Annotated in this window: 109 protein-coding genes and 5 pseudogenes (1 of these 114 only partly in view); 67 read left to right on the top strand and 47 right to left on the bottom strand. The window is 69.6% G+C overall.

Translation table 11 applies throughout. The annotated features are described in order from the left end of the window. A pseudogene (locus tag FA740_RS08650) lies at window positions 1-582 on the bottom strand (transposase family protein); the annotation flags it as partial. Between the two features lie 61 nt (window positions 583-643). Here FA740_RS08650 and FA740_RS19665 point away from each other — a divergent pair. Both FA740_RS19665 and FA740_RS20335 read left to right on the top strand, forming a co-directional pair. Then, window positions 644-802, top strand: a complete 159-nt coding sequence (locus FA740_RS19665) for a hypothetical protein (RefSeq protein ID WP_169306260.1) — start codon at window positions 644-646, stop codon at window positions 800-802. Between the two features lie 114 nt (window positions 803-916). Further along, window positions 917-1042 carry a hypothetical protein gene (locus tag FA740_RS20335; RefSeq protein ID WP_277355196.1) on the top strand — a complete coding sequence of 42 codons (126 nt, stop codon included), beginning with the start codon at window positions 917-919 and terminating at the stop codon, window positions 1040-1042. A gap of 104 nt (window positions 1043-1146) precedes the next feature. Here FA740_RS20335 and FA740_RS19670 read toward each other — a convergent pair whose 3' ends face one another. After that, window positions 1147-1296, bottom strand: a complete 150-nt coding sequence (locus tag FA740_RS19670) for a hypothetical protein (protein WP_169306261.1) — start codon at window positions 1294-1296, stop codon at window positions 1147-1149. An 81-nt stretch (window positions 1297-1377) separates the two neighbouring features. On the opposite strand from FA740_RS19670, the gene FA740_RS08655 reads away from it, so the two are divergent. Further along, a complete protein-coding gene (locus FA740_RS08655; RefSeq protein WP_136856377.1) occupies window positions 1378-1623 on the top strand; it encodes an HlyD family secretion protein in 246 nt (81 codons plus the stop codon). A gap of 27 nt (window positions 1624-1650) precedes the next feature. Here the strand turns inward: FA740_RS08655 and hydA are convergent, their stop codons facing one another. Genes hydA through FA740_RS08680 form a run of 5 tightly spaced genes read right to left on the bottom strand, consistent with a single transcriptional unit; the run spans window position 1651 to window position 6546 of the window. Further along, entirely contained in the window at window positions 1651-3057 is a 1407-nt protein-coding gene (gene hydA / locus FA740_RS08660) for a dihydropyrimidinase (protein WP_136856378.1), read from the bottom strand. Continuing rightward, window positions 3054-4283, bottom strand: a complete 1230-nt coding sequence (locus FA740_RS08665) for a cysteine desulfurase-like protein (protein WP_136856379.1) — start codon at window positions 4281-4283, stop codon at window positions 3054-3056. Before FA740_RS08665 ends, hydA begins: the two co-directional genes overlap by 4 nt. Window positions 4284-4295: 12 nt before the next feature. Then, window positions 4296-5033 carry an amino acid ABC transporter ATP-binding protein gene (locus FA740_RS08670; RefSeq protein WP_136856380.1) on the bottom strand — a complete coding sequence of 246 codons (738 nt, stop codon included), beginning with the start codon at window positions 5031-5033 and terminating at the stop codon, window positions 4296-4298. A gap of 1 nt (window position 5034) precedes the next feature. Then, window positions 5035-5706: an amino acid ABC transporter permease gene (locus tag FA740_RS08675; protein ID WP_136856381.1), complete on the bottom strand. Its 672-nt coding sequence runs from the start codon at window positions 5704-5706 to the stop codon at window positions 5035-5037. Between the two features lie 45 nt (window positions 5707-5751). After that, a complete protein-coding gene (locus tag FA740_RS08680) occupies window positions 5752-6546 on the bottom strand; it encodes a transporter substrate-binding domain-containing protein (RefSeq protein ID WP_211243662.1) in 795 nt (264 codons plus the stop codon). Window positions 6547-6713: 167 nt separating this feature from the next. On the opposite strand from FA740_RS08680, the gene FA740_RS08685 reads away from it, so the two are divergent. From FA740_RS08685 to FA740_RS08695, 4 genes are all read left to right on the top strand, one after another. Further along, window positions 6714-7379 carry a FadR/GntR family transcriptional regulator gene (locus tag FA740_RS08685; RefSeq protein WP_246053544.1) on the top strand — a complete coding sequence of 222 codons (666 nt, stop codon included), beginning with the start codon at window positions 6714-6716 and terminating at the stop codon, window positions 7377-7379. A gap of 31 nt (window positions 7380-7410) precedes the next feature. After that, on the top strand, window positions 7411-7917 hold the full coding sequence (locus FA740_RS08690; RefSeq protein WP_136856383.1) for a cell wall hydrolase: 507 nt from the start codon (window positions 7411-7413) through the stop codon (window positions 7915-7917). A gap of 79 nt (window positions 7918-7996) precedes the next feature. Beyond that, on the top strand, window positions 7997-8155 hold the full coding sequence (locus FA740_RS19675; protein WP_169306262.1) for a hypothetical protein: 159 nt from the start codon (window positions 7997-7999) through the stop codon (window positions 8153-8155). Window positions 8156-8162: 7 nt separating this feature from the next. After that, window positions 8163-8735 carry a DUF2585 family protein gene (locus FA740_RS08695; RefSeq protein ID WP_136856384.1) on the top strand — a complete coding sequence of 191 codons (573 nt, stop codon included), beginning with the start codon at window positions 8163-8165 and terminating at the stop codon, window positions 8733-8735. Here FA740_RS08695 and FA740_RS08700 read toward each other — a convergent pair. Both FA740_RS08700 and FA740_RS08705 read right to left on the bottom strand, forming a co-directional pair. Beyond that, window positions 8676-9914: a glycosyltransferase gene (locus tag FA740_RS08700; protein WP_136856385.1), complete on the bottom strand. Its 1239-nt coding sequence runs from the start codon at window positions 9912-9914 to the stop codon at window positions 8676-8678. The two genes, FA740_RS08695 and FA740_RS08700, sit on opposite strands and share 60 nt — an antisense overlap. A 244-nt stretch (window positions 9915-10158) precedes the next feature. After that, on the bottom strand, window positions 10159-11019 hold the full coding sequence (locus FA740_RS08705; protein ID WP_136856386.1) for a hypothetical protein: 861 nt from the start codon (window positions 11017-11019) through the stop codon (window positions 10159-10161). Window positions 11020-11248: 229 nt separating this feature from the next. On the opposite strand from FA740_RS08705, the gene FA740_RS08710 reads away from it, so the two are divergent. Next, window positions 11249-11746: a YciE/YciF ferroxidase family protein gene (locus FA740_RS08710; protein ID WP_136856387.1), complete on the top strand. Its 498-nt coding sequence runs from the start codon at window positions 11249-11251 to the stop codon at window positions 11744-11746. A 26-nt stretch (window positions 11747-11772) separates the two neighbouring features. Continuing rightward, window positions 11773-12597, top strand: a complete 825-nt coding sequence (locus tag FA740_RS08715; protein WP_136856388.1) for a manganese catalase family protein — start codon at window positions 11773-11775, stop codon at window positions 12595-12597. Between the two features lie 53 nt (window positions 12598-12650). Here FA740_RS08715 and betC read toward each other — a convergent pair whose 3' ends face one another. Next, complete coding sequence (betC, locus tag FA740_RS08720; protein ID WP_136856389.1) at window positions 12651-14156, bottom strand: choline-sulfatase; 1506 nt, start codon at window positions 14154-14156, stop codon at window positions 12651-12653. Window positions 14157-14165: 9 nt separating this feature from the next. Continuing rightward, complete coding sequence (gene choX, locus FA740_RS08725) at window positions 14166-15113, bottom strand: choline ABC transporter substrate-binding protein (RefSeq protein ID WP_136856390.1); 948 nt, start codon at window positions 15111-15113, stop codon at window positions 14166-14168. Window positions 15114-15217: 104 nt separating this feature from the next. Between choX and FA740_RS08730 the strand changes: the two genes are divergently transcribed. Continuing rightward, on the top strand, window positions 15218-16117 hold the full coding sequence (locus tag FA740_RS08730) for a LysR family transcriptional regulator (RefSeq protein ID WP_136856391.1): 900 nt from the start codon (window positions 15218-15220) through the stop codon (window positions 16115-16117). Here FA740_RS08730 and FA740_RS08735 read toward each other — a convergent pair. Together FA740_RS08735 and FA740_RS08740 are read right to left on the bottom strand one after the other, a co-directional pair. Beyond that, the gene (locus tag FA740_RS08735) at window positions 16100-17758 is read right to left on the bottom strand and encodes a BCCT family transporter (protein ID WP_136856392.1); all 1659 of its coding nucleotides are present in this window, start codon (window positions 17756-17758) and stop codon (window positions 16100-16102) included. The two genes, FA740_RS08730 and FA740_RS08735, sit on opposite strands and share 18 nt — an antisense overlap. 85 nt (window positions 17759-17843) lie before the next feature. Next, a complete protein-coding gene (locus tag FA740_RS08740; RefSeq protein WP_136856393.1) occupies window positions 17844-18467 on the bottom strand; it encodes a TetR/AcrR family transcriptional regulator in 624 nt (207 codons plus the stop codon). Between the two features lie 214 nt (window positions 18468-18681). On the opposite strand from FA740_RS08740, the gene FA740_RS08745 reads away from it, so the two are divergent. From FA740_RS08745 to FA740_RS08770, 6 genes are all read left to right on the top strand, one after another. Next, on the top strand, window positions 18682-20367 hold the full coding sequence (locus tag FA740_RS08745; RefSeq protein WP_136856394.1) for an AMP-binding protein: 1686 nt from the start codon (window positions 18682-18684) through the stop codon (window positions 20365-20367). 87 nt (window positions 20368-20454) lie between these two features. After that, the gene (locus tag FA740_RS08750; protein ID WP_246053545.1) at window positions 20455-20967 is read left to right on the top strand and encodes a TRAP transporter small permease subunit; all 513 of its coding nucleotides are present in this window, start codon (window positions 20455-20457) and stop codon (window positions 20965-20967) included. Further along, on the top strand, window positions 20957-22279 hold the full coding sequence (locus FA740_RS08755; RefSeq protein ID WP_211243663.1) for a TRAP transporter large permease: 1323 nt from the start codon (window positions 20957-20959) through the stop codon (window positions 22277-22279). Before FA740_RS08750 ends, FA740_RS08755 begins: the two co-directional genes overlap by 11 nt. Window positions 22280-22312: 33 nt before the next feature. Continuing rightward, on the top strand, window positions 22313-23398 hold the full coding sequence (gene dctP, locus FA740_RS08760) for a TRAP transporter substrate-binding protein DctP (protein WP_136856396.1): 1086 nt from the start codon (window positions 22313-22315) through the stop codon (window positions 23396-23398). An 80-nt stretch (window positions 23399-23478) separates the two neighbouring features. After that, complete coding sequence (locus tag FA740_RS08765) at window positions 23479-24735, top strand: glycerate kinase type-2 family protein (protein WP_136856397.1); 1257 nt, start codon at window positions 23479-23481, stop codon at window positions 24733-24735. Window positions 24736-24829: 94 nt separating this feature from the next. After that, window positions 24830-25696, top strand: coding sequence for a GNAT family N-acetyltransferase (locus FA740_RS08770; RefSeq protein ID WP_136856398.1), 867 nt, complete (start codon window positions 24830-24832; stop codon window positions 25694-25696). Here the strand turns inward: FA740_RS08770 and FA740_RS08775 are convergent. Continuing rightward, window positions 25693-27012 carry an NAD(P)/FAD-dependent oxidoreductase gene (locus FA740_RS08775; RefSeq protein WP_136856399.1) on the bottom strand — a complete coding sequence of 440 codons (1320 nt, stop codon included), beginning with the start codon at window positions 27010-27012 and terminating at the stop codon, window positions 25693-25695. The two genes, FA740_RS08770 and FA740_RS08775, sit on opposite strands and share 4 nt — an antisense overlap. 213 nt (window positions 27013-27225) lie before the next feature. Between FA740_RS08775 and FA740_RS20040 the strand changes: the two are divergent. After that, window positions 27226-27315: pseudogene (locus tag FA740_RS20040) on the top strand (AsnC family transcriptional regulator); the annotation flags it as partial. Window positions 27316-27756: 441 nt separating this feature from the next. On the opposite strand, the pseudogene FA740_RS20045 reads toward FA740_RS20040, so the two are convergent. The 5 genes and pseudogenes from FA740_RS20045 to FA740_RS08800 all read right to left on the bottom strand — a co-directional run. Continuing rightward, a pseudogene (locus tag FA740_RS20045) lies at window positions 27757-28167 on the bottom strand (ATP-binding cassette domain-containing protein); the annotation flags it as partial. Then, window positions 28164-28388 carry a hypothetical protein gene (locus tag FA740_RS08785; protein WP_136856401.1) on the bottom strand — a complete coding sequence of 75 codons (225 nt, stop codon included), beginning with the start codon at window positions 28386-28388 and terminating at the stop codon, window positions 28164-28166. The pseudogene FA740_RS20045 and the gene FA740_RS08785, both read right to left, overlap by 4 nt. A 17-nt stretch (window positions 28389-28405) precedes the next feature. Continuing rightward, window positions 28406-29663: pseudogene (locus FA740_RS08790) on the bottom strand (aldehyde dehydrogenase family protein). Window positions 29664-29667: 4 nt separating this feature from the next. Continuing rightward, window positions 29668-30699 carry a tartrate dehydrogenase gene (locus FA740_RS08795; RefSeq protein ID WP_136856402.1) on the bottom strand — a complete coding sequence of 344 codons (1032 nt, stop codon included), beginning with the start codon at window positions 30697-30699 and terminating at the stop codon, window positions 29668-29670. A 10-nt stretch (window positions 30700-30709) separates the two neighbouring features. Beyond that, on the bottom strand, window positions 30710-32170 hold the full coding sequence (locus tag FA740_RS08800) for an aldehyde dehydrogenase family protein (RefSeq protein ID WP_136856403.1): 1461 nt from the start codon (window positions 32168-32170) through the stop codon (window positions 30710-30712). A gap of 162 nt (window positions 32171-32332) precedes the next feature. On the opposite strand from FA740_RS08800, the gene FA740_RS08805 reads away from it, so the two are divergent. Continuing rightward, window positions 32333-32536: a hypothetical protein gene (locus FA740_RS08805; protein WP_136856404.1), complete on the top strand. Its 204-nt coding sequence runs from the start codon at window positions 32333-32335 to the stop codon at window positions 32534-32536. A gap of 342 nt (window positions 32537-32878) precedes the next feature. Here the strand turns inward: FA740_RS08805 and FA740_RS08810 are convergent, their stop codons facing one another. The 3 genes from FA740_RS08810 to FA740_RS08820 are packed head-to-tail and all read right to left on the bottom strand — an operon-like array spanning window position 32879 to window position 35663. Further along, window positions 32879-33634 (bottom strand): ABC transporter ATP-binding protein, encoded by a 756-nt coding sequence (locus FA740_RS08810; protein ID WP_136856405.1) that lies wholly within the window; start codon window positions 33632-33634, stop codon window positions 32879-32881. Further along, a complete protein-coding gene (locus FA740_RS08815) occupies window positions 33631-34665 on the bottom strand; it encodes a FecCD family ABC transporter permease (RefSeq protein WP_136856406.1) in 1035 nt (344 codons plus the stop codon). The genes FA740_RS08810 and FA740_RS08815 overlap by 4 nt, the downstream gene beginning before the upstream one ends. Next, window positions 34662-35663: an ABC transporter substrate-binding protein gene (locus FA740_RS08820; RefSeq protein WP_136856407.1), complete on the bottom strand. Its 1002-nt coding sequence runs from the start codon at window positions 35661-35663 to the stop codon at window positions 34662-34664. The genes FA740_RS08815 and FA740_RS08820 overlap by 4 nt, the downstream gene beginning before the upstream one ends. 316 nt (window positions 35664-35979) lie before the next feature. Between FA740_RS08820 and FA740_RS08825 the strand changes: the two genes are divergently transcribed. The 4 genes from FA740_RS08825 to cysW are packed head-to-tail and all read left to right on the top strand — an operon-like array spanning window position 35980 to window position 39705. Then, the gene (locus tag FA740_RS08825) at window positions 35980-37074 is read left to right on the top strand and encodes a sulfate/molybdate ABC transporter ATP-binding protein (protein WP_136856408.1); all 1095 of its coding nucleotides are present in this window, start codon (window positions 35980-35982) and stop codon (window positions 37072-37074) included. Next, window positions 37071-38063: a sulfate ABC transporter substrate-binding protein gene (locus FA740_RS08830; protein ID WP_136856409.1), complete on the top strand. Its 993-nt coding sequence runs from the start codon at window positions 37071-37073 to the stop codon at window positions 38061-38063. The genes FA740_RS08825 and FA740_RS08830 overlap by 4 nt, the downstream gene beginning before the upstream one ends. After that, the gene (cysT, locus tag FA740_RS08835) at window positions 38060-38908 is read left to right on the top strand and encodes a sulfate ABC transporter permease subunit CysT (RefSeq protein WP_136856410.1); all 849 of its coding nucleotides are present in this window, start codon (window positions 38060-38062) and stop codon (window positions 38906-38908) included. Before FA740_RS08830 ends, cysT begins: the two co-directional genes overlap by 4 nt. Further along, window positions 38905-39705: a sulfate ABC transporter permease subunit CysW gene (cysW, locus tag FA740_RS08840; protein ID WP_136856411.1), complete on the top strand. Its 801-nt coding sequence runs from the start codon at window positions 38905-38907 to the stop codon at window positions 39703-39705. The genes cysT and cysW overlap by 4 nt, the downstream gene beginning before the upstream one ends. On the opposite strand, the gene chrA is transcribed toward cysW, so the two are convergent. The 9 genes from chrA to FA740_RS08885 form a co-directional block, all read right to left on the bottom strand. After that, complete coding sequence (chrA, locus tag FA740_RS08845; protein WP_136856412.1) at window positions 39706-41073, bottom strand: chromate efflux transporter; 1368 nt, start codon at window positions 41071-41073, stop codon at window positions 39706-39708. 75 nt (window positions 41074-41148) lie between these two features. Continuing rightward, on the bottom strand, window positions 41149-41514 hold the full coding sequence (locus tag FA740_RS08850) for a DUF1850 domain-containing protein (protein WP_136856413.1): 366 nt from the start codon (window positions 41512-41514) through the stop codon (window positions 41149-41151). Next, on the bottom strand, window positions 41511-43634 hold the full coding sequence (locus tag FA740_RS08855; protein WP_136856414.1) for a TRAP transporter permease: 2124 nt from the start codon (window positions 43632-43634) through the stop codon (window positions 41511-41513). Before FA740_RS08855 ends, FA740_RS08850 begins: the two co-directional genes overlap by 4 nt. Window positions 43635-43684: 50 nt before the next feature. Further along, complete coding sequence (locus tag FA740_RS08860) at window positions 43685-44641, bottom strand: TAXI family TRAP transporter solute-binding subunit (protein ID WP_136856415.1); 957 nt, start codon at window positions 44639-44641, stop codon at window positions 43685-43687. Between the two features lie 224 nt (window positions 44642-44865). Continuing rightward, a complete protein-coding gene (locus FA740_RS08865) occupies window positions 44866-46575 on the bottom strand; it encodes an ABC transporter permease (protein WP_169306263.1) in 1710 nt (569 codons plus the stop codon). Next, the gene (locus tag FA740_RS08870; RefSeq protein WP_136856417.1) at window positions 46565-47536 is read right to left on the bottom strand and encodes an ABC transporter substrate-binding protein; all 972 of its coding nucleotides are present in this window, start codon (window positions 47534-47536) and stop codon (window positions 46565-46567) included. The genes FA740_RS08865 and FA740_RS08870 overlap by 11 nt, the downstream gene beginning before the upstream one ends. Further along, window positions 47533-48123 carry a histidine phosphatase family protein gene (locus FA740_RS19685; protein WP_169306264.1) on the bottom strand — a complete coding sequence of 197 codons (591 nt, stop codon included), beginning with the start codon at window positions 48121-48123 and terminating at the stop codon, window positions 47533-47535. The genes FA740_RS08870 and FA740_RS19685 overlap by 4 nt, the downstream gene beginning before the upstream one ends. Beyond that, entirely contained in the window at window positions 48120-49181 is a 1062-nt protein-coding gene (locus tag FA740_RS08880) for an MBL fold metallo-hydrolase (protein ID WP_136856419.1), read from the bottom strand. Before FA740_RS08880 ends, FA740_RS19685 begins: the two co-directional genes overlap by 4 nt. Further along, the gene (locus FA740_RS08885) at window positions 49174-50271 is read right to left on the bottom strand and encodes an ABC transporter ATP-binding protein (protein ID WP_136856420.1); all 1098 of its coding nucleotides are present in this window, start codon (window positions 50269-50271) and stop codon (window positions 49174-49176) included. The genes FA740_RS08880 and FA740_RS08885 overlap by 8 nt, the downstream gene beginning before the upstream one ends. A 215-nt stretch (window positions 50272-50486) precedes the next feature. Here FA740_RS08885 and FA740_RS08890 point away from each other — a divergent pair, with 215 nt between their 5' ends. Beyond that, window positions 50487-52418 (top strand): TonB-dependent receptor domain-containing protein, encoded by a 1932-nt coding sequence (locus tag FA740_RS08890; protein WP_136856421.1) that lies wholly within the window; start codon window positions 50487-50489, stop codon window positions 52416-52418. Between the two features lie 36 nt (window positions 52419-52454). Here the strand turns inward: FA740_RS08890 and FA740_RS08895 are convergent, their stop codons facing one another. Together FA740_RS08895 and copM are read right to left on the bottom strand one after the other, a co-directional pair. After that, window positions 52455-53258 carry a DUF1206 domain-containing protein gene (locus FA740_RS08895; protein WP_246053546.1) on the bottom strand — a complete coding sequence of 268 codons (804 nt, stop codon included), beginning with the start codon at window positions 53256-53258 and terminating at the stop codon, window positions 52455-52457. A gap of 115 nt (window positions 53259-53373) precedes the next feature. Next, the gene (gene copM, locus FA740_RS08900; RefSeq protein WP_136856423.1) at window positions 53374-53766 is read right to left on the bottom strand and encodes a CopM family metallochaperone; all 393 of its coding nucleotides are present in this window, start codon (window positions 53764-53766) and stop codon (window positions 53374-53376) included. Window positions 53767-53945: 179 nt separating this feature from the next. Here copM and FA740_RS08905 point away from each other — a divergent pair, with 179 nt between their 5' ends. The 10 genes from FA740_RS08905 to FA740_RS08950 all read left to right on the top strand — a co-directional run bounded on the left by FA740_RS08905 (window position 53946) and on the right by FA740_RS08950 (window position 66396). Next, window positions 53946-54527, top strand: coding sequence for an ANTAR domain-containing response regulator (locus FA740_RS08905; RefSeq protein ID WP_136856424.1), 582 nt, complete (start codon window positions 53946-53948; stop codon window positions 54525-54527). Next, complete coding sequence (locus FA740_RS08910) at window positions 54524-57463, top strand: ABC transporter substrate-binding protein (RefSeq protein ID WP_338119663.1); 2940 nt, start codon at window positions 54524-54526, stop codon at window positions 57461-57463. The genes FA740_RS08905 and FA740_RS08910 overlap by 4 nt, the downstream gene beginning before the upstream one ends. Window positions 57464-57542: 79 nt before the next feature. Then, window positions 57543-58754 carry an acyl-CoA dehydrogenase family protein gene (locus FA740_RS08915; RefSeq protein WP_246053547.1) on the top strand — a complete coding sequence of 404 codons (1212 nt, stop codon included), beginning with the start codon at window positions 57543-57545 and terminating at the stop codon, window positions 58752-58754. Then, the gene (locus tag FA740_RS08920) at window positions 58751-59758 is read left to right on the top strand and encodes a phosphotransferase family protein (RefSeq protein WP_136856425.1); all 1008 of its coding nucleotides are present in this window, start codon (window positions 58751-58753) and stop codon (window positions 59756-59758) included. Before FA740_RS08915 ends, FA740_RS08920 begins: the two co-directional genes overlap by 4 nt. After that, window positions 59755-60054 carry a hypothetical protein gene (locus tag FA740_RS08925; protein ID WP_136856426.1) on the top strand — a complete coding sequence of 100 codons (300 nt, stop codon included), beginning with the start codon at window positions 59755-59757 and terminating at the stop codon, window positions 60052-60054. Before FA740_RS08920 ends, FA740_RS08925 begins: the two co-directional genes overlap by 4 nt. 112 nt (window positions 60055-60166) lie before the next feature. Continuing rightward, window positions 60167-60736 (top strand): type 1 glutamine amidotransferase domain-containing protein, encoded by a 570-nt coding sequence (locus FA740_RS08930; RefSeq protein WP_136856427.1) that lies wholly within the window; start codon window positions 60167-60169, stop codon window positions 60734-60736. A gap of 123 nt (window positions 60737-60859) precedes the next feature. Beyond that, entirely contained in the window at window positions 60860-62158 is a 1299-nt protein-coding gene (locus FA740_RS08935; protein ID WP_211243664.1) for a LysR substrate-binding domain-containing protein, read from the top strand. A gap of 7 nt (window positions 62159-62165) precedes the next feature. Then, complete coding sequence (locus FA740_RS08940) at window positions 62166-63665, top strand: tripartite tricarboxylate transporter permease (RefSeq protein WP_136856428.1); 1500 nt, start codon at window positions 62166-62168, stop codon at window positions 63663-63665. Between the two features lie 11 nt (window positions 63666-63676). Then, window positions 63677-64522 carry a shikimate dehydrogenase family protein gene (locus tag FA740_RS08945; RefSeq protein ID WP_136856429.1) on the top strand — a complete coding sequence of 282 codons (846 nt, stop codon included), beginning with the start codon at window positions 63677-63679 and terminating at the stop codon, window positions 64520-64522. Next, window positions 64519-66396 carry a bifunctional sugar phosphate isomerase/epimerase/4-hydroxyphenylpyruvate dioxygenase family protein gene (locus FA740_RS08950; RefSeq protein WP_136856430.1) on the top strand — a complete coding sequence of 626 codons (1878 nt, stop codon included), beginning with the start codon at window positions 64519-64521 and terminating at the stop codon, window positions 66394-66396. Before FA740_RS08945 ends, FA740_RS08950 begins: the two co-directional genes overlap by 4 nt. On the opposite strand, the gene FA740_RS08955 is transcribed toward FA740_RS08950, so the two are convergent. Next, on the bottom strand, window positions 66393-67289 hold the full coding sequence (locus tag FA740_RS08955; RefSeq protein ID WP_169306265.1) for a LysR substrate-binding domain-containing protein: 897 nt from the start codon (window positions 67287-67289) through the stop codon (window positions 66393-66395). The two genes, FA740_RS08950 and FA740_RS08955, sit on opposite strands and share 4 nt — an antisense overlap. A gap of 83 nt (window positions 67290-67372) precedes the next feature. Between FA740_RS08955 and FA740_RS08960 the strand changes: the two are divergent. The 11 genes and pseudogenes from FA740_RS08960 to FA740_RS09010 all read left to right on the top strand — a co-directional run. Then, window positions 67373-67717: pseudogene (locus tag FA740_RS08960) on the top strand (alpha/beta fold hydrolase); the annotation flags it as partial. Window positions 67718-67826: 109 nt separating this feature from the next. Further along, window positions 67827-68702, top strand: a complete 876-nt coding sequence (locus FA740_RS08965; RefSeq protein WP_136856433.1) for a 3-oxoadipate:acetyl-CoA acetyltransferase — start codon at window positions 67827-67829, stop codon at window positions 68700-68702. Continuing rightward, entirely contained in the window at window positions 68699-70054 is a 1356-nt protein-coding gene (locus tag FA740_RS08970) for a lyase family protein (RefSeq protein ID WP_136856434.1), read from the top strand. The genes FA740_RS08965 and FA740_RS08970 overlap by 4 nt, the downstream gene beginning before the upstream one ends. Before the next feature lie 91 nt (window positions 70055-70145). Next, window positions 70146-71843 (top strand): cation:proton antiporter, encoded by a 1698-nt coding sequence (locus FA740_RS08975; protein WP_136856435.1) that lies wholly within the window; start codon window positions 70146-70148, stop codon window positions 71841-71843. Between the two features lie 291 nt (window positions 71844-72134). Continuing rightward, window positions 72135-73856, top strand: a complete 1722-nt coding sequence (locus tag FA740_RS08980; protein ID WP_246053548.1) for a BCCT family transporter — start codon at window positions 72135-72137, stop codon at window positions 73854-73856. A gap of 118 nt (window positions 73857-73974) precedes the next feature. Further along, window positions 73975-74466, top strand: a complete 492-nt coding sequence (locus FA740_RS08985) for an Lrp/AsnC family transcriptional regulator (protein ID WP_136856437.1) — start codon at window positions 73975-73977, stop codon at window positions 74464-74466. Between the two features lie 198 nt (window positions 74467-74664). Next, window positions 74665-75807: a glycine cleavage T C-terminal barrel domain-containing protein gene (locus FA740_RS08990; RefSeq protein ID WP_136856438.1), complete on the top strand. Its 1143-nt coding sequence runs from the start codon at window positions 74665-74667 to the stop codon at window positions 75805-75807. Window positions 75808-75836: 29 nt separating this feature from the next. Continuing rightward, a complete protein-coding gene (locus FA740_RS08995) occupies window positions 75837-76643 on the top strand; it encodes an enoyl-CoA hydratase (protein WP_136856439.1) in 807 nt (268 codons plus the stop codon). 4 nt (window positions 76644-76647) lie between these two features. Then, window positions 76648-78330 (top strand): acyl-CoA synthetase, encoded by a 1683-nt coding sequence (locus FA740_RS09000; protein WP_136856440.1) that lies wholly within the window; start codon window positions 76648-76650, stop codon window positions 78328-78330. Between the two features lie 3 nt (window positions 78331-78333). Beyond that, entirely contained in the window at window positions 78334-78912 is a 579-nt protein-coding gene (locus FA740_RS09005; RefSeq protein WP_136856441.1) for a methylenetetrahydrofolate reductase C-terminal domain-containing protein, read from the top strand. After that, complete coding sequence (locus FA740_RS09010) at window positions 78909-79898, top strand: methylenetetrahydrofolate reductase (protein WP_136856442.1); 990 nt, start codon at window positions 78909-78911, stop codon at window positions 79896-79898. The genes FA740_RS09005 and FA740_RS09010 overlap by 4 nt, the downstream gene beginning before the upstream one ends. A gap of 14 nt (window positions 79899-79912) precedes the next feature. On the opposite strand, the gene FA740_RS09015 is transcribed toward FA740_RS09010, so the two are convergent. The 7 genes from FA740_RS09015 to FA740_RS09045 all read right to left on the bottom strand — a co-directional run bounded on the left by FA740_RS09015 (window position 79913) and on the right by FA740_RS09045 (window position 88359). Then, window positions 79913-80509, bottom strand: coding sequence for an SDR family oxidoreductase (locus tag FA740_RS09015; protein WP_136856443.1), 597 nt, complete (start codon window positions 80507-80509; stop codon window positions 79913-79915). Between the two features lie 73 nt (window positions 80510-80582). After that, complete coding sequence (locus tag FA740_RS09020; protein ID WP_136856444.1) at window positions 80583-81956, bottom strand: NAD-dependent succinate-semialdehyde dehydrogenase; 1374 nt, start codon at window positions 81954-81956, stop codon at window positions 80583-80585. A gap of 344 nt (window positions 81957-82300) precedes the next feature. Further along, window positions 82301-84049: an acetyl/propionyl/methylcrotonyl-CoA carboxylase subunit alpha gene (locus FA740_RS09025; RefSeq protein ID WP_211243665.1), complete on the bottom strand. Its 1749-nt coding sequence runs from the start codon at window positions 84047-84049 to the stop codon at window positions 82301-82303. Further along, window positions 84039-85592, bottom strand: a complete 1554-nt coding sequence (locus FA740_RS09030; protein ID WP_136856445.1) for a 5-oxoprolinase subunit B/C family protein — start codon at window positions 85590-85592, stop codon at window positions 84039-84041. The genes FA740_RS09025 and FA740_RS09030 overlap by 11 nt, the downstream gene beginning before the upstream one ends. Beyond that, entirely contained in the window at window positions 85589-86359 is a 771-nt protein-coding gene (locus FA740_RS09035) for a putative hydro-lyase (RefSeq protein ID WP_136856446.1), read from the bottom strand. Before FA740_RS09035 ends, FA740_RS09030 begins: the two co-directional genes overlap by 4 nt. Next, window positions 86356-87123 (bottom strand): LamB/YcsF family protein, encoded by a 768-nt coding sequence (locus FA740_RS09040; protein WP_136856447.1) that lies wholly within the window; start codon window positions 87121-87123, stop codon window positions 86356-86358. Before FA740_RS09040 ends, FA740_RS09035 begins: the two co-directional genes overlap by 4 nt. Before the next feature lie 9 nt (window positions 87124-87132). Continuing rightward, window positions 87133-88359, bottom strand: a complete 1227-nt coding sequence (locus FA740_RS09045) for an NRAMP family divalent metal transporter (RefSeq protein ID WP_136856448.1) — start codon at window positions 88357-88359, stop codon at window positions 87133-87135. A 205-nt stretch (window positions 88360-88564) separates the two neighbouring features. Here FA740_RS09045 and FA740_RS09050 point away from each other — a divergent pair, with 205 nt between their 5' ends. From FA740_RS09050 to phnE (FA740_RS09080), 7 genes are all read left to right on the top strand, one after another. Continuing rightward, window positions 88565-89233 (top strand): GntR family transcriptional regulator, encoded by a 669-nt coding sequence (locus FA740_RS09050; RefSeq protein WP_136856449.1) that lies wholly within the window; start codon window positions 88565-88567, stop codon window positions 89231-89233. Window positions 89234-89664: 431 nt separating this feature from the next. Next, window positions 89665-90459, top strand: a complete 795-nt coding sequence (locus tag FA740_RS09055; protein WP_136856450.1) for a bacteriorhodopsin-like — start codon at window positions 89665-89667, stop codon at window positions 90457-90459. Beyond that, the gene (locus tag FA740_RS09060) at window positions 90456-91454 is read left to right on the top strand and encodes a Brp/Blh family beta-carotene 15,15'-dioxygenase (protein ID WP_136856451.1); all 999 of its coding nucleotides are present in this window, start codon (window positions 90456-90458) and stop codon (window positions 91452-91454) included. Before FA740_RS09055 ends, FA740_RS09060 begins: the two co-directional genes overlap by 4 nt. Before the next feature lie 28 nt (window positions 91455-91482). Beyond that, entirely contained in the window at window positions 91483-92301 is an 819-nt protein-coding gene (gene phnC, locus FA740_RS09065; RefSeq protein WP_136856452.1) for a phosphonate ABC transporter ATP-binding protein, read from the top strand. Window positions 92302-92323: 22 nt separating this feature from the next. After that, the gene (gene phnD / locus FA740_RS09070) at window positions 92324-93223 is read left to right on the top strand and encodes a phosphonate ABC transporter substrate-binding protein (protein ID WP_136856453.1); all 900 of its coding nucleotides are present in this window, start codon (window positions 92324-92326) and stop codon (window positions 93221-93223) included. A gap of 63 nt (window positions 93224-93286) precedes the next feature. Continuing rightward, entirely contained in the window at window positions 93287-94132 is an 846-nt protein-coding gene (phnE, locus tag FA740_RS09075) for a phosphonate ABC transporter, permease protein PhnE (RefSeq protein ID WP_136856454.1), read from the top strand. Window positions 94133-94143: 11 nt separating this feature from the next. Further along, window positions 94144-95457 (top strand): phosphonate ABC transporter, permease protein PhnE, encoded by a 1314-nt coding sequence (phnE, locus tag FA740_RS09080; RefSeq protein ID WP_136856455.1) that lies wholly within the window; start codon window positions 94144-94146, stop codon window positions 95455-95457. On the opposite strand, the gene phnF is transcribed toward phnE (FA740_RS09080), so the two are convergent. Then, window positions 95454-96164 (bottom strand): phosphonate metabolism transcriptional regulator PhnF, encoded by a 711-nt coding sequence (phnF, locus tag FA740_RS09085; RefSeq protein ID WP_136856456.1) that lies wholly within the window; start codon window positions 96162-96164, stop codon window positions 95454-95456. The two genes, phnE (FA740_RS09080) and phnF, sit on opposite strands and share 4 nt — an antisense overlap. A gap of 69 nt (window positions 96165-96233) precedes the next feature. Here phnF and phnG point away from each other — a divergent pair, with 69 nt between their 5' ends. From phnG to phnN, 8 genes are read left to right on the top strand one after another with little or no spacing between them, the layout of a single operon-like run. After that, window positions 96234-96698 carry a phosphonate C-P lyase system protein PhnG gene (phnG, locus tag FA740_RS09090; protein ID WP_246053549.1) on the top strand — a complete coding sequence of 155 codons (465 nt, stop codon included), beginning with the start codon at window positions 96234-96236 and terminating at the stop codon, window positions 96696-96698. Next, window positions 96695-97252 carry a phosphonate C-P lyase system protein PhnH gene (phnH, locus tag FA740_RS09095; protein WP_136856457.1) on the top strand — a complete coding sequence of 186 codons (558 nt, stop codon included), beginning with the start codon at window positions 96695-96697 and terminating at the stop codon, window positions 97250-97252. Before phnG ends, phnH begins: the two co-directional genes overlap by 4 nt. Further along, window positions 97252-98319, top strand: coding sequence for a carbon-phosphorus lyase complex subunit (locus tag FA740_RS09100; protein WP_136856458.1), 1068 nt, complete (start codon window positions 97252-97254; stop codon window positions 98317-98319). The genes phnH and FA740_RS09100 overlap by 1 nt, the downstream gene beginning before the upstream one ends. Beyond that, entirely contained in the window at window positions 98316-98912 is a 597-nt protein-coding gene (locus tag FA740_RS09105; protein WP_136856459.1) for an HAD-IA family hydrolase, read from the top strand. Before FA740_RS09100 ends, FA740_RS09105 begins: the two co-directional genes overlap by 4 nt. Beyond that, window positions 98909-99769, top strand: coding sequence for an alpha-D-ribose 1-methylphosphonate 5-phosphate C-P-lyase PhnJ (locus FA740_RS09110; RefSeq protein WP_136856460.1), 861 nt, complete (start codon window positions 98909-98911; stop codon window positions 99767-99769). Before FA740_RS09105 ends, FA740_RS09110 begins: the two co-directional genes overlap by 4 nt. Beyond that, entirely contained in the window at window positions 99766-100521 is a 756-nt protein-coding gene (gene phnK, locus FA740_RS09115) for a phosphonate C-P lyase system protein PhnK (protein WP_136856461.1), read from the top strand. The genes FA740_RS09110 and phnK overlap by 4 nt, the downstream gene beginning before the upstream one ends. Window positions 100522-100525: 4 nt before the next feature. After that, entirely contained in the window at window positions 100526-101209 is a 684-nt protein-coding gene (gene phnL / locus FA740_RS09120) for a phosphonate C-P lyase system protein PhnL (RefSeq protein ID WP_136856462.1), read from the top strand. Continuing rightward, window positions 101206-101736 carry a phosphonate metabolism protein/1,5-bisphosphokinase (PRPP-forming) PhnN gene (phnN, locus tag FA740_RS09125; protein WP_136856463.1) on the top strand — a complete coding sequence of 177 codons (531 nt, stop codon included), beginning with the start codon at window positions 101206-101208 and terminating at the stop codon, window positions 101734-101736. Before phnL ends, phnN begins: the two co-directional genes overlap by 4 nt. Here phnN and FA740_RS09130 read toward each other — a convergent pair. Then, window positions 101712-102395, bottom strand: coding sequence for a DUF1045 domain-containing protein (locus FA740_RS09130; protein ID WP_136856464.1), 684 nt, complete (start codon window positions 102393-102395; stop codon window positions 101712-101714). The genes phnN and FA740_RS09130 overlap by 25 nt on opposite strands. A gap of 92 nt (window positions 102396-102487) precedes the next feature. Between FA740_RS09130 and FA740_RS09135 the strand changes: the two genes are divergently transcribed. Continuing rightward, a complete protein-coding gene (locus tag FA740_RS09135; RefSeq protein WP_136856465.1) occupies window positions 102488-103627 on the top strand; it encodes an alpha-D-ribose 1-methylphosphonate 5-triphosphate diphosphatase in 1140 nt (379 codons plus the stop codon). Between the two features lie 7 nt (window positions 103628-103634). Here the strand turns inward: FA740_RS09135 and arsH are convergent, their stop codons facing one another. Genes arsH through FA740_RS09150 form a run of 3 tightly spaced genes read right to left on the bottom strand, consistent with a single transcriptional unit; the run spans window position 103635 to window position 105741 of the window. Further along, complete coding sequence (gene arsH, locus FA740_RS09140; RefSeq protein ID WP_136856466.1) at window positions 103635-104339, bottom strand: arsenical resistance protein ArsH; 705 nt, start codon at window positions 104337-104339, stop codon at window positions 103635-103637. Beyond that, window positions 104339-105391: an ACR3 family arsenite efflux transporter gene (arsB, locus tag FA740_RS09145; protein WP_136856467.1), complete on the bottom strand. Its 1053-nt coding sequence runs from the start codon at window positions 105389-105391 to the stop codon at window positions 104339-104341. The genes arsH and arsB overlap by 1 nt, the downstream gene beginning before the upstream one ends. Then, entirely contained in the window at window positions 105388-105741 is a 354-nt protein-coding gene (locus tag FA740_RS09150) for an ArsR/SmtB family transcription factor (RefSeq protein ID WP_136856468.1), read from the bottom strand. Before FA740_RS09150 ends, arsB begins: the two co-directional genes overlap by 4 nt. Window positions 105742-105803: 62 nt before the next feature. Here FA740_RS09150 and FA740_RS09155 point away from each other — a divergent pair, with 62 nt between their 5' ends. Further along, on the top strand, window positions 105804-106454 hold the full coding sequence (locus FA740_RS09155) for an NADPH-dependent FMN reductase (protein WP_211243666.1): 651 nt from the start codon (window positions 105804-105806) through the stop codon (window positions 106452-106454). 6 nt (window positions 106455-106460) lie between these two features. On the opposite strand, the gene FA740_RS09160 is transcribed toward FA740_RS09155, so the two are convergent. Next, the gene (locus tag FA740_RS09160; protein ID WP_136856469.1) at window positions 106461-107336 is read right to left on the bottom strand and encodes a LysR family transcriptional regulator; all 876 of its coding nucleotides are present in this window, start codon (window positions 107334-107336) and stop codon (window positions 106461-106463) included. Window positions 107337-107513: 177 nt separating this feature from the next. Here FA740_RS09160 and bla point away from each other — a divergent pair, with 177 nt between their 5' ends. The 6 genes from bla to FA740_RS09190 all read left to right on the top strand — a co-directional run. After that, window positions 107514-108365, top strand: a complete 852-nt coding sequence (gene bla / locus FA740_RS09165) for a class A beta-lactamase (RefSeq protein WP_136856470.1) — start codon at window positions 107514-107516, stop codon at window positions 108363-108365. A gap of 219 nt (window positions 108366-108584) precedes the next feature. After that, window positions 108585-109523 (top strand): DMT family transporter, encoded by a 939-nt coding sequence (locus FA740_RS09170; protein ID WP_136856471.1) that lies wholly within the window; start codon window positions 108585-108587, stop codon window positions 109521-109523. Between the two features lie 88 nt (window positions 109524-109611). Beyond that, the gene (locus tag FA740_RS09175) at window positions 109612-110580 is read left to right on the top strand and encodes an AAA family ATPase (RefSeq protein ID WP_136856472.1); all 969 of its coding nucleotides are present in this window, start codon (window positions 109612-109614) and stop codon (window positions 110578-110580) included. Next, window positions 110574-111398, top strand: coding sequence for a DUF58 domain-containing protein (locus FA740_RS09180; protein ID WP_246053551.1), 825 nt, complete (start codon window positions 110574-110576; stop codon window positions 111396-111398). Before FA740_RS09175 ends, FA740_RS09180 begins: the two co-directional genes overlap by 7 nt. Next, complete coding sequence (locus FA740_RS09185; RefSeq protein ID WP_136856473.1) at window positions 111395-111742, top strand: hypothetical protein; 348 nt, start codon at window positions 111395-111397, stop codon at window positions 111740-111742. Before FA740_RS09180 ends, FA740_RS09185 begins: the two co-directional genes overlap by 4 nt. Continuing rightward, window positions 111739-112500 carry the 5' portion of a VWA domain-containing protein gene (locus FA740_RS09190; RefSeq protein ID WP_136856507.1) on the top strand. Its footprint extends 180 nt past the window's final position, so only the first 762 of its 942 coding nucleotides appear in the window; its start codon is at window positions 111739-111741; the stop codon falls past the right edge of the window. Before FA740_RS09185 ends, FA740_RS09190 begins: the two co-directional genes overlap by 4 nt.

The raw sequence follows: 112500 nt of genomic DNA on the forward strand, positions 1-112500 counted from the left end.
CGAACAAAAACAGTTTGCCTTCAGCGGTCTGCGCCTCGGCGATGTCGATGTGAAAAACGCCGATGAGGTAGCGTTTGAACTTCTGCCGCTTCGGCTTGTCGCCTTCCACGTCAAGCAGTCGAGAGATGCCGTGTCGCGTGCCGGGCACCGATGCAGCGCCGAGCGTGTCAGGTGCGGGATGGATGGCTGCAGGGCAGAGAGGCGTTCTGCGCTACAAACGATCCCCCGGATCGTTTGCTTCACGCTTGAACTCCAGCGGCAGCAGCGCGTGCCGCCTGAAAGCGACGATGGTCGCTTCCTCGGCCTCGGTCAGGATCGTCGAGCGCGGTTCTCTCGGCCCGGTCTTGAGATCCTCAACCGTCTGTCGCTTGCGCCACTTCGCTACCGTCTTCTGGTTCGTCGGGAAAACGATTCACTGGATCGTTTTCTGATCCTCCTCACTCCCCAACTCCCGGCTCAGCGTCGCGAGCGAAGCTTGCGATCATCCAGGCCAGGCCCTCGGACCGATGGCGGGCCGGCCCTCGTTATTGCAGCTCTGACGGCGTGCGTGGTCGTGGCGCTTCCATGGCGAACCTGGCCCATAATGCTTCCTTGCCATTCCTGAGAAAGAATCGCACCAACAAACCGTGGGACTGAACAACTAGTGTTCTCTCTGCCGCTGCGGCTGGTGCCGCGTGCCAAGGTGCTGGTGCCGCTGGATTTCGTCAGCTTTGCGCTAATCGCCCTGGGGTTAGGGGGGCTGATCGCGGCCTTTGTACTGGGGCCGATCCACGACTGGACGGATGTGGCTTGGAGCGGCTGAACGCTGGCCGGCGCCGTGGCCGCCCTGACCCTGGCCGTGGCGGTCGAGCTGAACCGCAGGGTGCCGCTTCTGGACATCCGCTTGCCAGCGTAGCTGGCGCAGGTCCGCGCGCAGGTGTCGTGGGCCCTAGCCGCCCTGGCCGTGGCCCGGCAGGACGCCCGCGCGGCGCGTGCTGTGGCGCGGGCAGGGCAGGCGGTGGGCAATGCGGTGGCCTTCAGCCTAGTGAACGCCGAGGCGTAGGCGGCGTGGTCGGGGCGCCTACTGGATCGGGGTGTGACCTCGCGGTTGGCGTGCGATCAGGTGCGGCTGGCTCTGCGGCAGGCGCAGGCCACCCGCGTCTAGGCTCAGCTGGACGCCCGGACCGAGGCGGTCCGCACCGCCACCGTGGCACTGGATGCGCGCTGCGCCGAGATCGCGGGCGCGCCTGCGGCAGCGTCACTGGCCGGGATCGCGTTGGAGAACCGCGTGATCCTCGCGCCCGTCGATGGCGCCATGGGGCAGGGGGCTGTTCACGCGGGGCAATATGTCACCCCCGGCACCGCGGTGGTGCCCATGGCGGGACCGATCTGTGGGTCATGGCCGATTTCCATGCGACCGCGACGGCGGGCCTGCAGCCCGGCAGCGGGGCCAGCCTGACCATCGATGCCTTGCAGGATCGCCGGCTGCACGGGCAGGTGGACGCGCTGTCGCCCGCCTCGGCGTCAGAGTTCAGCCTGTTGGCAGGCGGCGCGGGCGGCGGCAATGTCACCACGATCGTACAGCGCCTGCCGGAGCGCATCCTGATCGACCCCGGTCCAGGACCGCGCGGGGATGCGGCCTAGCATGTCGGTGGTGGTGCGGGCGGATGGCTAGGGGGCAAAGGCCTCGCTTGTGCCGCGGGCCAGGTGGGCGCCCTGGGGGTCGCCGCAGGGGCGGCCGTCCTGCGCGATGGTCTGCCCGCGCAGCAGGGTGCGGACCGGCCAGCCGGTGATCTGCAGCCCCTCATAGGGGGTATAGTCGCAGCCGTGGTTCAGGTCGGCCTGTCGGATTTGGCGCGTCAGGGTGGGGTCCCACAGCGTCAGGTCGGCATCCGCGCCGATGGCGATACTGCCCTTTTGCGGGTAGAGGCCATAGAGCCGCGCCGGGTTGGTCGAGGTCAGCGCCACGAAGCGTTGCAGGCTGATGCGGCCCTTGCTGACGCCTTCGGAGAAGAGGATCGGCAGGCGGGTTTCCACCCCTGGAATGCCGTTCGGCACGTATTTGAACGAGGACCTTGCGCGGGGCGTGTCCTTGCCGGTGGCGTCGATGCGGAACGGGCAGTGGTCCGAGGAGAAGATGTCGAAGGTCCCGTCCCGCAGCCCCTGCCAGATCGCCGCCTGGCTATCTGCGTCGCGCGGGGGAGGGGAGCAGACATACCGTGCGCCGTCGAAATCCATGTCCAGCCCGCGCAGGTCATCGGCGGTCAGGGTGATGTATTGGGGGCAGGTCTCGGCGTGAACCTTGAGGCCGCGGGCGCGGGCCCATTGGATCTGCTCCATCGGGTCGCGGCCCGAGACGTGGACGATCACCACCGGCACGTCGATCAGCTGGGCGTGGCTGATGGCGCGGTGCGTGGCCTCGCGTTCGGCGATCTGGGCATGGGCCTGGCCGTGATAATAGGGCGCGGTGCGACCCTCGGCCTCAAGGCGGCGGGTCAGGTGGCGGATGGCGTCATGGCCCTCGGCATGGACCATGACCAGGGCGCGTTCGCGGCGTGCCACCTCGAACACGTCCAGGATCTGGGCGTCGTTCAGCACCAGGTCGTCATAGGTCATGAAGACCTTGAACGAGGTATAGCCGTCGCGCACCAGCGCGGGCAGCTCCTGCCCCAGCACCTGCGGGGTGGGGTCGCTGACGATCAGGTGGAAGGACACGTCGGTGTGACAGTTGCCCTGCGCCTTGCGGTGATAATCCTCGACGCAGGCGCGCAGCGACTGGCCCCGGATCTGCAGCGCAAAGGGCAGCACGGTCGTGTTGCCCCCCGCCGCCGCCGACCTTGTGCCGCTGGCAAAATCGTCCGCCATGGTCGTGCCGTCCGAGGTCGGCTGGTCCAGATGCACATGCGCGTCGATCCCGCCGGGCAGGACCAGCAGGCCGGTGGCGTCGATCCGGTCGGCGCCGGACAGATTGTGGCCGATCTGCGCGATGCGCCCGTCGCGGATGCCGATATCGGCGGCATAGGTGTCGGCGGCGGTGACGACCGTGCCGCCCGCGATGACCAGATCCAGCCCGCTCATGCGACGATCCGGGCCAGCGCATCGGTCAGGCGGTCGACCTGATCCAGCGTGTTGTAATGGACCATCGACACGCGCAGCACGCCGCCGTCCTGATCCTCACCCAGATGCTCGACCAGGCGGCGCGAATGGAAATCGCCGAACCGCATGGCGATGCCGTGATCGTCCATCGTGCGGGCGACCGTGCCTGAATCGACACCGTCGAACTTGAAGGCGATGGTGGGCACGCGGGTGCTGTCGCGGTTGACCGGCTGGCCCATGACGCGGCAATCGTTGCGCGCCGACAGCCAGGCCAGCAGGCGGTCGGTCAGCGCATCCTCCTGCGCGGTGATCAGATCGAAGGCGGCCTCCAGCAGGGCGCGGTCGTCGCCCGTGGCGCCGTGATGGCGGGCCAGATCGGTCAGATAGGCCAGGATGCCGTCGGTGGCGAAGGCCGCCTCATAGCTGGGGTTGCCGGGCTCCAGCTTGGCAGACACCTTATCCTTGCCGTAGAAATAGTGATACAGCCCGTCCAGGTCGGCCAACAGGTCGTATTTGCCATACATCAGCGCGCCATGCGGGCCGTAGGCCTTGTAGAGGCTGAAGACATAGTAATCGACATCCCAGGCCTGCACGTCGATCAGCCGGTGCGGCGCATAGGCGACCGCATCGACGCAGATCCGCGCGCCGTGATCATGGACGAAGCGCGCGAAATCCGCGATGGGATGGACCTGGCCCAGGATGTTGGACACATGCGTCACGCAGACCAGCCGGGTGCGGTCGGTCATCAGCGGGGCCAGATCGGCCAGCTGCAGGTCTATCGTGTCCGCGTTCAGCGGCCAGACCTTGAGGGTGACGCCGAACTCCTCCAGCCGGGTCCAGGGGCCGATGTTGCTTTCGTGGTCGGCCATGGTGACGATGACCTCGTCGCCGGGGGCGAACTGGCGGCGCATGGCCTGCATCAGGTTGCCCATCAGCACCGTGGTCGAGGGGCCGAACACGATCTCTTCGGGGCGGGCGGCGTTGACCAGCGTGGCGGCGGCGCGACGGCCCGCCATCAGCGCCTCGGCGGCGGCTTGTGATACCGCATAGCTGCCGCCGATCTGGACGTTCCTGTGGGTCAGAAACTCGACCATGCGGTCCAGCGCGGGCTGGGCGATCTGCGATCCGCCGGCATTGTCGAAAAACACCCAGTCCTGCGTCAGGCCGGGGAATTGGGACTGCACATAGGCGATGTCCAGCTGTGTCATCGGGGTGGTCCTTCAGTGGTTCAGCACGGCGCCCAGGAAATTGCGCGTGCGAGGTTCTTGGGGGTCGGACAGCACCTGCGCGGGCGGTCCCTGTTCGACGATCTGGCCCGCATCCATGAAGATGACGCGGTCGGCCACCTGGGAGGCGAATCCCATCTCGTGGGTGACGACGATCATGGTGACGCCGGTCCGGGCCAGATCGCGCATGACGTCCAGCACTTCGCCCACCATCTCGGGGTCCAGCGCGCTGGTCGGCTCGTCGAAGAGCATCACCTGCGGCTCCATCGCAAGCGCCCGGGCGATGGCCACGCGCTGCTGCTGGCCGCCGGACAGGTGGCCCGGATACTTGTCGGCCTGATCGCCGATGCCCACGCGGTCCAGCAGGCGGTCGGCCTGGGCCGCCGCATCGGCGCGCGTGGTGCGGCGCACGCGGCGGGGCGCCAGCATGACGTTTTCGCGCACGGTCAGGTGGGGAAACAGGTTGAAGGACTGGAACACCATGCCGACCTCGGCGCGCACCTTTGCCAGGGCGCGGCCGGTGGTGACGGGGGTGCCGTCTACGCGGATCTCGCTGGTGGGGTCGAACCCCTCCAGGCGGTTGATGCAGCGGATCAGGGTGGATTTCCCGGACCCGGACGGGCCGATGATGCACACGACCTCGCCCTTGGCGACGTCCAGATTGATGCCGCGCAGGGCCTCGAAGCTGCCATAGGATTTCCGCAGGTTACGGATGCTGACGAAACCGGTCATCTTAGCGCCCCGGTGCCGAAAAACGGCGTTCCATGCGCGACACCAGCGCGACCAGCGGCCACAGGAACGCAATATAGATCGCCGCCGCCACGATCAGCGGCGTGGGATTGGCGGCCAGCGCCTGCGCCTGCGTCGCCTGTTTCAGCAGGTCGGGCATGGCGACGACGGATGCCAGCGCGGTGTCCTTGACCACGTTGATCGAATTGTTGGTCAGCGGCGGAATGACGATCCGCACCGCCTGCGGCAGGATCACGTCGGCCATGGTCTGGCGGCCGCTGAGGCCCAGGGCGGCCGAGGCCTCGAACTGGCCCTTGGGAATCGCCTCGATGCCCGCGCGAAAGATCTCGGCGGTGTAGGCGCCGGACACCAGAGTCAGCGCGCTCATCGCCGACAGGAACGGCGACAGGCGCAGGCCCACGAAGGGCAGGGCGTAATAGACGATGATCAGCAGGACCAGCAGCGGGATCGACCGGAAGATGTCGATATAGAGCCGCGTGACGAACCGCACGGGCGCCGGCCCGTACAGGCGCGCCATCGCCAGCCCCAGGCCCAGCACCAGCCCCGCGACGATGCTGGCCGCCCCCAGCTGCAGCGTGATCCACAGACCCTGCAGCAGCATGGGAAAGGTGCGCCGCATCACATCGGCGTTCAGGAAGGTGTCGAAAATATCCATGTGCATCCTTTCGGGTCCGGGACGGGCCCGGACCCGGGTGTCGGATCAGTCCAGCGACGGCATCGGCAGGACGGTGACGGTCGAGGAATCCGCATCGGGGGCCACGCCGAACCACTTTTCGTGCAGCTGCGCCAGCACGCCCTCGGTCTTGAGGTCGTCCAGAACGGCGTTGACCTGGGTCGCCAGTTCGGCGTCCTTGGCGAACATCATCGAATATTTCTCTCCGGTGGGGATGCGTTCGACCACGGCCAGCTGCGGCTTGTCCACGACGTAATATTGCAGCGCCGGGATGTCCGAGATGTATCCGTCGATCCGGCCCGCCTGCAGGTCCAGCATCGCGGGGGCCAGCCCCTCATAGCGGCGGATGTCCGAGAATCCGTATTCGGCCTGGTTCTCGGTCGCCCACATGTCGCCGGTCGATCCGGTGTCGACGCCGACCACCTTGCCCTCCATCTCGGCCAGGGATTGCGGGCCCTCGGCCAGGGCGGTCAGCGACTGGTCGCTGTCGTAATAGGGCTGGGCGAAGGTCACCGATTCCAGGCGCGCGTCGGTGATGGTGATCGAGCTGGTGGCGATGTCGATCCGCCCGGACTGCACGGCCGAGAACAGCCCGTTGAAGGGGATGTTCACCGTCTCGACCTCGGCGCCCATGCGCTCGGCCACGGCGGCGACCAGGTCGATCTCGAAGCCGACGAACTCTCCGGCATCGTCCTGAAACTCCCACGGGACGTTGCCGATATTGGCGCCCACCGTCAGTGTCTGCTGGGCCGCCGCCGACAGGGCCGACCCCGCCATCAGGGCCAGCGCCAGCGCCGTGGTCCGCATTCCGTGTCCGAACATGATAGTCTCCCCGTCTTTGTGATTCTGGATTGACCGGACTAACCGGTCTGACCAGTATCAAGCCACGGGTCGATCCGGTTTGCAATGGTCGTGGTTCCTGTGCAGAGGGATGGTGGATCGGGTGCCAACGGAAAGGGCAGTGCGGGGTGATGTGGGACAAGGGGCCTGTGACGCAGACGATCGCGCGTCGCCTGCAAGAGATGATCCGGTCGGGCGAGCTCAAGGCGGGGCAAAAGCTGCCATCGCAGCGGGTGCTGTCGGAGCAGCTGAACGTGTCGCGCCCGTCGCTGCGCGAGGCGCTGCTGACGCTGGAGACGTTGGGCCTGGTGCAGACCCTGCCCGCGCGCGGGACGTTCGTTCTGGACCCGGCGGCGCGGCCGTCGCAGACGACCTGGCGCTATGACGATGCGCATGATCTGCGCGACGTGTTTCAGTCCCGCCTGCTGATCGAGGCAGAGCTGTGCCGCCTGGCCGCGGGCGCCATCGCGCCTGCGGCGCTGGACACCCTGCGCGCCGCCGCGACGGCGTTCGAGGCGGCGTGGAACGCGGGCGATCTGGTGGCCCATGTCGAGGCCGATCTGGCCTTTCACCGCGCCATCGCGCAGGCCTGTCCGAACCGGATGCTGGCGCAGCTGTATCAGACCGTCCAGCAATTGCTGACCGAGACGCAGCGCCAGCCCATTCCGAACACCGACCCGGACCGCATGCGCCAGTCCATCGCCGAACATCACGCCATCATCGCCGCGCTGGCCCGCGCCGATGCCTCCGCCGCGGAGGCTGCGATGCGCGATCACATCCGCAACACCGCCCGTTGCGCTGGCGTCAGCGTCTGACATGATGGGGCGATGCGGCACCGGGGGACAGATGCGGGCGGGATTGTGGAAAGGCGCGCGGCGGCAGGCGGCGCTGTGCGCGGTGCTGGTGCTGGCGGGCTGCGGCGGGTTCGGGCGGCCAAGCGCGCAGGAATGCATGGAGCGGGCGATGTATTTCGAATCGAACCGCTCCAGCCGCGACGGGATGATCGCGGTGGGCCATGTGGTGATGAACCGGGTGCGGTCGGGCGATTACCCTGGATCGGTCTGTGGGGTGGTCGCGCAGCGCAACCAGTTCGCGCCCGGCGTCATGTCGCGCCGCATGGACCCGCGTCAGGCGGGGCTGGTCCGCGAGGCCGCGCGCTCGGTCCTGCGCGGAGAGCGGCATCCGCTGGTGGGCAATGCGCAATTCTTTCACGCGGCCAGCTATCGGGCGGGTTACAACAACATGCATTACGTCGTGACGACCGGCGGTAACGCGTTTTATGAACGCCGCCCGCCCGCGCTGGTGACGCGCCCGGTCCCGCCGCCGCCCCTTGAGGGCATCACGCGGCGATAGGGCGCAGCGGTTTTGCCGGAACAAGGCGCGGTCGCTTGGGGTTTGGCGTGGACAGCCCCCGAGCAGGAAGGACCGCGCCATGACCACCGACCCCAAGGACCATCCCACGCCCTCTGACAAGGACCAGCCGGATCGCCGCAACAAGCAGGGGGAGCATCACGGTGTGCCCCATTCCCCCGAAGAATTCGACACCCAGAACCCCGCCAAGCTGAAGCGCGACCCCGACGACAAGGCCTGACGCCCCCGTGGCGTTTCAGGACCAGACCGCCCCGCGATACCCCGCGCTGCAGTCGGACATCGCCAAGGCGTTGGCGGTGGTGGTCGCGTCCATTGCGGTCACGCTGGCCTATTTCGCGGTGCTGGACCGGCCTTGGGGCTGCGATTGCGGGCGCCTTTGGGCGATGCCGGGCGAACCCGCACTGAATTCGCGGGTCATGCTGGACCCCTATTCCGCGCTGCACCTGATCTTTGGCGCGGTGCTGGCGCTGATCCTGCGGCGGGTGCGGCCGGGTTGGAGCGGCTGGACCATCCTGGCCGTCGTCGTTGCCGGCAGCACCGTGTGGGAAGTGGTCGAGAACCTGCCCTCCAGCATCCGTCTGTTCGGCTATGAGGCGGGCGATCCGCTGTCCTATGAGGGCGACAGTCGCCTGAACGCGCTGGCCGATACCGCCAGCGCCGCCCTGGGTGCGGTTCTGGCGCGGGGGCTGTCGGGGCGGGTCGTGCTGGCGGTCGCGGCCGTGACCGAACTGGGCCTGTCGCTATGGATCAACGACGGCTTTGCGATCGCGACCCTGCGTGCCATGGGCCAGTTCGTCTGAGCGTCCATGCGAGGGCAGCAGCGTCTCAATCAGATCGACGGCGCCTGCGGCACGGGGCCAGGCGGCCGATTGCCGGGCGAACCGATGCGCGCGGTCGCGGAACGTCCGGTCGGCCAACAGGCGGCGCAGGGCCGCCAGAATGCGTGTTTCGATGGCGAAAGCGGGGGTCAGGCGCAGGCCGGTGCCGCTGGCCACGATGCGCGCGGCGACGCCGGGCTGATCGTTGGTCAGCGGCAAGGCCAGCATCGGGACGCCCTGTTCCAGACACTCCATCGCGGTGTTCAGCCCGCCATGCGTCACGCACAGATCCGCCCGCGTCAGGATCGCGCGCTGCGGCACGAAATCGCGCACCCAGGTCGCGGGGATACGGCGCGCCTGATCGGGCGTCAGCGCGCCGCCATGCGTGACCAGCACCTGCGCGCCCGCCCGCGTGCAGGCCCGCGCGATGCGCGACAGCAGCGCCAGCCGGTGCCCCTGCAGCGTGCCCAGGCTGACATAGATCAGCGGCCGGTCGGGGTCGGGGCGGATGTCATCGGGGAATGGCCCGGCCAGCGGCGGGCAGAACAGCCCCGTATAGCGGATGCGATGACCGCCGAACGGGCGCGGATGATCGAACCCCGGCGCGGTCTGCGACAGGGTCATCAGGTCGGATACGCAATCGGTGAAATCGCGCCGATCCCCCAGGCCCCAGGCCGCCGACCAGGCGGTGATGACCCTTGATTGCGGCCCCATCACCCATTGCGCGATGCGCCGCGCGGTCTTCAGCCGTTCGATGGCGCGGGGCGAGGAGACCGGCGACCAGCCCAGGAACGGCAGCGGCAGGGTCGGCTCCGCATCAAAGGGCAGCGCGCAGGCGATCGACACCATCGGCACGCCCAGATGCCGCGCCAGCAGGCCCGCGGCGGGTTCGGTCTGATCGCCCAGGATCAGATCGGGACGAAAGCGCGCGATCTGGGCCGGGCCGCTGCGGCACAGCGCATCAGTGCGCGCGGCGCCGATGCGGACCTCATGGCGCAGGCCCCGGCCGGTATCCGGGGGCGGGCCGGGCTGGGTCAGGGACCGGACCTGATGCCCCCGCGCCCGCAAGGCGCAGGCCAGCGCGTCGAAGGCCTGCAGGTGGCTGTGATATGGCGGACAGATCAGCATCACGCGCGATCCGATCTGTTGGTGGTGGGCCATCCTGCATTCCGTTCTTGCCGTGCCGTCGGGTATGAACACCGTGGCGAACCGCCGGGTTCAATCCAAGGGGATCAAACCGCACCATTGACAGGGCCGCCTCCTGCCCATCGATCGCCAGGTCGGGCATGCCCGAGGGGCATCGTCAACGCGATCCATCGGCCTTCGCGGCGGTGCGCCGCCATGGCATGGGCGGCAGCAGCGGACACCGCCCATCCGGGACCGGACGGGCGGTGCCGGGTCGCGATCAGCTGTCGCGGTCGTCGACGATGACCGTCAGTTCGTCGCCGTCGCGATGCAGGGCGACCACGTCCTGCGCATCATGGCCCGCATCCTCCAGGGCCTGCGTGACCTGCGGATGATCGGACAGCGCGGTGCGCATCGTGGTCAGGCTGTCGCCCGCCTGCTCCAGCGCCATGTCGATATCGCCGGGGGTGCCCATCGACATGCCCGCCGTATCGGTGCCGCCGCCCGTGGCCATGCCGTCTGCCATGCCCGCGGGCGCATCCGGAGCCGCGCCGGCCGAGGCGCCCGACCCCTGGGTCTGCGGGGCGCCATCGCCCGCGATCTCGTTCGTGGTCTGGCCGCCGGTCAGGGGCGGGGTGCCGGTGTCGGCGGTGGACAGCGCGCCGCCGCCCTGCTGCTCCAGCGCGCTCAGCGGGGTGACGGTGATCGTCGTATCCTCGCCCACGCCCGTCAGCTGATCGCTGAAGTCGCGGCCCGATTGCAGGTCGGCCACGACCCGCTGATAGGTCAGCTGATCCATGTCGGCGGAACTGCCCGACTGCGCGGCAGAGCCGGTATTCTCTCCGCTGCCCATCGGGGTGTCGATGGCGGGGGAGTCGCCTTCGGTTCCGGTGGTTTCCATATCGGTCTGATCCATCCCGGTGCCGGTCTGACCCGCGTCCGGCATCGCGTCGGTGCCGGGGGCCGCGCCGTCCATCCCCGGCGTTTCGGGGGCGGCGGTTTCGGGGGCTGTGGTCCCCGCCCCGGTCGCGTCGCCTGCGGGCGGCGGGGTCTGCGCCAAGGCGGGCAGGGTCATGGCGGGGACGGCCAAAGCGGCGGCCACGATGGCGGCACGGCTGGTCTGTGTCAGGGCGTTGGTCATGGGGTCCTCCTCAGGGTTCGTGGTGCGGCATTTGCCACTTGGAGCGGTCCCAACCGGGAGGGTGCGGGGATGTTCCAGGATTATCGCATAATGCCTGCACATAGCCGCGTGAGATGCCCCCGGACCCGCGCCCCCAGCCCGCCCGTGGTGATTGTGGTCTTCTGACGTCCTTCTGGAACATATGGGTGTTCTGCCGGTTCAGCGGCCCCATCGCCAAAGGAGACGCATCATGGCCGAGCAGACATTGGACACGCTGTTCCACGAGACGCTGAAGGACATCTATTACGCCGAACGCAAGATCGCGACGGCGCTGCGCAAGATGGCGCGGGCGGCCCAGGACCCCGACCTCAAAGCCGCCTTCGAGACCCATGAGCAGGAGACGCAGGCGCAATACGAGCGTCTGACCGAGGTCTTCGACGCCATCGGCAAGAAGCCCCGCGGCAAGACCTGCGACGCCATCGAGGGCATCATCGCCGAGGGCCAGGAGATCATGGACGAGTTCAAGGGCAGCCCCGCCCTGGATGCGGGCCTTTTGGCCGCGGCCCAGGCCGTCGAGCATTACGAGATCGCCCGCTATGGCACGCTGAAGGCCTGGGCCGCGCAGCTGGGGCTGGCCGACGCCGAACGCCTGCTGGACCAGACCCTGCAGGAGGAGGCCGCCACCGACGAGATCCTGACCCGGCTGGCCGAGACGGTGATCAACGCCGCAGCCCAGGCCCCCGCCTGATCAACCGCCCGTTTCCGGAGATTGCCATGTTCTATACCGACAACAAGCTGCAATACCCCGTCCGCGTCGACAGCCCCGACCCGCTGTTCGCCCGCGCCCTGCAACAGGCCATCGGCGGCGTCGAGGGAGAGATCCGCGTCGCCATGCAGTATTTCTTTCAGGCCTGCGGGGCGCGGGGCGACGCCCGCTTTCGCGACCTGCTGATGAACACCGCCGCCGAAGAGCTGGGCCATATCGAGATGCTGGCCACCGCCGTCGCCCTGAACCTGGAGGGCGCGCCCCTGTCCCTGCAGGAGGAGGGCGCGCGCGACGCCGCGGTGGGCGCGGTGATGGGCGGCATGAACCTCAAGAACCTGCTGTCGGCGGGGCTGTCGGCCATGCCGGTGGACAGCGACGGGGTACCCTTCGACATGTCCCACATCTATGCCAGCGGCAATATCGCCGCCGACATGACCGCCAACATCGCCGCCGAATCGACCGGGCGCACGCTGGCCGCGCGGCTGTGGGGGATGACCGATGACGCGGGCATGAAGGACATGCTGTCCTATCTGATCGCGCGCGACACCATGCACCAGAACCAGTGGATGGCCGCGCTGGAGGAGCTGGGCGGGGCGGCGGGCGCCTTCCCCATCCCCAACAGCGTCCCCCCCGAAGCCGAGCAGGCCGAGTTCAGCTATGCCTATCTGGGCTTTCAGGCCGATGGCAGCGAGCCGGCCGCCGGCCGCTGGTCCGAGGGCGCATCCCCCGACGGCAAGGGCCGCTTTGCCACGCAACCCCTCGCAGCCCTGGGCCAGACCCCCGACCTGGGCCCCGCCAGACCCGGCAGCGGCGCGCAGTCTGAGCAGATGTGACCCAAACCCCCCGGGCGACCAACGCCGCCCGGGGGGATCACGACGCCCGCAGGCTATTCGCCGCGCGGATAGCGCTTGGTCTCCTCCAGCACGTTCAGGTCCATGTGGTTGCGCATGTAGCGTTCCGACGCCTTCTGCAGGGGCTGGTGGTCCCAGGGGTAATAGGCGCCGTTGCGCAGGGCCTCATAGACGATCTGGCGCCGCGCCTGGCTTTCGCGGACCTGGGCGTCGAAACGCTCCAGGCTCCAACGCTCCTGGGCCATCGCGGTCAGCCGCGCCAGCGTGTCGGCATGGGCGGGGTCGGTCGCCAGGTTCACCCGTTCCTGCGGGTCGGTGGACAGATCGAACAGCATCGGCGGATCGGCGGCGCAGAGCGTCAGCTTCCACGGCCCGTCGCGCAGGCCCACCAGCGGCGTGATCGAGCCTTCGGCCGCATATTCCATCGGCACCGGCCCACGCGCCGCCCCGGTCGTGGCCAGGGGCGCCAGATCGCGCCCGTCGGTCCAGCGCGCCAGAGCGGCGATATCCAGCCCCGCCAGTCCCGCCAGCGTTGGCACCACGTCCAGGGTCGAGACCGGCGCCTCGACCAGCCCCGGCTGCCAGCCGGGCGCTGCGATCATCAGCGGCACCCGGGCCGAGCCTTCGAAAAAGCTCATCTTGAACCATAGCCCGCGTTCGCCCAGCATGTCGCCATGGTCGCTGACGAACAGGACGATCGTGTCCTGATCCATCCGCCCGCGGGCCAGCACGTCCAGGATCTCTCCGATCTTGTCATCGACATAGGAGATGCTGGCGAAATAGCCCTGTCGCGCGCGGCGCACATCCTGGGGCGTGATGGAGAAGGCTGCGTGATCGCAGGCCTCCATCAGGCGGCGGGAATGGGGGTCGGGGTCGATGTCGGGCAGGTCCGGGTCCAGCGCCGGGCAATCGTCATACAGATCCCAGAACCGGCGGCGCGCGACATAGGGGTCGTGCGGGTGGGTAAAGCTGACCGTCAGGCACCAGGGCCGGTCGTCCTGACGGCGCGACAGATCGTACAGTTTCTGCACCGCGTGATGGGCGACGTCGTCGTCATATTCCATCTGGTTGGTGATCTCGGCCACGCCCGCGCCGGTGACCGAGCCCAGATTGTGATACCACCAGTCGATGCGTTCGCCCGGTTTGGTGTAATCCGGGGTCCAGCCGAAATCGGCGGGATAGATGTCGGTGGTCAGCCGCTCCTCGAACCCGTGCAGCTGGTCGGGGCCGACGAAATGCATCTTGCCCGACAGCGCGGTGTGATAGCCCGCGCGGCGCAGGTGGTGGGCATAGGTCGGGATGTCGGACACGAATTCGGCCGCGTTGTCATAGACCCGGGTGCGGCTTGGCAACTGCCCCGACATGAAGCTGGCGCGGGCGGGCGCGCAAAGCGGGCTGGCGGTATAGGCGTTGGCAAAGCGCGTGGACCGCGCCGCCAGCGCGCGCAGGTGCGGGGTGTGCAGGAAATCGGCCGGGCCGTCGGGAAACAGCGTTCCGTTCAGCTGATCGACCATCAGGATCAGGATATTGGGACGGGTCATTGCGCGGCGTTACAACCCAAGCGCCTGCCGCACGGCGGGTTCCGCGGGCTGGCCGTCCAGCGTGGTCACGCCTTCCAGCCAGGGGGTCAGCGTGTCGGGATGAGCCGCCAGCCAGTCGCGCGCCGCATCCGCCGCGTCGGTGCCGTCCAGGATCTCGCCCATCAGGGCGTTCTCCATCTCGATGTCGAAGGTCATGTTGGACATCAGCGCGGCCACGTTCGGGCAGGCCTCGGACCAGCCGGTGCGGGCCAGGGTATAGACCTCGGCGCCGCCGAAATCAGGGCCGAAGTAATCGTCACCGCCCGCCAGGTATTCGATGTCGAAATTGGCGTTCATGGGGTGGGGCGCCCAGGCCAGGAACACGATGCCCTGCTGGTTGCGGCCCATCCGGGCGACCTGCGCCAGCATGGCCTGTTCGCCCGATTCCACCAGCTCCCAATCGCCCAGGCCGAATTCGTCGGCGGCGATCATCTGGGCGATGGACTGGTTGGCGGGGGCGCCCGGCTCGATCCCGTGGATCTTGCGATCGAACGCCTCGGCATGGGCGTCCAGATCGGCCAGGCTGCGGATGCCCTGTTCGGCCATATAGGCGGGCACGGCCAGGGTGAACTTGGCCCCGGTCAGGTTGCGGTTCAGGATCTCGATGGCGTTTTCGGATTGCAGGTCGTCGATGAAGGCCGTCTGCGCGGGCATCCAGTTGCCCAGGAACACGTCGATCTCTCCGCTTTTCATCGATTCATAGCCGATGGGCACCGACAGAAAGCTGACCTGGGGCTGATAGCCCAGGGCCTCCAGCACGACGCTGGCCACCCCGTTGGTGGCGTTGATGTCGGTCCAGTTGGGGTCCGACAGACGGACAGTGCTGCACGCCGCGTCATCGGCGGCGGCGGCGATCCCGGCGCTGCTCAGGACGGCGGCGGCGGCCAGCAGGGCGGTCAGGCGTGTTCCGGTTTTCATCTCGCGTCCCTTGGCAATCATGATTATGGCTTATGGAAGACCATTAGACCCAGCTTGTATACCGGGATTCTGTTCATGCGGGCCATAAAGGACCTTGATACCGGATGAGGGATGTCGATCTGGGCTGGCAGCGCGTCTTTGTCGAGGTCGCCCGCAGCGGCACCCTGTCCGAGGCCGCGCGGCGGCTGAACCTGACCCAGACCGCCGTCAGCTATCAGATCCGCCGGGCCGAGGATCAGTTCGGCACGCCACTGCTGCACCGCCTGCCGCGCGGCGTGATCCCGACCGAGACGCGCGCGCGGTTGCTGCAGATCCTGTCCGACAGCGTGGCCCAGATCGACCAGCTGGCCGCCCATACGCGCAAGGCCCGCGCGCCGACGGTGCTGCGCCTGCATACCGATTTCGCGCTGTCGGCGCTGTGGCTGATTCCGCGCATCCACGGGTTCCGCGCCTCCCATCCGGAATACGACCTGCAGATCATCGCGTCGCAGCATACCGACCTGGCGCAGCTGCAGGACGGCGATCTGGCGGCGGTGTTCGGGACGGCGGCGGCCCTGCCGCCGGACACGCCGCTGCTGCTGCCGGAACGTGTGGTGGCGGTTTGCGCGCCAGGGCTGGCGGGGGCGTCGCTGGCGCGGGGCGACCTGATCCATCTGGACAGCACTGCGACCGCGCCCTGGTTCGACTGGCCCGGCTATCTGGCGGCGATCGGGGTGGCGCGCGACATGGGTGGCGACGGGGTCAGTGGCGGGGGCGGGCATCTGCGCTGCAACACCTATTCGCTGGTGATCGAGGCCGCGCTGGCCGGGCAGGGCATCGCACTTGGCTGGCGGGGGCTGGTCGATCCGCTGCTGGCCGAGGGGCGGCTGATCGAGGCCGGGCCGCAGATCGCCGCCCCCGATCGCGGCTATTTCCTGACCGGCGCCCCGGCGGGGGGGCCGGGGCAGGACCGGCTGAAGGCGTGGTTGATGGCGCAGCGCGCCCCGTCAGGCCCGCCCGTCTGAGCCGCGCTGCGCCTCGTCCGGGTCCGAGGGGGCGAATTCGCTGAGGCTGGGGCGCTTGCCGATGGTGATGTGGTCGATCTCCTCGGCGGCGAAACCGCGGATCAGGGCGGGGATCATCATCGACACCAGCAGGAAGATGGGCAGGCCGACCACGGTGATCACCTCCTGCAGGGCGGTCAGCCCGGCCTCTCCGGCCAGCAGGATCAGGGTGGCGGCGATGGCGCCCTCGGCCAGGCCCCAGAAGACGCGCTGGCGCACGGGGCCGGGTTCGGCGGTGCCGCTGCACAGCATGTCCACCACTAGCGACGCCGAATCCGACGAGGTCGCGAAGAAGATCGCGACGATCAGCACCGCCAGCCCCTGGATCAGCGGCGCCCAGGGCAGCTCGGCAAAGAACGCGAACATCGCCAGCGGCACGGATTCGGACACCGCCGCGCTGATATTGCCCGCCCCGTCCCCCAGGGCGGCGCGGGCGGCCAGGCCCAGCCCGTCCATCTGCATCGCCTGCCAGCCAAAGATCGCGAACCAGATCACCGTGAACAGCGACGGCGCCAGCAGCACGCCGAACACGAATTCCCGCACCGTCCGCCCGCGCGAGATGCGGGCCACGAACAGCCCGATGAAGGGCGACCAGGTCACCGTCCAGGCCCAGTAGAACACCGTCCAGTCGCCCTGCCAGCCCCAATCGCCGGTATTCATCCCCTCGCCATGCAGCATGTCGTTCCAGAACGCCAGGCGCGGCAGGTTGGACAGATAGAGGCCCACCGTCTCGACCATGCCGCGCAGCAGGAACAGCGTCGATCCGGTCACCAGCACAAAGACCATCAGCCCGACCGCCATGCCGATATTGATGTTCGACAGCAGCTTCACCCCCCGGTCCAGCCCCGCCACGATCGAGATGGTCGCGACGATGGTCAGGCTGCCCAAGATGGCCAGGCGCAGCGCGGTGTCGTCGGTCCAGCCGAACAGCGCCGACAGGCCCGCCGCCACCTGCGACGACCCCAGCCCAAGCGACACCGCCACCCCGAACAACGTCCCCAGGATGGACACGATGTCGATGGTCTTGCCGATGGGGCCGTGGATGCCCTCGCGCAGCAGCGGGTAGAAGACCGAGCTGACCCGCACCGGCAGGTCATAGCGGTTGATGAAATAGGCGAAGGCCAGACCCGGCAGCGCAAAGATGGTCCAGGTGTGCAGCGCCAGATGATAGAGCGAGATCGAGATCGCGTCCTGCGCCGCCTGCAGGGTAAAGGGCTCGACCCCCGGCAAAGGCGGCGACTGGTAATGGCTGATGGGTTCCGCCACGCCCCAGAACATCAGCACCGTCCCGATGCCGCCCGCGAACAGCATCGTGAACCAGGACAGGTTGGTGTATTCGGGCCGGGAGTTGCGCGGCCCAAGGCGGATATGGCCGTGGCGCGACATGGCGGCATAGATCAGAAAGCCCAGCCAGACATTCACCGCCAGGATGAAGAACCAGCCCAGATTGGTCACGATCCAGGCCCGCCCTGCGGAAAACGCCCCCCCGATGGTTTCCGGCATCGCCACCAGCAAAACCACAAAGACCAGGCTGAGCCCCGCCGATATGAAGAAGATCGTCGGATCGACCCTCAGCCCCAACCGCCGCGCCAGATTGTCCATGCCCTGTCCCCGTTTCGTGCACTGTTCCGGGGCAAAGACATCAGGGACGCGGATCGTTCCACCCAAAGGTGCAGTAAAGAGGGCCTTAAGCCTTGCGGGCAGGGCTGTCGGGCAGGGGGGTGGCGATGGTGCGGTCGCTCAGCGCGGCCTCCAGCGGGTCGGCGACGGCGGCGACGGCCAGGCGGATGTATTCGGCGCAGACCTCCTCCTCCGACAGGGGGCCCTGGGGGTCGAACCAGACCGGCACGCCCGACAGCATCGCCAGCAGGCCGTAAGCCGCCACGCGCGGATCGGCGCGGCGCATCACCCCTGCCGCCATGCCGTCGCGGATGATGGCGATCAGCGCATGTTCATAGCGGCGGCGCAGGTCGGTGACGCGCGCCAGGTTCGCGGGCTCAAGGCTGCGCAGTTCGGAATAGCAGATGAAGACCTCGCGCGGGCGGCGCATGTGATAGGTCAGGTGGAACCGCAGAAAGGTCAGGAAGCGCGCGAATGGCGGCGCATCGGCGGGCACGGCGCGGTGCAGGCAGGACAGCAGCTCCTCCATGTGGCGGCAGATCAGGTCGACCAGCACCTCCTGCTTGTTGGCGTAATGGCCATAGAGGGTGCTTTGCCCGATGCCGGCCTCGGCCGCCAGCAGGCGCAGGCCCATTCCTTCATAGCCGCGCTGATAGATCAGCTGCAGCCCGGCCGCGCGGATCTGCGACAAGGTGTCCTGGCGGCTGCGGCCCTCCTCGGCCCGGCTGCCTGTTTTCCGATCAATCGTTCGCAAAACGACCGCCTCTCCCTCAAATCATGGCCATTATTGACAGGATCGGGCGTGCTGTCTAGCATCCGACGAACGAGTGATCGGCGCGAGGAGGCGCCGACGGTCAGGGGAGGCATGGGTTTTGGGGAGTGAACCTGCCTTGCAGGGGCGTGCGATGACGCCGGAGGGTCTGTCGGCATTTCGCTGGCAGGTGCCCGCGCGGCTGAACATGGGCGTCTCGGTCTGCGACCACTGGTGCGACCGCGACCCCGCGCGCATCGCCATCCTGGAGATCGACGAGGACGGGCGCGCGGTTGAGCACAGCTATCGCGATCTGGGCCGCCAGGCGGCGCGGCTGTCGCATGCGCTGAAGGCCCTGGGCGGGCTGGAGATGCGCCCGGGTGCACCCGGCCCCCGCATTGGCGTCATGCTGAAGCAATCGGTCGAGGCCGCAACCGCCCATATCGCCGCCTGGCGCATGGGCTGTGTGTCGCTGCCCCTGTCCACGCTGTTCGGCCCCGAGGCGCTGCGCCACCGCCTGCGCGATTCCGGCGCGGCGGCGCTGATCACCGATGCGCCCAGCCTGGACGTGCTGGCGCAGATCGCGGGTGATCTGCCGGATCTGCGGCTGGTGCTGTGCAAGGATCTGCCGGACGGGGCCGGGGCGCGGTTTCCGGGGCTGGTGCTGGAGGATTACGACCGCGCGCTGGACGGGCGGCCCGTCCGGTTCGACCCCGCCGATACGGGGCCGGACGATCCCGCGGTGCTGATCTATACATCGGGGACCACCGGCAACCCCAAAGGCGCGCTGCACGGTCACCGGGTGCTGCTGGGCCATCTGCCGGGGGTCGAGGTCAGCCACAACCTGCTGCCGCAGCCCGGCGACCGACTGTGGACCCCTGCCGATTGGGCCTGGATCGGCGGGTTGCTGGACGTGCTGATGCCGGGGCTGTTCCACGGCGTCACGGTCGTCGCCTGCCGGTTCCGCAAGTTCACCGCCCGCGCAGCCCTGGACCTGATGCGCGACCACAACGTCCGCAACGCCTTCCTGCCGCCCACCGCGCTGAAGCTGATGCGGCTGGAACCCGACGCGGAGCGGTGGGGCCTGCAGATGCGCTCGGTCGCCAGCGGAGGAGAGCCTTTGGGCGCGGAGCTGCTGTCCTGGGGGCGACGGGTCTTCGGCACCACCATCAATGAATTCTACGGCCAGACCGAATGCAACATGACCGTCTCGGCCTGCTGCGCGCTGGAGGAGCCTGCGCCCGGCGCGATGGGGCGGGCGGCGCCGGGCCATCATGTCGCGGTCATCGACCGCGACACGGGCGCGGCCCTGCCACCCCTGACCGAGGGAGAGATCGCCGTGCTGTCCCCCGACCCGGTGATGTTCCTTGAATACTGGAACAACCCCGCGGCCACGGCGGCGAAATTCGTGGACGGCCCTGATGGCCGCTGGCTGCTGACCGGCGACCGGGGGATGGCCCATGCGGATGGGCGGCTGTCCTTTGTGGGGCGCGACGATGACGTGATCTCGTCCGCCGGCTATCGCATCGGTCCGGCCGAGATCGAGGATTGCCTGCTGCAGCATCCCGCCGTCCATCTGGCGGGCGTGGTGGGCCAGCCCGATCCGCTGCGCGGCCATGTCGTCGCGGCCTTCGTGACCCTGGCCCAGGGGCATGCCCCCGGCCCGGCCCTGGCCGAGGATATCGCCGCCCATGTCCGCGACCGGCTGGCGGCCTATGAATATCCGCGCGCGGTGCATTTCATCGACGCCATGCCGATGACCACCACCGGCAAGATCATCCGCGCCGAGCTGCGCCGGATGGCATCCGACATCGCCGCCCGGGCGCATGCCCATGCCTGACCGCGCATGCGCCGGGCAGGGCGGCCAGCCCCAACGACATCTGGCAGGATGCCCCCCATCCTGCGCCCTGAGAGGAGGGAGACCCAAGTGCCGCTGATACGCGTGATCGATGGCCTGAACGAGATCGTGGGCCGCATCCTGTCGGTCGTGGCCCTGCTGTTTGCGGGCATCATCATCTATGATGTCTTCATGCGTTATGCCCTGGGTCAGCCGACCCGATGGGCCTTTGACGTCACCAAGCAGCTTTACGGGTTCTATTTCGTGATGCTGGGCGGCTATGCGCTGCGCCATCAGGCGCATGTGCGGGTCGACCTGGTGACCGCGCGCATGCGCCCCGCGCTGCGGCGGTGGGTCGAGCTGGCGGGCTATGCCATCTTCTTCTTTCCCTTTGCCTGGGTCTTCGCGCGCCGCAGCTGGGATTTCGCGATGACCTCCTGGCGGCAGGGAGAGCTGACCTATGGCGCGGTGCAGCTGCCGGTCTATCCGCTGAAGATGGCGATGTTCGTGGCCGCCTGCCTGCTGCTGATCCAGGGCGTCTCCGAGGCGCTGAAACTGGTCCTTGACCGCCCCAACCAGCCGGAGCGCCACGATGTCGGGTGAAACGATCGCACTGATCATGTCGGGCCTGCTGCTGTTGGGCCTGTTCATGGGGCATCCGCTGGCCTTCGTGCTGGGCGGCACCGCCGTTCTAGGCGCGCTGATCGCGGGCAAGCCGATGGTGCTGGGCATCGTCATCAACCGCATCTTTGGCGATGTGCTGGACAACTATGTCCTGATCGCCATCCCGCTGTTCGTGCTGATGGCGCGGTTTCTGTCCGACAGCGGCGTCACAGACCGCATGTTCGAGGCGCTGCGCCACCTGATGAGCCGCGTGACCGGCGGGCTGGGCCTGGCGGTGGTGTTCATCTCGATCCTCTTGGCGGCGACGACGGGGATCATCGGCGCGTCGATCACGGTGATGGGCATGATGGCCCTGCGCCCGATGCTGCAATACGGATACGACAAGCGGCTGGCCACCGGGTTGATCGGGGCGTCGGGCTGTCTGGGCATCCTGATCCCGCCGTCGATCATGCTGATCCTGATGGCGTCCTATGCACCGGGCCTGTCGGTGGGACAGCTGTTCGCGGGGGCGATGGTGCCGGGGCTGCTGCTGGGGGTGATGTATGCGCTGTATGTCGTGTTCATCGCCTGGCTGAAGCCCGATTGGGCGCCCAAGATCGCCGAGGCCGACCAGATCAGCCGCGGCGCCATGTGGAAGATGCTGATCATCGAGGCCGTGCCGCCGCTGATCCTGATCCTGGGCATTCTGGGCTCGCTGCTGGCGGGCATCGCCACCGCGACCGAGGCCAGCGCCATCGGCGCGGTCCTGGCCCTGCTGATCGTCATCATGCGCGGGCGGTTCCAGTGGCGGACCTTCTATTCCGCGCTGCTGGAGACGGGCCGCACCAGCGCGATGATCCTGTTCATCGTGGTCGGCGCCACGGCCTTTACCGGCGTGTTCAACATCACCGGGGGCCTGCGCGCCAGCCAGGACCTGATCCGCGGTCTGGCCGACGATCCCTATACCCTGATCGCGGTGATGCTGCTGGTGGTGTTCATCCTGGGGATGTTCCTGGATTGGACCGGCATCGTGCTGCTGTCATTCCCGATCTTCCTGCCGCTGGTCGCGGAGATGGGCGTCGATCCGCTGTGGTTCGTGATCCTGATGGCCGTCGTGCTGCAGACCAGCTTTCTGTCGCCACCCTTCGGCTATGCGCTGTTCTACATGCGCGCCATCGCCCCGCCGGATGTGTCCATTTCCGACATCATCGTGGGCGTGCTGCCCTTCATTGTCATGATCCTGATGATGTGCGCCGCGATGATCCTGTTCCCTGCCCTGGTCACCTGGCTGCCTCTGGCACTCTATGGCTGACCCGACCGCTTTTTTTCACGAGGAGGAGACCCCATGAAGCATCTGATCACCACGGCCGCCCTGGCGATGGCCGCAGCCACCCCCGCCCTGTCCGAGACCTGGACCATGACCTCGACCTGGCCCTCCAGCCTCGAGCTGATCGAGATCGACAAGCATTGGGTCGACCTGGCCAACAAGCTGGTCGATGACGACAAGCTGACCATCGAATTCTATGACGGCGGCAGCCTGGTCCCCGCCGGAGAGGTGTTCGGCGCGGTCGAATCGGGCACCATCCAGGCGGGCGCCGACTGGCCGGGATATTGGGCGGGCCGCAACAGCGCCTTCTCGCCGCTGTCGACCACGGCCAGCCTGTTCAACGCGGTCGATTACGTCAACTGGATCCAGGAATGGGGTGGGGCGGACCTGTATAACGAGGTCTATGGCCAGTTCGGCATGGTCTATCTGCCTTACGGCGTGACCAACAACGAATCGGGTTTCCGCACCGTCAGCCAGCCGATCCGCACGCTGGACGACCTGCAGGGCCTGCGCCTGCGCCTGTCCGGCCTTGAGCAGGGCAAGCTGCTGGAGAAGCTGGGCGGCAACCAGGTCAGCATGGCCGGCGGAGAGATCTATCAGTCGCTGGAACGCGGCGTGATCGACGGGGCCGAATTCTCGACCCCCAACGTCGATTTCTCGGGCGGCTTCCAGCAGGTGACGCAATACTGGTCCACGCCGGGCTGGCACCAGTCGTCGTCGGTCTTTGGCGTGATGATCAACAAGGGGTCCTGGGACGCGCTGGACGAGGAAACCCAGGAGCGGCTGAAGATCGCCGCCGACGCCACCATGCTGTGGTCGCTGTCCTTCACCGAACGCCGCGCGACCGAGGCCTATGCCCAGTTCCAGGAGGCCGGGACCGAGATCACCCGCCTGGATGACGAGGCGCTGGAGCGTGTGCAGCAGCTGGCCAACGAGACCATCACCGAGGTCGCCTGCGAGAACCCGATGTCGGCCAAGGTCTATGCCAGCCAGCTGACCTATCTGCAGGAATACTCGACCTGGCGCGACGCCTCGGCGCCGTTCAACCTGGGCCGCACGCCGAACGGTCCCGACCTGGCCGCCATCCAGGCTTGCGCCGAGTGATCTGACGGGGCATCCGGGACACCCCGGATGCCCCACCCGTCCGGACCGTCACGGGGGCCCGGTGGACAGAGAGACATGAGATGACGACCGATGAGGCACAGGCGCTTCTGCGCGCGATGTTCGACGCGGCGGTTGCGGCCGCGGACCCGGCCCGGGTGCTGGCCGACCATCTGCCGCCCCGGCCCAAGGGGCGCTGCATCGTGGTGGGCGCGGGCAAATCCGCCGCCGCCATGGCCGCCGCGCTGGAGGCCGCCTGGCCCGATGTCGACCTGTCGGGCGTCGTCGTCACGCGGCACGGCCACAGCGTTCCCACGCAACGCATCACCGTCCGCGAGGCGTCCCACCCCACCCCCGACGCCGCATCCGAGGCCGCCGCCCGCGAGATCCTGGGGGTCGCGCGCGGGGCGGGGCCGGACGACCTTGTGCTGGCGCTGATCTCGGGCGGGGGGTCGGCGCTGATGGTTGCGCCCCGTGCGCCGCTGACCCTGGCCGACAAGATCGCGGTCAACCGGCTGTTGCTGCGGTCGGGTCTGACCATCGAGGACATGAACCGCATCCGCCGCCGCCTGTCCGACATCAAGGGCGGCGGTCTGGCGCGCGCGGCGCATCCGGCGCGTCTGGTGACGCTGGCCATCTCGGACGTGCCGGGCGACGATCCGGGGGCGATCGCCTCGGGGCCGACGGTGCCCGACCCCTCGGCGGGGGACGATCTGTCGGCGCTGGCCTCGCGACTTGGGCCGGACCTGCCGCAGGCGGCGCGCGATCTGCTGACCGCGCCGCCCGTGCCCGCCGACGGGTTCGACACCGATTACCGCCTGATCGCCACGCCGCAGATGTCGCTGGAGGCCGCCGCCCGCGTGGCCCGCGACGCGGGCGTGACCCCCGTGCTGCTGGGCGACGCGCTGGAGGGTGAGGCGCGCGAGCTGGGCACCGTCATGGCGGGCATCGCCCGCGCGGTCGCGGCCCACGGCACCCCCGCGCCGGCCCCCGCCGTGCTGCTGTCGGGCGGAGAGACGACCGTGACCATCGGCACCGCCACGCCGGGCCGGGGCGGGCGCAACACCGCCTTTCTGCTGTCGCTGGCCCTGGGGCTGCGCGGCCATCCCGGCATCCACGGGCTGGCGGGCGACACCGACGGCATCGACGGGACCGAGGATGCCGCAGGCGCCCTGATCGCCCCCGACACGCTGGCGCGCGCGCGCGAGGCCGGGCTGGACCCGCGCGCCGTGCTGGACGGTCACGACAGCTATGCGCTGTTCGAGGCCACGGACACGCTGATCCGCACCGGGCCGACGCTGACGAATGTCAACGATTTCCGCGCCGTGCTGATCGCCTAGCGCCGCCGGGGGTTCTGCCGTCTGGCGTGGCAAAGCGGTGGAAAATGCTGCGCGAACCCGGGCACAGTCGGTCCTGAACGATGAGGCATATTCGATGACAGACCCCGGCAGCCGCCTTCTGGACAGCTTTTCCCTCGCGCCGCGTCCGATCACCCCCGACGACATCCCCCAGCTGCACGAGCTGTCGGTCGCCGTCGGCTGGATGCACCGGGCCGAGGATTGGGCCGTGGCCCTGCGCTTGGGCGAGGGGATCTTTCTGGCCGATGAGATCGGGCGTCCCTTCGGGTCGGCCATGTGGTTCCCGGTGTCGGACGACCTGGCGATGCTGGGCATGGTCATCACCACGCCGCGCCTGCAGGAACGGGGCGCGGGGCGGTGGATGATGGAACAGATCATGGCGCGCACCGGCGGGCGCGATCTGGCGCTGAACGCGACGCGGGCGGCGTTCCGGCTGTATCTGGCGCTTGGGTTTCAGCCGGGGCTGACCGTCTGGCAGCATCAGGGGATCGTGACCGCCGTGCCGGGCGCCGCGCCGCGCGTGCGCGCCATGCGCCCGGATGACCGCGACGCGATCCACGCGCTGGACACGCGCGCCTATACGACCCACCGCCGCGCTGCGCTGGACCTGTTCCTGGAGCAATCGGAGGGCAGCGTGATCGAGGAGGGCGGCCAGATCACCGGCTATGCCCTGTGCCGCCGGTTCGGGCGCGGCCATGTGGTGGGGCCGATCGTGGCCGCGACCCCACGCGATGCCGCCGCCCTGACCGTGCCGCATCTGGCCGCCCATCAGGGCCGCTATCTGCGCATCGACACGCGCGAGACGCAGGGACCCTTCGTCGATCTGCTGAACGCCAGCGGGCTGACCGCGCGCGACACGGTGACCACGATGACGCTTGGCCGCCCGCGCCCGGTCGATCCGCAGGCGCATGTCTTTGCGCTGGCGATCCAGGCGATCGGCTAGAACTCCGAGACCTTGCCCCAGCTGCCGCGCGCAAAGCGGTCGGGGTGGTATTCCGTGGGGTCCAGCACGGGCCGCGTGCCGGTGACCATGTCGGCGATCATCTCTCCGGCGCCGGGACCGATGCCGAAGCCGTGGCCGCTGAACCCCGCGGCCAGCACCATCCCCGGCACGCGCGTCTCTCCGATGGCGGGGACGCCGTCGGGCGTGCTGTCGATATAGCCCGCCCAGGTCGCCTGCACGCGCGCGCCCGCCATGGCGGGGATCAGCTCTTCGGCGCGGGCGCGGATGCGGCGCAGGGCGCGCGGGTCGGGGGCGGGGTCCAGGATGCGCATCCGCTCCATCGGGGTGGGGGCGTCCAGGCGCCAACGGCGCCGCGTCTCGTGGCCCGCGCGCCATCCCTGTGCGCCCCCGGGCCGCAGGATGCGCCAGCGTTTGACGAACATCGGCAGGAAATGGCGCGCATGGGCGATCTGCTGGGGCGTCGGATCGACCCGCGCCGCCCCCGATATGGCCAGCGCATAGCCCCCGTCGCCGCGCCGCGTGACCGACACGCGCCCCGTGTGCAGCGCATCCGGCCCCGCGATGCCGGGCGCGACCGACAGGATCGACGACCGGACCGAGGCCTGCGGAAACGCCACCCCCAGCTGATGACAGAAGGACGAGGCCCAGGCCCCGCCCGCCATGACCACGGTGGTCGTGGCGATGGTGCCATGTTCGGTGACCACGCCCGACACGCGCCCGCCCGACAGCTCCAGCCCGCGGGCGGCGCACATCTGATGCACGGTGCCGCCCGCCGCCATGATGCCGCGCGCGATGACCGGACAGGCGCGCGCGGGGTCCGCCACCCCGTCATCGGGCGAAAAGACGCCCCCCCGCCACGCGCGGCCGGTGGCCAGCCCGCGTTCGGTGGCCTGGGCGCTGTCCAGCATATGTGTGGTGACGCCCATGCCGCGCGCCATGTCGCGCCAGCGGGACCAGCCCGCGATTTCGGCCTCGCTGTCGGACAGATACAGCAACCCGCAGCGGCGAAAGCCGGGGTCCTCGCCGATGTCAGCGGCCATCGCCTGCCACAGGTCCAGGCTGCGCGTGGCCATGGGCAGCTCGCGCGCATCGCGGTTCTGCTGGCGGCACCAGCCCCAGTTGCGGCTGGATTGCTCCGCGCCGACGCGGCCCTTTTCGACCAGCGCGACGCGCACGCCCTTTCGGGCCAGGTAATAGGCGGTGGAACAGCCGACGATGCCGCCCCCGATCACCACCACATCGGCGGTCGCGGGCAGGTCGGGGGTGGTCTGGACGGTCATCAGGGGCGCGGGCATCGGTCTCTCCTATCGGGGTCCATTCTGGCGGACAATCCCCGCGGGATGTGCCGCTTTCGGGCGGGGCGCAGCATGTCGTGCCGTCCTGTGGCAGCCCTGCGGCAGCATTGGGCAGACAGGAAAAACCCCGCCAGATCGCGGCCGCCCGCGCCCCCGCCGATTGAGATCGCCGCAGATCCTGCTAGGACTGGACCCGCCCAAGGGAGAGCCGCCATGAAGCTGGACCGCATCGACATCCGCATCCTGCACGAGCTGCAGAAGAACGGCCGCATCACCAATGTCGAGCTGGCGGATCTGGTGCATCTGTCGCCCAGCCCCTGCCTGATGCGGGTGAAGAAGCTGCAGCAGGCGGGCTATATCACCGGCTATTCGGCGCTGATCGACATCGCCAAGTTGGGTCCGACCCTGACCGTCTTTACCGAGGTCACGCTGAAGAACCACCGCCAGATCGACTTTGCCCGGTTCCAGCAGGCGCTGGAAAAGATCGACGAGGCGGTGGAATGCCACCTGATCTCGGGCGGGCAGGGTTTCCACCACGCGGCCGTGATGCATGACCATCACCTGATCGCAGATCGCCTGAACCGTGGACAGGTCGTGGCTGATGAAGACATAGGACAGGTCCAGTTCGCGCTGCAGCTCCTTGAGCAGGTCGATCACCGCCGCGCCCACGACCGTGTCCAGTGCCGAGGTGATCTCGTCGCACAGGATCACTTCGGGGTCGGCGGCCAGCGCGCGGGCCAGGTTCACGCGCTGTTTCTGGCCGCCCGACAATTCGCCCGGCAGGCGGTGGCGCATGGCGCGGGGCAGGCGCACCATGTCCAGCAGGGCGGCCACGCGGGCCTCGCGCGCGGCACCTTTGGTGCCGTGATAGAAGGTCAGGGGCCGCCCGATGATGTCGCCCACGGGTTGCGCCGGGTTCAGCGCCGTGTCGGCCAGCTGGAACACGATCTGCAACCGTCGCAGATCCTCCTTGCTGCGGGTCCGGGCCGAGGGGTCCAGCCGGTGCCCGTCCAGCAGGATGCGCCCCTGCGCGGGCGGCAGCAGGCCTGCGATGGCGCGGGCCAGGGTCGATTTGCCGCTGCCCGATTCACCAATCACGCCCAGGTTCTGGCCCTTTTCCAGACGGCAGCTGACATCGTGCAAGGCGATCTTCATCGCGCGGCCGGGGGACCGTAGCCAGCGGTGACGCCGTCGACCTCCAGCGCGGGAACGCGGGTGGGGGGCGCGGCATCGGCGCCGCGCGGCGCGGGGTGGAAGGCTGCCAGCAGCGATTGCGTATAGGGATGGGCCGCGCGGGTCAGGATCTGGGCGGCGGTGCCTTCCTTCTGCACCTCGCCGCCTTTCAGCACGATGATGCGGTCGCCGATCAGGGTCATTGCCGCCGCCAGCCGCTTCAACTGTCCGCCCGAGACCTGATGCGGATAGCGGTCGCCGATATGGTCCGGGTCTCGGGCAGAACTAGCGCGCGGAACACCTGCACCGCCTTGGCGCGGGCCTGATCCATCGGCATCAGGCGGAAAATGGGTCCGAAGGTTTCCTCGGACGCCAGCATCATCGCGGTGGTGGCGCCGGTCAGCGCTGTGGGGCAGGCGTATCGGCCTGCGGGTACCGTGGCCTGGGCCGCGATGGTAGCCCACTGGGCAAGGGCGTCGGCGACATGCGCCTTGATCTTGTCCAGGGCGGCGGGTTGATCATCGGGCCGACAGGCGGTCGACGAAGGCGTCATGGACGCCGTCCTGCACAAAGATGCGGTTCGCGCAGACGCAGGTCTGCCCGCCATTGCGGAACTTGGCGGCGATCAGGCCGTCGATGGCGGCATCCAGATCGGCGTCGTCGAAGACGATGAAGGGCGCGTTGCCGCCCAGCTCCAGTGACAGGCGTTTCACGGTGGGCGCGCATTGGCCCATCAGCATCGCCCCCACGCGGGTCGAGCCGGTAAAGGACAGCTTGCGCACGGTGGCGCTGGCGGTCAGCTCGTCGCCGATGGCGGTGGGCAGGCCGGTGACGATGTTGATGACGCCCGCGGGGATGCCCGCGCGCAAGGCCAGCACCCCAAGCGCAAGCGCCGAGAACGGCGTGAATTCCGACGGCTTGATCACCACGGTGCAGCCTGCGGCCAGCGCTGGTGCGACCTTGCGGGTGATCATCGCGTTGGGGAAATTCCAGGGCGTGATGATGGCCGACACGCCCACGGGTTCGCGGCTGGCCAGGATGCGGCGGTCGGCAGTGGGGGCGGGGATGATCTGACCCTCGATCCGGCGGGCCTCTTCGGCGAACCAGCGCACGAAGCTGGCGCCATAAGCGATCTCGGCGCGGGCTTCGGCCAGGGGCTTGCCCTGTTTCAGCGTCAGGATCAGGGCCAGATCCTCGGTCGCTGTGACCATCAGGTCGTGCCAGGCCATCAGCAGATCGGCGCGCTCGGCCGACGGACGCCTGCGCCACAGGGCCAGCGCCGCGTCGGCGGCGCTGATCGCGGCGCGGGTCTGGTCGGCGGTGATGTCGGGCACGGACCCCAGGGTCGCGCCGGTCGCGGGGTCGGTGACGGCCAGCGTGGCGCCGCCATCGGCATCGACCCACGCCCCCCCGATCAGCGCCTGCTGGCGCAGCAGGTCCGGGTCGGCAAGCCGGGGAAAGGGGGCGTGGATCGTCATGGTCTCAGTCCTTCAGTTGCGCCAAAACGGCGGCGGTGATCGCATCGGTCGTGTCGCGGCCCGGTTGGGTGCCGATGCCGCGGGCGGTGGCGGCCTCCATCGCGACCATGATGCGGGCGGCAGGGGCGGTCTGGCCCAGATGCTCCAGCATCATCGCGGCCGACCAGAAGGCGGCCATCGGGTTGGCGATGCCCTTGTCCGCGATGTCGGGGGCCGAGCCGTGGACCGGTTCGAACATCGACGGGCCGGACCGCGTCGGGTCGATATTAGCCGAGGCCGCAAAGCCCAGGCCCCCCTGAATGGCCGCGCCCAGATCCGTCAGGATGTCGCCGAAGAGGTTCGAGGCCACCACCACATCCAGGCTTTCGGGCGCCATGACCATGCGCGCGCACATGGCGTCGATGTGATAGCGGGTGACCTGGACATCGGGGTATTCGGCGGCCAGTTCGTCCGTGACCTGGTCCCAGAAGACCATCGTGTGCCGCTGCGCGTTGGATTTGGTGACCGAAGCCAGCTGGCCCCGCCGCGCCCGCGCCTGTTCGAACCCGAAACGCAGGATGCGCTCGACCCCCGCGCGGGTGAAGATCGCGGTTTCCACCGCCACCTCGTCGGGGGTGCCGACATGGACGCGGCCACCGGCGCCGGAATATTCGCCCTCGGTATTCTCGCGGATGCACAGGATGTCGAAATCGCGGGTCTTCAGCGGGCCCTCGACACCCTCCAGCAGGCGGTGCGGGCGGATGTTGGCGTATTGGACAAAGGCTTTGCGGATCGGCAGCAGCAGCCCGTGCAGCGACACGCTGTCGGGCACGCGGGCGGGCCAGCCGACCGCGCCCAGAAAGATCGCGTCAAAGCCGCGCAGGGTCTCGATCCCGTCATCGGGCATCATCACGCCATGCTGCAGGTAGTGGTCGCAGGACCAGGGAAAGGTGACCGTCTGGACATCGGCGCCGCTGGCGGTGACGACCCGCATGGCAGCTTGGGTGACGGGAATGCCGATGCCGTCTCCGGGGATCAGGGCGATGCGGTGGGTCATGGTGGTCTCCTCAGATGTCGATCAGCACGGTCTTGGACTGGCGGTTGGCGCGGTAGGCCTCGCGGCCCAGATCCTTGCCCAGACCCGACTGGCGATAGCCCCCGGTCGGCAGGATGTGATCGCGCGAGCGGCCATAGCGGTTGATCCAGACCGTGCCTGCCTGAACCCGCCGCATCGCCCGCATGGCCCGCGACAGGTCCCGTGTAAAGATGCCCGCGCACAACCCATAGGTCGGGTGGTCCGACAGGGCCATCGCCTGATCGTCGTCATCGAAGGTCTGCAGGGTCAGGACCGGGCCGAATATCTCCTGCAGGATCGCCGGGCTGTCGGGGGCCAGACCGGCCAGCAGCGTCGGCGCATAGAAATAGCCCGGGCGGTCCATCCGCGCGCCCCCGGTCAGCGTGGTCGCGCCCTGGGCGCGGGCCTGGGCCACGATGGCGTCGATGCGCCCCAGCTGCCGGTCCGAGATGATCGGGCCATAGACCGTGGCCGCGTCCCAGGTGGGGCCGGGGCGGTCCGGCACCATCCGGGCGACCAGCCGCTGCGCCAGATCGTCGGCGATGGTGCGGTGCGCGATGACCCGGCTGCCCGCCACGTAGGCCTGCCCCGCATTGGCCATGATCGAGCGCGCGATCGCATCCGCCGCCAGGTCCAGATCGGCATCGGCAAAGACGATCTGGGGGGATTTGCCGCCCAGCTCCAGCGTCATCGGCTTGATCCCCGTGCGGGCGATATTGGCCATGATCGCCTGACCGGCACCGGTCGATCCGGTAAAGCTGACCTTGGCCACGTCAGGATGGCCGGTGATTGCGCCGCCGGTGACCGGGCCGCAGCCCAGCACCACATTGACCAGCCCCGCCGGAATGCCCGCCCGCACCGCCAGCTGCGCCAGTATGATCGTGGAAAAGGGTGTCATCTCGGACGGTTTCAGCACCACGGCATTTCCTGCCGCCAAGGCCGGCCCCAGCTTCCACCCCGCCATCGAGATCGGGAAATTCCACGGCGTGATCGCGCCCACGACGCCCCAGGGCTCGGTCACCGTCATGCCAAGCGCCGCGTCACGGGTGGGGCCCAGATCGCCGCCCTCCTTGTCGGCCATCTCGGCGAAAAAGCGGATCTGTTCGGCGGTCACCGCGATGTCGCCCGCGACCAGCTGCCCGACCGGGCGGGTCGAGGACAGCGCCTCAAGCCGCGCCAGAGTCGGGGCCTTGGCCTCGATCAGGTCGGCCCAGGCACAAAGCGCGCGGGTCCGCTCGCGCGGCATGGCCGCCCCCCAGCCCGCCGCCTGCGCGCGGCGCGCCGATTGAACGGCGCGGTCCACCATCGCGGCATCGGCCTGCGGGCAGGCGGCATAATCTGCCGCATCCGACGGACGCCGTATCGGCAGAACGCCCTCCGCCGCGATCAGCTGGCCGTCGATGACATGGCCCAGGGGCAGGGCAATGCAGTCGGGATCGAAGGACAGGGTCATGGCGGGCATCCGGCTTGTTGCCCGGTCAGACTAGCCGCGGCGGGTCGGCAGTTTTCGCCCGCTTTGCCCGCGGCGACGGCGGATTGTCCCGTTCCGCCCCCCGGCTTTCGGCAGCATCTGCGCCCCGCCCCACGCAGAATGGCCGCAACGAGGAGCCGCACCATGACGCTGCCCGACAGCCTGACCGATCGTGGTGGGCCATCGTTGCCCGGTACACCGAATGCAGCCGTCACTGATGCGATCTGTGCACATCTGGACCGCCTCGGCGTCACGCTGCACCGCATTCCCACGCCCGAGGGGCGCTGCCAGAGCGTGTGGCCCAGCCCCGCGACGTTCAAATCGGGTGCCAGGGTGTCCCGAACCTGATTGCGCGCCTACCCGCGCTGATCGCGCAGCCACTGGCTTGCTTCGTCGAAGCGCCGTCCGACATGGCCCCGTCCGCGCGCCCAAGGGCGAGCAGATGCGTGAGGTCCCGCTGACCGGCCTGCCGAGCCACTGCTGGGGCCCGACGCGGGGCGCGAAGGCCCTCAATCCCGCGGCGCGGGTGGCGGGGCTGGCGGGCCGCGCGGTGGTTCCCGCCGTCAGCTATCGCGCCGGGGCGGCACCGCACCGGGCCGGAGCGCGTCGGCCACGACATCTTGGCGGCGGAGTTGTCGCCGTGCCGGCGCGCTATGCGGGACGCGATCGGCCAGATCTGCGGGGCGCGGCCTAGCGGAACAGGATGTGGCGGCGCCCGTCGCTGGTCCGGTGGAAATCGCAGCGCACGCGGAACACATCGGCCAGCAGGTCGGCGGTCAGGACCTGATCCGGGGTGCCCTCGGCGACGACGCGCCCGCCCTCCAGCACCAGCAGCCGGTCGCAGAACATCGCCGCGTGGTTCAGGTTGTGCAGCGCCACGATGCTGGTCAGCCCAAGCCGGGCGATCAGGCGCAGCAGCTCCAACTGGTGCTGAATGTCCAGGTGGTTGGTGGGTTCGTCCAGGAACAGTTCCCTGGGGTTCTGGGCCAGGGCGCGGGCAATCTGGACGCGCTGGCGTTCGCCGCCCGACAGGCTCTGCCAGCCCTGATCGCGCCGGTCGGTCATGCCGGTCTGGGCCAGGGCCGTGTCCACCGCCGCCAGATCCGCCGCCGAACAGCCCGACAGCGGCGCGCGATGGGGCGTGCGGCCCAGCATCACGACATCCTGCACGGTGACGTTCATTTCGGTCGCGGCATGCTGCTGGACCAGCGCCACGCGGCGGGCTAGATCGCGCCGCCGCATGCCCGCGATGTCCTGCCCGTCCAGCGTCACCCGGCCCCGGTCGGGACGCCGCAGCCCCGCCAGCAGGCGCAGCAAGGACGACTTGCCCGACCCGTTCGGACCCAGAAGGCCCAGGATGGTGCCGGGGGCCACCGTCACCGACACGTCGTCCAGGATCGTGCGGCGCCTGACGCTCCAGCCCAGATTGGTGGCGGCGATGCTCATGCGGGTCTCCGGGCGCGATAGAGGATCAGCGAAAAGCACGGCACGCCCACCAGAGCGGTTACGATGCCGATGGGCAGGGTCTGCTGGGTCATCACGCTGCGCGACACGATATCGGCCAGGACCATGAACACCGCGCCCACCACCGCGCAGGCGGGCAGCAGCCGCATGTGCCCCGGCCCGATCAGGAACCGCACCGCATGGGGCACGACCAGCCCGACAAAGCCGATCGAGCCCACCATGCTGACGATGGTCGCGGTGATCAGCGCCGTCGTGACGAACAGCACGATGCGCACGCGCGCCACCGGAATGCCCATCGACGCCGCCGCGTCATCGCCAAAGGTGAAGGCGTCCAGCGCATGCGCATACCAGATGCAGACCGCCAGCCCGATCACGATCACCACCGCCAGCAGCTGGAATTCCGGCCAGCGCACGCCGCCAAAGCTGCCCAGCAGCCAGAACATCACGTCGCGCGCCTGCTGCGCATTGCCCGAGGTGGTCACGACATAGGCGGTCAGCGCGTTGAACAGCTGCGCCGCCGCGACCCCCGCCAGGATGGTCCGGTCCGGCCCGCCGCGCCCGCCATCCGACAAAAGCGCGACAAAGGCAAAGGCCGCCAGCGCGCCCGCAAAGGCCCCCGCCGACAGGGACACGGCCCCCGCGCCCACCCCCAGGATGATCACCGCGACCGCGCCCGTGGACGCCCCTGCGGACACGCCCAGCACATAGGGCTCGGCCAGGGTGTTGCGCAGCAGCGATTGCAGGATCGCCCCGCAGATCGCCAGCCCCGCCCCGCACAGCGCCGCGACCAGCGCCCGGCTGAGCCGCAGGTCCCAGATCACGCTGTCCTGGATGCGGCTGATGGGGGCCTCGGTCCAGCCCAGGTGGTTGCCCATCGACAGGGCCACCGTGGACAGGGGGATGCGCATCTCTCCGATGCTGACGGCCAGCGCCACGGCCAGGGTCAGCGCCATGGCCGAGATCGCCAGCAGGGCGGCAAAGCCCCCGCGGCCGGGCATCGCGCGGGTCGTCATTCGGCCCGCATCGCCGCCAGCTGGTCGGCCAGTTCCTCGGCGCCATAGAGGGTGCGGATGGTCGGGTTCATCGCCGCGCCGTTCATGGTCAGGATGCGCCCCTCCTGTACCGCGGGCATCTGGCTGACGGACGGATCACCGGTCAGGAAGGCGATCTTGTTCTCGGCCCGGTCCAGGTCCCACCGGTCGCGATCCAGCGAGGCGGCGACGATATAGGTCGGATCGGCGGCGATAATCCCCTCCCATCCCACGGTCGGCCATTCGGCATCGGTGGTGATGGCGTTGCGCCCGCCCAAAAGGTCCGCGATGAAGCCCGAGGCGCCGTTCTTGCCGCCCAGATAGGCGTCGTCCGAGGCTGAGGGGCTGGAGAACCAGAACAGGAACGTGCTGTCATCCGCGTCGAACCGGGCGCGCAGATCGGCCTCGCGCTGGCGGAAATCGGCGATCAGCGCCTGGCCGCGATCGGCCACGTCAAAGATGCGCGACAGCTCGTCGATCTCCTGGTACAGCAGGTCCATGTTCCACAGTTGGTCGCGGCTGCCATAGATGTCGCCGGCGTCGTCGCGGGTGTTGCAGATGCCGGGCGACAGATAGCTGGGGATGTCCAGATCGTCGAAATCGGCGCGCTTGGCGACCTTGCTGTCCTCGCCCAGCAGCAGGGGCAGCTGGGCCGCGACGAAATCGGGCTCTCGCGCCAGGATGCCTTCCAGGGTGGGCTGCTCGACGGTCAGGATCTCGACCCCGGCATTGGCCTCCTCCAGCTCGGGCAGGACCTTGGTGGGCCAGAAGGCCGATGCCGCCATCCGGTCCTGCAGGCCCAGCATCAGCAGGATCTCGGCGCTGTTCTGGCCCAGGGCCACGGCGTTCTGCGGGGCGCTGTCGATGGTGACGGTGGTGCCGCAATTCTCCAGCACCAGCGGATATTGGGTCGGTTCGGCCAGGGCCGGGGCGGCCGCAGCCAGCCCCGCCAGGGTGGTGATGATGAGACGCAGATGCATGAGAGGGTCGCCCGGTATGAAAGCCAGTGGAAAAGCGTGACCCGGCGGCGCCTAGCACTCTGCCGGGCGATCATCAACTAAAATAGTAAACTATTGACGCGGGCCCTGTCGCGGGCGCGTGGAAAAGAACGATCAGGCGCTTTTGGGCGGGCGCGTAGGGAGGATATTTGCCGATGCCCGCCTTGGGCACGGGCGCGGTTTCGCAGGCGCGCGGTGGCGCGGAATGTCCGCCGCGCGGCTGCGGGCCGGGGCGCGGGGCCGTCCCTTGCCAGGACGGCGGACCCGTCCTAGCTGAGCGACAGCAAAGGGGCGCATCATGTCGATCACGATTGCCGGGATGACCAAGCGGTTCGACCGCACCGAGGTTCTGCGGGGCATCGACCTGTCGGTCGAGGCGGGCGAATTGCTGGCCCTGCTGGGCCCGTCGGGGTCGGGCAAGACGACGCTGCTCAAGATCATCGCGGGGCTGGAATGGCCCGATGCCGGGCAGCTGCGGGTCGAGGGGCAGGACTGGCTGCAGCTGGCCGCGCGCGACCGGCGCATCGGCTTCGTGTTCCAGAACTATGCCCTGTTTCCGCATATGCGGGTCCGCGACAACATCGCCTTTGGCCTGTCCGTGCGCCCCCGCGCCGACCGCCCCGCCAAGGCGCAGATCGCCGCCACCGTGGATGAGCTGATGGCGTTCCTGCAGATCGACCATCTGGCCGACCGCTATCCCGCGCAGCTGTCGGGCGGCCAGCGTCAGCGCGTGGCCCTGGGCAGGGCGCTGGCGATCCAGCCGCGCGTGCTGCTGTTGGACGAGCCCTTCGGCGCGCTGGACGCGGCCATCCGGCGCGATCTGCGCCGCTGGCTGCGCAGCGTGCACGAGGCGACCGGGTCGACCACCATCTTCGTCACCCACGACCAGGAGGAGGCGTTCGAGCTGGCCGACCGCGTCGTGGTGATGGGCGACGGCCGCATCGCGCAGATCGGCGATGCCGACCAGATCCACGACCACCCGGCCACGCCCTTTGTCGCGCGCTTCATGGGGGCCACGGTCGAATTGCCGGTGACGCTGGCGGCGGGCCGGGCGCAGGGGTCGGGGCTGGACCTGACCGCCCTGCCGCGCCGCGCGCTGCCTGACGGCCCGGCGCAGGTCTTTGTGCGCCCCGCCGATCTGCGCGCCGTTCCCGATGCGGGCGGGCCGTGGCACATCACCAGCCGCGTCAGCACCGGCGCCGATCTGCGCCTGACCGCCCGCCACGACAGCGGCACCGAGGCCGAGATCCAGATGCCCCGCCGCGACGCCCCCGCCCTGGCGCAGGGCGCCCCTGTCACCCTGCGCGTCGAGGCGGGCGCGATCTTTCCCAGCCCCCGCATCGACACCACAGCCCCCTCAATCCTGCCCCGTCACAAGGAAATCGCCCGATGAAACTGCCCGTTCTGGCCACCGCGCTGGCCCTTGTCCTGACCGGCCCCGCCCTTGCGCAGGACCGCCTGCTGAATGTCAGCTATGACATCGCACGCGAGCTGTTCGAGGCGCTGAACCCCGCCTTTGCCGCGCAATATCAGGCCGATACCGGGCGCACGCTGACCATCGACATGTCGCATGGCGGATCGTCGCGCCAGGCGCGCGCGATCCTGGAGGGGCTGCCCGCCGATGTGGTGACCTTCAACCAGGAGACCGATATCGACGTGCTGGCGCAGGGCGGTCTGTTGCCCGAGGACTGGCGCGACGCCTTCCCGAACGGCGCCTCGCCCTTCTATTCGCTGCCCGCCTTCCTGGTGCGCGAGGGCAACCCCAAGGGCATCGAGGATTGGGACGATCTGGCGCGTGAGGATGTGGCCCCGGTCTTTCCGAACCCCAAGACCAGCGGCAATGCGCGCTATACCTATCTGGCGGCCTATGCCTATGCGCTGGCGCAGAATGACGGCGACCAGACCGCCGCGCAGGATTTCGTGCGCAGCATCTTTGCCAGCGTTCCGGTGTTTGACACGGGCGGGCGCGCCGCGACCCAGACCTTCGCGGAACGCGGCATCGGCGACGTGCTGGTGACCTTTGAGGCCGAGACCGGCCAGATCGCCGCCGAATACGAGGCGCAGGGGTTCGAGCGTGTGACCCCGTCGATGTCGCTGTTCGCGGCCTTCCCGGTCGCCGTCGTGGCCGAGAATGCCGACGATAACGGTACGACCGAAATCGCCGAGAGCTATCTGAACTGGCTCTACACCCCCGAGGCACAGCGGATGCTGGCCGAACGCAACTATCGCGTCACCGACGAGACGGTCGCCGCCGAATTCGCCGACGCGCAGGCCGAGGTTGAGCTGGTGACCGTCGATGACGTCTTCGGGGGTTGGGACGCGGTCAGCGAACAGCATCTGGCCGAAGGCGGGATTCTGGATCAGGTCTTCGTCAACCAATGACCGCTGCCGCCGCCCCGTTCCGTGCCAAGCGCGTCCTGCCGGGCTTTACGCTCAGCCTGGGGACGACGCTGCTCTACATGGTGCTGATCGTGCTGATCCCCATCGCCGCGCTGATCCTGAAGGGGGCCGAGATCGGCCCGGCGCGGTTCTGGACCATCGTCAGCAGCGACCGGGCGGTGGCGGCGTTCCGCATCACGCTGACGGCGGCGGCCATCGCCACCGCCTTCAACGCGGTCTATGGCCTGCTGATGGCCTGGGTGCTGGTGCGGCATGATTTTCCCGGAAAACGCCTGTTGGACGCGATGATGGACGTGCCCTTCGCGCTGCCCACGGCGGTGGCGGGGCTGTCGCTGACGGCGCTGTTTTCCGCGAATGGCTGGTTCGGGCAGGTCCTGCATCCGGCGGGAATCCCGGTCGTCTATACGATCTGGGGGATCGCGCTGGCGATGGCCTTCACCTCGATCCCCTTCGTGGTGCGCACGGTCCAGCCGGTGCTGGAGGATCTGGACCCCGCGCTGGAACAGGCGGCCGAAACCCTGGGTGCGACCCCCTGGCAGGTGTTCACCCGCGTGGTGTTCCCCGCCATACTGCCCGCCTGGCTGGCCGGCTGCACCACCGCCTTTGCGCGATCCTTGGGCGAATTTGGGGCCATCGTCTTCATCGCCGGCAACCTGCCCGGCCAGACCGAAATCGCGGCCCTCTTAGCCTATATCCGGCTGGAGGAGTTCGATTATAACGGCGCCGCCGCCATCGCACTGGTCCTGCTGGGCTTTGCGCTGGTGCTGCTGATCGTGTCGAACATCCTGCAATCCTGGGCCGCGCGGCACCGGAGGGCCACCGCATGAGGCCGCCCGCCCGTTCCGGTCGCCTGCTGGTGGCCCTGGCCGTGGTGCTGACGCTGCTGATCGTGGTGGCGCCGCTGGTCTATATCTTTGCGCGGGCCTTTTCGGCGGGCTGGCAGGTCTATGCCGCCAACATCATGGACCCCGCGATGCTGCACGCCATCTGGCTGACCTGCATCGTGGCGGTGATCGTGGTGCCGCTGAACATCGCCTTTGGGATCGCCGCCGCATGGGCCGTGGCCAAGCACCGCTTTCCCGGTCGCGGCCTGCTGGTCACCATGATCGAGATCCCGTTCTCCATCTCTCCGATCATCGCGGGCATCTGCTATCTGCTGCTCTATGGCCGCCAGGGCCTGCTGGGTCCGTGGTTGCGCGAGGTCGACCTGCAGGTGATGTTCGCGCTGCCCGGGATCGTGCTGGTGACGATGTTCGTGACCGCGCCCTTTGTCGCGCGCGAGGTTCTGCCCCTGATGCAGGCGCAAGGCACCGAGCAGGAGGAGGCCGCCGTCACCCTTGGCGCATCGGGCTGGCAGGTGTTCCGCCGCGTGACCCTGCCCAATATCCGCTTTGCGCTGCTGTACGGTGCGGTGCTGTGCACGGCGCGGGCGGTGGGCGAATTCGGCGGCGTCTCGGTCGTGTCGGGCAACATCCGGGGCCAGACGAACACGCTGCCGTTGCATGTGGAGCTGTTGTTCAACGATCTGAACGCGGTCGGGGCCTTTGCCGCCGCATCGACCCTGACCCTGATCGCGGTCGTGGCGCTGGTGATCAAGGCCGCGCTGGAGACGCGGCACGGCTGATTACGCCACCCCCGCCAGCCGCAGGCCCAGCCCGGCCAGCGCGCAGGCGGCCAGCACCGTGACCGCGCCCAGCCTCAGCGTAAAGACCCCGATCATCGCGCCCGTCACCAGCACCAGGGCGGCCAGGTCCAGCGTGCTCCAGACCGGCAGCTCCAGGTCCAGCCCCATCGCGGTCACGCGCCGCAGCTGGCCCCACAGCACATGCAGCGCGAACCACAGGGCCAGGTTCAGGATCACTCCCACCACCGCCGCCGTCACCGCCGTCAGCGCCGCCCCAAGCGCCTGATTGCCGCGCAGCCGTTCGATGAAGGGCGCGCCCAGAAAGATCCACAGAAAGCAGGGCAGGAACGTGACCCAAGTGGTCAACAGCCCGCCCAATGTCGCCGACAGCAGCGGCGGCAGGCCCCCCGCATCGCGCATCGCGCCCATGAAGCCCACGAATTGCGTGACCATGATCAGCGGACCCGGCGTGGTCTCGGCCATGCCGAGGCCGTCCAGCATCTCTCCCGGTGCCAGCCAGCCGAAATTCTGCACCGCCTCCTGCGCGACATAGGCCAGCACCGCATGGGCGCCGCCAAAGGTCACCACCGCCATGACGCTGAAGAACCCGGCGATCTGCGAAAACACGTTCTGCGGCCCCAGCACCAGGAACAGCGCGGCCACGGGGACCAGCCACAGCGCCAGGATCACCGCCGACACGCGCGCCGCCCAACCGGCGCTGACCCGCGTGTGGTCGGGCGTGCCCGTGCCCAGCAGGGTGTCGGCATCCTCCACCAGGGTGCCGCCCATCTTGCCATGGCCGCCGCCCGCCCCGAAGGCCGCCCATCCGGCCCGCGCGCCCAGATAGCCCAGGGCCGCAGCCGCCAGGATGATCACCGGGAAGGGCACTCCAAAGGCAAAGATCGCCACAAAGGACGCCGCCGCGATGCCGATCATCGCGCCGTTCTTCAGTGCGCGCGACCCGATGCGGATGACCGCCTGCAGCACGATGGCCAGCACGGCCGCCTTGAGGCCGAAGAACAGCCCCTCCAGCGTGCCGGTATTGCCCCAGATCGCATAGATCCAGGACAGGCCCATGATCGCCACCACGCCGGGGGCCACGAACAGCAGCCCCGCGATGATGCCGCCCAGGGTGCGGTGCATCAGCCAGCCGATATAGACGGCCAGCTGCATCGCCTCGGGGCCGGGCAGCAGCATGCAATAGTTCAGGGCGTGCAGAAAGCGGCGCTCGCCCAGCCATTTCTGCTCCTCGACCAGAATGCGGTGCATCAGGGCGATCTGGCCCGCGGGGCCGCCAAAGCTCAGCAGCCCGATGCGCGCCCAGATGCGCGTGGCCTGGGCCAGGGTCGGATAGGGGCGGTCGGTCATCGGGGCCTCGCGTGGGGGATGTGAACCCGTGTCACCGGATCGGGCAGGGGGTGTCAAGCGCGCTGCCGCAGGCTGTCACGGAACCGTCGTGCTGCAGGCAGCGATCAGGATCGGGCCCTGATCCTCGGGCAGGGGGTGACAGGCGTCCTGCGCGCACAGCGTCCAGCCGCCCCCAGTGGTGCCGGAGGTGGCCAGCACGACCTGGGGCTGGGGCGCGACGCGGGGGGTGAAATGCCAGGCGCCGTCGCGCCAGACGGCGTCGGGCGGCGGCTCCATCCCCGCGCCGGGGCCGGTCAGGCGCGCGGCGACAGGGGCGATGCCCTGCGGCCCCGCCCGCCAGCGTTCCCACCACAGGGTCCGGGTGACCGAATGGCGCCATTCCAGCGTGAAATCCGGTGTGGCCAGCGCCAGCGCGAACGCCCCGGCGCTGAGGCAGATCACGCGGCCACCCGCGCGCGGCGGGTGCGCAGCCAGTGGACGACCAGGAATACGGCGGCCAGTGCAAAGCCCGCCTGATCGGTCCAGGGCATCGCCAGGATCAGCGACACCGCCGCCGCCAGCGCCAGCCCGCGTTCCGCCAGCGTGGTGCGGTCCCACAGATAGCTCACGACCGCGATGCCGCCCATGCCGACGCCCAGCACGGTCTTGAACAGGACATAGACGACCTCGACCGGGTATCCCCAGGCCTCGGCGATGGGGCCGCCGTCCTGCAGCATCAGCGAGGGCGTATAGACCGCCATGAACGGGATGATGAACCCCGCCGCCGCCAGCCGGATCGCCTGCATCGAGATCTTGAGGCCTGAGGATTTCGCGATGGGCGCCGCCGCAAAGCAGGCCAGCGCCACGGGCGGGGTCAGATCGGCCATGATGCCGAAATAGAACACGAACATGTGGCTGACCAGCAGCGGCACGCCCAGCTCCAGCAGGGCAGGCCCCGCCAGGGATGAGGTGATGATGTAGTTCGGGATCGTGGGGATGCCCATGCCCAGCACCAGGCAGGTCAGCATGGTCAGCACCAGCGACAAAAACAGGTTGTTCTGCCCGATGGCGATGATCGCGCCGATGAAGGTGGACGCGATGCCCGTCAGCGTCAGCGTGCCGATGACGATGCCCACGATGGCGCAGGCCATGCCGACGGGCAGGGCGTTGCGCGCGCCCTGCGCCAGTGCGTCGCGGATGATGCCGATGGTGGGGCGTGTGCCCTTGAACGCCGCGCAGGCCAGGATCAGGCCCACGATCACGATCATCAGCAGATCGACGCCGAACCGCAGAAAGCTGGCCGCCGCCAGGCCAAGCGCGATCCAGAACACCATGCGGAACGCGAAGGGCCCGATCATCGCGGCCAGGGGCGCGCCCAGGATCAGCACGGTGACCAGCGCCAGCCCCATCGTGCCCGCAAAGATCGGCGTGTAGCCCGCGAACAGCAGATAGACCAGCGCCGCCAGCGGCAGGACCAGCGGCCACTGGTCGCGCACCGCGTGCCAGGGGTTGGGCAGGCTGGATTTCGCCAGCCCCTTGAGGTCGTCGCGCCCCGATTGCAGCCAGACCATCCAGAAGACGACGCCGAAATACAGCACCGCCGGGACGATCGCCGCCTGGACCACGGCGGCATAGGGGACGTTCAGCGTCTCGGCCATGATGAAGGCCACCGCGCCCATGACCGGCGGCATGATCTGCCCGCCCATCGAGGCCGTCGCCTCGACCCCCCCGGCGAAGGCGGGCTTGAAGCCCGATTTCTTCATCATCGGGATGGTGAACTGGCCCGAGGCCACGACATTGGCCACCCCCGACCCCGAGATGGTGCCCATCAGCGCCGATGACAGCACCGCCACCTGCGCAGGCCCGCCGCGCCGTGCGCCGACCATGCCAAGCGCAAAGTCGTTGAACAGGTTCAGCATGCCCGCGCGTTCCAGAAACGCCGCAAAGACCACGAAGATGAAGATATAGGCGCTGCTGACATAGATCGGGCTGCCATAGATGCCCTCGGTCCCGAAGGCGAAATGCTCGACGATCTGGTCGAAATCATAGCCGCGATGGATGAAGGGCGCGGGCAGGTGCTGGCCCAGAAAGCAATAGGCCAGAAAGACCCCGGCGATCACCGCCAGCGGCCAGCCCATCAGGCGGCGCGCGCCATCGAAGACCAGCACGATCAGGACGGTGCCCATGATCAGGTCGGCCTGGTTCAGGAACCCCGTGCGCCGGATCAGGTCGTTGTATTCCATCCACTGATAGAGGCCGGTGCAGAACCCCAGCACCCCAAGCCCCCAGAAGAACAGCTGACCCCCGCGGGTTTTTGCGACCAGGTTGCCGACCAGGCCAAAGCCCAGCAGCAGCAGAAAGGCCACATGCATGGCCCGCACGATCTGGCTGGGCAGGGTGCCATAGGCCGCAGCCCACAGCTGGAACAGCGAAAAGGCCACGGCCAGCCAGAAGGCCAGGCGGCCCGCCAGTCCCGCGCCCCAACCGGGGGGCAGGCCCTCGTGGATCTCGGGTTCGGTGGGGGGAAGGGGGTCCAGGCGGGGCCGGACAGGCCCGCCGGCTTGGGTGGGGGTGACGGACATGGCGCTCTCCGGGGGGTGGGGCCCGCGCGGCGGACGCGCGGGCCGGTCGATCACTCGATCAGGCCGATTTCGCGATAGTAGCGCTCGGCGCCGGGATGCAGCGGGATGGGCAGGCCCTCCAGCGCGGTGTCCGGGGTGATCGCGGCGGCGGCGCCATGGGCGCTTTGCATCCGGTCCAGATTGTCGAACATCAGCTTGGTCATCAGATAGGCGGTCTCTTCGCTGACGCCCTCATGGGTGATCAGCATGTTGCCGACCGCCGCCGTGGGGATGTCCTCGTCGATGCCTGAATAGGTGCCGGCGGGGATGGTCGCGGGGGCAAAGGGCGCGCCGATGGCGGTCACGACCTCTTCGGGGATGGCGACGATGGTGATGTCATGGGTTGCCGACAGATCCTGGATGAAGGCCACGCCCAGGCCCGACGATTGCAGCGTCGCCTGCAGCTGGCGGTTCTTGATCAGCTCGGCCGATTCCGCATAGGGCAGGTATTCCACGCGGGACAGGTCGTCATAGCTCATGCCCGCCGCCTCGAAGATGGCGCGGGCGTTCAGTTCCGTCCCCGAGGCGGGCGCGCCGACCGACAGGGTCTTGCCGCGCAGATCCTCCAGCGTGGTGGCCCCTGCCGAGGCGTCGGCCACGATCTGGATATAGTTCGGATAGATCGCGGCAATGGCGCGCAATTCGGTCAGCGGGCGGGCAAAGCCTGCCTCCTCGTTGCCGTCCCAGGCCATCTGGACGCTGTCGCCCAGGGCAAAGGCGATCTCTCCGCGGCCCTGGGCCAGCAGGTTCAGGTTCTCGACCGAGGCCTTGGTGGCCTGGACCTGGGTGCGCGCGCCGTCGATGCCCGCCGCATAGATCTCGGACAAAGCCACGCCAAGCGGGTAATAGACCCCCGAGGTGCCCCCGGTCAGCACGTTGATGAACTCCTGCGCGCGGGCCTGCGGCGCGGTGGCCACCAGACCGGTCAGGGCGACCGCCGAGGCGGCGGCAGCGATACGATGGAACATGCGATCCTCCCATGATGTTCTGCGGCGAGGTTAACAATATTGTCATCAGGGTGACAGACAGGATGTCACACCTTGCCGCAATTCGGGGAACGGCCCATAAGCGATTGTTTTGTGTTGTCTCTAGGCGCGAAATTTCCTGTATTTCGGTGATTTTTCCGGGTCGTCAGGGCGCGCTGCGGCATCGAATTGTCTGATTGGTCGGGGCAGGCCGCAGACAAATGCGATCACCCTCGCCAGGGCAGGGCCTGCGCCGCGCGCGGTCCAAGGGCCAGTTCGGCCAGCGCACACAGTGCCAGCAGCAGGGCGGTCGACAGGACCGACACCGCCGCCGCCGCGGTCGAGCTGCCCTCGTATTGCAGGGAAAAGACCATCACGCCGATCGTCTCGTGCCCCGACGACCACAGCAGCGCCGACAGCGTCAGCTCGTTCATGGCCGACATCACGATCAGAATCGCCCCCGCCAGCGTCGCCGCCCGGACCGAGGGGGCAAAGACATGCGCGATGCGCCCCGCCAGCCCGATGCCCGCGATGCGCGCCGCCTGGTCCTGCATCGGGTCGCCGCCCCGCGCCGTGGCGACCACGGGCCGCAGGATCAGCGGCAGGAACCGCGCCAGATAGGCGATCAGGATGATCGCCATGCTGCCGTAAAGCGACACCCCGATCAGCGGCAGGGGCGGCAGAAAGGCCAGGATCATCGCCAGCGCCACGACAGTCCCCGGCACGACCCAGGGCGCCTCGGCCAACAGGTCGGCCAGCGCGATCGCCGGACTGGGGCGGCGGGCGACCAGATAGGCCAGCGGCAGCGCGATCAGCGCGCAGATCAGCGCCGCCGCCAGCGACAGGATCAGCGAGTTGGAAAAGCCGCGCAGCACGGCCGGGTTGGCCAGCACGCGGTGATACTGGTCCAGGCTGGCCACCTGGAGCGAGAACGGCACCCCGATCGCCGGGGTCAGCGAGGTCAGGACCAGGGCCGCCAGCGGCAGGATCGCGATGGCCAGGACCACGGCCCAGATCAGCGCCTGCGCCCAGGCAGGCGCGTTGCGGGTGGGGGTATGGGGGCGCCCGGCCTCGACCCGCAGGCGCAGGTGGCGCAGCAGGACCGCGCGCAGCGCCAGCGCCGCGACCGCCATCAGCGTCAGGATCAGCGCCAGCACCGCCACCTGTCCCGCAGCCGAGGGGCCAAAGCTGTTCAGCCGCTGATAGATCAGCGTGGTCAGCATGGGCACCCGGCCCGGAATGCCCAGCAGCGCGGGAATGCCGAAATTGCCCACCGCCGCGGTGAAGGCCAGCAGCCCGCCCGCCAGCACCGATGGATAGGTCAGCGGCAGGATCACCCGCGTCAGCACCAGCCGGGGCGGAATGGCGGCCAGGCGGGCGGCCTCGATCAGGTCGGCGGGCACCGATTTCAGCGCCGCGTGGATCGCGATGAAGACCAGCGGCATATGCTCGATCCCCATGACCAGCGCGATGCCCAGGGGCGAATAGAGCGGATTGCCCCGTCCCGGCGGCGGCGCCAGGCCCAATGGCTTGAGGATCGCAGAGTTGGCGCCCATCAGCTCGATCCAGGACAGGGCCAGGGTCTGGGACGGGATGACCAGCGGCATCAGGATCAGAAAGGACAGCGCCGCGCGCCACCGCATGCGCAGCAGCCCCACCGCCAGTGCCAGCGCGCCGCCCAGCAGGACCGACACCCCGACCGAGATCAGCGACAGCACCAGCGTGTTGCGAAACGCCCGCCCCGTGGCCCGCGCCGACAGCGTGTCGCGCATGACGCCCAGGGCCGCGCCGTCATCGCCCGGACGGAACGCCGCGACCAACAGCTGTCCAAGCGGCCAGACGGTGATCGCGGCCAGATAGAGGCACAGCAGAACCGCCAGCGCGCGCTCGGCGCTGCCGGTCCTGCGGTCGCCGAACAGGTGCAGCTCAGCCGCCATAGAGGTCGGCAAAGGTCTGCTTGACCGTGTCGCCATCCGACAGCAGGCGGGCGTTGTCGGCCTCGATCAGGGTCAGGCTGGCGGGGTCGGGATAGCCCTCGGGTCCGGCCATCCCGGCCCGCAGCGGGAAATAGCCCTGGGCGACCGACTGTTCCTGCGCCGCCTGACCCAGCTGCCAGTCGACAAAGGCGCGCGCCGCATCGGCCGCATCCGTGCCCGCCAGGATCGCCACCGGCTGCGTCACCGCCGTCACGCCTTCGGCCGGAAAGACGAAATCGACCGGCGAGCCTTGGGCCTTGGCGTTCAGCGCCATGTATTCGACCAGCACGCCATAGGCCTTTTCGCCCCGCGCGACGGCCTCCAGCACGGTGCCGTTGCCTTGGCCCGCGACGGCGCCGTTATCGGCCAGGGTCTCGAACCAGGGCCAGTCAAAGCCGGGCTGCTGGATCATCGTGCCCACATGGATCGCCGCCGCGCCGGAATAGAGCGGCGAGGGCATGATCGTCTGCGCCGCCACGTCAGGCGCGGCCAGGTCCGCCCATGCGGTCGGGGGCGTGTCGACCAGATCGGTGTTGTAGACGATGCCGGTGGTGATCAGCTTGGTCGGAAAGAAGGTCATGTCGGCGTCCAGCAGGGCGGGGTCGATCCCGTCCACGGCGGCATCCGGATAGGCCATCAGGCGGTCGTCCTGCTTCAGCTGGGTCATGGCCACCGCATCGGCGATCAGCAGGACGTCGGCGGGGCTGCCCCCGGCCGCGAATTCGGCCTGCAGCTTGGCCATCACCTCGGTCGTGCCCGAGCGGAACAGCTCGACCTCGATCTCCGGATGGGCCTCGTTGAAGGCGGCGATCACCTCGGTCATCTGCTCCTGCGGCTGAGAGGTATAGACGGTCAGGCTCTGGGCCTGGGCGGACTGGGCAAGGCCGGTCAGCGCGGTCGAGATCATCAGCAGGCGGGTCATGGGAACCTCATGGGATGGGTGGGGAAATCGGCGGCGATCCGGGGCGGATCGGCCTGCCAGCATCCGCGCCGGTCACGGACAAACGTGGTCAGCGCGCAATTCGGGGGGCGCCGGAATTCGACGCTTAGGGCCGCGCACAGCACCCGCACAGTGCCGGAATGCGCGACGATCAGGGGTGGGTCCTCGGGGCCGTCGGGGGCGGGAATGGCCGCGCAGCCGCGCAGGATGCGGGCGTGAAAGGCCGCGGGGCCTTCGCCGCCCAAGGGGGTGGCATCGCGGTCCAGGACGGCCCGGGGCGCCCCCTCCCAGATGCCCCAGTGGCGTTCGGCCAGATCCGGGGCGGGGATGATCGCCAGGCCGGGCCGGTCGGCGGCCAGCGCCTCGGCCGTGGCCCAGGCCCGGCGCAGGGGGGACGCGTGCAGGCGGCGCAGCGGCAGATCGGCCAGCGCGCGCGCCATGGCCCGCGCCTGCGCCAGCCCGGTCGTGTCCAGCGGCGCGTCGGTCGCCCCCGCGATCAGGTCGGCGGCATTATGGGCGGTCTGCCCGTGGCGCAGCAGGTGAAAGCGGGGGTGGTCGAACAGGCTCACCAGTCCATCTCCGTGCCGGGGGCCAAAGGCCAGCCCGTGCCCGCCCGCAGCGCGCGCAGTGTCGGCGCGTCGCAAAAGGCCGCCAGCATGGTGCGCGGCGCGACCGCCGCGACCATCGCATCGGCCAGCGGAAAGGGCGGGTGGACGTTCCAGCGCCGGAATTGCGCCAGCCCCTGGCCGATCAGACCCTGGGCGGGGGTGTCGTCGGCCACATGGCCGGTGAACACGATCCGCCCGGGGCGCCCGGCCATGCGTTGGGCCAGCGCCTGCGCGGTGCCGCGTTCGGCATTCGGTCCGGCGGCGATCATCACCCCCTCGGGCGGGCTGTCGGGCAGCAGGTCGCGCGCCCGCGCCAGCAGCGCCAGCCCCTCGCGACCCTGCGGCGTCAGCCAGTCCGGGTGACCCTCCAGGACCCGCGCCACGCGGCGGTGATCGGCGCAGATCGCGACGTCATGGCCCCGGGCCAGCAGGGCCGCGGCCATTTCCAGCCCGCGTCCACCGGCGGGCGCGGGCAGCAGCATCGGCCCCGAACCCGCCAGCGCGGCGATGGCGTCGATCTGGTCGGGCAACCCCTCGGTCGCCATCCCGTAGGAGGCGTCCAGCACCAACGCGGCGGCGCGGGGCAGGGGGTCGGCGCGGAACATCGCGCCCTCGGTCCCGACATCCCCGGAATAGAGCAGCCCCTCGGCCCCGCCGATGCGCATCCAGACCGCGCCGGGCGCATGACCCGCGGCCCCCGTCATCAGCGGCAGGCCCAGGATGTCCGCGCATCCCTCCAATGGGCGCGCATCGCTCAGGCCCGCCAGCGCGATGGTCGGCGCGGTGGCAAAAAGCGGCGGGCGGCCCAGGGCCTGCCACAGCGCCAGCCCCCCGGTGTGATCGGCATGGGCATGGCTGAACAGGATCGCGTCGATCGGCGGCAGGCCCGCGATGTCGGGCAGGCGCCCCGCATCCGGACCGCGCCCCAGATCCAGCAGCAGCGTGCGCCCGGCCATTCGCAACAGAAAGCAGGCTGGGCCCTTGCAGCCCACCCCGGATACGGCGCGCAGCTCAGGCATGGATGCGCGCCCCGCTCAGCGGATGGACCGCCGCGCCGCCCGCGTCGCGGTCGATGACCCACCCGCCGGTGATCTCGATCCGCAGGGGCGTGTGCGCGGGCGCGGGGGCATCCATCGGCAGCGACAGCGTGTCCACCCCCGCGATGCGCGGCAGCACCAGCGTGGCGTGGCGGCCGTTGCGAAAGCTCTGGGCGATGACCTGGGCGTCGAAATGGCCCGCGCCGGTCGCGGGACGCAGATCCTCGGGGTGCAGGCACAGCCAGCCCGCGCCCGGATCGGCCCGCCCGGGCAGGTTGAGCGTCGCGCCGCCCAGCACCACGTCGCAGCGGTCGCCATGCCGGGCGATGACCTGAACCGGGATGGTCGCGCCATGCCCGATGAAACGCGCGACCATCGGCGTGGCGGGGCGGCGATACAGCGCCTCGGGGGTGCCGATCTGGCGGATGCGCCCGGCCTCCATCACGGCGATGTGGCTGGCCACGGCCATCGCCTCGTCCTGGTCATGGGTGACCAGGATGAAGGTCGCGCCCGTTTCGGCATGCAGGCGGCGGAATTCGACCAGCATCTGCTGGCGCAGATGGGCGTCCAGATTGGCCAGCGGCTCGTCCAGCAGCAGGATGCGCGGGCGCAGCACCAGCGACCGCGCCAGGGCGACCCGCTGGCGCTGGCCGCCCGACAGGTCCTGCGGCAGCCGGTCGGCATGGGCGGTCAGGCCGACCGCTTCCAGCATCCGGGCGACGCGGTCGCGGCGTTCGGGGCCGGGGACGCGCCGGGCCTTCAGCGCGAATTCGACATTGCCGCGCACGCTCATGCTGGGCCACAGGGCATAGGACTGGAACACCATGCCCAGCTGGCGGTCCTCGGGGGGGACGAAGCGGTCGGGCGACAGGATCACCCGGTCGTCGAACAGCAGCTGGCCCGCGTCGCAGGTCTCCAGCCCGGCGATCAGGCGCAGCAGCGTGGTCTTGCCGCAGCCCGACGGGCCCAGCAGCGCCAGGAACGCGCCCTGCGGCAGGTCCAGGTCGATATCGTCCAGAACGACGCTGCGGTCGAATGACTTGCGGATTCCCCGCGCGATGAGGTGCGGCATGACGGCTCCTTGCGGGACGGTACTACGGCGCGTCCGCGACAGTCAGACGACAGCCGGGTGACGGTTCCGCGACGGAAGAGTCGCGACAGGCGCCCCGGCGGGCGGCAAAATCCCGCTTAACATCGCCGTGATCTTTGTGTAGCACGACGCCAGAGCCAGCCACCGCGCCCACCCCGCGCCATCGCAAGCCCATTGGTCGATAATGGAGTTCTGTGATGTCGAAACCCTCGCTGGCGGCGCTGCTGCTTGGCACTGCGCTGTATCCCGTATCCCTGCTGGCCCAACCGGTTCTGCTGGACCCGATCGTCCTGACCTCGGAGGAGGACGCGCCGGGCCGGATCGCCGCATCGCAGGCGCAGATCGACGATGCCCGCACCGGCACGCTGGAGGATGTGTTCCGCGCCGAGCCGAGCGTCACCGTGGGCGGCGGCATCGCCATCGCCGAACGCGTCTTCGTCAACGGCATCGACGAACAGCAGCTGGCCGTCAGCGTGGATGGCGCGCCCCAGAACAACCGCATGTTCCACCACACCGGCACCAACATCATCGACCCCGGCCTGCTCAAGGCCGCGCGCGTCGATCCGGGCGTGGCGCCTGCCGATGCGGGCTTTGCCGCGCTGGCCGGCAGCCTGGCCTATGAGACGAAATCGGCGCTGGACCTGCTGGAGCCGGGGCGCGACTTTGGTGGGCAGGTGACCACGGGGCTGGCCAGCAATGGCGACACGGCGACCGGCGCGCTGACCCTCTATGGGCGGCAGGGGCCGGTCGATGCGCTGGCCTATGGCCGCCGCGCCACGGGCGACGCGTACAAGGATGGCGACGGGAACAGTGTGCCGCGCACCGGCGCCGACATGAGCAGCCATGCGCTGAAGCTGGGCGCGCAGATGGGCGACTGGCGGGCCGAGCTGGGCGTCCTGGGCTTCAAGGACGACGCCCTGCGGCCCTATCGCGCCAATCTGGGCGGGGTGATCAGCCCGCGCCCGACGCCCGAATCGCGCCGCTATGTGCTGGATCAGCAGACGCGCACCCTGACGCTGCGCCGCACCGCCACAGATGGTCTGCTGGACCCCGAGATCCGCATCGCCCGGAGCGAGAGCGCGCTGGACACCTTCGATCTGGCCACGCCCGACAATGCCACGCCCGATTTCAACACCGGCCGCGCCGATACCGTCAGCGTGGTCGTGCAGAACCGCTTTCAGCTGGGCGAGGCCGAGCTGGTCGTGGGCCTGGACAATGCCCGCAGCCGGGGCCGCTATGCGGGCCAGTTCCGCGGGGCGCTGCTGGCCTTCCGCGAGGATCGCACCAATACCGGCGTCTTTGCCCAGGCCCGCGGCAGCCACGGAACCGTCGATTACAGCGCCGGGCTGCGCTATGATCAAAGCCGCTTTACCGGCGTGGCGGGGCAGTCGGTCGATACCGAGGGCGCCAGCGTGAACGGCGCGCTGACCTGGCATGTCACCGACGCGCTGCGGGTGAATGCGGGCGCCTCCAGCGTCTTCGGCGGCACGCAGCTGGCCTCGGTCTATGAGCTGGACGATTTCTCGGCGCCCGACGCCTATGACGCGCTTGGCGCGACGCGGGGGCAGAACCGCGTGCTGGGCGTGGAATGGAGCCAGGGCGGCACCACCCTGGGCGCCGAGGTCTTTCGCACCCGGATCGGCAATGTCCGCAAGGGCCTGACCGCCCGCACCCTGGAGAGCGACGGGTTCCGCCTGTCGGCCCGCCAGGACTGGGCCGGCGGCTTTGCCGCGCTGCGTTACAGCGACACGGACGTGACGCTGGACGGGCGCGGCGCCTCCAGCTTTGACGTGCGCGAGCTGGGCACGATCCCCGGCGCGATGCTGACGCTGGAGGCGCGCCATGAGGTCATGGCGGGGCTCAGCCTGGGCGGCGTCGTGCAGCACGCGATCCGCGAGCGGACCGGCGCCAGCGATACCGACAGCGACTGGCCGGGCTATACGGTGGTGGATGTCTATGCGGAATATGAACCCGCAGCCTATGACAACCTGACCCTGCGCGCCGAGGTCACCAACCTGTTCGACCGGGCCTATGTGGACCGCGCCAGCTATGGCGGCGACTTCTCGGAGGTGGTGGGCCAGCGCGAACCGGGCCGCAGCATCGCGGCCACGGCCGTCCTGCGGTTCTGAGGGTCCAGGGGCGGCGGGGTCGGACCCGCCGTCCCGTCAGAGGCGCCCGCCCGTCAGGCTGGCCGCAAGACTGCGCACATCGGGCCCCGAGACCTTGGGCACGATGCGATAGGCCGCGTTCACAAAGCAGAACAGCGCAAAGCCCAGCAGACCCAGGCAGATGCCCGTGACCAGGATCTGGCCATAGACCTGGTCCGACAGCCAAGAGAACGCGTCGCCCGTGCCGCCGGCCTTGTCGGGGTCGGCGCGCCAGCCCGCGAACAGGAACAGCAGCCCGATCACGCCCACCACCGCGCCATGCGCGATCAGCCCGGCCTTGAGCACCGGGTTCCAGCGCGTCGTGAAATGGTTGGCGCGCAGATCGTCGCGATAGGCCCCGGTCCAGCCCTGGCGCGCGTAATGCAACCCTGCGCCGATGATCAGCAGCGCCACAGCCCCGATGATCCAGCGCCCGCCGGGCCATGCCATGACCGTGCCGACGTAATCCGCGATGCCCTCACCCTCGCCCGCATCGCCCCACCGGAACAGCAGCGGGAACACCACGACCGCGATGCCCAGATGGATCGCCCCCGTCACCAGCATGCCAAGGCGCGCGACGATGCCCTTGGCCGCGCTGCCGTAATCCTCCAGATCGAAGGCCGCGTCCAGGACACGCCAGACCGCATAGGCGACCATCCCCGCCAGAATCACGAACAGCACCACGGCGCCCCATGGCGTGGCGTTCAGCCAGCCGAAGGCGGATGAGGTGTCCTGCGCCTCTCCGCCCCGCCAGATCGAGCGCAGCGACACGCCCGCGACCGCCAGATAGACCAGCCCCTTGCCCGCATAACCCACCCGCATCAGCGGAACCGCCCAACCCAACCTGCTATCCGTCATGATCCCCGTCCGCGTTCCGATACCGCCGGGATCTACCGCAGGTCGGGCGGGGCGCGTCAAGCCGTCGGATGGACGGGGGTCAGCCGTCGCGTTCGGCCAGCCAGGCCTCCATCATGTCGATCTCGGCCTGCTGGGTGGCGATGACCTCCTCGGCCAGGGCGCGGACCTCGGGGTCGGTGCCGTGCTCCAGCACGATGCGCGCCATGTCGATGGCGCCCTGGTGATGCGGGATCATGCCGCGCATGAAATCCACGTCGGCATCGTTGCTATAGGGGACGTCCATGTCCGCATGCATGCGGTCCATCGCCTCGCGATAGGCGGTGGTGGCGGGGCTGTCATCGGGCGATGCGGCCATGTCGCCATGGGCGGAGTGGTCCATCCCGGCATGGGCGGAATGGTCCATGGCCTCCTGCGCGTGCAGGGGGGCGGTGGCGGCCAGCGTGGCCAGCAGGGCGGATGCAAGCAGTTTCATGGCTGTGATCTCCTGTTGTATGGGCCGCATGGAAGGCGCGCGGGGGGCAAAGGTCAATCGTCACACCACAATGTGACCCGTCCGGGCCGCTGCCCGTTTTGCGGGCATCGGCTGCGCCGGCGGGGTGCGGGCGCGGGGGCGGCCTTGTCATTCGTCCCCCGGGCGGTGTCATTGAAGCGATGGAGCGACTGTCGATCATCGTGGTGGAACGGGACCCGGACCGGGCGGTCCGGATCGTGGACGGGCTGCGCGCCTCGGGCGATCACCTGGTCACCGTCATCGCGGAACAGACGGGCCTGGCGCGCCGCATCGCGGAACAGCAGCCCGACATCGTGCTGATCGACGTGGCCGACCCCTCGCGCGACGTGCTGGAGGAGCTGGCCCTGATGTCCGGCCCGCTGGAACGCCCCGTGGCGATGTTCGTGGACCGGTCCGACGAACAGCTGACCCGCGCCGCGATCGAGGCGGGCGTGTCCGCCTATGTCGTGGATGGGCTGCACCGCGACCGGATCAAGCCGATCCTGGATGCCGCCATCGCGCGGTTCCACATGTTCCAGAAGATGCGTGCCGAACTGGCCGCCACCAAGGCCGCGCTGGAGGAGCGCAAGATCATCGACCGCGCGAAAGCCATCCTGATGAAGGCGCGCGGCATCGACGAGGAGGCCGCCTATGCCCTGCTGCGTCGCACCGCCATGGACCAGAAGCGCCGGGTGGCCGACATCGCGCAGCAGCTGGTGATGGCGGCGGGCCTGCTGACATGAGCGAGCGCCTGCGCCTTGGCTATCTGCCGCTGACCGACGCCGCCCCCCTGATCGTCGCCCACGAGCTGGGATTCGCCGCCGAGGAGGGGCTGGACCTGGCGCTGATCCGCGCGGGCAGCTGGGCGCAGGCGCGCGACCTGCTGGGCACCGGCGCGGTCGATGCCGCGCATATGCTGGTGCCCATGCCCATCGCGCAGACCCTGGGGCTGGGCCCCGATTATCCGGCCTTTGATCTGCTGATGATCCTGTCGCAGGGCGGGCAGGCCATCGCCGTATCCCGCCAGGTCGAGGCGCGGCTGCGCGATCTGGGCCACCCATTCGATTTTCAGCATGCCGTGACCGCCCGCGACGCGCTGGAGGCCGCCCATCCCGGACCCCTGCGCGTGGGCGTGCCGTTTCCCTTTTCGACCCAGGCCGAACTGGTCCGCCACTGGCTGGAGGGCACCGCGCTGGCGCACCGCCTGACCATCCGCACCGTCCCCCCGCCGCAGATGGCCGACGCGCTGGCCGCCGGAGAGGTGGACGCCTTTTGCGTGGGCGAACCCTGGGCCTCGGTCGCGGTGGAACGGGGGGTGGGGGCGCTGCTGCTGGCGGGGCGCGCGATCTGGGCCGCGCCGCCCGAAAAGGGGCTGGTGATGACCCGCGCCTTTGCCGATACCCGCCCCGATCCCTCGGGCTTCATCGGCAGCGCCAATATCGACACGAGTTCACGCCTGTGCATGGCCTCAAGCGTGGCAGGGCACCGCCACGCCTTTGGCGGCGCCACCATGCCGGGCCTGTACGAGGATCTGGAGCAGGCCGATCTGGTCGTTCTGACCGGGTCGAACCTGGCCTGGTGCCATCCGGTCCTGCACAGCGCCTGCTGGCCGCCAAGGCCGCGCGTCCCGACATGCGCATCGTCGTCATCGACCCCCGCCGCACCGCGACCTGCGAGGGGGCCGATCTGCATCTGGCCATCGCGCCGGGGGCGGATGCACATCTGTTCAACCTTCTTCTGTGCCACCTGCTCGACACGGGCCGGATGGATGCAGGCTTTCTGCCCCATGTCGCGGCTGGATGCCGCGCTGACGGCGGCGCGCGGGGCCCGCCCGCAGGAGACCGGCCTGCCGCCAGCCGATCTGGCCGCGTTCCTGGAGATGTGGGCCGGGACTGACAGGGTCGTCACCGTCTACTCCCAAGGCATCAACCAGTCCGACAGCGGCACCGACAAGGTCAACGCGATCCTGAACTGTCACTTGGCTGCGGGCCGCATCGGGCGTCCCGGCAGTGGCCCCTTCAGCGTCACGGGCCAGCCCAATGCCATGGGCGGGCGCGAGGTCGGCGGGCTGTCCACGACGCTGGCCTGCCATCTGGAGCTGGAGAACCCCGCCCATCGCGATGCCGTCCGGGCCTTCTGGAACGCGCCGCGCATGGCCGACCGCCCGGGCCTCAAGGCCGTGGATATGTTCCGCGCGGTCGAGTACGGGCACATCAAGGCGCTGTGGATCATCCATACCAACCCCGCCGTGACCATGCCCGATGCCGACCGCGTGGCCCGCGCCATCGCCGCCTGCGATTTCGTGGCCGTCAGCGAGGCCTGGCCCGACACCGACACGGCGCGGCTGGCCGATGTGCTGCTGCCATCGACGGCCTGGGGGGAAAAGGACGGAACGGTCACCAATTCCGAACGCCGCATCAGCCGCCAGCGCGCCGCGCTGCCCGCGCCGGGGCAGGCGCGCGCCGATTGGTGGCAGATCGCGCAGGTCGCGACCCGCATGGGCTTTGCGGGCTTTGACTGGGCGGGCCCCGCGCAGATATTCGCCGAACATGCGGCGCTGTCGGGCGTGGCGGGGGCCTTGGGCGGCGATTTCGACATCTCGGATCTGGCGGGCGCGGATTACGCCACGATGCAGCCGGTGCTGTGGCCCCAGGGCCCGGCGCAGCGGGGGGGGCGGTTCTTTGGCACGGGGCGGTTCCACACGCCGGACGGGCGGGCGCGGATGGTCCCGGTCGCGGCGGCCCTGCCTGCGCCGGGTGCGATGCTGCTGAACACCGGACGCACCCGCGATCAGTGGCACACGATGACCCGCACCGGCCTGTCGCCCCGCCTGTCGCGCCATCTGGCCGAACCCTATCTGGAGATCCATCCCCGCGACGCCGCGCGCCTGTCGCTGGCCACCGCCGATCTGGCGCAGGTCCGGGGGCAGGGGGGGCAGGCCGTCCTGCGCGTGCTGGTCAGCGACCGCGTGCGCCCCGGCCACCCCTTTGCCCCGATCCACTGGAGCGGCCAGAATGCCTCGGGCGGGCGCATCGACGCGCTGGTCGCGCCGGTGACGGACCCCGTCTCGGGGCAGCCCGCCAGCAAATCGGCGCCGGTGTCGGTCACCCGGCTGGAGGCGCGCTGGCACGGCTTTCTGGTCAGCGACGCCCCGGTCGCGCCCGATTGCGCCTATTGGGCGCGCGCCCGCCTGCCCGGCGGCTGGCAGGTCGAGATGGCGGGCACCACCGCGCCCCCCGACTGGCAGGACTGGGCCATGCGCCTGCTGGGTCTGGGCGCGCCCGCGCAGACGATGATCGACAGGGCGCAGGGCCTGGCCCGGATGGCCTTTGTCCGCGACGGGCGGCTGGCGGCGGCGCTGTTCGTCGCGCCCGGCCCCGTACGGCTGTCGCGCAGCCATGTCGGCAGCCTGCTGGGCGCCGACCCGCGCGGCTGTCTAGGGGGCTGGCCCGCGGCGGGGATGCCCGATGTGGGCCCCGAGGTCTGCGCCTGCCTGGGCGTGGGGCGCAACACGATCCTGCGCGCGGTGGCGGGGGGGTGCCGCACGGTGGGCGCGATCGGCGCGGCGGTGGGGGCGGGCACGTCCTGCGGCTCTTGCCGGCCCGCGCTGTCGGCCCTGCTGGCCGAGGCAGAGGCACCGCGCCCCGTCATGGCGGCCGCGCAACCGGTGCCGGGTTAGCGGGGGCGGGCGATCTATCGACAAGGCGCGGGCGCTGGTGGATGGTGGCCCTTGCGGGAGACGCAAGGAGAGGACTGCCATGATCGATTTCGCCCTGGACCCCCGGCTGGAGGAGATCCGGCGCCGCACCCGCGATTTCGTCGAGGCCGAAATCCTGCCAGTCGAGGCCGACCGCGCCAACTGGGATGCGCATGACAACATCGCCGATGGTCCGCTGCAGGTGCTGCGAACCCGTGCACGCGCGGCGGGGCTGTGGTGCCCGCAGGTGCCGCAGGCCCTGGGCGGGATGGGGCTGTCGGTCACCGGCCGCGCGGTGATGTATGAGGAGGCGAACCGCTCGATCTTCGGGCCCGCCGTCTTCAACTGCGCGGCGCCCGATGACGGGAACATGGACATCCTGGCCCGCGTGGGCACGCCGGACCAGCAGGCGCGCTGGCTGGCGCCGCTGGTGGCGGGCGAGGTGCGGTCCAGCTTCGTGATGACCGAACCCGCGCCCGGCGGCGGGTCCGACCCCGGCATGATCGGCACGACCGCCGTGCGCCACGGCGATGTCTGGCGCGTCACGGGCCGCAAATGGTTCATCACCGGGGCCGAGGGCGCGGCGCATTTCATCCTGATCGCGCGCACCGACCCGAACCCCGACGAACGCCGCCGCCATCTGACGGCCTTTCTGTTCCACCGCGACCAGCCCGGCTGGAAGATCCTGCGCCGCATCGCGATCATGGGCCCCGAAGAACATGGCGGCCATTGCGAGCTGGACTTCGACGGGCTGGAGATCCCCGATGAGAACCGCCTGATGGGCGTGGGCGACGGGCTGAAGGTCACCCAGATCCGCCTTGGCACCGCGCGGCTGACCCATTGCATGCGCTGGCTGGGCCTGGCCAAGCGGTGCATGGCCGAGGCGCAGGCCTATGTCGATGCACGCGAGGGGTTCGGCATCCGCCTGGCAGACCGTGAATCCGTGCGGCTGATGCTGGGCGGCGTGGCGCTGAACATCCAGATCGGGCGGCTGCTGACGATGAACGCGGCCTGGGCGCTGGATCAGGGCAGCCATGCCCGCAAGGAGGTGTCGATGGCCAAGCTGCATGTCGCCGACACGCTGCATCAGGCGGCGGACGTGGCGATCCAGCTGAACGGCGCGCGGGGGTATTCCCGCGACACGGTGCTGGAATGGATCTATCGCTATGCCCGGCAGGCGCGGCTGGTCGATGGTGCGTCCGAGGTGCACCGGATGGTGCTGGCCGATGCCTACGCGCGCGAGGGGGACGATTTCTGGGGCTGGCGCGCATGAGCCTCAGGGACAACCCCGCGCTGGACGCCTGGCTGGCGGGCGTGCTGGACCTGCCGGGCGCGCGTGTGACCGCCGCCGACAAGCTGTCTGGCGGTGCGATCCAGGAGAACTGGGCGGTGACGGTGGTGGCGGGCGGGACCACGCGCCGCGTGGTGATCCGCCGCGACGCCCCCGCGACCATCGCCGCCAGCCGAAGCCGCGCCGAGGAATACGCCCTGATCGCCGCCGCCCATCGTGCGGGCGTCCGGGTGCCGCAGCCCCTGGGGTTCTGCGATGACCCGTCGGTCATCGGCGCGCCCTTTGCGGCGATGGCCTGGGTGGGCGGCACCGGCTATGGCCCAAAGGTGGTGCGCGACACGACCCTGGGCGGCGACCGCGCGGCGTTGGGCCGCGAGCTGGGCCGCCAGATGGCGCTGATCCATGCGATCGACCCGGACCCGGCGCTGGCGGCGATCCTGGGGCCGCGCCCGGCCGACCCGGCGCTGGCGGCGGTGGCGGGGTTGCGCGACTGGCTGGATGCGCGGCCCGCCCCGCGTCCGGGCCTGGAATGGGCGCTGCGTTGGGCCGAACGCCACGCGCCACCCCCCGACCGGGTGACCCTGACGCATCAGGATTTCCGCACCGGCAACGTGTTGGTCGATGCCCAGGGCCTGACCGCCGTGCTGGATTGGGAATTCGCCGCTTGGTCGGACCCGGCCTGCGATCTGGGGTGGTTCTGCGCGCGCTGCTGGCGGTTCTCGCGCCCCGATCTGGAGGGGGGCGGCATCGCCGCGCGCGAAGATGTGCTGGCGGGCTATGCCGATGCCGGGGGCGTTGCCCCGAACCCCGCCCGCGTGCGCTGGTGGGAGGTGATGGCCCATGCCCGATGGGCCGTGATCGCGCTGCAGCAGGGCGACCGCCATGCCAGCGGGGCCGAACGGTCCCTGCATCTGGCGCTGACCGGGCGCATTGCCGACACGCTGGAATATCAACTGCTGCGGATGACCGCACCGGAGGCCGCATGACCGAAGCACTGGACCTGATCGCCGCCGCCGAACAGGCGCTGCGCGAGGATATCGCGCCGGGCGGGCCTGACGCGCGCTATCACGCGCTGCTGGCGGCCAATGCGCTGGCCATGGCGCGGCGCGAGCTGGCCCGACCGCCGCAGGCCGCGAGCGCCGATGTCGCGGCCATCCGTGCGGGGGCGCATGACGGTGATGCGGGCCTGCACAAGGCGCTGCTGGCCGCGGCGCGCGGCCGGGCCTGGGTCGCGGACCCCAGCAATCTGGACCCCGCCGACCAAGGCCTGCCGCAGGGGTGATCGGCTGCCCCGGAACCGGCCCCCCGGGGGTCCGCGTTGCATCGACCAAGGCCGGGGGTTCGCCCCGCGCCATGACAAAGGCCGCAAGGCCCAATGCTGAAAGGAACGTCCCATGACCCTGGACGGAAAGACGATTGCCCTGCTGATCTCGCCCCGCGGGACCGAGGAGCCGGAATTCACCCAACCCCTGACCGCCCTGCGCGAAGCCGGGGCGACGGTCCGTGTCATCAGCACCCAGACCGGCACCGCGCGCAGCGTGAACGGCGACCTGGACCCGGGGTCCGAGCATCAGATCGACAGCGCCGTGGGCGCGGTCAAGGCCGACCAGTTCGACGGGCTGGTCATTCCCGGCGGGACGGTGGGCGCCGATACTCTGCGCGCGGATGAGGGCGTCGTTGCCTTCGTGCGCGACTTCTTTGCCGCTGGAAAGCCGGTGGGGGCCATCTGCCACGCGCCTTGGGTGCTGATCGAGGCGGGCGTGCTGAAGGGCCGGACCATCACCTCCTATCCCAGCCTGAAAACCGACATCACCAATGCCGGCGCCTCCTGGGTCGACAAGGAGGTGATGACCGACAGCGGCCTGGTCACCAGCCGCAACCCCGACGACCTGCCGGCCTTTTGCGCCAAGCTGATCGAGGAATTCGCCGAAGGCCGCCACAAGGCGCAGGCCCGCAGCGTCTGATCCGTCGATCACGGCCCTTCCCCCGCGCGTCGTGGGGAAGGGCCATCCCAACGTGCGGCGCAAATCGCCGCCGCCCGGTGTCTTCGCCGTTGCACGTCCCCACGGCGCGCCTATCATCCCCGCATGAGAGAGCTGACCCTGCGCCAGATCGAGGTGGTCCGTGCCGTGATGATCACCGGCACGATCCAGGGTGCGGCCAATCTGCTGAACGTGTCGGCCCCCGGCATCAGCCGCCTGATCCGGCATACCGAGGACGGGCTGGGCATCCGCCTGTTCGAACGGCGCGCCGGGGTGTTCGTCCCCGCCCCCGAGGCCCATTCCATCTTTGCCATGCTGGAGCAGGTGCATCGCCAGATGGACAACCTGAACGCGGCGGTGGGGTCGCTGCAGAAGGGTCAGGCCTTCACGCTGTCCTTTGCCTCGGCGCCGTCCATCGCGCAGTTCATGGCCGCGCGGGTGATCGGCGGGCTGCGCCAGCGCTTTCCCGACCTGGACATCGACCTGAACATCCTCAAGATCGAGGAGACGCTGGATTATCTGCTGCTGGAGCAGGGAGAGGTGGTGATCATGTCCTCCTCCCTTGACAACCCGGCGGTCGAGAACATCCCGATCTGCGAGGGGCGGATCGTGGCGATCATGCCCGAGGGCCATGATCTGGCACGGAAATCCGCCGTGTCGATCCGCGACCTGATCCAGTATCCCTTCATCGGCGTGGACCCCGACGACCCCTATGGCCGGACCCTGGCGCGGCCCTTCACCGATGCCGGGCTGAGCCCGCGCCACGCCATGCGGGGCCGTTTCGCCCAGACCATCGTCAGCCTGGTCCGCCACGGGCTGGGTGTCGCGGTGATCGACGAATTCTCGGTGGCCGAGGTCTATATGCCCGGCCTGGTGCGCCGGCCCCTGGTCGAGCCCGCCACCATCACCGCCTGGTCGGTCCAGAAACGGGGGCGGCAGCTGTCCAGCTTTGCCGAACAGACGGCCAGCCTGTTCCTGCTCTATTCGGCCTATGGCATCTCGGGGTTCGAGGCGCTGTCCGCGCCGGGGGCGGTGCCGATGGCCACGACGGCGGTGATGGTGATCACCGGTCTGGTCATCCTGCGCGACACCCTGCGCAAGGAACGCGCCACCACCCAAACCCTGCGCCGCAACGTGCTGCCCGCGGTCGTGGTCGTGCCCATCGCGATGATCGCGGGCTATGCGCTGCTGCTGCGGCCCCTGGGGTTTCTGCCGACCTCGGCGCTGTTCCTGGTGGTGATGGTGCGGTTCCTGTCGCGGCGGGCTTGGGCGTTCTGCCTGGCGGTGTCGGTGGGCACGGTGATCGTCGTCTGGGCCATCTTCCGCCTGATCTTCTCGGTGCTGATGCCGCAGGGGATCGTTCCCGAAGGGCGCATCGTCGCCTTCATCACCTCGCTGTTCTGAGGGCGCCATGGACATCCTGCCGAACCTGCTGATGCCGCTGATGAACCTGGAGCTGCTGTTCCTGATCGGGGCGGGCACCTTCGCCGGCATCTATGTGGGCGCCATTCCGGGGCTGTCTGTCACCATGGCGGTGTCGATCCTGATCTCGTTCACCTTCTCATGGGAGGTCTATCCGGCGCTGGCGCTGATGATCGGCATCTATATGGGCGGGGTCTATGGCGGGTCGCGCACGGCGATCCTGCTGAACATCCCCGGCGCGCCATCGGCCATCGCCACCGCGCTGGATGGCTTTCCCCTGGCCCAGCAGGGCCGCGCCGGAGAGGCGATCGGCATCGTCACGGTCGTGTCCTTCATCGGGGGTTTCATCGGCATCTTCGCGCTTGGCGCCTTTGCGCCGGTGCTGTCCGATTTCGCCATCGGGTTCCAGCCGCGCGACTTCATGCTGCTTGCGATCATGGGCATCCTGCTGGTCGGGTCGCTGTCGGGCGACAGCCTGGTCAAGGGCGTCTTTGCCGGGGCCTTCGGCATCGGCATCGGCGCGGTGGGCATGGACCCGCTGACCATCCAGGACCGCTTTGTCTTTGGCATCGACGAATTGCGCGGCGGAATCTCGTTCGTGGCGGTGATGATCGGCCTGTTCGGCGTGTCCGAGGCGCTGACCCAGATGCACAACATCAACACCCCCGCCGTGCGCCAGCGCGTCACCGGCATCATTCCAAGTTGGTCCAAGGTGCGAAAGCATCTGCCGCTTGGCCTGCAGACGTCCACCATCGGGACGGTGGTGGGCGCGCTGCCCGGGACCGGCGGCGACATCGCGGCGCTGATGGCCTATGACCACGCCCGGCGCGTGACCCGCAACCCGGAAACCCCCTTTGGCCAGGGCGCGATCGAGGGGCTGGTCGCCCCCGAGACCGCCAACAACGCCGCCGTCGGCGGGGCCTTCATCCCCATGATGACGCTTGGCATTCCGGGCGATGCGGTGACCGCCATCATGATCGGTGCGTTGTTCATCCACGGGCTGAACCCCGGCCCGATGCTGATGATCGAACAGCCCAACATGTTCTGGTTCATCGTCGGCTCGCTGGCGCTGGCCAACTGCTTCATGCTGATCTTCGGGCTGACCGGCATCCGCCTGTTCGTCAAGATCGTCGAGCTGCCGCGCACGGTCCTGCTGCCCGTGATCATGGTCCTGTCCATCGTCGGCGCCTATGCCATCAACAACAGCCTGACGGATGTCTACTGGATGCTGGGGTTCGGGGTGCTGGGCTATTTCATGCGGCTTTACGGCTATCCGCTGGCGCCGGTGATCCTGGGGGTGATCCTGTCGCGCCTGCTGGATGACAACTGGCGCCGCGCCATCATCAGCGAACGCGAGGATTTCGGCGCGATGATGATGGGCGTGCTGACCAGCCCGCTGTCGCTGTGCCTGTTCCTGGCGGTGGTGGGCATCCTGGTCACGAACACCCCCTGGTGGACGCGCTGGCGCGCGCGCAAGGCCGGGCAATGAGGGACCAGACCATGACCGACACGATCCTGCTGGGCCTGATCGGCGACAATATCGCGGCCTCGCAATCCCCGCGCCTGCATCGGCTGGCGGGGGCGCAGAACGGGCGCCGCGTGCGCTATGACAGCCTGATCCCGCGGCTTGAGGGGCTGGATTTCGACGCGCTTTTCGCCCGCTGCGCGGCGGGCGGATACCGGGGCATCAACGTCACTTATCCCTACAAGGAGGTCGTGGCGGACCGCCTGGCGATCGACGATCCGCTGGTCGGGGCCATCGGGGCCTGCAACACGGTCCTGTTCGGGGACGGTCCGCCGCGCGGGTTCAACACCGATTATTCGGGCTTTGTCGCCGCCTATCGCCGGATGCGGGGCGATGCCGCGCCGGGGCCGGTGCTGATGATCGGGGCGGGCGGCGTGGGTCGCGCGGTGGCCTTCGGGTTGATCGCGCTTGGCGCGTCGCAGATCCGGCTGGCCGACCGCGACCCGGCCCGCGCCGATGCGCTGGCCATGGCGCTGCGCGCCGCGCGCCCGGGCCTGTCGGTCGTGACGGGCCCGGACGCGGCGGCGATGGCGGTCGGGGCGGCGGGCGTGATCAACTGCACCCCGGTGGGCATGGTCGGCCATGACGGCACACCGCTGGAGGCCAAGCTGATGGCGGGGGCGGACTGGGCCTTTGACGCGGTCTATACGCCGGTCGACACGCAGTTCCTGCGCGACGCGCAGGCGGCGGGGCTGGACATCATCTCGGGGTATGAGCTGTTCATCGGACAGGGCGTCGATGCCTGGGCGATCTTTACCGGGCTGCCCCTGGATCAGGACCGGCTGCGCGACGATCTGGCGGCGGGGCGGGACGCGTCATGAAGACCTCGATCGCCACCGTGTCGCTGTCGGGCAGCCTGACGACCAAGCTGGCGGCCATCGCCGCCGCCGGTTTCGACGGCATCGAGATCTTCGAACAGGATTTCCTGGCCTCGGATTTCGCCCCCGAGGAGGTGGGCCGCATGGTCCGCGACCACGGGTTGGAGATCACGTTGTTCCAGCCCTTCCGCGACTTCGAGGGCCTGCCCGAACCGCATCGCGGCCGCGCCTTTGCCCGCGCCGAGCGCAAGTTCGAGCTGATGAACCAGCTGGGCACCGACCTGATGCTGGTCTGTTCGACCGTGCATCCGGCGGCCATCGGCGGCATCGACCGCATGGCGCAGGATTTCCGCGACCTGGGCGATCTGGCCGCGCGCCACGGCGTCCGCGTGGGGTTCGAGGCGCTGTGCTGGGGCCGCCTGGTCAACGACCACCGCGATGCCTGGGAGGTCGTGCGCCGCGCCGATCACCCCCGCGTCGGCCTGATCCTGGACAGCTTTCACACCCTGGCGCGCCGGATCGACCCGGCCTCGATCCGGGCCATTCCGGGCGACCGGATCTTTTTCGTGCAGCTGGCGGATGCGCCCGCCATCGACATGGACCTGCTGTACTGGTCGCGCCATTTCCGCAACATGCCCGGAGAGGGCGACCTGGACGTCGCGGGCTTCATGCGCGCGGTCAGCGCGACGGGCTATGACGGCCCGCTGAGCCTGGAGATCTTCAACGACCAGTTCCGCGCGGGCCTGCCGCGCCTGGTGGCGCAGGACGGCCATCGCAGCCTGATCGCGCTGATGGACGGCATCCGGCGCGCGGGCCCCCTGGCGGTGCCGGACCTGCCCGATTTCCCGCCCCCCCAGCCCGTCGACCGGGTCGAGTTCATCGAATTCGCCACCAGCACCGCCGAGGCCCCGGCGCTGGAGGCGCTGCTGGCCAGCGCGGGCTTTGTCCAGTCGGGCCAGCACGTGTCGAAACCGGTGACCCTGTGGCGGCAGGGGGGGACGAATCTGCTGGTCAACACCGATCCCTCGGGGTTCGCCCATACCTCATACCTGACGCATGGCACCACGGTGGCCGAGGTGGGGCTGCTGGTGGCGGACGCCCGCGCGGCCTTTGCGCGGGCCCGCGCGCTTCTGGCGCAACCCCACCGGCAGGAGGCGCCCACCGGCCAGCTGGCCATTCCCGCCATCCGCGGCGTCGGCGGCAGCGTGCTGCGGTTTCTGGACAGCGCTTCGGACCTGGCCGACATCTGGAGCGTCGATTTCAGTGCGGACCCGGCCCCGGCGGGCGCGGGCATCACCGGCATCGACCATATCGGCCAGACCATGGCCTATGACGAGATGCTCAGCTGGACCCTGTTTTACACGTCGATCCTGGACGGGCAAAAGGCACCGATGATCGACGTGGTCGATCCCGACGGGCTGGTGCGCAGCCAGGCGATTGACCTGGGAGGCCTGCGCGTCACGCTGAACGGGGCCGAGGCGCGCCACACCCTGGCCGGGCGCTTCATCGAGGACAGCTTTGGGGCATCCGTCCAGCATGTGGCCTTTGCCTGCGCCGACATCTTTGCCACGGCGGCGGCGCTGGCGGCCCTGGGCTTTGCGCCGCTGCGGATCGGGGCGAACTATTATCAGGACGTGCAGGCGCGCTTTGGCCTGGAGGGCGGGCTGGTCGCGCGGATGCAGGCGGCCAACGTGATGTATGACGAGGATGCGCAGGGCCAGTTCTTTCAGCTCTACAGCGAGCCCCGCGCCGACGGGTTCTTCTTCGAGATCGTGCAGCGTCAGGGCGGTTATGCGGGATACGGCGCGCCCAACGCCCCCTTCCGCATCGCCGCGCAGAAGCGGGCCGCCCGCCCCTCCGGCATGCCGCGCCGCTAGGGGTGGGCCTGGTCCAGCGTCAGCCGGGCCAGCAGATCCAGCATCCGGTCGGGTGTCGCGCCCTGGCGGCGGGTCAGCCCCACCGCCCCGGCCAGCGCCGCGCTGCCGGTGGGCCAGAGGGTCATGCGCCCCTGGTCGACCTCATCCGCGACGACACCCTGGGAAATGAACCACAGCGCGTCCGACCCCGCCAGAATGCCGCGCCCGACCGCCAGGGCCGCCGTCTCGAAGGCGGGCTGGCGGGGCGACAGGTTGCGCGCCAGCAGATAGGCCTCGACCCCCGGGCGGATCAGCGCGTCGCGCGGCGGCAGGATCAGCGGACAGGCGGCCAGCGCGGCCTCCGTGGCGCCGCCCTGCATTGGGTGCCCCGCCCGCGATACCAGCGCCACGGGGTCCTCGTACAGGTGGTCGAACCGCAGCCCGGGCATGTCCGCGGCGACGGGCATCCGCCCGATCATCAGGTCGATCCGCCCCTCGCGCAGCAGGCGCACCAGATGGGAATGGGGGCCGGTCTCGACCGCCAGCGTCATGTGGGGCGCGGCCTCGTGGAACCGCAGCGCGACGCGCGGGAACAGGCGCGTGGCGGCGGTGGGCAGGACACCCACGCCGATGCGGCCCGCCGCCCGGTCGGGATGCAGCGCCGCGACCCCGGCCTCCAGCGTCTGCAGGGCGGTCGCGGCATGGGCGCGCAGCAGGGTTCCGGCCTCAGTCAGGATCAGGCGGCGGCGTTCGCGGCGAAACAGGGGCACGCCCAGCAGGGTCTCCAGCTCGGCCAGGGTGCGGCTCAGGGCGGGCTGGGTGATGCCCTGCGCGCGGGCCGCCGCCGACAGGTTCCCGCGCGCGGCGATATCCAGGAACACCCGGATATGGCGCAGCTTGATCCCTGGATGCATGATCATATCGGCATCAACCCTGTCCCGTTTTGCATTATCGCGGCCATTTTCGGCATGGTACGTTATGGACAGGAGGAGATTCAATGCTGGCTTTGTCCCGCCCCTATGGCGTGCTGCATTACCGTCTGGACGGGCCTGCGGACGCGCCGGTCGTGGTGATGGCCAATTCACTGGGGACCGATCTGCGGCTGTGGGATGCGGTCATGCCGCTGCTGCCCGCGGGGCTGCGGTATCTGCGCTATGACAAGCAGGGCCACGGGCTGTCCGATCTGGGCCGGGCCGACCGGTTGCAGGATCACGTCGATGACGTGGTCGCTCTGATCGAACAGGTGGCCCGCGGCCCGGTGGTGATGGTGGGCCTGTCCATCGGCGGGCTGATCGCGCAGCGCCTGGCCAGCACACGGCCCGATCTGGTGCGCGCGCTGGTGGCGCTGATCGAACAGCCCGACCGCCGCGACACCCTGATCGCGCGGCGCGAGGGCGCGATCTATCGCTTTGACATTCACCTTCAGGGCGACCGGGAAACGGTGTTCATCGATGTCTGACACCCCCTGCATCCTCTGCGTGGCCATTAACGGCAGCCTGCCGACCAAGGCCAACAACCCCGCCGTACCCATCACCATCGCCGAGCAGGTGGAATCCACCCAAGAGGCCTTCGAGGCCGGGGCCAGCATCGTGCATGCCCATGTCCGCGACGACGAGGGCCGCCCGACCAGCGACCCGGACCGTTTCGCCCGCCTGCTGGAGGGCATCCGCGAGCATTGTCCCGGCATGATCGTGCAGCTGTCGACCGGCGGTCGGTCGGGGGCGGGCCGCGACCGCGGCGGCATGCTGCGCCTGTCGCCCGACATGGCCAGCCTGGCGGTCGGGTCGAACAACTTTCCGACCCGCGTTTATGAGAACAGCCCCGATCTGGTCGACTGGCTGGCCGCCGAAATGGCCGCCCACGGCGTCATGCCAGAGATCGAGGCCTTTGATCTGTCCCATATCCTGCAGGCCCATGCGATGTGGCGCGACGGGCGCCTGACGACCCGGCCCTATGTGCAATTCGTGATGGGGGTGCGCAACGCGATGCCGGTCGATCGCGACGTGTTCGATTACTATGTCCACACTGTGCGGCGGCTGTTCGGGGCCGATGCGCCCTGGTGCGCCGCCGGGATCGGGCCGAACCAGATCGTGCTGAACGAATGGGCGATCGCTGCGGGGGGTCACGCCCGGACCGGGCTGGAGGACAACGTGCGGCTGGACCGCGACCGGCTGGCGCCTTCGAACGCGGCGCTGGTGCGGCGCGCGGCGGCGCTGTGCGACCGTCACGGGCGGCCCGTCGCCACATGGCAGCAGGCCCGCGCCATCCTGGGCCTGCCGCAAAAGGCCCCCGGCACCGGCGTGGCCGCTCAGGACGTGGCCCGATGACCGGCCCGGCGCAGAACGCGCTCTATGCCGCGCTGTTCGGCGACCCCCAGACCGAGGCGCTGTTCTCTGCCCAGGCAGAGCTGGCCGCCATGGCCCGGGTCGAGGCCGCCCTGGCCGTCGCGCAATCGCAGCTGGGCGTCATTCCCGCCGATGCGGGTCCGGCCATCGCGGCGGCCTGCACCGCGCTGCCGATCGACCCGCAGGATCTGACGCAGGCCACGGCGCAGAACGGCGTGCCGGTGCCCGGCCTGATCGCCGCGATCCGCGACCGGATGGGCCGCACGCCGCACGCCGCCCATCTGCACTGGGGCGCGACCAGCCAGGACATCATGGACAGCGCGCTGGCCCTGCGGATCGGGCCGATCCTGGCCCTGTGGGAGGGGCGGCTGCACGCCATCCTGACGCGGCTGGCGGGACTTGCGGCCGATCATGCCGATCTGCCGATGGCCGCGCGGACCTATGGCCAGGCGGCGACGCCCACCGGCTTTGGCGCGGTCGTCGCGGGCTGGGGCTGGCCGCTGCTGGATCAGGTGCAGGCCATGCCCGCCCTGCGCGACCGTGTGCTGCGGGTGTCGCTGTCGGGCGCTGCGGGCACGCTGTCGGCGATGGGGCCTCAGGGTCCGGCGGTGCGGCAGGCGATGGCCCGGGCGCTGGACCTGGGCGATCCGGAGCGCAGCTGGCACAGCGACCGGTCCGGCCCGGGGCATCTGGCCGACTGGATCGCGGGTCTGGCGGCGGCCTTAGGCAAGCTGGCCGAGGATCTGCTGCTGATGACCCAATCGGGCATCGGCACCGTGGTGATCGCGGGGGGCGGGGCCTCATCCACCATGCCGCAAAAGCGGAACCCGGTCGGGCCGTCGGCGATGGTGGCGCTGGCGCGGCACGCGATGGGGCTGGCGGCGACGTTCCGCGCCGCGGGCCTGCACCGCCAGCAGCGCGACGGGGCCGCCTGGTTCACCGAATGGCTGACCTTGCCGCCGCTCTGCATTGCGGGGGGGGCCTTGCTGCGGACCGCAGACGATGTGCTGGAGCGGCTGACCCCCGATGCCGGGGCGATGGCGCGCGACCTGCAGATCGGCCAAGGCACCATCCATGCCGAGGCGCTGACCTTTGCCCTGACCGAACACACGGCGCTGGACCGGGCCACGGCGGCCGCGCGGGTCGCCGACCTCTGCGCGCAGGCCCTGCGGGAGGGGCGCGACCTGACCGAACTGGCGCGCGGGGCATGGCCCGGCCCCGACTGGCCCGCGCTGATCCGTGCGCGCAGCCTGGGCCAGGCCCCGCAAGAGGCCCGCGCCTTTGACCGGGCGGTCCGCGCCGCATCCGGGGGGCTCGATCAAGGCGGGTCTTGATGCAGGTCATGTCGGCGCCGTGCCCGTGTCCTTATGACGGGGGGTGACCCTGCCCGCATCGTTGCGGGCCGCACGACACAAGGCATGGCCCATGACCCCGTTCACCGAAATCGCGCTGTTGCTGGTCCTGGCCTCGGGGGTGGGTCTGCTGGGGGTGCTGCTGCGCCAGCCGCTGATCGTGGGCTTTATCGCGGTCGGGCTGCTGGCCGGTCCCTCGGCCTTGGATCTGGTGCATTCCGAGGCCCAGATCGAGCTCTTGGCCGAACTGGGCATCGCGGTGCTGCTGTTTCTGGTCGGCATCAAGCTGGACGTGACGCTGATCCGGTCGCTTGGGGCGGTGGCCGTGGTGACGGGGCTGGGGCAGGTCGCGTTCACGGCCTTCTTCGGCTATCTGATCGGGCTGGGCCTGGGGCTGGACCATGTCACCAGCCTGTATGTCGCGGTGGCGCTGACGTTTTCCTCGACCATCATCATCGTCAAGCTGCTGTCGGACAAGCGCGAGATCGACGCGCTGCACGGCCAGATCGCCCTGGGGTTCCTGATCGTGCAGGATCTGGTGGTGGTTCTGGCGATGATCGTGCTGTCCGCCATCGGCATCGGCGCGGGCGGCGGGGGCGGAACCGTGCTGACGGTCCTGGCGGCAGGGGTGGGGATGCTGCTGGCCGTCATCGTCTTCGTGCGCTATCTGGCCGATCCGCTGACGGCGCGCCTGGCGCGGACGCCCGAACTGCTGGTCATCTGTTCGATCGCCCTGGCGGCAATGTTTGCGGCATTGGGCGACGCGGTGGGCCTGGGCAAGGAGGTCGGCGGCCTGATGGCGGGCATCGCGCTGGCATCGACCCCCTTCCGCGAGACCATCTCGGCGCGGCTGGTGCCGCTGCGGGACTTTCTGCTGCTGTTCTTCTTCATCGCGCTTGGGGCGACGCTGGATCTGTCGCTGCTGGGTGGGCATCTGCTGGGCGCGGCGATGCTGTCGCTGTTCGTGCTGATCGGCAACCCCCTGATCGTGCTGATCATCATGGGCGCGCTTGGCTATCGCAAGCGGACGGGCTTTCTGGCCGGGCTGACCGTCGCGCAGATCAGCGAGTTCTCTCTGATCTTCGTCGCGATGGGGGTCAGCCTGGGGCATGTCGGCCCCGATGCCCTGGGGCTGGTCACCATGGTCGGCATCGTGACCATCGCGGCCTCGACCTACATGATCACCTTTTCGCACCACCTCTATGCACTGTGCGAGCCGCTTCTGGGCGTGTTCGAGCGTCGCGGAACCCCGCGCGAGGCCACCCGCAGCGATGACCGTCCGGCGCCCGCCGTCGACGTGGTCATCCTGGGCCTGGGCCGCTTTGGCACCGCTTTGGGGATGCGCCTGCAGCGGCGCGGCCTGTCCGTGCTGGGCGTCGATTTCAACCCCCAGGCCGTGCGCCGCTGGCAGGATCTGGGCCTGCAGGCCGAGTTCGGCGATGCCAGCGACCCCGAATACATGGCGGGCCTTGATCTGGCGGGAACGCGCTGGATCGTCGCGACCATCCCGGTCCACCCCACCGGTCTGAGCCACGAGGATATCCGCACGACCGTCATCCAGCTGGCACAGGCGGCGGGGTTCACGGGCAGGATCGCGGCGACCGCGCATGACGCCTCCGAGACGCGGATGATGCTGTCTGCCGGCGCCCATCTGGTGCTGGAGCCGTTCCAGGATGCCGCCGATCAGGCGGTCGACCTACTGTGCGGCGGCGGCCAGCGCCAGCGCCTGCCCGTGCCGCCCCTCCCCGGAGAGGAGCCTGCTGCCGGTTGACGGTCCCCCGGACGGATCTTGCCGATGCCCCTGTCGCCAAGGGGCCACTGCTGCGGGCGGGCCTGCTGCCCCCGCAGGCTCTCCGATCGCCGCGTTGCGCGCGCGGTGGCGTCCCGACGCGCGAACCGGTCGCAAAAGAGATACCGCCCATCCCCCTTCAATGCCAAGATAGGCGCTGACAAAAGGGAACCGGGCGTCCGTCAGGACCTTTCCTGTCGTCGCCACGGCAGACCGGCCCGCGCAACGAGGCCGGATGACGGGCGCGACCCCGGAGGCGCAAAGGAGTACATGGTGCCAAGTGACGACAAAATCGGTCCTCCCCTGACGGAACTGGACATCAATACCACCACGGGCGGGTTCTATGACGGGTTCTCGATCGCGGTGACCGTCCCGGCCAAGATCATCATCTCGGTCATCGTGGTCTGGGCGATCTTCTGGCCGATCCAGTCGGGCGCGATCCTGAACGGGCTGAACGGCCTGATCCTGCAGAACTTTGCCGCCTGGTACATCTGGGTGGTCGCGTTCTTCATCGTCGTGTGCTTTGTGCTAGCGGTCTGGCCCGCCTCGGCGCGGCTGAACCTGGGCGTGGAGGGCGAACAGCCGGAATTCACGCGGTTTTCCTGGTTTTCGATGATGTTCGGGGCGGGGATCGGGGTGGGCATGCTGACCTGGGCCGTGGCCGAACCCGTCACGCATCTGGGCACCAGCCCCGAGACGATCATGGGCCTGACCACCGCGGGCGACGCCGACAACGTGGCGATGGCCTTCAAGTGGTCGTTCCTGCATTGGGGGTTCAGCGCATGGGCCTGCTATGCGATCTGCGGGCTGTCGCTGGCCTATTTCAGCTATCGCCGGGGGCTGCCGCTGACCATCCGGTCAGGGCTGACGCCGCTGTTCGGCCAAAGGCTGGCGGGACCTCTGGGCCATGTCATCGACATCGTGGCGGTGGTGGCCACCATCCTGGGCGTGGCGCAGACGCTTGGCTTTGGGGTCGATCAGCTGGTGGCGGGCCTGACGCGGATCGGCTTTGGCGGCCTGGTCGACACCGATGGGGGGGCAACCACGACCGGCATCATCGTGGCGCTGGCGGTCATCATGGGCCTGTCCACGCTGTCGGCGCTGTCGGGCGTGGGTCGCGGCATCAAGTGGCTGTCGAACCTGAACATGGGCCTGTCCATCCTGTTGCTGGGCTTTCTGATGATCTTTGGCGCGACGTGGTTCGGGCTGAACGCGATGGTCACGGGGCTGTGGCACTATGTCATCAGCCTGCCGCAGATGAGCGTCAACGTCTTCCGCTCCGACGGGGTCGAGGGGTCCGAGGCCTTTCTGCTGGCGCAATGGCAGGGCTGGTGGCCGGTCTTCTACTGGGCATGGTGGATCGCATTCGCGCCCTTCGTGGGACTGTTTCTGGCGCGCATCTCGCGCGGGCGGACGGTGCGGGAATTCGTGCTGGGCGCGCTGATCGTGCCAGCGCTGATGTGTTTCGTCTGGTTCTCCTGGGCGGGCGGCACGGCCATCGACCTGGAGCTGAACGGCGGCGCGAACGGCGTCATCTTCGACGCGGCAAACGGCGACAAGATCTTTGCCATGACCGAGTTCATGCTGGCACCCATCGCCACCTGGCTGGCCTGGGGCATGGCGGTGCTGATCGTGGTGCTGCTGCTGACCTTCCTGGTCACCTCGGCCGATTCCGCGGTGCTGATCGTGAACACGATCAACGCCGCCGGGGATGAGGGGCCGAAATCGCGCCCGCATATCCTGTTCTGGGGCGCGGCGCTGGCGATGGTGGTGGCGGGGCTGCTGATCTCGGGCGGGACGACGGCGATCCAGACCGCGATGGTCATCGGGGCGCTGCCGTTCTCGGTGGTGATGGTGCTGATGGCCGTCGCCCTGCTGAAGGCCATCTATAACGATACCCGCCGCGCGCGGGCGGGCGTCCCCTCGACCCATGACAAGATCGAGGGCGCCACGGCCAACGGCGCGCCTTCGGGCCTGGGCATGCCCGCCCAGTAACCGCCCCGTGCCGGGGTGCGGCGCAGGCCGTGCCCCGGCACCGAGGCCGGTTGCACAATCCGCGCCCACCGTGTTGAGAATGCCTGCGTCGGGCATGGTTGATGCGGGGGGCCAAGGGATGAGCAGACCAGGTCTTGATGCGACGGATATCCGCATCCTGGCGGCCGTCCAGGCGCATGGACAGCTGAGCAAGGCCCGCCTGGCCGAGATCGTGAACCTGTCGCCCACCCCCTGCTGGGCGCGGCTGAGCAGGTTGAAATCGGCCGGGCTGATTCGCGGCTATCACGCGGATCTGGCGCTGGATCGCATCGTCAGCTTCTCGCAGGTGATCGTGACGGTATCGCTGTCGCAGCATCGCAAGGTCGATTTCGACCGCTTCGAAAGCCATATCCGCAGCCTGGCCGAGGTGACCGACTGCATCGCGACCGGCGGCGGCATGGACTATGTCCTGACGGTCATCACCCCCAACCTGGCGGCCTTTCAGGCGCTGATGGAGACCCTGCTGGAGGCAGAACTGGGGATACAGCGCTACATGACCTATATCGTCACGCGGCAGGTGAAATCGACGCGGCCCGATCTGGCGGCGCTGTCCCGCCCGGCCACGGGCTGAACGGGCGCGGCCCCTATCGGGCGCACCCGGGGGAAACGGCGGCCGAACGGTCCGCGCGCCCCCGCAAGAACAGTCCAACCGGACGCATCAGCGGGCGTTTTCAGTCCGCACGGCCCCCCGATCCGCGCTTAGATCGACGCAGCGCCCTGGGCATCGCCGGGCTGCTTCGGCCCCATATTCCGCGCAGGACAACGACAGATGACGCAGACAGATGATTTCGGCTTCGGCACGCAGATCCGCAAATCCCCCTATTTCGACGCGACGGTGCGGTGGGGGGCCACGGGGTTCTCGGTCTATAACCACATGTATATCCCGCGCGATTTCGGCGACCCGGTGCAGAACTTCTGGAACCTGATCAATGACGCGATCCTGTGTGACGTGGCCGTCGAACGCCAGGTCGAGATCACCGGCCCCGACGCGGCGCGGTTCGTGCAGATGCTGACGCCGCGCGACCTGTCGAAAATGGCGGTGGGACAGTGCAAATACGTGCTGATCACCAATGCCCAGGGCGGCATCCTGAACGACCCGATCCTGTTGCGGCTGGCGGAAAACCATTTCTGGATATCGCTGGCGGACAGTGACATCCTGCTGTGGGCGCAGGGGGTTGCGGTGCATTCGGGAATGGACGTCACGATCAGAGAGCCGGACGTGTCGCCGCTGCAGCTGCAGGGGCCGAAATCGGGCGCGGTGATGCGCGCGCTGTTCGGCGACGATATCATGGACCTGCGCTATTACTGGCTGCGCCGGGTCGAGCTGGACGGCATCCCGCTGATCGTGTCGCGCACCGGCTGGTCCAGCGAGCTGGGATACGAGCTGTATCTGCAGGACGGCAGCCGCGGCGACGATCTGTGGGAAAAGATCATGGCCGCGGGCGTGCCTTTGGGGCTGAAGCCGGGGCATACCTCCTCCATCCGGCGGATCGAGGGGGGGATGCTGTCCTATCACGCCGATGCCGATATCGACACCAACCCCTATGAACTGGGGCTGGACCGCCTGGTCAACCTGGAGATCGAGGCCGATTTCATCGGCAAGGACGCGCTGCGCCGGATCAAGTCCAATGGTCCGACCCGCCGCCAGGTCGGCCTGGTGATCGAGGGCGCGCCGCTGAGCGGTCCGAACACCACCTTCTGGCCCGTCTCGAACGGGGACCGGACCGTGGGCAAGGTCACCTCGGCCATCCATTCGCCGCGACTTGGCCAGAACATCGCGCTGGCGATGCTGTCGACCGATGCGGCGCAGATCGGCGCGCGGGTCCAGGTTCAAACCCGGACCGGCCTGCTGGACGCCACCATCGTCGAACGGCCCTTCTACGACCCGAAAAAGACCATCGCCGCCGCCTGAACCGCCACCCCGATCAAGGAACACGGGACATGTCACATCCGGGAGACCCCATCCTGCTGCACGACCTGGACCGGGCCGGCATCCTGCGCCTGACCCTGAACGACGTGCCCCGCCGCAACGCCCTGTCCGAGGAGATGCTGGAGGCGCTGGCCACGGCCCTGGCGCAGGCCGGCACCGATCCGGCGGTGCGGGTGATCGTGCTGGCCGCGATGGGGCCCGCCTTCTGCGCGGGCCACGACCTGAAACAGCTGACCGCGGCGCGGGACGCCCCCGATGGCGGACGTGCCTATTTCGCGCGGATCATGGCGCTGTGTTCGGGCGTCATGCAGGCCATCCTGGCCTGCCCCAGACCCGTCATCGCCGAAGTCACAGGCGTCGCCACCGCCGCCGGATGCCAGCTGGTCGCCAGCTGCGATCTGGCCATTGCGGCCGATGATGCCCGCTTCAGCACGCCGGGGGTGCATATCGGGCTGTTCTGCTCTACGCCAATGGTCGCGCTGTCGCGCAACGTCGCCCCCAAGCACGCGATGGAGATGCTGCTGACCGGCGACATGACATCCGCGGCGCGCGCGGCCGAAATCGGGCTGATCAACCGCGCCGTGCCCCCCGCCGACCTGCGCGGCGCCGTGATGGAGATGGCCGCCCGCATTGCGTCGAAATCGGGCATGACCCTGGCCGTGGGCAAGCGCGCCTTTTATGAACAGCGCGAGATGCCGCTGGCGCAGGCCTATGACCACGCATCCCAGGTGATGGTCCGCAACATGCTGGCCCGCGACGCGCAGGAGGGCATCGGCGCCTTCATCGAAAAGCGCGCGCCCGAATGGCAGGACTGCTGACGCCATGGGCCCCAACCCCTATGACATCGGGCTGGACCGCAACCCGGCCAATCACCAGCCGCTGACGCCCCTGACCTTTCTGGAACGCGCCGCCAGCGTCTTTCCGGACCATGTGGCGATCGTGCATGGCGCCATCCGCCGCAGCTATCGCGATTTCTACGCGCGGGCGCGGCGGCTGGCCTCGGCGCTGGCGGGGGTCGGGGTGGGGCGCGGCGACACGGTGTCGGTGCTGCTGCCCAATGTGCCCGCCATGCTGGAGGCGCATTACGGCGTCCCGATGAGCGGCGCGGTCCTGCATTCGATCAACACGCGGCTGGATGCGGCGATCATCGCCTTTCAGCTGGACCATGCCGGGTCGCGCGTGGTGATCGTCGATGCCGAGTTCCTGCCTCTGCTGCGTCAGGCGCTGGATCTGGCGCAGGGGACGCCGCTGGTCGTCGTCAGCGTTGATCCGGAATGTCCGGGCCCGCCCGTCGCCGTCGATGCCATGGACTATGACCGGTTTCTGGACGGGGGCGATCCGGCATTCGCATGGCTGATGCCGCTGGACGAATGGGACGCCATTTCGATCAACTATACCTCGGGGACGACGGGCGATCCCAAGGGGGTCGTGTCGCATCATCGCGGCGCGTATCTGCTGGCGCAGGGCAACGTCCTGACCACGGCGATGGGCAAGCACGCGGTCTATCTGTGGACCCTGCCGATGTTTCACTGCAACGGCTGGTGCTTTCCCTGGACGCTGTCGGCGGTGCTCGGCACCCATGTCTGCCTGCGGCAGGTGCGGGCCGAACCGATCTGGGCGGCGCTGGCCGATCTGGGGGTGACGCATCTGTGCGGGGCGCCCATCGTGATGTCGCTGCTGATCGGGGCCGGGCCGGGCATCCGCCGCGACCTGGACCGCCCGGTGCAGTTCATGACCGCCGCCGCCCCCCCACCCGAAAAGGTACTGGCCGACATGCGCGATGCCGGGTTCGAGGTGACGCATCTATATGGGCTGACCGAAACCTATGGCCCGGCGGTGGTCAACGACTGGCATGCCGACTGGTCGGACCTGCCGCCTGACCGGCAGGCGGCGCTCAAGGCGCGCCAGGGCGTGCGCTATCTGCCGCTGGAGGGGCTGGACGTGCTGGACCCCGACACCATGCAGCCCGTGCCCCGCGATGGCCGGACCATCGGAGAGGTCATGTTCCGCGGCAATGTCGTGATGAAGGGCTATTTCCGCAACCCTGCCGCCACGGCGGAGGCGTTCCGGGGCGGGTGGTTTCATTCGGGCGATCTGGGCGTGATCCACCCCGACGGCTATGTCCAGCTGAAGGACCGGTCCAAGGACATCATCATCTCGGGCGGCGAGAATATCTCCTCCATCGAGGTCGAGGAGGCGCTGTATCGCCACCCCGCCGTCGCCGTCTGCGCGGTGGTGGCCATGCCCTGCGACACGTGGGGCGAACGGCCCTGCGCCTTTGTCGAGCTGGCCCCCGACGCGCAGGTCGACGCGCAGGTCGACGCCCCGGCCCTGCTGGCGTGGTGTCGGGCGCATCTGGCCCCCTACAAGATCCCGGCGCGGGTGGTCTTTGCGCCGGTCCCGCGCACATCGACCGGCAAGATCCAGAAATTCGTGCTGCGCGACGCGGCGCGGCGGATGGCGGCGGACGCAACCGCGCCGCACCCGGCCACGGATCGGGGCTGAGCGATGGAGCGCATCCGCACCTTCGCCGTGCGCCATGCCCGGGCCTTTGAATGGGTCTATGTCCGGTTCGAACGCGCGCTGGTGGCGATGGACCCGCTGTTCCGGCGCATCGGTTACGACCGGCTGGAACGCCCGGTCGCGGCGGTCGAAAAGCTGACCAAGGGCCTGCTGTTCGACTGTCGGATGTGCGGGCAGTGCGTGCTGTCGTCGACCGGCATGTCGTGCCCAATGAACTGCCCCAAGACCCTGCGCAACGGCCCCTGCGGCGGCGTGCGGCCCGGCGGGTTCTGCGAGGTCAAGCCGCAGATGCGCTGTGTCTGGGTCATGGCGTGGGAGGGGGCGGCCCGCATGCGCGGCGGCGGCCAGATCAGCGATGTCCAGCCGCCGGTGAACCGTGCCCTGGAGGGGTCGTCATCCTGGCTGCGGGTCGCGCGCGAAAAGGCCGCGATGCCCGGCGGGCCGACCGACGCGCCGCGCGACACCATCGCCCGCGCCTTTCCCCGCGCCCGCGCCCATGAGCCCGCCGCGGCCCCCCTGGCCCCCGAACCGCTCCGCGCCAGCGACCGGGGCGTCGGGCGATGACCGACGACGCCCCGCCCCCCGACTTTGCCCGCTGGCAGCCCAGCTATGACACGCCGCCACCCGGCCACGTCTCGGGCAGCCGGTTGGAGCGGGTGCTGCGCCAGGGCCATTTCGCCGTCACGGCCGAGCTGAACCCCCCCGACAGCGCCGACCCTGCCGACGTGTTCACCGCCGCACGCCCCCTGGCCGAGGTGGCCGACGCGATCAACGCGACCGACGCCTCGGGCGCGAACTGCCACATGTCGTCCATCGGAATCTCGGCCCTGTTGACGCGGGCGGGCTATGGGACCGTCTATCAGATCTCGTGCCGGGACCGGAACCGCATCGCCATTCAGGGGGACGTGCTGGGGGCGGCGGCGATGGGGGTGCGCAACGTGCTGTGCCTGACCGGCGACGGGGTGGGCGTGGGCGATCAGCCCGGCGCGCGGCCCGTGTTCGACCTGGACTCCATCTCTCTGCTGCGCACGATCCGCACGATGCGCGACGATGGCGTGTTCCTGTCGGGGCGCCGCATCACCAGCCCGCCGCGGATGTTTCTGGGCGCGGCAGAGAACCCCTGCATCGCGCCGCTGGACTGGCGCCCCGACCGCCTTGCGAAAAAGGTCGAGGCGGGGGCAGATTTCATCCAGACCAACTATATTTTCGACATCCCGGTGTTCGCGCGGTTCATGGCGCGGGTGCGCGACCTGGGCCTGGATCGGCGGGTGTTCATCCTGGCGGGGGTGGGGCCGCTGGCCTCGGGCAGGGCGGCGCGGTGGATGCGCAGCAACGTGCCGGGCATCCACATCCCGGATGCCGTGATCGACCGTCTGGACCGCGCCGCCGACCCCGGAGAGGAGGGCAAGCGCCTGTGCATCGAGCTGATCCAGCAGATCCGCCAGATCGCAGGCGTCAGCGGCGTGCATGTGATGGCCTATCGCCGCGAACACCTGGTCCGGGAGATCATCGCGCAATCCGGGGTCTGCCGGGATCGCGCGCGCGCCTGACCACCGCGCGGTGGTCAGGCCGACTGCATGTCCAGCGATTGCCCGTCGACCCGGCCCGTTGTCGCGGCCTCCGCCAGCAGGGCGGCCACATCGGCGCGGCTGGCCGAGGCCCGCCGGTCCACGGCGTCGCCCAGGATGACATCGGCACCGCGACCCGCATCGGTCAGCGCGACGGGGCGCAGGATGGCATAGGTCAGGCCTGCGCCGCGCAGATGGGCATCGGCGTCATGCTTGGCCTTGAGGTAATGCGCCAGATCGCCGGTCGGATCGGCCTGATCCGCCCCCACCGAACTGAGCATGACAAAGCGGGCGACGCCTGCCTCCCTTGCCCGGTCGATCAGGCGCATCGCGCCGTCGCGATCGACCTTGTCCGTCATGTCGGGGCCGGTCGCGCCGCCCGACCCGGCGGCAAAGATCACCGCATCGGCGCCGTCGCAGATGCCGGGCGGCAGGTCGGTCAGATCGCCGCGCCGCAGGGTCACCCCCTGCGGCAGGCGGGCGGTGTCCGAGGTCTCTCGCACCAGCGCCACGACGCGGTGTCCCTGATCCAGCAGCTCCCGCGTCAGCAGCAGGCCGGTCTTGCCGGTCGCGCCGGCGATGAGGATGGTCATGGGCATGGTCTGTCCTTTCCTTGGCTGCGCGGCCCGGGACTGACCCCGGGCGCGACGCGGTCGTAAGGGCGCGTCAGGGCAGGAAGATCGCCTTGATGTTGACGAATTCCTTCATCCCGAACCCGCCATGTTCGCGGCCATAGCCGGAATCCTTGACCCCACCGAAGGGCATGTTCGGATCGGCCGCCCCGAACGAGTTGATGCGGACCATGCCGGTGTCGAAATGATCGCGCGCCAGGCGCAGCGCGCGTTCTTCGTCCCGGCAGAAGATGCCGCCGCCCAGGCCATAGCGGCTGGCATTGGCGATGCGCATCGCGTCCTCGTCATCCTTGGCGCGGATGACGGCGGCGACGGGGCCAAAGATCTCGTCGTCATGGGCGGGCATGCCGGGTGCGACATCGGCCAGCACCGTGGCGGGGTAATAGGCGCCCGTGCGGTCCGGAACGGTGCCGCCGCACAGCACCGTGGCGCCCTTGGCAACGCTGTCGCGGACCTGGCCCGCCACGGTGTCGCGCTGATCGGTGCTGGACAGCGGGCCCAGCTGGGTGTCGTCCTGCGTCGGATCGCCCATGGCGATCTTTTCCATCGCCGCGACATAGGCCGGGACAAAGGCGTCATAGACCGCATCGGTGACGATGAACCGCTTGGCCGACACGCAGGTCTGCCCGTTATTGTACAGCCGCCCCATGACCGAGAATTTCACCGCCGTCTCGATATCGGCATCCGACAGGACCAGATAGGCGTCGTTGGACCCCAGCTCCAGCACGGTCTTTTTCAGAGCCTTGGCGGCGGTCGCGCCGACATGGCGTCCGGCCCCGTCGCTGCCCGTCATCGTGACGCCGCGCACCAGCGGATGGGCGATCAGGGCGTCGCTGGTGTCGTGGTCGATCAGGATGACCTGGAACAGGTCCTCGGGCAGGCCGGCCTCGATGCACAGCTCGCGCAGGCGCAGGCCGGTGCCGGTGCAGATGCTGGCATGTTTCAGCACGCAGGCATTGCCCGCCATCAGATTGTCGGCCAGCACGCGGACGGGCTGATACAGCGGGAAATTCCACGGCTGGATCGAATAGATCACCCCGATGGGCTGATAGGTGACAACGCCACGAGAGCCCTTGCCATGGGTGCGTTCCTCATCGGCCAGCAGGTCGGGGCCGGTGCTGGCGGCATGGTCGAACAGCGCCGCGCACAGCTCGACCTCGCGCAGGCCGTCCTTCAGCAGCTTGCCGGTCTCACGGGTCATCAGCGCGGCCAGATCATCGGCGTTGTCGCGCAGGGTCTGGGCGATTTTAGTCAGATAGGGGGCGCGGTCGGCATGGGGGACGCTGCGCCACTGCAGAAAGGCGGCATGCGCGGCCTCCAGCTTGGCGGTGGCCTGCGCCTCGGACATCATCGGATAGGTCTCGACGGTCTCGCCGGTCGCGGGATTGGTGGTGGTGATCGTGGACATGACGTCTCCTTTGTTCGCGGGGGCAACCGGCGGGGCTGCGTCCGGTTCCATCCTCCGCAGGGTCACATCGCGTCGCACCCGGCCTGCGGAGGGCGTATCTCCACTTTGGAAACCGAGCGTTGACGGTGCCGCCCTGTCCACGGCGGCGGGCCTTTCGGCGCGGACAAGGGCGGGGGACCTGCAGTCCGTGGCATGCAGACCAGGGTGGCCGGGTCACCGCCTGGCATGGGCCGGAAAGCAGACCCCGCCCGCCCCGGGTCATCAACCAGAGCGGGGGTCCGTTCGCGGGCAGACCGTCAGTGACCCCCCTTTGGGGTGGGCAGCCGCCCCGAAGGGGGGGTCACTCAGCGCGTGATGCGGCAGAGGGGCGCGCCGTGGGCCAGGGTCGCGCCTTCGGGCGCGATGCGGGTCAGGGTGCCGGCATGGGGGGCCTCGATGCGCGTCTCCATCTTCATCGCCTCGATCACGGCGACGACCTGGCCCGCCTCGACCTGCGCGCCGTCCTCGGCCTGCCACAGCGACAGCGTGCCCGCGACGGGGGCGGTGACGGCATCGGCATCGACGGCTGCCTCCTCGGGCGCGGGCGCCGCAGGAATGCCCGCCGCCAGCAGGCCCTGGGGCAGGGCCAGATCATGGCGCCTGCCGTCGATCTCGATCGACAGGCGCAGCATCGGCTGGTCGGGGGCGGGCGTCACGCGGCCTGCGGGCTGGACGGCGGCGGCCAGGCGATCGGCGAAATCGGTTTCGATCCAGCGGGTATGGACGGCGAACGCGTCGGTGAACTCCGGCGCCTCCAGCACCGCGCGGTGGAACGGCAGGACGGATGCCACGCCCTCGATCCGGAACTCGCGCAGCGCGCGGCGGGCACGGGCGATGGCTGTCGCGCGGTCGGGGCCGGTCACGATCAGCTTGGCCATCATCGAATCGAACTGACCCGCGACCTGGCCGCCCTGCTCGACGCCGCTGTCCAGGCGGATGCCGATCCCGCCGGGCGCCGACCACAGCGTGATCGGGCCGGGGGTCGGCAGAAAGCCCCGGCCCGGATCCTCGGCATTGATGCGGAACTCGATCGCGTGGCCAGTGGGTTCCGGCACGCTGTCGTCGATCAATTGCGCGCCCTGCGCCACGCGGATCATCGCGCGGACGATGTCGATGCCGCTCGTCTCCTCGGTCACGGGGTGTTCGACCTGCAGGCGGGTGTTCACCTCAAGGAAACTGATGGTGCCATTGGCGGACAGCAGGAATTCGACCGTGCCCGCGCCGCTATAGCCCGCATGGGCGCAGATCGCGCGGGCGCTGTCATGGATGCGGGCGCGCTGGTCGTCGGAGAGGAATGGCGCGGGGGCCTCCTCGACCAGCTTCTGGTTGCGGCGCTGCAGCGAACAGTCGCGGGTGCCCAGCACCTTGACCGTGCCGTGGCGGTCGGCCAGCACCTGCGCCTCGATATGGCGGGGGCGGTCCAGGAACTGTTCGACATAGCATTCGCCGCGGCCAAAGGCGTTGACCGCCTCGCGCGTGGCGGCGTCGAACAACTCCTCGACCTCGTCCAGATCGCGGGCCACGCGCATGCCCCGCCCGCCGCCGCCAAAGGCCGCCTTGATGGCCAGCGGAAGGCCGTGTTCACGGGCAAAGGCCAGCGCCTCGGCACCGCTGGCGATGGGGCCGGGGCTGCCCGCGACCAGCGGCGCGCCGACGGCCTGCGCAATCTCTCGCGCGCGGATCTTGTCGCCAAGCGCGTCGATCACGTCGGGGTCGGGGCCGATCCAGAGGATGCCCGCCGCCTGCACCGCACGGGCGAAATCGGCATTCTCCGACAGGAACCCATATCCGGGGTGGATCGCGTCGACCTGCGCGCGGGCGGCGATGGCCAGAACCTTGGCGGCGTCCAGATAGGTGTCGGCGGGGCGGTGGCCCTCCAGCGCCCAGGCCTGATCGGCGGCGCGGACAAAGGGCGCATCGCGGTCGGGATCGGCATAGATCGCCACCGATTCGATGCCCTCGTCGGCGCAGGCGCGGATGACGCGCAGGGCGATCTCTCCGCGGTTGGCGATCAGGATGCGGCGGATGGGGGTCAGGGGCGTGTCACGAAACATCAGGGGCCTCCGGGTCGATGAGGGCAAAAGGGGCGTCGGCGGCAAAGCGGATGCGCGTGCCGGGCGGCAGCTGCCCCGCCAGGTCCAGCGCCGAGGGGTGCAGCGTCGCGATGACCGGATAACCGCCGGTCAGGGGGTGGTCGGCCAAAAACAGCACCGGCTGGCCGGAATGGGGCACCTGAATGGCGCCGGTCGCGGTGCCCTCGCTTGGCAGTTCGCGGGCGTCGTCGCGGGTCAGCGCCTCGCCCGACAGGCGGATGCCCACGCGCGACGATTGCGGCGTGACGGCCCACTCCTGGCCCAGGAACCGCGCCACGGTGGCTGCGTCGAACCAGTCGGTGCGGGGACCCAGGGTCACGGGCAGGGTCACGATCTCTCCGGCCTGCGGCAGGTCCGGGCCGGGGCCAGGGTCGGTCACCGCCCCCACCGCGCAGCCCGCCGGGGCCAGCGCATCGCCCGCCGTCAGGGGCGCGGGGCCGATCTGCGCCAGCGTGTCGGTCGCGCAGGAGCCCAGCACGGGGGCCACGTCGAATCCCCCGCGCATCGCCAGATAGCTGCGCATGCCGCGGGCGGGCGGGTCGATCACGACCTCGTCGCCCGCGTCCAGCGCGAAGGCACCCGATTGGGCCAGGCCGCCCACGCGGGCGGTGGCGGCGCCGGTCAGGGCCAGGGTCATCGCCACCTCCGCCCGCAGGCGGACGGGGCCAAGCGTGATCTCCAGCGCGGCGACGCCTGCGGGGTTGCCCACCGCACGGTTCGCGCGCCGCAGCGCGGCCAGATCGAGGGCACCGGATGCGCTGACCCCCTGGCCCGCCTGGCCGATGCGCCCGGCATCCTGCACCAAGATCGGAAAGGCGGTCTGGGTCACGCGTAGGCCAGTCACCGGCGCGGGGTCCGGGATCGCCACCGCATGCACATGCGCGTGGCCTGTCACGAACCGCGCCCTGACGCCGGGGCGCAGCAGCGCGGGCACGTCGCGGGTCAGGTCGAACATCGGCACCTCGGTCCGGCCGATCAGCTGCCAGCCGCCGGGGCTGGCCTGCGGATAGATGCCGCAGAACCGCCCCGCCAGCGCGACCGACCCCGCCGGGATCTTCGTGCGCGGTGCGGACCGGCGCGGCAGGTCGAACCGCGCATCCGCGCAGGTCATATAGGCGAAACCGGGAGCAAAGCCGCAGAACGCCACCTGCCAGGTCGCGGCCTGATGGGTGGCGATGACCTCATCCGTGGTCAGGCCCATCAGGGTCGCGACCTCGGCGAGATCCTCGCCGTCATAGGTCACGGGGATCTCGACCGTCTCGGTTGCCCGCGTCGCAGGCATGGTGCCGGGCGTGGGCTGGCGGGCCAGCACGGCGCGGGCCAGGGCGGCATCGGCGGCCATGCCGGGACCCGTGGTGACCATCAGCGTGCGGGCGGCGGGCACGATCTCGGCCACGCCCGCGACCGGATCGGCCGCCAGCGCGTCAAACAGCGCCAGCGTCGCGTCCAGATCGGCCAGCTCGACCAGAAAGGCGCGCGGCCCGATGGGCAGGACGCGCGTCATGCCTGCCACCGGGTTTCCGGCACGTCGGTGACGAACATGTGCCCCGGTGCATGGGTGATGGCGAAAGGCGGCTTGGACGCCATGACCGCTGCCTGAGGCGTCACCCCGCAGGCCCAGAAGACCGGCACCTGACCCGGACCCACCGGCACCGGGTCGCCGAAATCGGGCTTTTGCAGGTCGGCGATGCCCAAGGCCTCGGGCAGGCCCACATGCACCGGCGCGCCGTGGACGGCGGGGGTGCGGCCCGAAATCATCGCGGCCTCGGCCACCCGGTCGGCCGGAATGGGGCGCATCGACACGACCAGCCGCCCCGACATCCGCCCCGCCGGGCGACAGTCGCGGTCGGTCAGAAACATCGGCACGTTGCAGCCTTGGTCGACATGTGCGACCGGGATACCCGCCGCCATCAGCGCGCCCTCGAAGGTGAAGGAACAGCCGATCAGAAAGGTCACCAGATCGGGATGTTCGGCCCAATGGGATGTGGCGTCGGTCACCTCCTCGGTCAGCACGCCGTCGCGCCAGATGCGATAGAGGGGGATGTCGGTGCGCAGGTCGGCATCGGGTGCCATGACCGTGCGATGGCTGCCCGGGTCGGTCACGTCCAGCACCGGGCAGGGTTTCGGGTTCCTCTGCGCAAACAGCAGGAAATCCCACGCCCAATCGCGGGGCAGCGTGATCATGTTGCACTGGGTAAACCCCGGTGCCTGACCCGAGGTCGGGCGGGCCGGACCCTGGCGCGCGGCCAGCCGCGCCTGCGCCGGGGTCATGCGCCACCCCCGGCGAAAGGCGCCACGGTGACACCGCCCGCGATCAACGCATCGCGGACCCGTGCGGCGATGGCCACCGCGCCGGGGCTGTCGCCATGCACGCAGATGCTGTCGGCCTCCAGGCGCAGGATGCTGCCATCCTCGGCCTCCAGCACGCCCTCGGTCGCCAGACGCAGCATGCGGGCCGCGATCAGGTCCGCGTCATGCAGGACCGCACCCGGCTGCTTGCGCGACACAAGCGCGCCCGCGACGGTATAGGCGCGGTCGGCGAAGGCCTCGGCCACCACCGACAGGCCCGCGGCGCGCGCGCGGTCCAGCACGGGCGCCCCCGCCAGACCCATCAGCACCAGCGACGGGTCGACCGCCTTGACGCCCGCGATGACCGCATCGGCCTGGCGCGCGTCATCCGCGATGGTGTTGTACAGCGCGCCATGCGGTTTCACATAAGTGACCCGCGTGCCCGCCGCCCGCGCCAGACCCTGCACCGCGCCGATCTGATAGATCACGTCGGCGGTCAGGTCGTCCGGCGCCACGTCCATGCTGCGCCGCCCGAAGCCCACGCGGTCGGGATAGCTGACATGCGCCCCGACCGCGACGCCCCGCGCCGCCGCCTGTCGCAGCACGGCCAGCAGCCCCGCCGGGTCGCCCGCGTGAAAGCCGCAGGCGATGTTGGCGGAACTGACGATGTCCAGCATCGCGGCGTCGTCCCCCATGGGCCAGGGGCCGTAGCCCTCGCCCAGGTCGCTGTTCAGGTCGATTGGCATGGATCCTCCTTACACGCCCAGAAAGGCGAAGATCGTGGTGACCGACCGCGCGCCCATGTACCAGGTCAGCGCGCAGACGATGGCCCCAAGCGCCAGCAGCACCCGGTTGTAGCGGTGCCCACCCATCAGGTCGGACCGCGCATAGCCGATATAGGTAAAGATCGTCAGGCCGATGGGCAGGATCAACCCGTTGAAGCCGCCGACGAACACCAGGATCGCCGCCGGGGCCGTCCCAAGCGCCAGATACACCGCCAGCGAAAAGGCGATGAAACCCACCGTGGCCTTGGACCGGGCCGCGTCGCTGCGCACCCCCACCACGTCCAGAAAGCTGACCGAGGTATAGGCCGCCCCGATGACCGAGGTCAGCGCCGCCGCCCACAGGACCACGCCGAAGACGCGCATCCCCCAATCGCCCGCCGCCGCCTGAAAGGCCTGCGCCGCCGGGTTCGCCGCCTGCGACGACAGATCCAGCGTCACGCCCGATGCGACGACGCCCAGGATCGCCAGGAACAGCACAAAGCGCATGACGCCCGTGACCGCGATCCCGGTCAGCGCCGCGCGGGTGACGGCGGTCAGGTTGTGCGGGCCGGTCAGGCCCTTGTCCAGCAACCGGTGCGCGCCGGAATAGGTGATGTATCCGCCGACCGTGCCGCCCACGATGGTGGTGATGGTGGCGAAGTCGATGGTGTCGGGCCAGATCGTCTGGCGCAGCGCCTCGCCCACCGGGGGGTTCGACTGCACCGCCACGAACAGCACCAGCAGGATCATCACGATGCCCAGCCCGATGATCGCCCGGTCCAGCAGCAGCCCGGCCTGCCGCGACAGGAAGATCGCGATGGCCAGCACCGCGGTGATCGCGCCGCCGATCTTGGGGTCCAGGCCCAGCATGGCGTTTAGGCCCAACCCGCCGCCCGCGATGTTGCCCACGTTGAAGGCCAGCCCGCCGATCACCACCAGCGCCGTCAGCAGATAGCCCGCGCCGGGAATGGCCGCGTTCGCGGTCTCCGACGCGCGCTTGCCGGTCAGGGCGGTGATGCGCCAGATGTTCAGCTGGACCACGAAATCGATCAGGATCGAGGCCAGGATCGCAAAGGCAAAGGCCGATCCCATCCGCGCGGTAAAGGTCGCGGTCTGGGTGATGAAGCCCGGCCCGATGGCCGATGTCGCCATCAGGAAGATCGCCGCCAGAAGGCCTCCGCGAAGGCTGGCGGCCGCAACGCTGCGGTCGGTGGTCATGGATGTTTCCCCGTGTCGAACTGTTGTTGATTGTCACCAGCCTGCCACGATTCCGTGATCCGTCAACGATTATCTGACATTCGTGACGGTTTTGTTGAACAATCGGGAATGACCTGCGCGGCAATCTGCCCGGAATCAAGGCAACAGCCTGCTTGCCCTGCCTCTGCCCTGCCGCCATGATCGACCCTGCATCACAGGACGACCCATGACCGATCCGAATCCCGCCAGCCTGGCTGAAGAGACCGCCGCCCGCCTTCGCGCGCAGGTGATCGCGGGGCATCTGCGCCCCGGCCAGCGCCTGTCCGAGACGCGCCTGGCGGCCGATCTGTCGGTGTCGCGCAACACGCTGCGCGAGGTGTTCCGCCTGCTGACGCGCGAGGGGTTGCTGACGCACGCGCCCAATCGCGGCGTTTCGGTGGCGGTGCCGTCGATGGCGGGAGTGCTGGACATCTATCGCGTGCGCCGCCTGATCGAGGTTCCGGCCCTGGCCCAGGCCTGGCCCCGCCACGCAGCGGCCCTGCGCATGGCCGAATGCGTGGCTCAGGCCCGCGCGGCGCGCGAGGCGGGCGACTGGCGCGGCGTGGGCAGCGCCAACATGGGCTTTCACGCGGCCATCGTCGCGCTGACCGACAGCCCGCGCCTGACGGCATTCTTCGCGCAGGCGATGGCGGAACTGCGCCTGGCCTTTGGCCTGCTGGACAGCCCCGAACAGCTGCACGCGCCGTTCCTGCAGGAGAACGGTGCGATCCTGGAGTTGCTGGTGGCGGGGGACACGGCGGCGGCAGCGGCGCGTCTGGCCGATTACCTGGACCGGTCGGAACGGGTCGTGATGTCGGCCTTTGCCCGGCTGGAGAACGGCGTCACGCCGGGCTAGGGCGCGGGGCCCCGCCACCGTCGATGCCCCATCCCGGCGGTGTCGGAACGGCCCGCGCCGCACCTGCAGGGGCGCAAAGGACACTATGCCACAGGGACCGCGACAGGGGCTGTGTCGCAGCTGCGCGCGGTTCGTGATGCTACGCATCGTCACAGCGCGGCCCGTCATGCAAGTCGCCTGATTCGGGTCACAAACCGGTGTGAATGCCGTGAAATCACGCGTCGCGCGCGCCGTGCCGCATGCGGCACGCGGCCCTGCGCAGGGCCGGTTTCACCCGCGCGTTCAGCCCCAGGATGCGGCATGCGCGCGCAGTCACCCTGCGGCAAGTTATCATTTGTTTCACGGCCCTGATCGGCAGCAACTGAAGGGCGCACGGTCGGGCCCGTCGCCATCGCGCCGCGCCCGCCTGCCCCAATCGGAGGAACAACGTGATGGAAGCTGTCGCTGTCGAAACGGTACCCGAGGCCATGAGCGCCTTTCAGTACCTGCTGGTCTACAACTCGATCTCGTTCACATTCGCGGCCATGGCCGCGGCCACGATCTTTCTGTGGTTCGGGCGGTCCGAAGTCGCCCCCGCCTATCGCACCGCCCTGGTCATCTCGGGGTTGGTGACGGCCATCGCGGCCTATCACTATTTCCGCATCTTCCAGAGCTGGGAGGCCGCCTTCCTGTTCGAGAACGGCACCGTCTCGGCCACCGGATACGCCTTCAACGACGCCTATCGCTATGTCGACTGGCTGCTGACGGTGCCGCTGCTGCTGATCGAGCTGGTGCTGGTCATGCGCCTGTCGCGTGACGAGACGATCAGCAAGGCCACCAGGTTGGGCGTCGCCGCCGCGCTGATGGTCATCCTGGGCTATCCCGGCGAGATCGCGGAGAGCAACGGCACCCGCGCGCTGTGGGGTTTCCTGTCCACGATCCCCTTCGCCTATATCGTCTATGAGCTGTTCAGCGGCCTGGGTCGCGCCATCGAAACGCAGCCGCCGCAGGTGCGGTCGCTGATCAAGCAGGCGCGGCTGCTGACCTTTGCGTCCTGGGGCTTTTACCCCATCGTCTACATGGCGCCCTTTGTCGGGCTGGAGGGGCCGACGGCCAACACCGTCATCCAGATCGGCTATACCGTCGCCGACCTGGTGGCCAAGGTCGGCCTGGGCATCCTGATCTACATCATCGCGGTCCGCAAATCGGGGATCGAGATGGACCAAGCCCAGACCGCCAAGGCATGACCCGCCCGTCCGGGACAGGCGCATCGCGCATCGATCTGCCCGGCGCCCATCCCGGAGGGGCCGCCCTGACGGTCTTCTGGACCGCCATCCCGTTGCTGATGGCGGCCAGGGCCCTGGGCCTGGACCTCGAGGGGCAGCTGGGCACGCTGGCCGCCACGGCCATCGTGCTGGGAGGGGGGCTGCCGCATGGGGCCTATGACATCAGCCTTCTGGGGCGGGTGTCGCGGGGCAGGCGGGTGCGGCTGGTGGCCGCGACCGCCATCTATATCGCCATCGTGGTCGCCATGGTCCTGGCCTGGCGGCTGTGGCCGGGGGCCACGCTGGTGTTCTTCCTGATCGCCGCCGCCTATCACTTCGGTGAGGACTGGGAGGGGATCGACGACCCGCTGCTGCGTCTGATCTGCGGTGCCTCGGTGGCGGCGGCGCCCGCGCTGGCGCATCCCGACCAGGTGGCGGCGATCTTTTCCGACATGACGGCGGGGCAGGGCGGTACGGCGGTCGCGACCGGGTTGTTCCTGGTCGCGCCGGTGGTGCTGGTGGTCACCGCCGTCTGCTGCCTGATCGTCTGGCAGCAGGGGGGCCGCATGACCGCGCTGGCCATGGCGGGGGCCCTGGGGGCGCTGCTGCTGTTTCCGCCGGTGATCGGCTTTGCGCTGTATTTCGTCTGCCTGCATTCGCCGCGCCATCTGGCCAGCGCGCAGCTGAGGCTGGGCGACCTGCCCTGGCGCTGGCGGGCCGCGATGGCGATCGCCCTGCCGGTCGCGGCGGCGGCGCTCTGGCTGGCGGCCACGCGCGTCACGGGCGGCGCGATCACCCCCGACGTGACCGCACAGGCGTTCCAGTTGCTGGCGGCGCTGACCATCCCGCATCTGGTCGTCTCGTCCTATCTGGAGCGGCAGGGGTTCGGACCGGCGGCGCGAGAGGCGCCCCGCGAACCCGCCGTTGTCACGGACATGTCACCGGCGGGTCAGGGGACCGTCACGCAAGATCGTTAACCGGGGCCTCAGCAACCCGAGAGGCCCCATGCTGGACGTTCGCTCTGCCACCAAGCTGTTTGGCCAAAAGGCCGCCGTCGATCATGTCAGCATGACCGTGGACGGCCCGGCCTTCGTCGGCATCATCGGCCGGTCCGGCGCCGGGAAATCGACCTTTCTGCGGATGATGAACGGGCTGACCCCGGCCAGCGGCGGCCAGATCCTGGTCGAGGGACGCGACATTCTTGCCCTGCGCGGCGCGGACATGCGCGCCTGGCAAAGCCAATGCGCGATGATCTTTCAGCAGTTCAACCTGGTGCCGCGCATGGACGTGGTGTCGAACGTGCTGCACGGCATCCTGAACCGCCGCGCGACCTGGCAGACGGTGCTGAACCTGTGGCCCCGTGCCGACATCATCCGCGCGCTGGAGATCCTGGACCGCCTCGGCATCGCCGAACAGGCCCCGAAACGCGCCGAGGCCCTGTCGGGCGGCCAGCAGCAGCGCGTGGCCATCGCCCGCGCCCTGATGCAGGACCCGCGCATCATCCTGGCGGATGAGCCCATCGCCAGCCTGGACCCGATGAACGCCCAGATCGTGATGGACACGCTGAAACGCATCAATGTCGAGGATGGTCGCATGGTCATCGCCAACCTGCATACGCTGGACACCGCGCGGCGCTATTGCGACCGGGTGATCGGCATGCGCGACGGGCGCGTGGTGTTCGACGGCGTGCCCGCCCAGCTGACCACGGGCGTGGCCCGCGACATCTATGGCGCCGACGCGGATTTCAACGAAAGCGCGACCTCGACCGCCATTCCCACCGATACCAGCGCGGATGCCGAATACGCCGCCCGCATGCTGGCCTGACCCACCCCATCGGAGAAGATCCATGACCCGACTGATGACCCTGCTGGCCACCACCGCCGCGCTGGCCACCCCCCTGCATGCGCAGGAGATTACCGAATTCCGCATCGGCCTGCTGGGCGGAGAGAACGCCCAGGACCGCATGGCGTCGAACGAATGCCTGCGCGCCTATGCCGAAGAGGCCCTGGGCGTGCCCGTCCGCCTGTTCACCCCCGCCGATTACAACGGCGTGATCCAGGGCCTGTTGGGCGATGCGCTGGACATGGCCTGGCTGGGCGCATCGGCCTATGCCGCCGTCTATGTCGCCGACGAGGACAAGATCGAGCCGGTGCTGGTCAAGACCAACCTGGACGGCAGCTATACCTATCACTCGATCGGCTTTGCGCGCGCCGACAGCGGCATCACCTCGCTGGACGACATGGAAGGCAAGAGCTTTGCCTTCGCCGACCCCAACTCGACCTCTGGGTTCCTGATCCCGAACGTGGAGCTGCCCGCCGAGGGCTATTCGATGACCGAGGGCGAATATTTCAGCCGCATCGGGTTCTCGGGCGGCCATGAACAGTCGATCATCGCGGTCGTGAACGGCGATTACGACGCGGGCGTCACCTGGGCCGACGGTCAGGGCGCGTGGGAGGACGGCTACAATTCGGGCGCGCTGCGCAAGGCCGCCGACAGCGGCATCGTCGACATGAATGACATCGTCGAGATCTGGAAATCCTCGCCCATCCCCGAGGGTCCGGTGGTGCTGCGTCAGGCCCTGCCCGATGACGTCAAGCAGACGATGATCGATCTGGTCGCGGGCCTGCACGACTCTGACCCGACCTGCGCCTATGGCGTGGCCGCCGGAGAGACCGCGGGCTTCACCCCCGTCACCCATGAGGAATACCAGACCATCATCGACATCCGCCGCGCCGAGATGAACTGATCCTTTCCCAGCCATGGCCGGACCCCGCGCGGGTCCGGCCTTTGCATTTTCCGGGGGGCCGCGATGGCACTGATCGACATCCGCGACGACTATCTGGCGCAGACGCGGCGCAAGCGCATCTATGGCGGCCTGCTGGTCGTGATCTTCGTGGCGATGATGGTGTCGGGCTTTCGCGTGGCCGATGCGCGCAACGCGGGCGGGTTCTGGACGGGCCTGTCCAGCGTGGGCGATTTCCCCGCCGATGTCGTGTCCGAGGCGGTGGCGAAGGTCGCCAACCTGCCCGGCCACATGGTCCGCGCCCTGCCCGCCATGGTCGAGACGCTGAACATCGCCGTGGTCGCCACCCTGCTGGGCTGCATGGCAGGCACGGCGCTGGCGATGGGGGCCACGCGGGGGCTGGCGCGCTGGCCGCGCCTGGTGCCGCTGATGCGGCGCATCTCGGACGTGTTCCGCGCGGTGCCCGAGATCGTGATCGCGCTGGTGCTGATCTTCATTCTGGGCGGCGGGCCGGTGCCCGCGGTCATCGCCATCGCCATCCACACCGCCGGCGCGATGGGCAAGCTGTTCTCGGAAGTGAACGAAAATGTCGACCTGAAGCCCCTAGACGGTCTGGCATCGGTGGGCGCCACCTGGTCGCAGCGCATCTGGCTGGGCGTGATCCCGCAGGTGGCGCCGAACTATCTGTCTTATGCCCTGCTGCGGCTGGAGGTGAACATCCGCGCCTCCGCGATCCTGGGCTTTGTCGGCGCGGGCGGCATCGGATACGAATTGCGCAACGCCATGACCTTCGGTCAGGGCAAGTTCGACCAGGCGGCGGCGATCTTTCTGATGCTGTTCGCCGCCATCGTGGTCGTCGACCAGATCTCGGGCCTGGCCCGCAACCGCCTGACGCACGGAGCGCCGCTGTGACCGCCATTCCCATGCCTGCGGACGATTTGCGCGACAGCACCATCCGCCTGATGACCCGCAAGAGGCGCATCGCGCTGGCCGTGCCCGCGCTGATCCTGGTCTATCTGGCCTATGTCGCGGTGGCCTTTGATCTGGGCGGGCTGGCGCAGCGCGCGCGGCTGGACAATGCCGCGATCCTGCTGGCCGATGCGGTCAGCCACAAGGTCCACGTCACCCGCGACAACCGCCGCGAGACGCTGCAGGTCAGCGTCGAAGGGTCGAACCGCGCCGTCTTTTCCGAAAGCCAGATCCCGGACTGGGTGCAGGCGCAGGGCGACGGCGCGCGGATCGACCTGGGGGCGGGGCATGTCGTGACCTATGACGGGCCGCGCGTGGTCTATGACATTCCCGATTACGGGCCGGTGACGCTGGACACCAGCGACGGCGTCTCGGTGCAGGTGCCGGGCGGCACGCTGCCCGATTTCATCAATGCCTCGCCGACGCGCGCGACCATCACCACCGATCAGGGCCGCGTCACCGCCACCGCGTCGCGGACCGAGACGCTGCGCTATTTCTGGGGGTGGGAGATGTTCTTCTTTGACCTCTCCAGCCCGTTCTCGGGCATGACGGCGGGGCAGGTGCTAAGCACGATCATCGGCGGCGCGCCCCTGGTCGAGGGCGTCAGCAACCTGTCCCTGGCCCTGTCCGAGTTCTGGACGAACGACATCTGGCAGCATGGTGCCGTGGCCTGGGCCATCTTCGAGACGGTGCTTATGGCGTTCCTGGGCACGTTCGGTGCAGCCTTTGTCGCGCTGCCGCTGGCCTTTCTGGCGGCGCAGAACTTTACTCCGTCGCGCTGGCTGCGCTTTGCGGTGCGGCGTGTGTTCGATTTCGTGCGCGGCGTGGATGCGCTGATCTTTACCATCATCCTGTCGCGCGCCTTTGGTCCCGGCCCGTTGACCGGGGCGCTGGCGATCCTGCTGACCGACACCGGCAGCTTTGGCAAGCTGTTCTCGGAGGCGCTGGAGAATGTCGACGACAAGCCCATCGAGGGCATCCGCTCGACCGGGGCGAATGCGGTGCAGCGGTATCGCTTCGGAGTGATCCCGCAGGTGCTGCCGGTCCTGCTGTCGCAGATGCTGTATTTCCTGGAGAGCAACACCCGCAGCGCCACGATCATCGGCGCGATCACCGGGGGCGGCATCGGGTTGCTGCTGACGCAGGCGATCCAGACGACGCAGGATTGGGAAAAGGTGACCTATTACATCCTGCTGGTCATCGTGATGGTGATCGCCATGGACAGCCTGTCTGGCTGGCTGCGGCGAAAGCTGATCCGGGGCGCCTAATCCGCCAGAACCAGCGCCACCCGGTCGCCGGCGAACCAGGTGCGCCCCATCTCGACCGGGCGACCGTCGGGCGCGTGGTTCAGCGCGTCCGACCGCAACAGCGGCGCGCCCGCCGCGATGCGCAGGGTGGCGGCCTGCACCGGGCTGGCCAGAACGGCGGTGATGCGGGTGCTGCCGCGGGTGTAATCACTGATGCCGCAGGCGGCCAGGGCGGCGGTGATCGACTGATGTTCCGCCGCATGGTCCGGCAACCCGGTCAGCCAGCCCGGCAGGACGGACCGGAACAGGGCCATTGGCTGCCCGTCGGCCAGCGACACCCCCTCGATCACATGGACCGGGTCGCCGGGGGGCAGGGACAGCCCCCGGGCCTCGACCGCGTCGCAGGGGCGGGTCTCAAGCCGGGTGAAGCGGTGCGAGCCAAGGCGCCCCTGCGCCGCCAGGTTCTGGGTGAACCGCACCCGCCGCCCCAGGGCGTAATCGGCCGGTCGCGCGGTCACGAACACCCCCGCGCCGCGCCGCGCCTGAACCAGCCCCGCCTGTGCCAGATCGGCCAGCGCGTGGCGCACCGTATGGCGGTTCACGCCAAAGCGCGCGGCCAGCTGCGCCTCGGACGGCAGGCGACAGCCCTGGGCGTAATGGCCGCCGCCGATCTCGGATCGCAGGGTGGCGGCGATGTCCTGCCACAGGGCGGCGGGCGGGTGTGTCATGGAAAATTCACGCAGTTTCTGTTGAGCCGGGGGCGGGTTCGTCCTATCACTTGTCTAGTTGTATAGAACATGGACCCGCGCCGCAAGATGCCCGCCAAAGCCCCGCCCCCCAATGAACGCCGCGACTGGCTGTCGCTGATGGCGCGCTCGGCCCCCGACCGGCTGGCGCGCGTGCTGCCCGACCTGCCCGATCATGACCTGCTGCGCGCGCCGGAAACCGGCAACGTGATGGTGCAGGGCCGGGTCAGCGCCACCGGCGCGCCCTTCAACATCGCCGAGATGACGGTGACGCGCTGTTCGGTCGTGCTGTCCTGTGGGACGGTGGGGCATGGCCATGTGCAGGGCCGATCCCGCAGCCACGCCCGCCGCGCGGCGGTGATCGACGCGCTGATGCAGACCGGGGCCGCAGCCACGCTGACCCCCCAACTGCGTGCCATGGAGGCAGAGGCGCAGGCTGCAACCACCGAACGCGCCGCCAAGGCCGCCGCCACCCGGGTCGAGTTCTTTACCCTGCAACGCGGAGAGGACACATGACCGCCCTGACCGGAGGCTTTGCCGACCCCGCCATCCAATCCGCGCAAGGGTTCCGTGTGCTGATGCAGGCGATGGCCCGGCCCGGCACGATCCATGATCTGGCGTTGGCGGTGCCGCCCGCGCCCCTGGGCCGGGCGGCGGGGACGGTGGCCTTGCTGCTGGCCGACCCGACCACGCCGCTGCATCTGGCGCAGGGGCACGATGCCATTCGCGACTGGCTGGCCTTTCATGCGGGCTGTCCGCTGGTCGGGCCCGACCGCGCGGCGCTGGCCCTGGGGCGGTGGGACGACCTGCTGCCACTGGACCGATTTGCGATAGGGCTGCCCGATTACCCCGACCGTTCGGCCACGCTGATCGTCGCGCTGGACCGGCTGGAGGCGCAGGGCGCCCGGCTGACCGGTCCCGGCATCCGCGATCAGGTCAGTTTGTCGCTGCCCGATATCGCGCCGTTCCGTGCCAACCGGGCGCTGTTCCCGATGGGGCTGGATTTCATCCTGACCTGCGGCGACCGCATCGCCTGCCTGCCGCGCAGCACCGTCGTGGAGGACGCCTGATGTATGTCGCCGTCAAGGGGGGCGAACGCGCCATCGCCAATGCCCATGCCTGGCTGGCCGAGGAACGGCGCGGCGACCCCGCCGAGCCGCTGCTGTCGGTCGCGCAGATCCGCGAACAGATGGCGCTGGCCGTGAACCGGGTCATGGCCGAAGGGTCGCTCTACGACCCCGATCTGGCGGCGCTGGCGATCCGGCAGGCGCGGGGCGACCTGATCGAGGCGGTGTTCCTGATCCGCGCCTATCGCACCACGTTGCCGCGCCTTGGGTCGTCGGTGCCGGTCGATACGGGCGCGATGGCGGTGGACCGGCGCGTCTCGGCCACGTTCAAGGACCTGCCGGGGGGGCAGGTGCTGGGGCCGACCTTCGACTATACCCACCGCCTGCTGGATTTCGCGGAGGCCGCCGCCATGGACCCCGCGCCCCTGGGCACGCCCGGCCCGGCGCGGGTGCCCCATGTCACCGCCATCCTGGACCGCGATGGGCTGATCGAGCCGGTGGCCCCGGACGACACCCCCGCCCCCGACCTGACGCGCGAACCGTTGGAGCTGCCCGCGTCCCGCGCGCTGCGCCTGCAGGCCCTGGCGCGCGGGGATGAGGGGTTCCTGCTGTCCCTGGCCTATTCGACGCAGCGCGGATACGGGCGCACCCACGCCTTTGTCGGCGAATTGCGCATCGGCCGCGTCCCGGTCGAAATGGAGATCCCCGAGCTGGGTTTTGCCATCCAGATCGGAGAGATCGAGCTGAGCGAATGCGAGACCGTGAACCAGTTCAAGGGCTCGCGGACCGAACCGGCGCAATTCACCCGCGGCTATGGCCTGGTCCTGGGCCAGTCCGAGCGCAAGGCCATCGCCGTCAGCCTGGTCGACCGCGCCCTGCGCTGGCAGGAGCTGGGCGAGGATGACAGCGGCGCCCCCGCGCAGGACGCCGAATTCGTGCTGTCGCATTGCGACAACATCCAGGCCACCGGGTTCCTGGAGCATATCAAGCTGCCCCATTACGTGGATTTCCAGGCCGAGCTGGAACTGGTCCGCCGCCTGAGGCAGGAAGCAAACGAGGCCGCATCATGACCACCATCGTCTTTGACATCGGCAACGTGCTGGTCCGGTGGGACGCGCATCAGGCCTTTCTGCCCACGCTTGGCGACCGCGCCTCGGTGGACGCCTTCCTTGCGCGCATCGAATTCGCCGCGCTGAACTGGCGCGCGGATGGGGGCGAAGCCTTTGCCGATCTGGCCGCCGAGATCCCAGACCCGGACGACCGGGCTCTGTTCCTGTCCTATCTGACCGGGCATGCCGCCTCGATCGCGGAACCCATCGAGGGCAGCTGGGCGCTGCTGGGCCGCCTGCGGGCGCGCGGGCACCCGGTCCACGCCATCACCAACTGGTCGGCCGAGACCTGGCCCATCGGGCTGGCCACCCATCCGCGCCTGACGACCGCCTTTGGCGTCACCATCGTGTCGGGGCAGGAGGGCATCACCAAGCCCGACCCGCGCCTGTTCGCGCGTCTGTGCGAACGGGCCGGCGTCCTGCCGCAGGACTGCCTGTTCATCGACGACAGCGCGGCCAACGTCGCGGGCGCGCAGGCGGCGGGGATGGCCGCGCATCATTTCACCGATCCCGCCGCGCTGGAGCGTGATCTGACCGGGCGGGGGCTACTGTGAGCGATTACAATTTCGCCTATCTGGACGAACAGACCAAGCGGATGATCCGCCGCGCCATCCTCAAGGCGCTGGCGATCCCCGGATATCAGGTGCCCTTCGCCAGCCGGGAAATGCCCATGCCTTACGGTTGGGGCACCGGCGGGGTGCAGCTGACCGCCGCCTGTCTTGTCCCCGACGACCGGCTGAAGGTCATCGACCAGGGCGCCGACGACACCACCAACGCGGTCAGCATCCGCGCGTTTTTTCAGCGCACCGCCGGCGTCGCCGTGACCACCGCCACCACGCAGGCCACCGTGATCCAGACCCGCCACCGCATCCCGGAAACCCCGCTGACCGACGGTCAGATCCTGATCTATCAGGTTCCCATCCCCGAACCCCTGCGCTTTCTGGAGCCCCGAGAGACCGAGACACGCCGCATGCACGCGCTGGAGGAATACGGCCTGATGCATGTCAAATTGTACGAGGACATCGCCCGGCACGGCCAGATCGCGACCTCCTATGCCTATCCGGTCAAGGTCGAGGGGCGCTATGTCATGGACCCCTCGCCCATCCCGAAATTCGACAACCCCAAGCTGTCGGACAACCCGGCGATCCAGCTGTTCGGGGCGGGGCGCGAACAGCGCATCTATGCGCTGCCGCCCTGGACGCAGGTCGTCAGCCTGGATTTCGACGACCACCCCTTTGTCGCCAGCAAGGCCGACCATGCCTGCGATCTGTGCGGCGCGCGGGACAGCTATCTGGACGAGGTCGTGACCGACGACGTGGGCAGCCGGATGTTCGTCTGTTCGGATACCGACCATTGCACCACCCGGCGCGATGCGGGGCATACGGGCCGTCTGGCCGAGGTGGCGGCATGACGCCCCTGCTGTCCGTTCGCGACCTGGAGCGTCGCTATGGCCCGCGCATCGGCTGCACCGGCGTCAGCTTCGATCTGTGGCCCGGAGAGGTGCTGGGCATCGTCGGCGAAAGCGGGTCGGGCAAATCCACGCTGCTGTCCTGTCTGGCGGGCCAGCAGCGGCCCGACGCGGGCACCGTCACCTATGACGGGCGCGACGTGCTGGCGATGGCCGAATCCGACCGCCGCCGCCTGGCGCGCACCGAATGGGCGCATGTCCACCAGCACGCCCGCGACGGGTTGCGCATGGGGGTCAGCGCGGGCGCCAATGTGGGCGAACGCCTGATGGCCACAGGGCACCGCCATTACGGCGACATCCGCGCCGCAGCCCTGGACTGGCTGGGCCGGGTCGAGATCGCGGGCGACCGCATCGACGACCGCCCGTCATCCTTTTCGGGCGGCATGCAGCAGCGGCTGCAGATTGCCCGCAACCTGGTGACCGGGCCGCGGCTGGTCTTCATGGACGAACCCACCGGCGGTCTGGATGTCAGCGTTCAGGCGCGTCTGCTGGACCTGCTGCGCGGGCTGGTGCGCGACATGGGCCTGTCGGTGATCATCGTCACGCATGATCTGGCGGTGGTGCGCCTGCTGGCCGACCGGCTGATGGTGATGACCGGCGGCCGGGTGGTCGAACAGGGCCTGACCGATCAGGTGCTGGACGATCCGCAGCACGCCTATACGCAGCTTCTCGTGTCCTCTGTCCTGCAGGTCTGAACCCATGATCGCTGTCGAAAACCTGTCGAAATCCTTCGTGCTGCACAATCAGGGCGGCGCGGTGATCACGGTCATGGCAGGGGCCGCCCTGCATGTGGACCCCGGCGAATGCGTCGGCCTGACGGGCCAGTCGGGGTCGGGAAAATCGACGCTGATGCGGATGATCCACGGCAATTACCGCGTCTGCGGCGGCTCGATCCGCATCGCCGGGGTCGAGCTGGCCGGGGCGGAACCGCGCGCCGTCATGGCGCTGCGCCGCGACACGCTTGGCTATGTCAGCCAGTTCCTGCGCGTGCTGCCCCGCGTGCCCACCGTGCAGGTCGTGGCCGAGCCGCTGCGCGCCCTGGGCGTGGCGCAGGAGGTCGCACAGGCACGGGCCGAATGCCTGCTGTGGCGGCTGAACATCCCCCGCCGGCTGTGGTCGCTGTCGCCCACCACCTTTTCGGGCGGAGAGCAGCAGCGCGTTAACATCGCCCGCGGCTTTGTCCACCCGTTTCCGGTCCTGCTGCTGGACGAGCCCACGGCCAGCCTGGACGCGCAGAACCGCGCCGTGGTCCTGTCCCTGATCCATGAGGCCAAGGCCCGCGGCGCGGCGATCCTGGGCATCTTTCACGACGCGGAGGCGCGCGACGCGGTCTGCGACCGGCTGGTCGATGTGACGGGGTTCACCCCGGCGCGGGCGACATGATCGTGGCCATCGTCGGCCCGTCCGGGGCGGGCAAGGATCTGCTGATCGCGGGGGCGCTGGCGGCGCGGCCCGACCTGCGGCTGGCGCGACGGGTGATCACCCGACCCTCGGATGCGGGGGCCGAGAATTTCGACGGCGTCACGCCCGCCGGCTTTGCCCGGATGCGCGATCAGGGGCGGTTCGCCCTGCACTGGCAGGCGCATGGCCTGTCCTATGGCATCCCGCATGACCGGCTGGCAGGTCCCGGTCCGGTCCTCTTCAACGGCAGCCGCGCGGCCCTGCCGCAGGCGGTGGCGCAGCTGCCCGGGCTGCGGGTGGTGCTGGTGACCGCGCCTGCGGCTCTGCTGGCGCGGCGTCTGGCCGCGCGGGGCCGCGAGGCGCAGGCCGACATCACGGCCCGGCTGGCGCGGGCGGACCGGGCCATACCCGCGGGCATCGCCCATGTCACGGTGGTGAACGACGGCACGCCCGATACGGGCATCGCGCGCCTGCTGGCCGCGCTTCAGCCCGACAGGGTTGCGCGGTGACGCAGGTGGAACCGGCCCTGCGCGTCCTCGGCCATCAGGCACAGATCGGCGATCACGAAGGGCGCGGGCAGCACCGGCGCCAGATGATCCTGCAGGACGGCGGCGACGGCCCGGGCCTCGGCCGGGGGCAGGCGGTCGGTCAGGGTCAGGTGGAACCGGAACTCCTCCATGACAAAGGGATAGCCCCACCGAACCAGCAGCGCGCGCTGGCGCGGGGTCAGCGTCTCGGGGCGGCGGCGGGCGATGTCATCGGGTGTCAGGGCCGTGCGCAGCGGATCGGTGCCCCGCACGACCCCCCGGGCCAGCGCCGACAGCGCCGTGTCGCAGCCCGTGGGGATCAGCGCCAGGAACCCGTGCAGGTCGCGGATCTCCAGCCCGGCGCAGCGCACGGGGGCCAGCCGCGCGGCAAGGCCGTCCAACGCGGCGATCAGCCCGGCCTCAGGGACGGCAGGCCGGAACGGTGCGCGGATCGTGCCGTGAAAGCCATAGGCACTTGGGCTGGTGGTCAGGGCCGCCGCCGGGCGCGGCAGGCCGGGCAGGTCGGGCTGCGCGACGCCTGCGCCCCGCGCCGCGTCCCAGCCCAGCCATGCGGCCATCGCATCCGCGAACGGTCCCGCTTGCGGGACGTAATAGACGGCATATCTGCTGAACTGATCCATGCCACCCGCCTAACCGGAAACTGTCACACCGCTGTGACACCCGGATGGCACATCACCCGCTTTGACCCCGCGCTTCAAGACAGGACTTTCCGATGACCGAGACGATCCTTGCCAACGCCATGCTGGTTCTGCCCGACGAGGTCGTGGCCGGCCATCTGGTCCTGCGCGACGGCCGCATCGCGGCGATCGGACAGGGTCGGTCTGTGCCCTCGGGCGCCATCGATTGCGGCGGCGACCTGCTGTCGCCCGGTCTGATCGAATTGCACACCGACAACTTGGAACGCCACATGGAGCCGCGCCCCGGCGTGGACTGGCCCCATGCGGCGGCGATCATCGCGCATGACGCCGAACTGGCCAGCGTGGGCATCACCACGGTCTTTGACGCGCTGCGGGTGGGGTCGGTGGTGACCGACAACAACGCGGGATACGACGAATACGCCCGCGCCGTCGCCGACGAGATCCTGGAGCTGCGCGCGCAGGGCGCCCTGCGGATCAGCCATTTCCTGCATCTGCGCGCCGAGATCTGTTCCCAGACCCTGACCCAGGAGTTGGAGAAGTTCGGCCCCGCCGACCGCATCGGCATCGTCAGCCTGATGGATCACACCCCCGGCGAACGCCAGTTCCGCGATGTCAGCAAGCTGCGCGACTATGTCATCGGCAAGAAGGGCCTGTCCGAGGATCAGTTCCAGGCCCATGTCGTCGAACAGCAGGCGCTGCGCGCGCGGGTGGGCGACGCGCATGAGGCCGCAGCCGTGGCGCATGCCCGCCGCTATGGCGCGGTGCTGGCCAGCCATGACGACACCACCGCGCCGGAGGTCGCCGTCAGCGCGGGCCATGGCTGTCACTTCGCCGAATTCCCGACCACGGTCGAGGCGGCGCAGGCCTGCCGCGATCATGCGATCGGGGTGATGATGGGCGCGCCGAACCTGATCCGCGGCGGCTCTCACAGCGGCAATGTCTCGGCGGTGGCGCTGGCGCGGGCGGAGCTGCTGGACATCCTGTCGTCGGATTACGTGCCCGCCTCGCTGTTGTCGGGCGCGCTGATGCTGGGCGATCTGTGGGGCGATATGGCGCGCGGGCTGGCCACGGTGACCGCAGCCCCCGCCGCCGCCGTGGGCCTCAAGGACCGGGGCCACATCGCGGAGGGCGCGCGCGCCGACCTGATCCGCATCCACCGCGTGGGAACCGCGGGCGCGCTGCGCGGCACCTGGGTGCAGGGACAGCGGCTGTAGGGGCCGCTCAGACCGCGCGGGACTGGTTCACGCGCGCGGACAGGGCGGCGTGATCCTCGACCCGTTCGGAGTAGCGGTCAACCAGCGTGTCGCGGATGTCGCGCGTCAGCAGGGTGAAGCGGACCAGCTCCTCCATCACGTCGACGATGCGGTCGTAATAGGGCGAGGGCTTCATGCGGTCGTCATCGCCGAATTCGTCCCAGGCCTTGGCGACCGAGGATTGGTTGGGGATCGTCAGCAGCCGCATCCAGCGCCCCAGGATGCGCAGCTGGTTCACGGTGTTAAAGCTTTGGCTGCCGCCGCAGACCTGCATCACGGCCAGCGTCTTGCCCTGCGTGGGACGCACGCCGCCCAGGGACAGCGGGATCCAGTCGATCTGCGACTTCATCACTCCGGTCATCGCGCCGTGGCGTTCGGGGCTGGACCAGACCATCCCCTCGCACCAGCCGACCAGATCGCGCAGCTCCGCGACCTTGGGGTGGTCGGCATCGGTGGCGTCGGGCAAGGGCAGGTCGCGCGGATCGAACAGGCGCGCCTCGGCACCCAGAGTGTCCAGGATGCGGGCGGCCTCCTCGGCGGTCAGGCGCGAGAAGCTGCGCGCGCGCAGCGATCCGTACAGGATCAGGATGCGCGGCCTGTGGGTCGAGAGCTGCGCCGGGCGCAGGCTTGCGGGGTCGATGGGGGGCAGCAGGTCGGGGCGCAGGGCGGACATCAGGTGGGCCTTTCGGGAAAGCGGGCGCGGGTGCGGTTGGCCAGCGCCACCAGGGTCAGCATCACCGGCACCTCGACCAGCACGCCCACCACCGTGGCCAGCGCCGCGCCGGAATTGAGGCCGAACAGGCTGATCGCCACCGCGACGGCCAGTTCGAAGAAATTGGACGTGCCGATCAGCGCGCAGGGGGCGGCGACGCGGTGCGGGACCTTCATCAGATAGGCCGCGCCATAGGCCAGCGCAAAGATGCCATAGCTTTGGATGATGATGGGCACGGCGATCAGCGCGATGATCAGCGGACGGTCCAGGATGACCCGCCCCTGCAGCCCGAACAGGATCGCCACCGTGGCGATCAGCCCCATCACCGACCACGGCTTGACCCTCCGGCCAAAGGCGTCGATGGCCGCCCGCGACCCCAGCATCCGCCGCGTCAGCAGCCCCGCCGCCAGCGGCAGCGCCACATAGAGGATCGTGGCGATGGTCAGCGTCTGCCACGGCACGGTGATATCCGTGACCCCCAGCAGCAGCGCCACGATGGGGGTGAAGGCCACGACCATGATCAGGTCGTTCACCGACACCTGCACCAGCGTATAGGTCGCGTCCCCCCGCGTCAGCTGCGACCAGACGAAGACCATCGCCGTGCAGGGTGCGGCCCCCAGCAGGATCAGGCCGGCGATGTATTGCTGGGCATCCTGCGGGTCGATCCAGGGGGCAAAGACGTGGTCAAAGAACAGTACGGCCAGAAAGGCCATGGTGAAGGGCTTGATCAGCCAGTTCACCGCCAGCGTGATGATCAGCCCGCGCGGCTGTTTCCAGACGCCGCTGACGGCGCCCAGATCGACGGCGATCATCATCGGATAGACCATCGCCCAGATCAGCACCGCGACCACCAGGTTGATGGAGGCGACCTCGGCCGCGGCCACGGCATTGACCAGGCCGGGGGCGATGTTGCCCACCACCAGCCCCGCCAGCATCGCCAGCGCGACCCACAGCGTCAGCCAGCGTTCGAACGGTCCCAGGCCGCCGGCCCGGTCTGTGGTGGTGTCGGTCATGGCGCATCCTTGGGGCCGCACAGAGCCTGGCTCAGGTGATCGGTCAGCGGCAGGCACAGGTCGGGATTGCCCCGGCAGCAGTCGCGCAGCAGGAAGATCAGCAGGGCCGTCATCCCCTCCATCCGCGCGAAATAGCGGATGCTGCGTCCCTCGCGCTGCGACCGGACCAGGCCCGCCGCCGCCAGGATCGACAGATGCGTCGAGATGGTGTTGGCGGGCGCGTCCATGGCGGTCGCGATCTCTCCGGCGGGAATGCCGTCGGGCCCGGCCACGACCAGCAGGCGGAACACCGACAGGCGGGTGTCCTGCGCCAGGGCCGACAGGGCCGCTATGGCATCTTTCATTTCCATGCCTCTGGAAGTATAGAGATACGAAAGGCGATGCAAGGCGCATCCGGACCGCAGGAGTGGCAATGCTGGATATTCTGGTCTTTCTGGGGTCCGTCAGGACCAGCACGCCCCCCCGACCCGCCCGTCTGGGAGAGCGGATCGCCCGCGCCTGCACCGCCCGGCTGACCGCATTGGGCCTGCAGGCCAGCCTGATCGACCCGCTGGATTATCCGCGCGACGCGGCCTTCACGCCCCATTTCGCCCATGCCAAGGGCCGCGCCCCCAAGGCGCTGGACGATCTGGTCGCGCGGATCGAGGCGGCGGACGGCTATGTCATGGTCAGCCCGGAATACAACCACTCGCTCAGCCCGGCGCTGGCGGATCTGCTGAACCACTTCGGCAGCTCGCTGTTTTCCTACAAGCCGTCGGTCATCGCAACCTATTCGGCGGGGCAGTGGGGCGGCACGCGGGCCGCGATGACGATGCGGGGGTTCCTGTCAGAGCTGGGATGCCTGCCGGTCTCGGCCATGATCCACGTGCCCCATGCGCAGGATGTCTGGGACGCGGACGGGGCCTATCTGGACGGCGTCGATGCCGTCCGCTGGCAGGGCTATCTGGACCGCAGCTTTCAGCAGCTGGAATGGTGGGGCCAGGCCGCGCGCGACCGCCGCGATGCGGGCGCGCCCCGGCCCGGCGCCTTTCGCCGCGACCCCGCGCAGCGCAACGCGCCCTGAACCGACCTATCCGCCCGCGATGGTGTCGCGCAGCCACGCGTCCAGATGGGCCATCGCGACCGTCTGCGGCTTGCCGCGCGGCCAGGTCAGCCAATAGCGGCCGGCCTCGATCTGGGTGTCGAAGGGGCGGGCCAGCGTCCCGGCCTGCAGCTGGCGGGCGAACATCGAGGCGGGCAGCAGTGCTGCGCCGTGACCCGCCGCCGCCAGATCGGCCATCGCGACCGAGCTGTCCAGCACCGGCCCCTCCAGCGGCGGGCAATCGGCACCGGCGGCGGCGAACCAGGCCGCCCATTCGTCGGCGCGATACGACCGCAGCAACCGCAGCCCGGCCAGATCATGCGGCCGTCGCAGCCGGTCCAGCAGGTCGGGCGCGCACAGGGGCGTCAGCGGGGCCGCGATCAGGGGCCGGGCCTCCAGCCAGGGCCAGGCGGTGCGGTCGCCGAACCGGATCGCCATGTGCAGCCCCTCCCGCGCGATATCGATGCGGTTGTTGTGGGTGAACAGGCGCAGGCTGATGTCCGGATGGCCCGCCTCGAACGCCGCCAGCCGCGGGATCAGCCAGCCCGTCGCAAAGGTCGTGACCACCCCCAGGTTCAGGGTCTCGCGATAGCGGCCGCCCTGGAACCGGTCCAGCACCTCGCCCATCTGGTCAAAGTTGCGCGTCAGCACCGGGTGCAGCGCGGCCCCGATATCGGTCAGGATCAACCCGGTCGAGGCGCGGGTGAACAGGCGGTGGCCCAGCAGATCCTCCAGCCGCTGGATCTGCTGGCTGACGGCGGCCTGGGTCACGCGCAGCTCGATCGCGGCGCGGGTAAAGCTGCCCTGCCGGGCGGCGACCTCAAAGGCGCGCAGCCCGTTCAGCGGAAGGTTCGGCCGGTCCATGTCATCATACCATGTTATGCGCCGGGTCAGGATTTGTCGTTTGGGCGCATGTCGGCCCATGTCGTATAGGGGTTCTGCGGCATTGGCGCGTCAGGCGCAGGCCGTTCCCATAACACGAACCGATGCCCCCCGCCACGGGGGGCCGCCGTCCCCTGCCGGGACAGACCGGAGATCTGCATGAACCGAACCACCATCGCCGCCGCCCTGCTGCTGGCCTGCCTGTCCGCCCCGGCCCAAGCCGAGACCATCGCCCAGGCCGCCCGCGCCATCGAGACCGAGCTGGGGGGCCGCGTCGGCGTGGCGCTGCGCCGCCAGGGCGACGCCCAGGTGACCGGCTATCGCCCCGATGAGCGTTTCCCCCTGTCCAGCACGTTCAAGGCGCCGCTGTGCGGGGCGATCCTGACGCTGGTCGATGCCGGGGCCGATCAGCTGGACCGCCCCATCGGCTATACCTCTGCCGATCTGGTCGAATATTCGCCCGTCACGTCGACGCATGACGCGATGACCGTGGGTGCGCTGTGCGAGGCGACCATCACGCTGAGCGACAACACCGCCGCCAACCTGCTGCTGGACCGGTTGGGCGGGCCCGAGGATTTCACTGCCTATCTGCGCGCCATCGGCGACGACACGACCCGCCTGGACCGGCGCGAGACGGCCCTGAACGAGGCGGCCCCGGGCGATCCGCGCGACAGCTCGACCCCGGCGGCGATGACGGCGACGCTGGACCGCCTGCTGTTCGGACCGATCCTGAGCGCGGCGTCGCGCGATCAGCTGGAGGCGTGGATGCGGGCCGATCAGGTGGCCGACGACCTGCTGCGCGCCAGCCTGCCGCAGGGCTGGATCATCGGCGACAAGACCGGCGCGGGCGGGTTCGGGTCGCGATCCATCGTGGCGGTGATCCGGCCTCCGCAGGGCGCGCCCTGGCTGGCCGCCGTTTATCTGACCGGGAACGAGGCAGACATGCCCACGCGCAACCGCGCCATCGCCCGCATCGGCGCGGCCATCGTGTCCGAGATCGGCGGGGAATAGGCGCCAAGGCCCGCCGATAGCGCCCGGGGCCTTGCAAACCCGCGCAGGGGGTTGATCTTGCTTGCAAAGCCCCGCCTATCCCCGAAACCATCCCCAGAATTTGTGGATAAGCCGCGCGCCCCCCCGCCCGAAGGCCGGGCGCGCGCGCTGCGCCATCGCCCTTCCATCCGGGGTCGGGACGGGCAAGAACGGGGCCGCCGAAGCACCAAGAGGTTTCCCATGACCGACACGATCCCCTCTGGCCGGGCGCTGCCTGGATCGCCCGTCGTCCAGGGCCTGATCTGGATGGGCCTCAGCATGGTCGCCTTCATCGCCATGTCCGTCGGCTCGCGAGAGATGGCCGGGACACTGTCGATCCGGCAGGTGCTGTTCTTTCGCGCGCTGGTGGGGCTGTTCGTCATTCTGGCGGTGGGGCGGGCGGTCTTTCCCGAAATCCGGCGCATGCGGGCGGTGCCGCTGCATCTGGCGCGCAACATAGTGCATTTCACCGCGCAGTATTTCTGGACCATCGGCATCGTGCTGCTGCCGCTGGCCTCGGTCTTTGCGCTGGAATTCACCATGCCCATCTGGGTGACGCTGTTTGCCTGGCTGCTGCTGCGCGAAAAGGTCAGCCGCCAGCGCATCCTGGCCACGGCGGGCGGGTTCCTAGGCGTTTTGGTCATCGTGCGCCCCGGCATCGGCATGATCGATCCGGCGGCGGGGTTGGTGCTGATCGCCGCGGCGGGCTATGGGCTGTCGCTGATCATGGTCAAGCGGCTGACGGGGCACTGTTCGCCGGGCGCGATCGTGGTCTGGATGATCCTGATCCAGCTGCCGCTTGGGCTGATCGCGGCGCTGACCGACTGGCGCCCGGTGCCGATGGCCGCGGTGCCCTGGATGGTGGTCGCAGGCATCGGCGCGCTGGCGGCGCATTTCTGCCAGGCACAGGCCCTGCGGCGGCTGGAGGCATCGGTCGTCATTCCCATCGACTTTCTGCGGGTGCCGATGGCGGCGGTGGTGGGCTTTTACGCCTATGGCGAGGCGATCGACCTGTGGGTGTTCCTGGGCGGCGGCATCATCATCCTGTCGAACCTGCAGGCGGTCCTGGCCGAACGGCGCGGCAGGATCACCGGCGCCGCCGAGGTCGAACCCCTGGTCCGCCCCGACCCGCCGCGCTGACGCCCGACTTTGGTGGCAGGGCCGCGCGGCCCGGCTGGCCACGGCGGCGCCCGGGTTGCACGCTGCGCAGGCAAGCGGGGGTAGGGTCATGGACGGTCATTCCGAGGTCGATGCGACGCGCGCCGGCGTCCTGGCCCTGGCGCAGGACGTGGCCGCCGGGCTGATCGGTCATGACAGCCTGGTCGAGCGCCTGCTGATCGCCTATCTGACCGGCGGCCATGTCCTGCTGGAGGGGCCGCCCGGCATCGCCAAGACCCGCGCGGTCAAGCAGCTGGCCGCCCGCCTGCCGGGCGGGCATGCGCGCATCCAGTGCACGCCCGACCTGCTGCCGTCAGATCTGACCGGCAGCCAGGTGTTCCGCCCCGAGACCGGTCGCTTTGACTTTCTGCCCGGCCCGGTCTTTCACAACATCGTCCTGGTGGACGAGATCAACCGCGCCCCCCCAAAGGTGCAATCCGCCCTGCTGGAGGCGATGGCCGAGGGGCAGGTGACCACCGGGGGCGTGACCCGCCCGCTGCCGGACCCGTTCATGGTCGTGGCCACCCAGAACCCGATCGAGCACGAGGGCACCTTTCCGCTGCCCGAGGCGCAGATGGACCGGTTCCTGCTGCACCTGCGGCTGGACCTGCCGGGGGCCGACCACGAACGCGCCATCCTGGATCTGGTCGAGGCCGAGGGTCGCGCGGCCCCCCCGACACTCCGGTCGCGCATCGACGCGGCCGGTCTGGCCGAGGCCCGCGCCGGGGTGGCGGGGGTGACGCTGGCACCGGTGCTCAAGGATTTCATCATCCGGCTGGTCATGGCCACGCGGCCCGGCGGCGTGCTGGCGGGGGCGGTCGATCATGCCGTGTCCCCGCGCGGCACGCTGGCGCTGGCGGGGGCGGTGCGGGCGCGGGCATGGCTGAGGGGCCGCGATCACGGCCTGCCCGAGGATGTCCAGGCGCTGGCCCCCGACGCCCTGGCGCATCGGCTGGTCCCCAGCTGGAAGGCGGTGGGCGAGGGTCGCGACGGCCGCCGCCTGATTGCCGAGGCGCTGGAGGAGATCAGCCCGTGGTAGCCGCCTGGCAATCCGCCCCCGGCATCGCCCTGACGCTGGAGGCGCTGCTGGATCAGCGGGCGCCGCGCGGGACCGTGGTGCGGCCCGCGGCGCGTCGGGCGGGGGTCCGGGCCTCGCGCCATGCGGGCAGCGGCATGGACCTGCGCGAGATCCGCGCCTATGTCGCGGGCGACGATCCGCGTCGGCTGGACCCTTCGGCCACGGCGCGCACGGGCGTGCCGCATATCCGCGCCCTGCACGAGGATCGCGACGACATCACCCTGCTGATCGCCGATCTGCGCCGTCCGATGCTGTGGGGGACCGGCACGGCCCTGCGGTCGGTGTGCGGCGCGCTGCATCTGGCGGCGCTTGGCTGGCAGGCGATCGCGCGGCAGGGGGCGGTGGGCCTGGTCACCGCCTGTGGGTCAGGCTCGCACCTGCTGCCCCCGGCTGCGGGCGAGGGACAGATGCTGACCCTGTGCCGCATGCTGGCCGACCGCCATGCAGGCGCGCTTGCGGGCGGCGCCCAGACCGCAACCCTGACCGAAGCCCTGTCCCTGGCTGCCCGCGCAGCGCCATCCGGCGCGCATGTGATCCTGGCCACCGCCCCCGATGGCTGGCTGGGCGCCGAGGCCGCGCTGACCCGCCTGGCCCGCGGCCGACGGCTGGAGGTCGCGCTGATCCTCGACCCGCTGGAGCTGGCGCCGCCGCCCCGCGCGATGCCCGTCCGGCAGGGCGCGACTGCGCGGATGCTGCGCCTGTCGCCGGTCGATCTGGACGCCCAGACCGACCGCCTGACCGCCATGGGGGCCGCTGCGATGCGGGTCGCGCCGTCATGACGCATGAGCAGATGCTGGCCGCGCTGTCCCCGGTGCGCCTGCCCGCGGCCCTGACCGCCCTGTCCTGGTCCGAAACGCTGGCCCTGCTGTCCTTGGGCCTGATTGCCGGGGGGGTGCTGGGGGCCGCGCTGCTGCCCCTGACCCGCCGCCGGGGGCCGCGCGCGCGCCCGGACGACCCGCACGCGCTGCCGGTCCCGGAACGCCTGCTGGTCCTGTCGCGGCGGTTGGGGCATCTGCCGACAGCGCTGCGCGCCGCCGCCTATGGCGCGGCCCCGCCGCCGTCCGACCACGCGATCAAGGCCATCGCCCGCCGCGCCCGCCTGCGCCGCCCGTGGCGCAGATGAGCCTGGCCGCGCCTTGGGTGTTGGCGCTGCTGCCGCTGCCCTTGCTGATCCGGTGGTTGCTGCCGCCGCTGGTCCGCCCCCGCGCGGCGCTGGAGGTGCCGGGGTTTCTGCTGGCCCATGCCGCCCCCGGCACGGCACCGGGCATCAGCCGCGCGCCCCGGCTGGCGGCGCTGGCCTGGCTGCTGCTGGTCGTGGCGCTGGCCGGTCCGCAGGTGCAGCGCCAGGCCCAGGTCATTCCCGCCAGCGGGCGCGACATCGTTCTGGCGCTGGACCTGTCGGGCAGCATGGAGCAGGCGGATTTCACCCTGGACGGCCAGCCCGTCAGCCGCCTGGATGCCGTCAAGCGCACCGCGCAGGCCTTTGTTCGGGGGCGGACGGGCGACCGGATCGGGCTGGTCATCTTTGGCGGGCGCGCCTATGTCGCGGCGCCGCTGACCTTTGATCTGGACGCCGTGGCGCAGGCCATCGACGAGGCGCAGATCGGCATCTCGGGGCGCGGGACGGCCATCGCGGACGGGCTGGGGCTGGCCATCCGCCGTCTGCAGGCCAGCGATGCGCCGGGCCGGGTCGTGGTGCTGCTGTCGGATGGGGTGGACACCTCGGGCAGCGTGCCGGCGGTCGATGCCGCGCGGCTGGCGGCGTCCCACGGGCTGCGCATCCACACCGTCGCCCTGGGCCCTGACGACCTTGAGACCCGCCCCGCCGCCCGCGATGCGGTCGATGTGGCGACCCTGCGGGCGGTGGCCGAAACGGCGGGC

Source organism: Paracoccus hibiscisoli, from assembly GCF_005048265.1.
In the GTDB taxonomy this organism is placed as follows: Bacteria; Pseudomonadota; Alphaproteobacteria; order Rhodobacterales; family Rhodobacteraceae; genus Paracoccus; species Paracoccus hibiscisoli.

Coding starts and splice junctions, on each gene's coding strand:
- phnG (WP_246053549.1), top strand. CDS start 96,234: ATGGACCCGCGCCGCAAGATGCCCGCCAAAGCCCCGCCCCCCAATGAA.
- FA740_RS08705 (WP_136856386.1), bottom strand. CDS start 11,019: ATGACCAACGCCCTGACACAGACCAGCCGTGCCGCCATCGTGGCCGCC.
- FA740_RS09015 (WP_136856443.1), bottom strand. CDS start 80,509: ATGACCATCCTCATCGCCGGCGCGACCGGCAAGACCGGCCTGCTGCTG.
- FA740_RS09045 (WP_136856448.1), bottom strand. CDS start 88,359: ATGACCACCGACCGCAGCGTTGCGGCCGCCAGCCTTCGCGGAGGCCTT.
- cysW (WP_136856411.1), top strand. CDS start 38,905: ATGAGGCCGCCCGCCCGTTCCGGTCGCCTGCTGGTGGCCCTGGCCGTG.
- hydA (WP_136856378.1), bottom strand. CDS start 3,057: ATGAGCGGGCTGGATCTGGTCATCGCGGGCGGCACGGTCGTCACCGCC.
- FA740_RS08655 (WP_136856377.1), top strand. CDS start 1,378: ATGGCCGATTTCCATGCGACCGCGACGGCGGGCCTGCAGCCCGGCAGC.
- FA740_RS08675 (WP_136856381.1), bottom strand. CDS start 5,706: ATGGATATTTTCGACACCTTCCTGAACGCCGATGTGATGCGGCGCACC.
- FA740_RS09105 (WP_136856459.1), top strand. CDS start 98,316: ATGACCACCATCGTCTTTGACATCGGCAACGTGCTGGTCCGGTGGGAC.
- copM (WP_136856423.1), bottom strand. CDS start 53,766: ATGAAACTGCTTGCATCCGCCCTGCTGGCCACGCTGGCCGCCACCGCC.
- FA740_RS08905 (WP_136856424.1), top strand. CDS start 53,946: ATGGAGCGACTGTCGATCATCGTGGTGGAACGGGACCCGGACCGGGCG.
- FA740_RS09050 (WP_136856449.1), top strand. CDS start 88,565: ATGACCGATCCGAATCCCGCCAGCCTGGCTGAAGAGACCGCCGCCCGC.
- FA740_RS08735 (WP_136856392.1), bottom strand. CDS start 17,758: ATGGACAATCTGGCGCGGCGGTTGGGGCTGAGGGTCGATCCGACGATC.
- FA740_RS08890 (WP_136856421.1), top strand. CDS start 50,487: ATGTCGAAACCCTCGCTGGCGGCGCTGCTGCTTGGCACTGCGCTGTAT.
- phnE (WP_136856454.1), top strand. CDS start 93,287: ATGGCACTGATCGACATCCGCGACGACTATCTGGCGCAGACGCGGCGC.
- FA740_RS08855 (WP_136856414.1), bottom strand. CDS start 43,634: ATGTCCGTCACCCCCACCCAAGCCGGCGGGCCTGTCCGGCCCCGCCTG.
- FA740_RS08880 (WP_136856419.1), bottom strand. CDS start 49,181: ATGCCTGAGCTGCGCGCCGTATCCGGGGTGGGCTGCAAGGGCCCAGCC.
- arsB (WP_136856467.1), bottom strand. CDS start 105,391: ATGACCGACACCACCACAGACCGGGCCGGCGGCCTGGGACCGTTCGAA.
- FA740_RS08805 (WP_136856404.1), top strand. CDS start 32,333: ATGACGCTGCCCGACAGCCTGACCGATCGTGGTGGGCCATCGTTGCCC.
- FA740_RS09055 (WP_136856450.1), top strand. CDS start 89,665: ATGGAAGCTGTCGCTGTCGAAACGGTACCCGAGGCCATGAGCGCCTTT.
- dctP (WP_136856396.1), top strand. CDS start 22,313: ATGAAGCATCTGATCACCACGGCCGCCCTGGCGATGGCCGCAGCCACC.
- betC (WP_136856389.1), bottom strand. CDS start 14,156: ATGACCCGTCCCAATATCCTGATCCTGATGGTCGATCAGCTGAACGGA.
- phnE (WP_136856455.1), top strand. CDS start 94,144: ATGCCTGCGGACGATTTGCGCGACAGCACCATCCGCCTGATGACCCGC.
- FA740_RS08665 (WP_136856379.1), bottom strand. CDS start 4,283: ATGACACAGCTGGACATCGCCTATGTGCAGTCCCAATTCCCCGGCCTG.
- FA740_RS08955 (WP_169306265.1), bottom strand. CDS start 67,289: ATGCATCCAGGGATCAAGCTGCGCCATATCCGGGTGTTCCTGGATATC.
- FA740_RS09130 (WP_136856464.1), bottom strand. CDS start 102,395: ATGGATCAGTTCAGCAGATATGCCGTCTATTACGTCCCGCAAGCGGGA.
- FA740_RS08710 (WP_136856387.1), top strand. CDS start 11,249: ATGGCCGAGCAGACATTGGACACGCTGTTCCACGAGACGCTGAAGGAC.
- chrA (WP_136856412.1), bottom strand. CDS start 41,073: ATGACCGACCGCCCCTATCCGACCCTGGCCCAGGCCACGCGCATCTGG.
- FA740_RS08795 (WP_136856402.1), bottom strand. CDS start 30,699: ATGACCCACCGCATCGCCCTGATCCCCGGAGACGGCATCGGCATTCCC.
- FA740_RS08765 (WP_136856397.1), top strand. CDS start 23,479: ATGACGACCGATGAGGCACAGGCGCTTCTGCGCGCGATGTTCGACGCG.
- FA740_RS08910 (WP_338119663.1), top strand. CDS start 54,524: ATGAGCGAGCGCCTGCGCCTTGGCTATCTGCCGCTGACCGACGCCGCC.
- FA740_RS08755 (WP_211243663.1), top strand. CDS start 20,957: ATGTCGGGTGAAACGATCGCACTGATCATGTCGGGCCTGCTGCTGTTG.
- FA740_RS08945 (WP_136856429.1), top strand. CDS start 63,677: ATGACCGACACGATCCTGCTGGGCCTGATCGGCGACAATATCGCGGCC.
- FA740_RS08860 (WP_136856415.1), bottom strand. CDS start 44,641: ATGTTCCATCGTATCGCTGCCGCCGCCTCGGCGGTCGCCCTGACCGGT.
- FA740_RS09160 (WP_136856469.1), bottom strand. CDS start 107,336: ATGGACCGGCCGAACCTTCCGCTGAACGGGCTGCGCGCCTTTGAGGTC.
- FA740_RS08865 (WP_169306263.1), bottom strand. CDS start 46,575: ATGGCGGCTGAGCTGCACCTGTTCGGCGACCGCAGGACCGGCAGCGCC.
- FA740_RS09020 (WP_136856444.1), bottom strand. CDS start 81,956: ATGTCCACGATCACCACCACCAATCCCGCGACCGGCGAGACCGTCGAG.
- FA740_RS08670 (WP_136856380.1), bottom strand. CDS start 5,033: ATGACCGGTTTCGTCAGCATCCGTAACCTGCGGAAATCCTATGGCAGC.
- bla (WP_136856470.1), top strand. CDS start 107,514: ATGAACCGAACCACCATCGCCGCCGCCCTGCTGCTGGCCTGCCTGTCC.
- FA740_RS08985 (WP_136856437.1), top strand. CDS start 73,975: ATGAGCAGACCAGGTCTTGATGCGACGGATATCCGCATCCTGGCGGCC.
- FA740_RS09040 (WP_136856447.1), bottom strand. CDS start 87,123: ATGCCAATCGACCTGAACAGCGACCTGGGCGAGGGCTACGGCCCCTGG.
- FA740_RS09185 (WP_136856473.1), top strand. CDS start 111,395: ATGACGCATGAGCAGATGCTGGCCGCGCTGTCCCCGGTGCGCCTGCCC.
- FA740_RS09000 (WP_136856440.1), top strand. CDS start 76,648: ATGGGCCCCAACCCCTATGACATCGGGCTGGACCGCAACCCGGCCAAT.
- FA740_RS09005 (WP_136856441.1), top strand. CDS start 78,334: ATGGAGCGCATCCGCACCTTCGCCGTGCGCCATGCCCGGGCCTTTGAA.
- FA740_RS08690 (WP_136856383.1), top strand. CDS start 7,411: ATGCGGGCGGGATTGTGGAAAGGCGCGCGGCGGCAGGCGGCGCTGTGC.
- FA740_RS08870 (WP_136856417.1), bottom strand. CDS start 47,536: ATGACCCGCCTGCTGATGATCTCGACCGCGCTGACCGGCCTTGCCCAG.
- FA740_RS08975 (WP_136856435.1), top strand. CDS start 70,146: ATGACCCCGTTCACCGAAATCGCGCTGTTGCTGGTCCTGGCCTCGGGG.
- choX (WP_136856390.1), bottom strand. CDS start 15,113: ATGAAAACCGGAACACGCCTGACCGCCCTGCTGGCCGCCGCCGCCGTC.
- FA740_RS08700 (WP_136856385.1), bottom strand. CDS start 9,914: ATGGCCCACCACCAACAGATCGGATCGCGCGTGATGCTGATCTGTCCG.
- FA740_RS09155 (WP_211243666.1), top strand. CDS start 105,804: ATGCTGGATATTCTGGTCTTTCTGGGGTCCGTCAGGACCAGCACGCCC.
- FA740_RS08950 (WP_136856430.1), top strand. CDS start 64,519: ATGAAGACCTCGATCGCCACCGTGTCGCTGTCGGGCAGCCTGACGACC.
- FA740_RS08935 (WP_211243664.1), top strand. CDS start 60,860: ATGAGAGAGCTGACCCTGCGCCAGATCGAGGTGGTCCGTGCCGTGATG.
- FA740_RS08810 (WP_136856405.1), bottom strand. CDS start 33,634: ATGAGCATCGCCGCCACCAATCTGGGCTGGAGCGTCAGGCGCCGCACG.
- FA740_RS08965 (WP_136856433.1), top strand. CDS start 67,827: ATGTCTGACACCCCCTGCATCCTCTGCGTGGCCATTAACGGCAGCCTG.
- FA740_RS09135 (WP_136856465.1), top strand. CDS start 102,488: ATGACCGAGACGATCCTTGCCAACGCCATGCTGGTTCTGCCCGACGAG.
- FA740_RS08820 (WP_136856407.1), bottom strand. CDS start 35,663: ATGCATCTGCGTCTCATCATCACCACCCTGGCGGGGCTGGCTGCGGCC.
- FA740_RS08785 (WP_136856401.1), bottom strand. CDS start 28,388: ATGACCCTGATCGGCGACCGCATCATCGTGCTGAAAGGCGGCGAGGTG.
- phnF (WP_136856456.1), bottom strand. CDS start 96,164: ATGACACACCCGCCCGCCGCCCTGTGGCAGGACATCGCCGCCACCCTG.
- FA740_RS08770 (WP_136856398.1), top strand. CDS start 24,830: ATGACAGACCCCGGCAGCCGCCTTCTGGACAGCTTTTCCCTCGCGCCG.
- FA740_RS08995 (WP_136856439.1), top strand. CDS start 75,837: ATGTCACATCCGGGAGACCCCATCCTGCTGCACGACCTGGACCGGGCC.
- FA740_RS08715 (WP_136856388.1), top strand. CDS start 11,773: ATGTTCTATACCGACAACAAGCTGCAATACCCCGTCCGCGTCGACAGC.
- FA740_RS09060 (WP_136856451.1), top strand. CDS start 90,456: ATGACCCGCCCGTCCGGGACAGGCGCATCGCGCATCGATCTGCCCGGC.
- FA740_RS19670 (WP_169306261.1), bottom strand. CDS start 1,296: ATGGCGCCATCGACGGGCGCGAGGATCACGCGGTTCTCCAACGCGATC.
- FA740_RS09025 (WP_211243665.1), bottom strand. CDS start 84,049: ATGTTTCGTGACACGCCCCTGACCCCCATCCGCCGCATCCTGATCGCC.
- FA740_RS08680 (WP_211243662.1), bottom strand. CDS start 6,546: ATGTTCGGACACGGAATGCGGACCACGGCGCTGGCGCTGGCCCTGATG.
- phnC (WP_136856452.1), top strand. CDS start 91,483: ATGCTGGACGTTCGCTCTGCCACCAAGCTGTTTGGCCAAAAGGCCGCC.
- FA740_RS08930 (WP_136856427.1), top strand. CDS start 60,167: ATGACCCTGGACGGAAAGACGATTGCCCTGCTGATCTCGCCCCGCGGG.
- phnD (WP_136856453.1), top strand. CDS start 92,324: ATGACCCGACTGATGACCCTGCTGGCCACCACCGCCGCGCTGGCCACC.
- FA740_RS08895 (WP_246053546.1), bottom strand. CDS start 53,258: ATGCGGGTGGGTTATGCGGGCAAGGGGCTGGTCTATCTGGCGGTCGCG.
- FA740_RS08885 (WP_136856420.1), bottom strand. CDS start 50,271: ATGCCGCACCTCATCGCGCGGGGAATCCGCAAGTCATTCGACCGCAGC.
- FA740_RS08920 (WP_136856425.1), top strand. CDS start 58,751: ATGAGCCTCAGGGACAACCCCGCGCTGGACGCCTGGCTGGCGGGCGTG.
- FA740_RS09030 (WP_136856445.1), bottom strand. CDS start 85,592: ATGACGCGCGTCCTGCCCATCGGGCCGCGCGCCTTTCTGGTCGAGCTG.
- FA740_RS08825 (WP_136856408.1), top strand. CDS start 35,980: ATGTCGATCACGATTGCCGGGATGACCAAGCGGTTCGACCGCACCGAG.
- FA740_RS08830 (WP_136856409.1), top strand. CDS start 37,071: ATGAAACTGCCCGTTCTGGCCACCGCGCTGGCCCTTGTCCTGACCGGC.
- FA740_RS09035 (WP_136856446.1), bottom strand. CDS start 86,359: ATGACCCCGGCGCAGGCGCGGCTGGCCGCGCGCCAGGGTCCGGCCCGC.
- FA740_RS08745 (WP_136856394.1), top strand. CDS start 18,682: ATGACGCCGGAGGGTCTGTCGGCATTTCGCTGGCAGGTGCCCGCGCGG.
- phnL (WP_136856462.1), top strand. CDS start 100,526: ATGATCGCTGTCGAAAACCTGTCGAAATCCTTCGTGCTGCACAATCAG.
- FA740_RS08815 (WP_136856406.1), bottom strand. CDS start 34,665: ATGACGACCCGCGCGATGCCCGGCCGCGGGGGCTTTGCCGCCCTGCTG.
- cysT (WP_136856410.1), top strand. CDS start 38,060: ATGACCGCTGCCGCCGCCCCGTTCCGTGCCAAGCGCGTCCTGCCGGGC.
- phnN (WP_136856463.1), top strand. CDS start 101,206: ATGATCGTGGCCATCGTCGGCCCGTCCGGGGCGGGCAAGGATCTGCTG.
- FA740_RS08775 (WP_136856399.1), bottom strand. CDS start 27,012: ATGCCCGCGCCCCTGATGACCGTCCAGACCACCCCCGACCTGCCCGCG.
- FA740_RS08800 (WP_136856403.1), bottom strand. CDS start 32,170: ATGACCCTGTCCTTCGATCCCGACTGCATTGCCCTGCCCCTGGGCCAT.
- arsH (WP_136856466.1), bottom strand. CDS start 104,339: ATGTCCGCCCTGCGCCCCGACCTGCTGCCCCCCATCGACCCCGCAAGC.
- FA740_RS08970 (WP_136856434.1), top strand. CDS start 68,699: ATGACCGGCCCGGCGCAGAACGCGCTCTATGCCGCGCTGTTCGGCGAC.
- FA740_RS09010 (WP_136856442.1), top strand. CDS start 78,909: ATGACCGACGACGCCCCGCCCCCCGACTTTGCCCGCTGGCAGCCCAGC.
- FA740_RS08940 (WP_136856428.1), top strand. CDS start 62,166: ATGGACATCCTGCCGAACCTGCTGATGCCGCTGATGAACCTGGAGCTG.
- FA740_RS09100 (WP_136856458.1), top strand. CDS start 97,252: ATGTATGTCGCCGTCAAGGGGGGCGAACGCGCCATCGCCAATGCCCAT.
- phnH (WP_136856457.1), top strand. CDS start 96,695: ATGACCGCCCTGACCGGAGGCTTTGCCGACCCCGCCATCCAATCCGCG.
- FA740_RS19675 (WP_169306262.1), top strand. CDS start 7,997: ATGACCACCGACCCCAAGGACCATCCCACGCCCTCTGACAAGGACCAG.
- FA740_RS08915 (WP_246053547.1), top strand. CDS start 57,543: ATGATCGATTTCGCCCTGGACCCCCGGCTGGAGGAGATCCGGCGCCGC.
- phnK (WP_136856461.1), top strand. CDS start 99,766: ATGACGCCCCTGCTGTCCGTTCGCGACCTGGAGCGTCGCTATGGCCCG.
- FA740_RS09150 (WP_136856468.1), bottom strand. CDS start 105,741: ATGGAAATGAAAGATGCCATAGCGGCCCTGTCGGCCCTGGCGCAGGAC.
- FA740_RS08730 (WP_136856391.1), top strand. CDS start 15,218: ATGAGGGATGTCGATCTGGGCTGGCAGCGCGTCTTTGTCGAGGTCGCC.
- FA740_RS09170 (WP_136856471.1), top strand. CDS start 108,585: ATGACCGACACGATCCCCTCTGGCCGGGCGCTGCCTGGATCGCCCGTC.
- FA740_RS08990 (WP_136856438.1), top strand. CDS start 74,665: ATGACGCAGACAGATGATTTCGGCTTCGGCACGCAGATCCGCAAATCC.
- FA740_RS09175 (WP_136856472.1), top strand. CDS start 109,612: ATGGACGGTCATTCCGAGGTCGATGCGACGCGCGCCGGCGTCCTGGCC.
- FA740_RS08925 (WP_136856426.1), top strand. CDS start 59,755: ATGACCGAAGCACTGGACCTGATCGCCGCCGCCGAACAGGCGCTGCGC.